A 109,511-nucleotide genomic window follows, 5' to 3' on the forward strand; every position below is an offset into this window, starting at 1 on the left:
GAGCGGCTGCGCAACCTCACCGACGAGGAGAATGAGGCGAACATCGCCGGGGATTTCGACTCCTGGCCGCTCGAGGATCAGGCGCGCGGCTGCTTCTTCCACGTCCGTCCCCTGGAGGGGCGGCGATGGACCTGGGACATGGTGGACCCGCGCGGCCGGGTCGTCGCACGGGCGCCGGCGGACTATGCCGATCGGGCCAGCGCCGAAGCCGCGACGCTGGCCCTCAAGACCCGGCTCAAGGCCGCCTGACGCCGCGGGGCGTCACACCAGCGGCGGCTGCTGGTCCGGATCGGCGCTGGGCGCGCGCGGGCGGCGCGGCGGGACGGGCGGCTGGTTGGCCTCGGTCCAGCGTTCCAGCAGCTTGTGCGCGGTCGGCCGGCCGCCGAGCCCGAAGGCGAGCGCGCAGGCCACCGCCGCCGAGCCGATGATGGCGGCGAAGGCGATGATCACGATCTCGTTGGCGAGGCCCATGAAGCGCAGGCCCATCGCCACCGCGAGCGCGATGATCGACCATTTGAGGATCGCCGGCAGCCAGCCCTCGGTGCCCGCGCCGCCGACCAGGGTGGAGACGATCCGGGCGATGAACACGCCGGCCAGGATGATGACGGTGCCGAACAGGACGCGCCCGCCGAGCTCCAGCGCCTGGGCGAGCATCACCGCCACGATCGGCGAGTTGAGCAGCTCGGCCGCGTTCACCGCCGCGAACAGCAGGATGGCGATCATCACGATCGTGCCCACGGTGCGCGACGGCGTCGTCGTCTCGGGCGCGAAGCCGAGCGCGCTCACCGAGCGGTCGAAGCCGAGCGAGGGGAGGATCTGCTCGATCGCGGCCTTGGCGAGCTTGCCGATGATGTAGCCGGCCGCGAGAATCAAAGCGGCGCCGATCACATAGGGGATGGCGGTGAGGATCATCTGCAGCATCGCGATCGCCGGGCCGGACACCGCGCGGATGCGCAGCGCGTCGAGCGCGGCGATGGTGACTGGGATCATGATGAGGAAGAAGACGATGGTCCCGATCGACCGGCTGATCGACGGCGTCGAGCTTGTGCCGGGGGCGGGCGCGGGCGTCGGGGCCGGCGTCGGAGCGGGCGCGGCCATCGCCGCGCCGGGATCGACCACCGGCGGCGCGGGCGGGGCGGCCGGGCCGCTCCCGACGAAGCCGGAGCGGCGCACCCAGCCGTCCGCGTTGGCGGCGAGCAAAGTGCCCTCGACGATCCGTCGGACGATCTTGGCGACCACCAGGCCGAGCGCGAAGATCAGCCCGCCGGCGATGAGGTTCGGCACGAAGGAGAAGGCGTTGGTGGTGAGCTGGCGCACCGGATCGAGCACGGCGGCGAGGCCGAGCGGCTGGAGCGCGAGCAGGATGCCGACCAGGATGATCAGCCAGAAGACGACGTCGCCGATCAGCCCGCCGACCGTGGTGCCGGGCTCGGCGGCGTTGTGGCGCTGCAGCGCGGGAATGCGGTCGACCAGCCGCGCGATCGCCCAGCGCGCCATCCGCGCCACCAGATAGGCGACCACGAGGATGAGCAGCGCCGCCGCGATCCGCGGAAGCCAGAAGCCAAGATCATGCTGCCAGTCGTAGCCGGCCTGGAAGTCCCTGCGGTACATTGCACCCCTCCGCGCGTGAGAGCTCGTTACCCCACCACAATGATCGAGCGCGGAGCCGGTTCCTCATTCCTCCGCCGGCGCGCAGCCGCCGAGGGACGCCTGCATGTAGAGGAGGGCGCCGTCGTCGGTGACTTCCAGCAGATAGGTCTGTCTCGGGGCCCGTGCGAGCCATGCCTCGTAAGTCTCGTCCGGCTGCATCTCCACTCCGCCGGGGATGGTGGTGATCACGGCGCAACGTTCCGTCGCCCACCGGTCGACCCGCCAGTCGCTGCCATAAGGCACGGCGCTCGTCATCATCCGCAAGGCGGTGCGGTCCGGAAGGACCTCCCACACCGCCACGCCTTCCATATTGCCCCAGCCGGGATCGGACATCTGCGCGGCGGCGAACCAGCGTCCGGTCGGCGAGAAGGTCGGCTCCACGCCGGTGTCCATCACCTCTCCACCGCCGGTCGCGGCGCGGTCGACCAGGGTATAGCCGTGGGTCTCGTAGCCGCCGACGACGAAGCCGAGATAGCGGCCGTCGGCCAGCAGGTGCCACTCTTCCGGTTCGGACCATTCGATGTCCACCTCGATGAGCTGACCGGCAAGGCCGGTCACCACCAGCCGGTCCGGCCCGTCGGCGGCGACGATGTGCCGGAGGTGCGGGGGTATCTCCGGGATCGGCTTCGGTCGCTCCATCAGCTCTTCATAATGGTTGCGGGGCTGGAACCCGGCCGGCGCACCTTGCTGCGCGCATGCGGGGTTCGTCATGGCCAGTAACAGGACGGCCATCGCCTTAGTCCCCACGCCGGCTCCTTTGCTCCTCCCACCAGGCGATGCGCTCGGCGATGCGCTTCTCGAAGCCGCGGTCGGTCGGCGCGTAAAACCGCTGCGGCGCCATCTCCTCGGGCCAGTAATGCGCGCCCGAAAAGCCCCCTTCCGCATCGTGGTCATATTCATAGCCCTTGCCGTAGCCGATCTCCTTCATCAGGCGGGTCGGCGCGTTGAGGATCGTCTTGGGCGGCATCAGCGAACCGGTGTCGCGGGCGCTGCGCCAGGCAGCCTTCTGCGCCTTGTAGGCGGCGTTGGATTTGGGCGCCGTCGCGCAATAGAGGCAGGCCTGGACGATGGCGAGTTCGCCCTCGGGCGAGCCGAGAAAGTCGTAGGCGTCCTTGGCGGCGAGGCACTGGACGAGGGCATTGGGATCGGCGAGGCCGATATCCTCGGACGCGAAGCGCACGATCCGGCGCAGCACGTAGAGCGGCTCCTCGCCCGCAACCAGCATGCGCGCCAGGTAATAAAGCGCCGCCTGCGGGTCCGATCCGCGCAGCGATTTGTGAAGCGCCGAGATGAGGTTGTAATGCCCCTCCCGGTCCTTGTCGTAGACCGCGACCCGCCGGTGGAGCAAAGCCGACAGACCGGCCGGGTCCAGCAACCCCCTCTCCCCTTCAGGGGAGAGGGCCGGGGAGAGGGGGAGTCCGGACGCGCTCTCGCCCGCCGCCTCGTTCGCGAAGGAGAACAACGTCTCCGCCTGGTTCAGCAGGAAGCGGCCGTCGCCGTCGGCGGTGGCGATCAGCGCGTCGCGCGCCTCCGGCGTGAGCGGCAGCCCGCGCCCCGTCAGCGCCTCGGCCCGGTCGAGGAGCTGCGACAAAGCGGCGGCGTCCAGCCGGTTCAGGATCAGCACCTGGGCGCGGGAGAGCAGCGCGGCGTTGAGCTCGAAGCTCGGATTCTCGGTGGTGGCGCCGACCAGCACCACCGTGCCGTCCTCGACATAGGGCAGGAAGCCGTCCTGCTGCGCGCGGTTGAAGCGGTGGATCTCGTCCACGAACAGCAATGTGCGTCTGCCGCCCCGGGCATGGCCGCGCGCTTCGGCGAACACCTTCTTGAGATCGGCGACGCCCGAGAAGACGGCCGAGATGGCGACGAAGCGCATGCCGACCGCGTCGGCGAGCAGGCGGGCGATGGTCGTCTTGCCGGTGCCGGGCGGCCCCCACAGGATCATCGAGGCGAGCTTGCCAGCGGCGACCATCCGGCCGATCGCGCCGCCCGGCCCGGTCAGATGGTCCTGACCGACCACCTCGTCGAGCCGGCCGGGCCGCAGCCGGTCGGCGAGCGGCGCGTCCGCGGCCGGCGCCTCGGGTGCCGCGCCGCCCCCCTCTCCGAACAGGTCGGCCACGCCTCAGGGACGGCGATAGGGCGTGAAGCGGCCGAGCGGGCAGGCGGGGCCGGGGATCGTGCTGCCCGGCTCGAGCCCGCGCACCAGATCGCCCCGGCACAGCTGGCTGCCGTGGCTCTCGACGATCAGCTGCGCGAATGGCCGCAGCCCGGGGCAGTCGCCGTCCAGCCGGTTCACCCACAAGGTGGCGCCGTCCGACATGACGAGCGTGCGCGCATCGACGATGCGCAGGCCGCTCGTCTGCTGGCGCGACACGCAGTCCTGCTCCGCCCCGGCCGCCCGGCCGGCGATCTCGCGCGCCAGTTCGGCGCCGCCCGCGCGGCCGCCCTCGTCGACCGGCGCGCAGGCGGCGAGCGCGGCCGGCAGCAGCGCGAGGCTCAGATATCTGGTCATCGTCCGGTCCTTTCGACGCGCCCCCGGGAGGGACATGGTAGCGCGTCGCGGCGCGGCTCACCAGTCGGTGGAGAGCGACAGGCTGAACCGCCGGGGCAGGTTGTAATGGAAGCCCTCGCCGATATTCACCCAGCCGTAATTGTCGTTCACCGATCCCACCTGCGCGCGCAAGGTGGACGGCGCGCCGGCGATGCGGAAGCGGTAGCGCGCGCCCAGCGCCACCACATAGCGCTCCGGGATGAAATGGGTGTTCAGCCGGTCGGCCACGCGGTCGGACGTGCTTTCGTAATTGAGGTCGAACGACAGGCCGGGCGCGAACGGCACGCGATAGTCGAGCGCGACATTGGTGTAGCGTACGAAGGTGCCGACCGGGCGGCGGCCGACCAGCCCCTGGGCCACCGCATCGCCGCTGAGGCTCGCGTCCAGGAAGACGGTGCCGACGATGGCGGTCAGCCCCGGCAGCGGCTGGCCGGCGAGCGACAGCTCCACGCCCCGGTGGCGGACCGCGCCCAGCTCCCGGAACAGCAGGCTGTTGTCGAGCCCGAAATAGGGTTTGCGCACGTCGAACACCCCCGCCACCAGCCGCATGTCGCGCGGGAGGACGAGGCGCACGCCCGCGTCCATCTGGCGGGTGATGATGGCGGGCGGCGCGAAGTCGCGGTTGCGCGCCACGGCGGGCGCGACCGGGCTCTCCTCCAGGCCGCGCGCATAGCCGGCATAGAAGGTGACGCGCGACGAGGCATGGAGCGCCAGCGTGGCGTTCAGCAGCCACGGATCGTCGCGCGACACCGGCAGCGGACCCGCCGGCGTCTCGACCGACTTGCGATAGTCGGTCTTCTGCACGCTGACAGCGAACTCGCCCACGTCGCGCCAGCGCGTCTCGTAGCCGACCCCACCGGTGAGCTGGCGGACCTCGTCGAACGACTGCGGGCCGAGCGTGAAGGGCGGGCGGGGAATGTCCACCTTCTGGTCGATCGGCAGCCGGCCGAGCGGGACGAGCGCGCCGCCGCCGTAGCGGCGCGTCTGATCGCGGCCGCGCAGCGCCAGGTGGACGGTGTGGAGCCGCGGCCCTTCGGAGAAGCTGCGCGAGGCGCGCAGCTCGCCCGAGGTCGAGGCGAAGCGCCGGTCCGCTTCCGACTGGATGAAGCGGTCGCCGACGCCCTGGCGGTCGGTGTTGAGCGCAAGCTCGGTGAAGGTCCGTTCCAGGTCGAGCACCGAGCGGAAGATGCCGCCGCGCAGCGTCCAGCCGCCGGTCCGGACGGTGGAGACCAGGCCCATGTTCGTGCCCTTGGTCTCGTTCTCCGCCCAGTCCGGGCCGTAGAAGCGCTTGCGAGCGATCTGGGGCGGCAGCCACGAACCGCCGGTGAAGTAGATGGGCTGCGCCTCGGTCCCGCTGGTCGACCAATAGCTGAAGAAGGGCATCACCTCGACGTCGGCCGAGGGGCGCCAGCGCGGGATGACGGCGGCGTGGAACTGGGTCCGGTCGGCCCCGTAATTGGTGACGTCGTGACCCACGCCCAGCCCGGCCGCGACCGACAAGGTGTCGCCGACCGGAAGCTGCCCGTCGGCCTCGGCGCGGAGCGTGCCGTAGGGGCCGTAGGTGAGGATCGTGCTGAGCACCGCCTGGTCGCCCGCCTTGCGCAGCGCGAAGTCGGCGATGCCGGTGGGGGAAGAGAAGGGGTAGCTCTGCGCCGAAATGCCGACCCGCATCGACACGCCGCCGGTCAGGCGCTGGTCGAGATCGGCCTGCGAATCGAAATAGAGGCCTTCGATCCGGATGTTGCCGGCCTGGGTCGGGCTGAAGCCGCGCGCGGTGCCGGGATTGTAGATGCCCACCCGCTCGTTGCCGACCGAGGAGCCGAAGGCGTCGCCGGCCGAGGTCACCGCATTCTCGTTGGCGCGCTGCGCGACCGCGGGCGCGGCGGCGAGGAAGAGGAGGGCGAACGTGCCGGCAAGCGCCAGCGCGCGGCGGGGGAGGCGGGAGGACGGTTCAGCGTGGCTTCTCATGCCCGCCGTGCAGCAGCAGGAGAGCGGCCGCCGTCACCGCCCTTTCGACGAACGTGCCGTCTCGTTCGATGGATGCGGCGGCGTAACGACGTGGAGAGTTTCTTAACCGTGTCGGGGCTAGGCTTCGCGGATCACCAGGGGGGGTGGAGGCGAAGTGGGCTACTCACGGAAGTTAGGGCCGCCGATCGTATCGGCCGCGGTCGCGACGATCGTCCTCACCAACTTCGCCATGGCCACGATCGTGCGCAGCCACAATCAGGGCGGCTTCAAGCTGTTCGAGGCGATCTGGCCGATCGCGCTCACCTCCGCGGTGGCGGTGGTGCTGGTCATGTCCTTCCTCTACCGCTCGCTGCTCGACATGGTGCAGGAGTTGGAAAGCCGCGAGGCCTCCGCCCAGCATGCCGCCCTCCACGACCAGCTGACCGGCCTCGCCAACCGCGCGCTGCTCGAAGACCGGCTCGGCCAGGCGCTCGGCCGCTGGCGCCGCAAGGGCGAGCGGGTGGCGCTGCTGATCCTCGATCTCGACCGATTCAAGCAGGTGAACGACACGCTCGGCCACAATGCCGGCGACCTGCTCGTCCAGCAGGTGGCGGCGCGGCTGCGCGGCCTGCTGCGCGAAAGCGACACGGTGGCGCGGATCGGCGGCGACGAATTCGCGATCGTGCAGGCCAATCCGGGCGGCGAGGCGGACGTGCGCACCTTGTGCAACCGCATCCTCGATTCGCTGCGGGAGCCGTTCGATCTCGGCGGCAAGGAAGCGCGGGTCGGCGTCAGCATCGGCGCGATCATCGCCTGCGACCGCGACGCGGAGCCCGCCGAGCTGCTGCGCAAGGCCGACATCACCATGTACCGGGCCAAATCCGGCGGGCGCGACTGCTACCGCATCTTCTCGGACGAGATGGACGCCGACGTCCAGCGCCGCAATCTCATCGAGAGCAGCCTCCACCAGGCGCTCGCGCCAGGCGCGGAGGGCGGCATCGACTATCATTTTCAGCCGCAGCTGTGCAGCCGCGGAACGGTGGGCGGCGCCGAAGCGCTGCTGCGCTGGGCGCACCCGCTGCTCGGCGAGCTCACCCCCGGCGACGTCATCCCGGTGGCGGAGGAATGCGGCCTGATCGAGCCGCTGGGCGACCATGCCTTCCGCGCCGCCTGCCGCGCCGCGCGGCGCTGGCCCGACCTGTTCGTCGCGGTGAACCTGTCGCCGCTCCAGTTCCGCCGGCCCGACCTTCACCTGCACCTGCGCCGCATCGCCGCGGAGGAGGATGTGGAGTGCAGCCGGCTGGAGCTCGAGATCACCGAGAATCTGCTGATCGAGCACGAGACGCTGTGCGAACGCACCATCCAGCTGCTGCGCCGCGACGGCTTCCGGGTGACGCTGGACGATTTCGGCACCGGCTATTCCTCGCTCAGCTATCTGCGGCGCTTCCAGGTCGACAAGATCAAGCTCGACCGCGCCTTCATCGACGCCGCCGAGCGGGAGCGGAGCATCGCCATCATCCGCGCCGCGGTCGGCCTCGGCCGCGCGATGGGGCTGGAAGTGGTGGCCGAAGGCATCTCGACCGCGGAGCAGGAGCAGGTGGCGCTCGAGGCCGGCTGCGACGGGCTGCAGGGCTGGCTCTATGGCCGGCCGATGCCCGCGGCCGACTTCGACCACTTCCTCACGCGCCGCAGCGGCGGCATCGCCGACGCCGCCTGACAGTCATCTCCCCTCCCTGCACGCAGGGAGGGGCCGGGGGTGGGTACGCCTCCGGACCAACCCCGCCGGCGGAGACCTCAGGCCGTCTCCAGCCGCGTGAACCGCACCGGCATCACCTCGCGGACGCTGACCTCGCCGCCCTGACGCGTCACGGTGGCGAGCTGCTGGACGTCGCCGGCCCCGATCGGGATCACCATCCGTCCGCCGTCGGCGAGCTGGTCAACCAGCGCCTGCGGCGGCTCGGCGGCCGCGGCGGTGACGAGGATGCGGTCGAACGGCGCGTGATCGGACCAGCCGCGCGATCCGTCGCCGACCCGGATCGCCGCGTGGAGGCCGAGCGCGTCGAGCCGCACCCTGGCCGCTTCCGCGAACTCCTCCACGATCTCGACCGTCCACACCTCGGCGCCGAGCTCCGCCATCACCGCGGCCTGATAACCGAGGCCGGTGCCGATCTCGAGCACGCGCTGCCCGGGCGCGAGGTCGAGCAGATCGAGCATCAGCGCGCCGATGAACGGCTGCGACAGCGTCTTGTCGAACCCGATCGGCAGCGGCGTGTCCTGATAGGCGACGGCGGCGAGCTGGGCCGGCACGAACAGGTGGCGCGGCACGTTCAGCAGCGCGGTGCGCAGCCCCTCGTCCGGACGGCTCTTGCCGATCTCGTCCTCGGCCAGGTCGAAGTGGATGTCGACGACCTCCACCATGTGCCGCCGGAAAACGGCCAGGTGCTTTTCGGTCATCGGTTTCATGGAACGCTCCTTACGCTCGGGACTTGGCGAGCGCGGCCCGGTGGTGCAAGGGGGCCGTGCGAGGAGAGAGAAGAATGTCGGGATCGGAAGAACTTCTGCGCGAAGGCGGTCCGGTGTCGTCCGGATCGGCGGCGCTGGACGACATCCTGGCGGGCGGTTTCGCCGCGAACCACATCCATCTCGTCGAAGGCGCGCCCGGCGCCGGCAAGACGACGCTCGGCCTGCAGTTCCTGCGGGAAGGCGCCGGCAAGGGCGAGAGCTGCCTCTACATCACCCTCTCCGAAAGCCGCAACGAGCTGCTGCACGTCGCCGGGACGCACGGCTGGAACCTCGACGGCATCGACATCTTCGAACTGGTCCCGCCGGAGCTCAGCCTCGATCCGGAGCGGGAACAGTCCATCGTCTACGCGTCCGATCTGGAGCTCGGCGAGACGGTGCAGATGGTGATGGCGGAGGTCAACCGGCTGGCCCCGGCGCGCATCGTGTTCGACAGCCTGTCGGAAATCCGGCTGCTCGCCCAGGGGTCGCTGCGCTACCGGCGGCAGGTGCTGGCGCTGAAGCATTTCTTCGCGCAGCGCGACTGCACGGCCCTGTTCCTCGACGACCTCACCGAACAGATCGACGATCTCAGCCTCCACAGCCTCGCCCACGGCGTCGTCCGGCTCGAGCAGATCGCGGTCCCCTACGGCGCCGAGCGCCGCCGGCTGCGCGTCTACAAGATGCGCGGCCGCGCCTTTCTCGGCGGCTTCCACGATTTCACGATCCGCACCGGCGGGATGCAGATCTTCCCGCGGCTCGTCGCGACCTCGCATCCGGACGACGGACGGCCGCAGCGTTATGCCGACAGCGGCATCGCCGAGCTCGACGATATGGTCGGCGGCGGGCTCGATTACGGCACCACTACGCTGATCATCGGCCCCTCGGGCTCGGGCAAGTCCACGCTCGCGCTGCAATGGGTCTATGCGGCGCTGCAGCGCGGCGAGAAGGCGCTGTTCGTCAGCTTCGACGAGACCCGCCGCGTGTTCGAACGCCGCGCCGCCGGGCTCGGGATGGACGTGCGCGACCATATGGCCGACGGGCAGCTCTCCTTCCGCCAGGTCGATCCGGCCGAGCTGTCGCCGGGCGAGTTCAGCGCGATCATCCGCGAGCATGTCGAACGCGAGGCCTGCGTCGTCGTCATCGACTCCCTGTCCGGCTACCAGCACGCCATGCCGGAGGAGCAGCACATGCTGCTCCAGATGCATGAGATCGTGACCTATCTCAATCAGCAGGGCGTGCTGAGCTTCCTCATCCTCGCCCAGGCCGGCATGGTCGGCCACATGCAGTCGCCGGTCGACATCACCTATCTGTCAGACAATGTGATCCTGCTCCGCTTCTTCGAGGCGCATGGCGAGATCCGGCGCGCGCTGTCGGTGCTGAAGAAACGCACCGGCCGGCACGAATCCACGATCCGTGAACTCAGCATCGGTAAAGGCGGCGTGACCGTGGGGCCGCGGCTCGAAGGCTTCCGCGGCGTGTTGACCGGCGTGCCCGTCTATGAAGGCGAGGGCAGCCGGCTGGCGCGGACGGGCGAGCCTCGGTGACGGCGGCGCCGGCCGAACGCTTTCTGGTCTTCGCGCCGCTCGGGCGCGACGCGAAGGTGATCGCCCAGCTTCTGCACAGCGCCTCCATCGGCCATGACGACTGCGACGAAGAACGGCTGCTGGCCGCCGTCGCGGACGGGTCGGCGGGCGGCGCGGTGCTCACCGACGACGCGCTCGCCCGGCTCGACGGCAACCGGCTGCGCGAGGCGATCGAGGCGCAGCCGCCCTGGTCCGACTTCCCGTTCGTCCTGCTCGCCCGGCGCGGCGAGACCCGCCAGGGCTCGCGCGCGATCGAAGAGCTGGTGAACGTCACCGTGCTGGAGCGGCCGCTCCACCCCGCCACCCTGATCAGCGCCGTCCGCTCCGCGCTGCGCGGCCGCGCGCGCCAGCGCATGGCGGCCGAATATCTGGCGGAGCGGGAACGGGCCGAGGCGCGGCTTCGCGAGCTTGCGGAGACGCTGGAGCAGAAGGTCGCCGAGCGCACGCGCGACCTCGCCGCCGTCAACGATCGCCTCACCGCCGAGATCGCCGAGCGCGAGCGGGCCGAGGCGCGCCTCGTCCAGGCGCAGAAGATGGAGGCGGTGGGGCAGCTGACCGGCGGCATCGCGCACGATTTCAACAACCTCCTCACAGCCGTCATCGGCTCGCTCGACCTGCTGCTGAAGCGCAGCGACGAGGAGAAGGTGCGGCGCCTCGCCGGCAACGCGCTGAAGGCGGCGGAGCGCGGCGCGACGCTCACCGCCCAGCTGCTCGCTTTCTCCCGCCGCCAGCGCCTCTCGCCCGCCCCGGTCGATCCCAACGCCACCGTCGCCGCGATGACCGAACTCGTCGGCCGGACGATCGGGCCGCACATCCGGGTCGAAACGCGGCTCGACCCGGCGGTGTGGCGCGCGCTCGCCGATCCCACCCAGCTCGAGGTGATGATCCTCAATCTCGCCATCAACGCCCGCGACGCGATGCCGTCGGGCGGCACGCTCACCATCGCCACCGCCAACGTCTCGGCCGTGCCGCCGCAGCTCGCGGCCGAGCTCGGGCCGGGCGAATATGTCTCGATCTCGGTGTCGGATACCGGCGTCGGCATGCCGCCCGACGTGCTGTCGCGCGCCTTCGAGCCTTTCTTCACCACCAAGGCGCAGGGCAAGGGCACCGGCCTCGGCCTCGCCCAGCTCTACGGCTTCGCGCGCCAGTCCGGCGGCGCCGCCCGCATCGAAAGCCGGGAGGGGGAGGGGACCCGCGTCACGATCTTCCTGCCCCGCACCGAAGCGAAGGCGGAGGACGCGGCCGCCGTTCTGGCCGAGCCGGCGCCGCAGCGCAGCGCCCGCATCCTGCTGGTCGACGACGATCACGACGTGCGCACCGTCGCCGCGTCGATGGTGGAGGAGCTCGGCTTCCGGGTCGAGGCCGCGGATTCCGGGGAACAGGCGCTCGCCATGCTCGGCCGCCAGAGCTTCGAGCTGATGATCACCGACGTCGCCATGCCGGGGATGAACGGCGTCGAGCTCGCCCGCCGCGCCCGGGCGATCGCGCCGGACATGCCGGTCCTGTTCGCCAGCGGCTATGCCGACGTCGAGACGTTCGGCGCGGAGCTCAGCGCCGAGACCCTGCTCAAGAAGCCCTACCGCATCTCCGAGCTCGGCGCTCGCATCGGCCGCATGTTCGACGGCAGCGGCCCCGCCCGGGTGGTGGAGATGAAACGCCGCTGACCGGCCGGGCCTACTGGCTCGCCGTCCGTCCCTCGGCGACGCCGCCCTGGGCCGGCTGGACGCCGTCCGGCGCCTCGACATTCTGCGGCACCTGGTCGGGCGGCGTGATCGCCGATCCAGTGGCGCCGGCGGGCGCCGGATCGACCGCCTGCGTCTGGGCGCCGCCGTTCAGCCGGTCGGCGATCCGCGGATCGGGCTGGCCGCTTCCGCCCATGAAGGTCAGCGCCAGCGCGCCGATCAGGAACAGGACGAGGATGCCGGGCACTATGAACGCGCGCCAGCCGCTCGAATCGTCGAGCTCCAGCGAGCTGTGATATTCGTCGTCCAGCCCTTCATAGGGGTTGTTCGGGTCGGCCGGGTTCGGCCCGGCGCCCGCGCCAGTGGTGGTTTCGCTCCTGATGTCCGACATGCTCGCTCTCCTGCTCTGGCGCCGGAGCGGGGAGGCTGGCCGTCTCGACCGGTCGGCGCCGGGTGGCGGCGGCGGGGCGCGGGGGAGGTGAGTCCCGGGGCGCGGTGACGCCGCCTTTTCATCGTCTCTCTACCATTTTCGAACGCCCCCGCGAAGCGCATGTTCCGCGCCCGAAAGGAGCGGCTCGGCGCCGCCATGCCGATTTTTTTTCGCTTGATCGCCAGCTTCTTCTGCGGGAACGTCGCGGCTCGGCGCCGCTCGCCGCGCGCCTTCGGGGGGAGTTTTCTTCATGTATTGGATGCTGTTGCCGTTGAGGCGCTACGCCCAGTTTTCCGGCCGGTCGCGCCGCAAGGAATTCTGGATGTTCGTCCTGGGAACGATCGTATTCACCATCTTGTACTTGCTCATCGCGGGCAACCTGTTCGTTGACGCGGGACCGGGCGATGAGGAAATGGGGTCCGCTTATGCCGTTGAGGTGACGGCGTCGGATCCGCTGATTTTTCCGCTGATGCTCGTCCTGCTGATCCCGTCGCTCGCGGTGCAGGTCCGCCGCTTCCACGATCAGGACAAGACCGGCTGGCTGGTGCTGCTGAACCTCGTGCCTTTCCTGGGCTTCTTCATCATCGTCGCCTTCATGTGCATAGAAGGCACGCGGGGCCCGAACCGCTACGGGCCGGATCCCAAGGCGCCCGATCACGACGAGATTTTCGCCTGAACCTCGCCGGCGCGCGGACCGCCCGGTTGCGGGCGGCCCGGCGCCGGGCTAGAGAGCGGCCTTCGCCGGCCCCTGTGGCGGAATTGGTAGACGCGCTCGACTCAAAATCGAGTTCTGCAAAGAGTGTCGGTTCGAGTCCGACCGGGGGCACCACCGTTCAGACGCGCCGACGAGCGCCATTCCGGCGCCCCCGCCCTCGAGGATGATGCGCAGCTGAACGTTGCACCCGGCGCGGGCACGAACGGTCGGTCAACGAACCGACGACGGCTTTCGCATCGCCCAGATCGCATAGACGTAGGTGAGAGCCGCGGCGCCAGCGATGGCCGCGCCGCGAACCGCCTCCGGAGCGATGAGGTAGGCAGCGTAACAAAGCACGGCCCGCATCGCGAAATGGATGAACCCTGCCGGATCATCGGCGCCCCAGCCGTGGGGAACCCACATGAGGCCGGCAAAAACAGCCAGACCGAGGATGAGCAAGTCGAGACTGCCGGCGGCCTGCGCCGCGAAGACGGCGAACGGTATCAGTAAAGCGACGACGGTGACGAACCTCATGAACAATTGACTGATGGGGATGGCCGCAAGGTGCCGCCTGATTTCACGAGGGACAGGGCCGTGACGCTGCTGGCGACCATTCTGAAATATATCGGCTGGCTCCCCTTCGCCGTGACCGCGCTCTTCGCGAGTGTTGACTTTTGGCGGATGTCGAAGTCGAACCCCCTGGAGGCCTTCACGACATCGTTGATGATGCTGGTGGCATCCGCCGCGCTGATCGTCCTTGCGGGTTCCTGGATCTATCAGTTCAAGAACGACTATTTCGCCTTCTGGGACGTCGCCGCCCTGGCTCTGATCGCGGCGGCTTGCGTCGTCTTCGCCTTTCTGGCCCATGTGCTCGCTTGCGCGCGCTTCGAGCCGAAAGCCATGGTCATGGCGGCGGTGGCCTTTCCCCTGTTCACTACTCTTTTCTGGATCGGCTTTGCGTACGCAATGTACGTCATGCCGAGGATGGTGATCTTGAACCCGCTCTGGCGGAACTGATCCGCCCCTCGCGGAAATTCCGCTCTCGACCCGTTGCGGACGTTGGCTACCGAAACGCTTCCTTGTTGTTACCCGGCTCGGGACCATAGGTGTGTCTGATGTAGCGCAAGTTTATCTTCGCGATCAGTGTGGCGAAGACCCAGAACACGCCTCCAAACGCAATGAAGCCCAAGAGCACCAGAACGTCGCGAGGTGAGAAGCCCCAGCCAATCCCGAACACCTGATCGATTGTTCCTGCAAGCGCCAGTGTCGCGAAGATCGTGGACCATAGAAAGACTGACCAATTGAGAAAGCGACGATTGCGTCGATACAGCCGATGCAGTGCACGGCTCTGATTGCTGAGATAGATCGGGTCCTGCTTCACCCCTCTGCATGTAGCGGCGGCAACGTCCGCTTTCCACCCATAGCGGACCCTCGGCCCCGATCCCCGCGCGGCGCCTGGGACAGAGCGCCTACCAATAGCCGGCCATTATCTCCTTTGCCCAAGCAGGCTCTGTGACGTCTCCGCGCGGTGCGAATCCCGACATCACCGGCTTGATGTCGATGACAGGCGTTCCGTCAATCGCGTCCAGACCCCCGACGACCACGGTCAGCCCCTCCACGCGGACGATCCTGCAGACACTGACGCCGATCCGGTTGGGTCGGTTCTTGCCGCGTTGAGCGAAGATGCCGACCTTCGGCCAATCCTTGCGCCCGCGGGGATGGCGAGCGTCATACGTGATTTCCCCGTCGCCCACCCGATCGAACACGAAGACCACTTCTGCGTGGCTGAAGGTGTCGAGACCCTCGAGCGCCTCCTTTGTAAAGCGCTTCGGATCCAGCTCGATCCGAGCCTCCGAGCCTCCCCAGTCGTCGTCCTCAGGAACTTCGCGGCCACCGCGAACATGACCAATCGGCTGAACGCTGAACGTTGCCATCAATCCCACTCCGGCCGGTAACCGAGAGCCTTCATCCAAGCTCGTGTAACCGGAGCTGCCGATATCGGCAATCCGGACGACGGCCGCTTGGGTCGACCCCGGCGTTCCGGGCGGCGGGATTGGCGGCATCGCCATTGCGGACGCCGTGTCCGGCGCCTAGCATCGGGGCGTGAAGTTCGGACCGATCGCCTCTCATGCGCCCTGGCTGGGGTGGCTGATCCTCGTCACGATCTGCGAGATCGATTTGGCGACCGCGATGCTCGGCCTGGTCTTGACGGCCTCGCTCCTCGGCGCGGCTCATCTCCTTGCCGGGAGGCTGTGGTGGTCGGAGCCCAAGGGAAGGGCGGCGGCCGGCGGCGCGATGCTGGTCGCCGCCGCCACCCTCTTCGCGGCGACGAAGCCCCTGGCCTTGCTGCCCACCGCGTCGAATGGTGCCTCCTCATGGGCGCTGGTTCAACTCGCCGCCATCTACGCGGCGATCGCGGTCGGAACGCTTGTCGGGCTCAGGCTGATCGCGAGCGGGTCACGGGATGCGTTCAAGCGGTGGCGCCATCATCGCAGCGTCCGCCGACAGAGCTCCGCGGTTCGCCGGCCAGGGTCCTTGTCCTGAACCTCGCCGACACGCTGAGGCGCGACCATATTCTCCTCGCGCCATGCCCGCCCTCGGCCGATTGGTGAGGAAATTCATTCCGAAATGAAAAAAGACTTTCCTACAGCGCGCCTATATGGTTCATTGTCTCTGGGCATGGAGGACCGCCATGCCCATGCCCGCCCGAGCTTGCCGGGTTCTTTGACATCCGAACGACGCCGATCCTCCTCCCGGCCGGCGCCGTTGCCCATCATCGATCCAATCGATCAAAACTCCCCGGGTGATCGACGGGATTTTTCCCGCACGCCGAACCTTCCTGAACTTCGGTTCCTTCGGACGGTTGCCGCCGCTGCCGACCGGAGGGCCCGGAAACCGCGAATCGGCGGGGCTCCTTCCGGGACACGCATGATCTGGATCAATATCGTTTCGGGGAACCGCACCCACATCATCAGCGTTGATGATGCATGTGAGCTGGAGGCCTCAAGCCTCTGGGATGATGTGATTAACGGAGCCTGCGGCGGATGTCGCCCGAAGAGATCGAATATCTGGAACGCCGGGCCGAGGCGGAGATCGCGATGGCCCAGAATGCCCGCCATGCAAGCGCGGTCAAGGCGCATTACGAGCTTGCGACCTTCTACCTCGACCGCATCCACGGCGATCCGGCCGCGGCCCTGCAGGAAAGCCACGCCTGAGCAATCGCCCGCGGCGCGGAGCTTGCGGGCGACCCGATCCGTCGGCTAGCTCCATCCGGTTCCGCTTCGCTGAACCGGCTCTGGGTTGAGACGTCGCGCGATCCTGCGGCGAGGGATTGCCAGCGGCGACTCGAGCGATGGCCGCAGGGCCGGAAGACGGCGCGGATCGGGGGATTGGGGAAGATGAGGGGGTTGGCGGAGAGTAGCGAGGGGCAGGGCCGAACGGACCGCACCGTCCACCTTCTCCGTCATGCCGCCACCCCCTCCGACGCAATGGCAAGCATCCAGGTTCATGTCCGGCGGGCCGAGGAAATCCTTCACCTCACTTACGCCCTGACCGGTGAGCTCCGTCAAATCCGCCTTCCTCCGCCCGCGCCTCGCCTGCGGCGGGACGAGCTCTGGCGCACCACCTGTTTCGAAGCGTTCGTCGCCCGCCCGGACGGCAGCTATGCCGAGTTCAATCTCTCCCCTTCGGGCGCATGGGCGGCTTACCGGTTCGAGAGCTACCGGGAGGGGATGGGGCCACTCGATATCCCGCCGCCCGACATTCGCACGGGTTCAGCGGACGATCGCCTGACGGTCGAGGTGGCCGTCGCGCTTCCCTGGGGCGGGCCCGTCCGGCTCGGCCTGTCCGCCGTGGTCGAGGAGGCGGAGGGCGTCATCTCCTACTGGGCGCTGGCGCATCCGGCGGCTAAGCCCGATTTCCACCATCCCGATTCCTTCGTTCACGGATTGCCATGAAAACCGGCCTTGACCGCCTGCTCGCCGACGCCGACCTCCGCAAGCCGCTGGAGGGGAGGCGGGTCGCCCTGCTCGCCCATCCGGCGTCGGTGACGGAAGACCTTACCCATTCGCTCGACGCGCTGGCGGCCGCGGGCCTCAAGCTCACCGCCGCCTTCGGGCCGCAGCACGGGCTGCGTGGCGACAAGCAGGACAATATGGTGGAATCGGAGGATTTCACCGACCCGGCGCACGGCATCCCGGTGTTCAGCCTCTATGGCGAGGTGCGGCGGCCGACCGGCCAGTCGATGGGCACGTTCGACACCATCCTGGTCGACCTCCAGGATCTGGGCTGCCGCATCTACACCTTCATCACCACCCTGCTCTACGTGCTGGAGGCGGCGGCGGAGCACAAGAAGGCGGTGTGGGTGCTCGACCGGCCGAACCCCGCCGGCCGGCCGATCGAGGGGCTGACGCTGCGGCCGGGCTGGGAGAGCTTCGTCGGCGCGGGGCCGATCCCGATGCGGCACGGGCTGACGCTGGGCGAGCTCGGCCGGTGGTTCGTCGACCATTTCGGCATCGACGTCGATTACCGGGTGATCGCGATGGAGGGCTATGCGCCGGACGCGGCGCCGGGCTTCGGCTGGCCGATCGAGCGGCTGTGGATCAATCCCAGCCCCAATGCCGCCAACCTCAACATGGCGCGGGCCTATGCCGGGACGGTGATGCTGGAAGGCACGACCTTGTCGGAAGGGCGGGGCACGACAAGGCCGCTCGAGCTGTTCGGAGCGCCCGATCTCGACCCCAGGGCGCTGCTCGCCGAGATGCGGCGGATCGCGCCGGGCTGGCTGGAGGGCTGCCTGATCCGCGAAGTGCATTTCGAGCCGACCTTCCACAAGCATGCCGGCAAGCTGTGCGCGGGCCTCCACATCCATGCCGAGGGTCCGGGCTATCGCCACGACGCGTTCCGGCCGTGGCGGCTGCAGGCGCTCGCCTTCAAGGCGCTGCGGCGGCTGGCGCCGGACTATGGTTTGTGGCGCGACTTTCCGTACGAATATGAGTTCGACAAGCTGGCGATCGACGTGATCAACGGCGGGCCGGAGCTGCGGCAGTGGGTGGACGATGCCGGCGCCGAGGCGGGCGATCTCGACGCGCTTTCCCGCGCGGACGAGGCGGCGTGGGAGGACGCGCGGCGGCGCCATCTGCTCTATTGAGGATGCTTCAGCGGCGGTACAGGCACGGCGCGGCATCGATGGCGGGGAGATGGAGCGAGCGGGGACGATCGGCAGGGTGGCGATCGCGGCGGCGGCGCTGTTCGCGGCGGGAGCAGCGGGCGCCCAGGCGCGCGTCCAGACGCCGCACGAGGCCTTCGTCCAGGACGCCGCCGAATATGCCGCCCGCTTCGACACGGCGCCGTACGAGGCGGTGCGGCGGCTCTACGCGCAGGAAGCGAGCGTCGCCGCGACCGACGCCATCCGGGCCGAGTTCGCCGACCGGCTCGCCGGCATCGCGATCGATCATGTGCCGGACTTCAGGATCGTGGTGCTGCTGACCGGCGAGGCGGCGGTCGCGCCGCGGACGATCGCGGCCGGCGACCTCCTCGTCCCCGTCGAGTTCCGCACCGGGGCCGCCGCGACCCGCGCCCAGGTGGCGGCGGCGATGCGCGACCATGGCGCGGCGCTGCGCGCGCTGCTGCCCCGAGGCATGGGCATGGGGCACGACCAGCGCAGCGGGCGGCTGGTGATCATGATCCGCGACGGCGACGCGCGGCGCCAGGACATGGCCGCGCTGAGGCGGCGGCTGGAAGCGCTGACCGGCGTTCCCGTCCGGCTCGCCACCTCCGAGCGGCGGGACGCGGACGCGGCGGTGCGCGGCGGCGCCCGCGTCACCGGCATCGAGCCCGACAGCGGCCGGCGCCAGGCCTGCACCACCGGCTTCGTCGTCACCGACGGCACCCGCACCGGCCTCATCACCGCCGCCCATTGCCCCGACATGCTCGATTATGTGGCGCCGGACGGGCGGCGGGTGCCGCTCGCCTTCGCCGGCAAGTGGGGCGCGCGGCACCAGGACGTGCAGCTGATGCTGAGCGAAGAGGCGCAGGAGCCCCTGTTCTACGCGGACAGCGCCAAGCAGCTGCTGCGACCGCTGACGAGCTGGCGCACCCGCGACAGCACCCGCGCCGGCGACCTCGTCTGCCGCCGCGGCGAGACGACCGGCTACAGCTGCTCGGAAGTGGAGCTGACCGACTATGCGCCGGGCGGCGAATTGTGCGGCGGACCCTGCGATCCGTCCTGGATCACGGTGGCGGGGCCGAGCTGCAAGGGCGGCGACAGCGGCGGGCCGATCTTCCTCGGCACCGTCGCCTTCGGGATCGTCAAGGGCAGCAACTACCGGGCGGACCGGAGCTGCCTCTTCTCCTTCTACATGTCGACCGATTTCCTACCCGAAGGCTGGCGGCTGCTGCACCAGTAGCCGCGGCGCCCGGGTCGCCTCAGCTCTTGCGGCTCAGCGTGCGCATGGCGTCGTCGAGGCCGTCGAGGGTGAGCGGGTACATGCGGTCCTGCATCAGCTGGCGGACGATCTGGACCGACTGGGTATAGCCCCAATATTGCTCGGCGACGGGGTTCAGCCACACCGCACTCGGATAGGTGTTGGTCAGCCGCTGCAGCCAGACCGCGCCCGCTTCCTCGTTGAAATGTTCGACCGAGCCGCCGGGATGGGTGATCTCATAGGGGCTCATCGAGGCGTCGCCGACGAAGACGAGCTTGTAGTCGTGGCCGAATTTGTGGAGCACGTCCCAGGTCGGCGTGCGCTCGGTGAAGCGGCGGCGATTGTCCTTCCACAGGCCCTCGTAGGGGCAGTTGTGGAAGTAGAAGAATTCAAGATTCTTGAACTCGGACGTGGCGGCGCTGAACAGCTCCTCGACCAGCTTCACGTGCGGGTCCATCGATCCGCCGACGTCGAGGAAGAGGAGGAGCTTCACCGCATTGTGGCGCTCCGGGCGCATGCGGATGTCGAGCCAGCCCTTGCGGGCGGTGCCGTCGATCGTGCCGCCGAGATCGAGCTCCTCGGCCGCGCCCTCGCGGGCGAAGCGGCGGAGGCGTCGGAGCGCCACCTTGATGTTGCGGGTGCCGAGCTCCCTGCTGCTGTCGAGATTGCGGAATTCGCGCTTGTCCCACACCTTGAGGGCGCGGCCGTGGCGCCCCTCGCCGCCGATCCGCACGCCTTCCGGGTTGTAGCCGCCATGGCCGTAGGGCGAGGTGCCGCCGGTGCCGATCCACTTGCTGCCGCCCTGGTGGCGCTCCTTCTGCTCCTCGAGGCGCTTCTTCAGCGTCTCCATGATCTCCTCCCAGGAGCCGAGCGACTTCACTTCCTCCATCTGCTCCGGCGTGAGATAGAGTTCGGCGACCTTGCGCAGCCACTCCTCGGGCAGCGGGACGGCGTCGGTGCCGTAGCTCGTCTCCAGCCCCTTGAAGACCTTGGCGAAGACCTGGTCGAAACGGTCGAGCAGGCCTTCGTCCTTCACGAAGGTGGCGCGGGCGAGGAAATAGAATTCCTCCGGACTCTGGCCGATCACCGCGGCGTCGAGCGCCTCGAGGAGCGTCAGATGCTCCTTCATCGAGGCGGGGATGCCGGCGGTGCGGAGTTCGTCGACGAAGGAGAAGAACATGGAGGGGTCATAAGCCGTCGGTGGGTTGGCGCCAAGGGTGGTGCGGGAGAAGGGGCGGCCTTCGACAGGCTCAGGCCGAACGGGGTTTGGGTTGGATGGCTTTTCTCCCCACCGTTCAGCCCGAGCTTGTCGAAGGCCGCCCCTCCGTTCCCAACCCAGCCGCTGGTTAACGCGCTCTCAACAGTTTCCCGCTAGCCGTGGGGTGAAGAACGAAGAGAGAGGGGCATCGTGGCGAGTTCAGCGGTCGGGCGTCCGGACGGGGAGGCGATCAACATCGTCGCGCGCAATTGCGGGTCGCTCGCGATCGAGTGCAGCGACGTGTCGGGCTATGTGGCGGGCGTGTCGGAGCGGATATCGTCCAACCTCAGGACGCTCGATTCGCTGGAGGAGATCACCACCCGGCTGCTCGACGACCAGGCGCGGGTCGCCGAATCGACCGACGAGGCGCGCATCCTGGCCGAGCAGGCGCGCGACAAACTGGGCCAGGGCCGGGCGGCGATCGAGGACACGATCCGCATCTTCTCCGGCCTCACTGACCTCGTCGTCCAGCTGGGCGACCGGATGGCGGGCTTCGCCGAGGCGATGAGCCGGGTGCGCAGCGTCTCCTCCGCGATCGAGAGCATCGCCAACAAGACCAACATGCTGGCGCTGAACGCCACGATCGAGGCGGCGCGCGCCGGCGAGGCGGGGCGGTCCTTCGCGGTGGTCGCGGCCGAAGTGAAGAAGCTCGCCCACGACACAAGGACCGCGACCAGCGAGATCGCCTCGACCGTCGCCTCGCTGACCCGCGAGGCCGAAGCGGTCACGTCCGAAATCCGCACCGGCGTCGAGCGCAGCCGGGTCGCGCAAGGCAGCTTCGCGGCGATCAACGACACCGTGCGCGACGTGGCCGACATCGTCGCCATGGTTGACCGCCAGACCGACGGCATCGCCCGCTCCACCAGCCTCATCCAGCAGAGCGTCGACAACGTGAAGGGCGGCCTGTCCTCCTTCGCCGCCGACGCGCGGGCCAATGGCGGGCAATTGCACGAGGCGCAGGACCGGCTGGCGCGGCTGGAATTGTTGTCGAACGAAATGCTGGACCGGCTCGCCGGCTGCGGCGTCCGGACCGACGACACCGCCTTCATCGAACGGGCGCAACATTGGGCGCGCGAAGTGACCGAGATGGTGGAAGCGGCGATGGATCGCGGCGAGCTCAGCGAAGCGGCCGTGTTCGACACCGATTACCGGCCGATGCACGGCACCAATCCCGTCCAATATGAAAACGGCTTCTGCGACTGGGCCGACCGCATGGTCCAGCCGCTGCTCGACCGGATCAAATATGGCGACCCGCGCCACATGGGTCCGGTGATCAGCGACATCAACGGCTATCTGCCGACCCACCAGTCCGAACGCTCGCAGCCGCAGAGCGAGGACCCGCAGTGGAACGCGCAATATTGCCGCAACCGCCGCATCTTCCTGGACGACGCCACCCGCCGCGCGATCGCCAGCGAGAAGGAGGCGATGCTGATCACCTACCGGATCGATCTCGCCAACGACCATTATATGGCGGTGAAGAACGTCTTCGTCCCGCTCCGCTTCCGCGGCCGCCGCTGGGGCAATTTCGAACTCGCCTATCGCGACGAGGCGGTGCGCTGACTCGGCGGAATCGCTGCGCTCAGGGCTTGCTGCTCGCGGCTTCCCCCTGGCGCGCGGAAATCATCGCCCGGGACCCCAGCACTTGCAGGGCCTGTTCGGGGAGCGGCAGCCTGTCGAAGGACGGGTAGACGCCGACCCCCTCGCGATCGATCAACATCGTCGTGAACGATCCGCCGCCACGGCCGCCGGACAGCGCGGCGAGGCTGAGCGACTGGCCCAGCGACACGGCGAGCCCGGAGTCGCCCAGAGCGATCAGATAGCTGCGCGTGGACCCGTTCGGACGATAGATTTCCTCGATCGCGCGGGGGCCGGGCTCGCGACAATAGGTCGGCTTCGGTCCGGTCGCCGGCATGGCACCGGTCGCGGCGGCGATCAACACGTCGGCCATGCTGGGCTGTACGAGGCGCGCCCGGCGCAGTCGCAGTGGAGCCGCGCAATCGCGGATCGGACGGGCCGCAGCGGCGTCGACTTCGGCGGAGGTCGGCGCGGGCCAGCGCAGTCCCGCCAGCAGTTCCGCCGCGCTGGCCTGCAATTGCTCGGCCTCGATATCGGCCGAGCTGATCCTGAGCTTGACGAGCCACCCGTCATGCAGGGGGGCGAGCGCCACCGCGGTGCTGCGCCAGTCCCCGCCGGTGGGCAACCGGTAGGCAGAATAGAGGCCGGTCGCGGGCCGACCCGGCAGCGCGAAAGGCAGCGGCGCGTCGGCGACGGGAACCGCATTCCACTCCGCTCGCAGCGAGATCGAGGCCTGCGCGCGGTCGAACCACAGCGCCGTATCCGGCACGCCGGTCTTGAACAGATAGAGCGTGGCGCGGGTGCGGCCCCCATCCATGTCGAACTGCGCCATGACGTCCAGTTCGGCTTCGCCGGCGTCGCTGATCTCCCCGCGCGTGAACGGACCGGACCGCGGCGGCACGATCAGGCTGGTGCGCTCATGTTGCCAGGAAGCGGACGCGGGAAGCTCGAGGACGCGGGGCTGGGCCCAGGCCGGACCCGCGAGGGCCGCCAGCAGTACAAGGAACAGACGCATGACATACCCCCCTCTTTCGAGGCGAGGTTAAGCCGCCCCGGCGACGGCGGCAAGCCGCTTCAGCCGCCCCGCCGGCTCATGAAGGAGAGGCGTTCGAAGAGCATCACGTCCTGCTCGTTCTTGAGGAGGGCGCCGTGGAGCGGCGGGATCGCCAGCGAGAAGGAGGCGATGCTGATCACCTACCGGATCGATCTCGCCAACGACCATTATATGGCGGTGAAGAACGTCTTCGTCCCGCTCCGCTTCCGCGGCCGCCGCTGGGGCAATTTCGAACTCGCCTATCGCGACGACGCTGTGCGCTGACTCAGCGCCTGCCGCCGCCCTTTTGCGTCAACGAGACTTCAGCGAGCGGCGGTGCCTGGCCCGCGACGACGGGTATGGCGGCGGCGACCGCTTCATCGACGCCCGGCAGCCCGTCATAGAGGCCCGCGACGCCCGTGCTTCGCGCGGAGCTGACGTAGACGGCCGCGTTCCGTCCGCCCGGTTCCAGGGCGCGGGCGGCGACCGCGCGGCCGGAATCGCCGACCAGAACCACCCACGCCCCGGTCTGCTGATGCCGGTAGGCGCTGACGATCTGGGTCGGGAGATTGCTGGCGACGCGGCACCAGGCCGAGGGCTCCGCGGCAAGGCCGCCATGGCCGCGCGCTTCCGCCAACACTTCGATGCCGCCGACGGCCGCCGCCGCGACCTGGCTGGACGAGGGCCTCTGTCGCTGGCGCGCCTTCGATTCGGTCGAGGAAGCGCACGGCGCCGGCACGGTGAGCGGCCGGGCGGCGGTAGGCGCGTCCTCGGGCAGCCGGACGGCGGCGATCAGCCGGTCCATCTTCGCCGCCACTTCCTCGCGGCCGAGCGAGGCGGAGGAAATGCGGATCTTCACCATCCACTCGCCGGCGTGAGCGATCGCCACCGCCGTGGAGCGGAACGGGCCGCCGGCCGGGAGATCGAATTCCTCGCGCAGGCCGTTCACGTTCGCGCCGCCCAGGCTCATCTGCCGGGGCTCGGCGGAGACGGAGCCGCTGCCGACATTGAGCGCCATGGCGTGGCGGGTGCGTTCATACCAGAGCGCGGCGTTGGGATAGGCCGAGCGGTAGACGTAGAAGGTCACCATCTCGTCGTTCGTGCCGAGCTGGAAATAGACATCGAGCCCGGCGCCGTCGCTGAGGTCGCGCTCGCGGCTCGGCTGCATGCCGCCCAGATCGCCCTCAAGCCGGATGCCGCTCTGCGGATGGCGCCAGTCGACCTGCTGCGCGATCGCCGGTGCCGTCCACGCGGCGCCCAGCAGGGCCGCCGCCACTATCGGAAAAGCTTTCATCTGATGTCCCCCTTCGCACCGCCGCTGGACAGCGCAGCCGCAGCCTAGAAGAAGGGAGCGGTCGAAAGCAAGCCGCCGCCAGGCCAGGATGCCCGGAAATGACGCGCGGCTTCCGTGGTTTAGCCGGATCGGCCCCGCCGACGACTATTGCGTGGCGGTGAGGAACGTCGTCGTCCCGCTCCGATTCCGCTGCCCCTCCACCAGCCTTCGGCCGGTCCCCCTCCCCATGGAGCTTCGCTCCACAGGGAGGATGGGTCAGCCGCCCCGCCGGCTCATGAAGGCGAGGCGTTCGAAGAGCATCACATCCTGCTCGTTCTTGAGGAGGGCGCCGTGGAGCGGGGGGATCGCCTTGGCCGGGTCCTTGGACTGGAGAACGTCGAGCGGCAGGTCTTCGTGGAGGAGGAGCTTCAGCCAGTCGAGCAGCTCGCTGGTCGACGGCTTCTTCTTGAGGCCGGGCACGTCGCGGACCTGGTAGAAGATGTCCATCGCCTTCGACACCAGCAGCTTCTGGATGCCGGGGAAGTGGACGTCGACGATCGCCTGCATCGTCTCCCGGTCGGGGAACTTGATGTAATGGAAGAAGCAGCGGCGCAGGAAGGCGTCGGGCAGCTCCTTCTCGTTGTTGGAGGTGATGACGACGATCGGCCGTTCCTTCGCCTTCACCGTCTCGCCGGTTTCGTAGACGTGGAACTCCATGCGGTCGAGTTCCTGCAGCAGGTCGTTCGGGAACTCGATGTCGGCCTTGTCGATCTCGTCGATCAGCAGGACGGGCAGTTCCGGACTGGTGAACGCCTCCCACAATTTGCCGCGGCGGATATAGTTGGAGATGTCGTGGACGCGCGGGTCGCCGAGCTGCCCGTCGCGCAGCCGCGCCACCGCGTCATATTCGTAGAGGCCCTGATGCGCCTTGGTGGTCGATTTCACGTGCCATTCGATCAGCGGCGCGCCGGCGGCGCGGGCGATCTCGTGCGCCAGCACCGTCTTGCCGGTGCCGGGCTCCCCCTTCACGAGCAGCGGGCGGCGCAGCTTCACCGCGGCATTGACCGCAACCTTCAGATCCTCGGTCGCGACATAGTCGCCCGTGCCTTCGAAACGCATGCCGTCTCCTTGACGTGAACGTAAAGCAGAGAGGCGGCGATAGAGGAGGGCGCGCCGGGGCGCAAGGGCGGTGGCGGGCGAAGGGGCGGGGCTTCAGCCCTCGGCGCGCGCCTCGGCCCGTGCCTCGATCAGGTCCCAGAGGCCGTGATGCTGGACCAGCATCTGTTCGAAGCCGAAGGCGAGGGCGCGCTCGACGGCGGGCGACTGGGCGGCGCGCGCGGCGACCGCTTCCAGCTCGGCGTCGCGCGACAGGCGAAAGGCGGGCGGCTCCACCCCCAGCCGGCGGCCGGCCGTGTCGAGCACCGAGCGGATCGCGCTCCAGTCGGCGGCCAGCGCCAGCGCGGCGCCGAGCGCGCAGCCGTTGCGCTCCGACGAGGCGAGCGTTCCGAGCCCCGACCGCTGCGCCGTCACGGCCGCTTCGGTGGCGGCGCCGCCGGGCGTGCCCGGGATCGGCCCCGCCGCGACGGCGAGGCGAGTGAGATAGAGCCGCTCGACCACGAAGGCTTCGGCCGATTCCTCGAGCCAGGCGCGACTCGCCGCGTCGGGCGTGCGGCCGACGGCGAGGTCGATCACGCCCGGATGGCGACCGTGCAGCGTGCACAGGAGATGGACGGCATCGGCGAGGTTACGCGCCGCGCCGGCGCCCTGGAGCAGGGCGGCGCTGGCGAACCATGGATGGGCGGCGCTTCCGCGCGCCGCCGCCAGTCCGAGCAGGCGGCGACCGATCCCGGCGCCAGCGCGTGCCCGTTCGACGGTCGATGATGCCATTCCCCAAATCTCCCCAAGGCGAAAGCGATGCTTCCGCTTACCCCCTCCATCTATCCCAATGGCGTAAAGACGAGGTTGATGCGGGATTAGGGGTTTGTTGGGTGTGCGGCCGGGCGGCGGCGGCCGCGGCGACAGGAGGGAGGAATTCCGCCGTCAGTTCAAAGGCTTGGCGTGCGGCGGCCGGTCAGGCTTCCGCCTTCTCCGCCAGCACGGTGAGGCCGCGGTCGTTCACTTCCGCGAAGCCGCCTTCGATGGCGATCCGCTCCGGCTCGGCGCCGGCCGAGCGGTAGATCGCGATGTCCCCGTTGCGGATGGTGGACATGAAGGGAGCATGGCCCTCCAGCACGCCGAACTCGCCTTCGGAGCCGGGCACGACCACCATATGGACCTCTTCCGACCGGATCAGGCGTTCGGGGGTCACGAGTTCGAAATGAAGGGGCATGTTCTCTTCTCTTTCCCTCTCCCTCGACGGGAGAGGATACGGAGACTTGGCGGCTCTGCCGCCTAGTCGGAGTTGGTGAGGGTGAGTGCGGTAGAGGCTGTCCTCAGGCGCTGTCACCCTCACCCAGCTTCGCCTAAGTTCGCCGAAGCGGCTCACTAAGGCTCCGCAACCCTCTCCCGTCAAGGGAGAGGGTCAGGGTATGCGTTACGCGGCTTCGGCGGCGAGGCGCTGGGCCTTTTCGACCGCTTCGTCGATGCCGCCGACCATGTAGAAGGCGGCTTCGGGAAGATGGTCGTACTCGCCGTCGACCACCGCCTTGAACGAGCGCACCGTATCCTCGATCGGCACGAACTTGCCGGGGATGCCGGTGAACACTTCGGCGACGTGGAAGGGCTGCGAGAGGAAGCGCTGGATCTTGCGCGCGCGGGCGACGGTCAGCTTATCCTCTTCCGACAGCTCGTCCATGCCGAGAATGGCGATGATGTCCTGCAGCGACTTGTACTTCTGCAGGATCTCCTGGACGGCGCGGGCGGTCTCGTAATGCTCCTGGCCGACGGTGCGCGGCTCCAGCACGCGGCTGGTCGAGTCGAGCGGGTCGACCGCCGGATAGATGCCGAGCTCCGAGATGGCGCGCGACAGCACGGTGGTGGCGTCCAGGTGGGCGAAGGAGGTGGCCGGCGCCGGATCGGTCAAGTCGTCGGCCGGCACGTAGATCGCCTGCACCGAGGTGATCGAGCCCTTGTTGGTCGAGGTGATGCGCTCCTGCAGCGCGCCCATGTCGGTCGACAGGGTCGGCTGATAGCCCACCGCCGAGGGGATGCGGCCCAAGAGCGCCGACACTTCCGAGCCCGCCTGGGTGAAGCGGAAGATGTTGTCGACGAAGAAGAGCACGTCCTGGCCTTCCTGGTCGCGGAAATATTCCGCGATGGTGAGGCCGGAGAGGGCGACGCGGGCGCGGGCGCCCGGCGGCTCGTTCATCTGGCCGAACACGAGCGCCACCTTGGAGCCTTCCGGCGTCGGGTTGCCCTCGGCGTCCTTGGCGATGACGCCGGCGTCGAGGAATTCGTGGTAGAGGTCGTTGCCCTCGCGGGTGCGCTCGCCAACGCCGGCGAACACCGAGGTGCCGCCATGGCCCTTGGCGATGTTGTTGATCAGCTCCTGGATGAGCACGGTCTTGCCCACACCGGCGCCGCCGAACAGGCCGATCTTGCCGCCCTTCGCATAAGGCGCGAGCAGGTCGATCACCTTGATGCCGGTGACGAGGATGGCGGTCTCGGTCGACTGGTCGACGAACAGCGGAGCCTCGGCGTGGATCGGGGCGCTGGTCTCGGCGCCGATCGGGCCGCGCTCGTCGATCGGCTCGCCGATGACGTTCATGATGCGGCCGAGCGTCTTCGGGCCGACCGGCATGCGGATCTGCGAGCCGGTGTCGGAGACGGGCTGGCCGCGGGTGAGGCCGTCGGTCGAGTCCATCGCGATGGTACGGACGGTGTTCTCGCCGAGATGCTGGGCGACCTCGAGCACGAGGCGGTTGCCGTTGTTGTCGGTTTCGAGCGCCGACAGGATCTCCGGCAGGTTGCCGTCGAAGGTGACGTCGACGACGGCGCCGATGACCTGGCTGACGCGGCCGGTATTGGCGGTGGTGGTTGCGGCGGTGGCCATGTTCGTCTTCCTTGCCTTCTACATTCGTCACCCCGGCGACAGCCGGGGTCTGGTGTCGGTTTGTCGGGTCCTAGAGCGCCTCGGCGCCCGAGATGATCTCGACCAGTTCGGTGGTGATCGCGGCCTGGCGGGTGCGGTTGTACTGGATCGACAGGCGGTTGATCATGTCGCCGGCGTTGCGGGTGGCGTTGTCCATCGCGGTCATGCGGCTGCCCTGCTCGGACGCGGCGTTTTCGAGAAGGGCGCGGAACACCTGCACGGCGACGTTGCGCGGCAGCAGCTCGGCGAGGATCTCCTCCTCGTCCGGCTCATATTCGACCGCGGCGGTCGCGCCGCCGGTCGGCGCGGCCTCGGCCCCGCCCATCGGCACCGGGATGATCTGCTGGCCCACCGGCTCCTGCACCAAAGCCGACTGGAACTTGGCGTAGAAGAGGTGGGCGACGTCGAAGCCGCCGGCGAGATAGCGCTGCACCACGTCCTCGGCGATCGCCTGGGCGTCGGCGAAGCTCACCTGCTTGATCGCGCTGGTGTCGTGGCTGTGGAGGATCTGCTTGGGAAACAGGCGGCTGATCACCGCACGACCCTTGCGGCCGACCAGGTAGAAATGGACGGTCTTGCCCTCGCGCATCAGATCGTCCGCCTTCTTGCGGGCGGCGCGGACGATGTTCGAGTTGAACGCGCCGGCGAGGCCGCGGTCGGACGTGCAGACGACCAGCAGATGGGTCTGGTCCGATCCCGTCCCGGCGAGCAGCTTCGGGCTCTGCGGCCCGATCGTCACCTTGGCGGCGATGCTCGCCATCACCTGCTCCAGCCGCTCGGCATAGGGCCGGCCGGCTTCGGCGGCCTGCTGCGCGCGCCGCAGCTTGGCCGCGGCGACCATCTTCATCGCCTTGGTGATCTTCTGGGTCGACTTGACCGAGGAGATCCGTCCTTTGAGCGCCTTGAGAGAGGCCATTTCACCTTCTTCCTTGCGTCATCCCGGCGAAGGCCGGGATCTCGCGGGGCGAGGGGCGCCGTGCCCCCCACCCGCTGGGACCCCGGCCTGCGCCGGGGCGACGGGTTATGCGAACGTCTTCATGAAGTCGCCGATGATCGACTTCAGCTGGGCGGCCGTGTCGTCGTCGAGCGTCTTGGTGTCGCGGATGGTCGCCAGCACGCCGGCATGATCCGAACGGACATGGGCGAGCAGGGCGCTTTCGAAGCGGGTGACGGCCGCGACCGGGATCTGGTCGAGGAAGCCGTTCACGCCGGCGAAGATCGAGACGACCTGCTCTTCCATCGGCATCGGGTTGAACTGCGGCTGCTTCAGAAGCTCGGTGAGGCGGGCGCCGCGGTTGAGCAGGCGCTGCGTCGAGGCGTCGAGGTCCGAGCCGAACTGCGCGAAGGCCGCCATCTCGCGATACTGGGCGAGCTCCAATTTGATCGAGCCGGCGACCTTCTTCATCGCCTTGGTCTGCGCGGCCGAGCCGACGCGGCTGACCGAGAGGCCGACGTTGATGGCCGGACGGATGCCCTGATAGAACAGCTCGGTCTCGAGGAAGATCTGGCCGTCGGTGATCGAGATCACGTTGGTCGGGATGTAGGCCGACACGTCGCCCGCCTGCGTCTCGATGATCGGCAGCGCGGTCAGCGAGCCGTTGCCATTCTCGTCGTTCATCTTCGCGGCGCGCTCGAGCAGCCGGCTGTGGAGATAGAAGACGTCGCCCGGATAGGCTTCGCGGCCGGGCGGACGGCGCAGCAGCAGCGACATCTGGCGATAGGCGACGGCCTGCTTGGAGAGATCGTCATAGACGATCACGGCGTGCATGCCGTTGTCGCGGAAATATTCGCCCATCGTGCAGCCGGTATAGGGCGCCAGGAACTGGAGCGGGGCCGGCTCGGACGCGGTGGCGGCGACGACGATGGAATATTCCATCGCGCCATTCTCTTCGAGCGCGCGGACGATCTGCGCGACGGTCGAGCGCTTCTGGCCGACGGCGACGTAGATGCAATAGAGCTTCTTCGACTCGTCGTCGCCCTGGTTCGCCTGACGCTGGTTGATGAAGGCGTCGAGCGCGACGGCCGACTTGCCGGTCTGGCGGTCGCCGATGATCAGCTCGCGCTGGCCGCGGCCGACGGGGACGAGCGCGTCGAGCGCCTTGAGGCCGGTCTGCACCGGCTCGTGCACCGACTTGCGCGGGATGATGCCGGGCGCCTTCACTTCGACGCGGCGGCGCTCGGTCGCCTCGATCGGGCCCTTGCCGTCGATCGGGTTGCCGAGGCCGTCGACCACGCGGCCGAGCAGGCCCTTGCCGACCGGAACGTCGACGATGGTGCCGGTGCGGCGGACCGTGTCGCCTTCCTTGATCTCGGAGTCGGAGCCGAAGATCACGGCGCCGACATTGTCGGCTTCGAGGTTCAGGGCCATGCCCTTGATCCCGCCCGGGAAGTCGATCATCTCGCCGGCCTGGACATTGTCGAGGCCGTGGATGCGGGCGATGCCGTCGCCGACCGACAGCACGGTGCCGACTTCCGAAACCTGGGCTTCGGTGCCGAAGTTGGCGATCTGGTCGCGGATGACCTTCGAAATTTCAGCGGCGCGGATATCCATTTTCAGCCTTTCATCGCATGCGCGAGGGTGTCGAGTTTGGTCCTGATCGAGCTGTCGATCATCTGGCTGCCGATCTTCACGACGAGGCCGCCCAAGATGGCGGGATCGACGCTGAGATCGACGGCGATGTCCTGGCCAGTGCGGGCCTTGAGATTGGTCTTGAGCGCGCGCACCTGATCGTCGGTGAGCGGATGGGCGGAGGTCACCTCCGCCGTGATCTCGCCGCGGTGGCGGGCGGCGAGCAGATTGTAGGCGCGCACGATCGCGGGCAGCTGCGCCAGCCGGCGGTTCTGAGCGAGCACGCCGAGGAAGTTGGCGGTGAGCGGATCGAGACCCATCGTCCGGGCGGCGGCGCCGATCGCCTGGACCGCCGCGTCGCGGCCGACCAGCGGACTGGTGGTCAGTTCGCGCAGCTCCGGCGATTCGCCGAGCGCCTGGCGAAGCGCCTGCAGGCTGGCGCCGACCGTTTCGAGCTGCTGTTCGTCGCGGGCGAGCTCGAACAGCGCCGTCGCGTAGCGCCCCGCCAAGCTTGCCTGAATGCCGCCGGAATTCTCCACGCGCTCTGTCACTCCCAGATCGGATTTTCGCCCCATGGCAAGAGGGGCGCGCAGGGCGCCCCGATGGGTCGCGGGCGCCCTAGCAGGGGCTTAGCCGCGATGCAAGGCGCCCCGACAGGGGCACGAGGCGGCGTCAGATCGCGCGGGTGAGGAAGCGGGTGAACGGGCTTTCCAGATAGCCGCCGAACGGGCCGCAGGGAACGAAACCCTCGCTTTCGTAGAGCCGCAGGGCGGCCGCGAAATCGGCGGTGCTGCCGGTCTCCAGGCTGATCCGCGCGAAGCCGCGGCGGCGGCCGTCGGCGATCAGCTGGCGCAGCATCGCGCGCCCGGCGCCGCGGCCGAGCGCGTCCGGCGCGGTGCGCATCGATTTCACCTCGCCATGATCGGCCGCCAGCCGCTTCAGCGCGCCGACGCCGAGCAGCCGGCCGTCCTCGCGCAGCGACCAGAAGACGATGCCGGGCGCGCGCAGCCCGTCCGGATCGAGCACATGGCAGGCCGCGGGCGGCGAATTGGCGCGCATCTCCGAAAAATGCAGCGCCAGCAGCGTCGTCACGTCGGGCCGGTCGAGTTCGTCTTCGTGAAAGGTCCAGACCATCTTTTGACCGCAAGCGGCGGGAGGCCGCCGCCGTCGAATCGCGCCAAAGGAGCGGCTCGACAAGGTGAGAATTTGACCATGGACATCGCCAGCGCCCCATCGTCCGCCCAGGCCACGGCTGTCACCGCGCGCGAAACGTGGCAGGATGCCGCGGTGCGCGAGCAACTTTCCTCCGTCGACGCCGACGCCGCCTGGGCGGCGGTGCTGCGCCGCGACCGGGCGGCGGACGGCCGCTTCGTGACCGGCGTGCTGACGACCGGCATCTATTGCCGGCCGTCCTGCGCGGCGCGCCATCCGAGGCGGGAGAATGTGCGCTTCTTCGCGGACGGAGCGGCGGCGCGGGCGGCCGGGCTGCGCGCCTGCCGGCGCTGCCTGCCCGACGACGTCAGCCGCGAGGCGGCGGCGCTCGACAGGGCGCTGGCGCTGATGGCCGCGGCCGACGAAGCGCCGCGCCTCGACGACCTCGCCGCCGCCGCCGGCTATTCCCCGCACCACTTCCACCGGCTGTTCCGCCGTGCCACCGGCGTGACGCCCTTCGATTATTATCGCGGCCTGCGCGCGCCGGGTGGAGGCGGCGCTTGCGGCCAATGAAAGGATCACCGATGCGGTCTACGATGCCGGCTATGCGGGGCCGACCCGCTTCTACGCCGAGGCGAAGGGGAGGCTGGGCATGACGCCCTCGGCCTGGCGCGACGGGGGGCGCGGCGAGACGATCCGCTGGGCGGTCGCCGACACCAGCCTCGGGCGCATGTTCCTGGCGGCGACGGACAAGGGCATCTGCCGCCTGACCTTCGGCGAGGATGCGGAGGAGCTGCGCGCCCGCTTTCCCCATGCGAGGATCGAGCCGGGCGGGGAGGCGCTCGGGGAACTGCTCGCCAAGGCGGTGGCGGCCGTCGAAGCGCCGGAGCGGCCGCACGACCTGCCGCTCGACGTGCGCGGCACCGCCTTCCAGGAAGCGGTGTGGCGGGAACTGTCCCGGGTCCCGCCAGGCGAATCGCTGTCCTATGCGGCGCTGGCGGCACATGCGGGCAAGCCCGGCGCCGCGCGGGCGGCGGGAACCGCCTGCGGCGCCAATCCGGTCGCCGTGCTCATCCCCTGCCACCGCGCGCGCCGCGGCGACGGCAGCCCGGGCGGCTATGCCTGGGGCCTCGACATGAAGGAGAAGCTGCTGGCGCGCGAACGCGGCGAATCCAGGCTCGACCTCTAGCGGCCTCCCTTCGGGCGGCGGAACCATCGCCTGACCGGGACATTGCACGGGCAGGCAAGGGAGTAGAGACGATGGCCGATATCGCCCGCATTCGCGAGAATATGGAAGTGATCAGCTCCGACGGGGAACTGGTCGGCCATGTCGCCTCTCTGGACGGCGGCCGCCTCTCCGTGCGGAGCGCCGGCGGCGGGACCCATCCGGTCGATCCGGGCCGGATCTCGCGGGTGGACGATCACGTCCATCTGCTCGACAGCGCGGCGGTGCTGCGCGGCGACTGGAGCGGCCGGGCCGCGCCGCCGCCGCATCCCACCGAAGGCCGGGCCAAGGGGCCCTGGGCGATCGGCATCGTCTTCGTCGTGATTCTGATCGGCCTGCTGATCTGGGGCCTTCTCTACATGCTGGGCGGCGCCGGCAACGACCGCACCGAGCCGCTGCCGATCACCGGCCAGGGCGACGGCACCGCCGCCGCCCCGAACAGCCAGTAAGCCTCAGCGTTTGTCGACCGGCACGTAGTCGCGCTGCGTCGGGCCGGTATAGAGCTGGCGCGGGCGGCCGATCTTCTGGTCGGGATCGGCGATCATCTCGTTCCACTGCGCGACCCAGCCGACGGTGCGGGCGAGCGCGAACAACGCGGTGAACATCGAGGTCGGGAAGCCGATCGCCGACAGGATGATGCCCGAATAGAAGTCGACGTTCGGATAAAGCTTCTTCTCGACGAAATAGCTGTCGTTGAGCGCGATCTGCTCGAGCTCGCGGGCGACGTCGAACACCGGGTCGGTGACGCCGAGCGTGGTCAGCACTTCCTCGGCCGTCTTCTGCATCACCTTCGCGCGCGGATCGTAATTCTTGTAGACCCGGTGGCCGAAGCCCATCAGCCGGAACGGATCGTTCTTGTCCTTGGCGCGGGCGATATATTCGGGGATGCGGTCGGGCGTGCCGATCTCGCGCAGCATGTTGAGCGCCGCCTCGTTGGCGCCGCCATGCGCCGGCCCCCACAGGCAGGCGATGCCGGCCGCGATGCAGGCGAAGGGGTTGGCGCCCGAGGAGCCGGCGAGGCGGACCGTGGAGGTCGAGGCGTTCTGCTCATGGTCGGCATGGAGAATGAAGATGCGGCGCATCGCATTTTCCACCACCGGATTGACCTCATAGGGCTCGGCCGGGACGCCGAACGTCATGCGCAGGAAGTTGCCGGTGTAGGACAGGGAATTGTCCGGATACATGAACGGCTGGCCGATCGAATATTTGTAAGCCATCGCCGCGATCGTCGGCATCTTGGCGATCAGCCGGTGCGAGGCGACCATGCGCTGCTGCGGATCGGTGATGTCGGTCGAATCGTGGTAGAAGGCGGACAGCGCGCCGACGACGCCGCACATGATCGCCATCGGATGGGCGTCGCGCCGGAAGCCGCGATAGAATTGGGCGAGCTGCTCGTGCACCATCGTGTGGCGGGTGATGGTGTAGCTGAACTCGCTGAGCTCGTCCTTCGTCGGGAGCTCGCCGCGCAGCAGCAGATAGGCGACCTCCATGAAGGTCGAATGTTCGGCCAGCTGGTCGATCGGATAGCCGCGGTGCAGCAGGATGCCCTGATCGCCGTCGATATAGGTGATGGCCGACTGGCAGGCGGCGGTGGAGGTGAAGCCCGGATCGTAGGTGAAGACGTCGGTCTGGCCGTAAAGCTTTCGGATGTCGACCACGTCCGGTCCGACGGAGCCCGAGAGCACCTCATAATCGTAGGTCTTCTCGCCGATCGTGAGGTTGGCCCGATTGGCCCCGGTGGCGTCTGCCATGCTTAAAGCTCCTTCGTCTTCATCTGGTCCGCAATGCGCGCGAGGCTCTCCTCGCGGCCGAGCAGAACGAGCACATCGAAAATTCCGGGCGAGGTGGCGCGGCCGGTGAGCGCCGCCCGCAGCGGCTGCGCCACCTGCCCGAGCTTCACGCCCTCGGCCTCGGCCACCTCCCGCACGGCCTGCTCCGTCGCCTCGGCCGTCCAGCCGTCCAGCGCGGACAGGCGGGCATGGACGAGGGCGAGCAGGTCCGACGCCGCGCCCTCTAGCAACTGGGCGGCGCGTTCGTCCACGTCCAGCGGCCGGTTCTTGAAAAGAAAAGCGCCGCCTTCGGCGAGCTCGACCAGGCTCCTTGCGCGCGGCTTCAGCACGTCCATCGCGCCGGCGAGGAGCGCGACGTCGTCGCTGCCGAGCGTGCGGCCGGACAGATCGGACAGGCGCGGCGCCACCAGCATGGCGAGCCGGTCGTTGCCCGCCTCGCGGATATAATGGCCGTTGAGATTCTCCAGCTTCTTCATGTCGAAGCGGGAGGGGGAGCGGCCGACATGGTCGAGATCGAACCAGCGGACCGCGTCGTCGCGGCCGATGATCTCGTCGTCGCCATGGCCCCAGCCGAGCCGCAGGAGATAGTTGAACAGGGCCTCGGGCAGGACGCCGAGCTCGTCGCGATAGGTGTCGACCCCGATCGCGCCGTGGCGCTTCGACATCTTGGCGCCGTCCTGGCCGTGGATCAGCGGCACATGGGCGTAGACCGGCTCCGGCCAGCCCATCGCCCGGATGATGGCGAGTTGGCGGAAGGCGTTGTTGAGATGGTCGTCGCCGCGGATGACGTGGGTGACCCCCATGTCGTGATCGTCGACGACGACCGCGAGCATGTAGGTCGGCGTGCCGTCGGAGCGGAGCAGGATGAAATCGTCGATCTCGGCATTCTGGACGGCGACGCGGCCCTGGACCTCGTCCTCGATCACCGTCTCGCCCTCGCGCGGGGCCTTCAGGCGCAGGACGTAGGGGCCGTCCCCTTCCTCGCCGCCGCAGTCGCGCCAGCGGCTGTCGATCCGGAACGGGCGCTTCTCGCGCTGCGCGGCCTCGCGCGCGGCGGCGAGCTCGTCCTGGGTCATCCAGCATTTGTAGGCCGCGCCGCGCGCGAGCAGCTCGTGCGCCACTTCGGCATGGCGTTCGGCATATTCCGACTGGAAGTGGGTGTCGCCGTCCCAGCCGAGGCCCAGCCAGGCCATGCCGTCGAGGATGGCGTCGATCGCCTCGCGGGTCGAGCGCGCGCGGTCCGTGTCCTCGATCCGCAGCAGGAAACGGCCGCCGTGGCGGCGGGCGTAGAGCCAGTTGAACAAGGCGGTGCGGGCGCCGCCGATGTGCAGGAAACCGGTGGGCGAGGGCGCGAAGCGGGTGACGACTTCAGGCTGGTCGGTGCTTGCGCTCACGCGCGCTTTCTCCAAGGATGCGGCCCATGCGGACCAGTGACGCGAGCGCCCCTAGCATAGCGGATGTGCCGCGACAAAGGGGCTGGCGCGAATGGGCCGAAGCGGCCGACGCGCGGCTCGAAAGCTGGTTCGACCGGGAGCGGGACCAGCTGCCGCTGTGGCTTCCGGTCGGGCTCATCGCCGGGGTGGGCGCGTGGTTCGCGTTGCCGGCGGAGCGGCACTGGATCGCCTTCCTGCTGGTCGCGCTCGGCCTGTTCCTGGGCGTTCTCGCCTGGGCGGGCGAGCGGCGCTGGGGCCGGGCGCTCGCGCTGTTCGCGCTCGCGGCGGCGATCGGCTGCGCGCTCGTCTGGCACCGCGCCGAGCGCGTCGCCGCGCCGCGTCTCGACCGGCCGGGCATGGCGACGTTCGAGGCGCGGATCCTGGGCGTCGAGCGCATCCCGGCCCGGGGGCAGGTGCGCCTGATGCTCGCCCCCGATCCGCCGGCCGAGGCGGAACGGGCCGGGCGGGCGCTGCCGCCGAAGCTGCGGATCACCCTGCCGGAGGACAAGGCCGACGCGCGGCTGAAGCCCGGCGCGCGGGTGCGGCTGCGCGCCTATCTGATGCCGCCCGCGCCGATGGCGGTGCCCGGCGCCTACGATTTCGCGCGCAACGCCTGGTTCCAGGGAATCGGCGCGACCGGCCGGCTGCTCGGCGAGGTGGCGGTGATGGAGGAGGCGCGCGAGACCGGCTGGCGCGCGCGCGTCTCCGACTGGCGCCAGCGGCTCGCCGACCATGTGCGCTCCCGCATCGACGGCGGCGCGGGCGGGATCGCCGCGACGCTCGCCACCGGCGACCGCGGCGGCATTTCCGAGGAGGATGCCGAAGCGATGCGCCGCTCGGGCCTGGCGCATCTGCTGTCGATCAGCGGCCTCTACGTCACCGCCGTGGTGGGCGCGGCGATGCTGATCGTGCTGAAGCTGCTGGCGCTGAGCCCCACGCTGGCGCTGCGCTGGAACCTCGTCCTGGTCGCGGCCGGCGCGGGGGCGGCGGCGGGGCTCGGCTACACCTTGCTGACCGGCGCCGAGGTGCCGACGATCCGCGCCTGCGCGGCGGCGATGCTGGTGCTGATCGGGGTGGCGCTCGGGCGGGACGCGATCACGCTCCGGCTCGTCATGGCGGGCGCGCTGTTCGTGGTGCTGCTCTGGCCCGAATCGGTGGCGGGGCCGAGCTTCCAGCTGAGCTTCGCGGCGGTCACGGCGATCGTCGCGCTCCACGAACATCCCCGCATAAGGGAACTGCTGGCGCGGCGGGAGGAGGGGGCGGGCGGGCGCCTCGGCCGCATCCTCCTCGGCCTGTTCCTGACCGGGCTCGCGGTCGAGGTCGCGCTGGCGCCGATCGCGCTTTATCATTTCCACAAGGCCGGCCTCTACGGCGCGCTCGCCAACATCGTCGCCATCCCGCTCACCACCTTCGTGATCATGCCGGCCGAAGCGCTGGCGCTGCTGCTCGACTCGGTCGGGCTCGGCGCGCCGTTCTGGTGGATCGCGGGGGTGTCGCTACGGCTGCTGCTGGCGCTCGCCCACTTCACCGCGAACAGCCCGGGTTCGGTGGCGATGCTGCCGACCATGCCGACCGGCGCCTTCGCCCTGATGGTGGCGGGCGGGCTGTGGATCTGCCTGTGGCGGACGCGGGCGCGGCGCTTGGGGCTGCTGCCGGTCGCGATCGGCGGCGCCTGGGCGATCGCGACGCCCGCGCCCGATCTTATCGTCACCGGCGACGGACGGCATCTGGCGCTGCGCACCGGCTCGGGCGAGCTCGCTTTGCTGCGCGGACGGGCGGGAGACTATGTCCGCTCGATGCTGGCCGAGACGTCGGGCAGCGAGGCCGGCTTCGTGGAGCTCGCCGATCTCGGCGCCGCCGCCTGCAGCGCCGATCTGTGCGCGGCGGACATCGTCCGGGACGGGCGGCGCTGGCGCGTCCTCGCCACCCGCAGCTCCCACCATGTGCGCTGGAGCGAGATGGCGGCGGCCTGCGCGGAGGCGGACATCGTCGTCTCTGACCGGCGACTGCCGGACGGCTGCCGGCCGCGTTGGCTGAAGGCCGACCGGAGCCTGCTGCGCGAGACCGGCGGCCTTGCCGTCCACCTGTCGGCGCCGCCCCGGATCGAGACCGTGGCCGATCATGTCGGCCGCCACCCCTGGGCGCCGCGCTTGCCTCCGCCGGGCCGATGATCCACTAAGGCGGCATGCGCGGCTTCGCTCTTCTCGCTGTCTTTCTCCTCCCCGCCTGCGGCGGTGGCGGGGACGATGCGCGCGAGGAGGCCTATGCCAAGGCGGCGGCCGAGGCGGAGCGGATCGAATGCGCGGTCGGCGGGGCCGAGCGGTTCGAGCGCAACTGCACGATCGAGCGCGCCGCCGGCGAAGAGGGGCTGACGCTCACCGTGCGCGCGCCGGACGGGAGCTTCCGCCGCCTCCAGGTCACCGGCGACGGGCGCGGCGTGGTCGCGGCCGACGGCGCCGAGCAGGCCGAGGTCAGCGTCATCGCGGACAACAGGATCGAAGTGGCCGTCGCCGGCGACCGCTACCGCCTGCCCGCCACCGTGAAAGGTGCCGGGCAGGCGCGGTGAACCGGCGCGTCATCCTCACGGCCGACGAGATGCGGCGCGCCGAGGCGCGGGCGATCGCGGGCGGCACCCCGGTCGAAACGCTGATGGAGCGCGCCGGGCGGGCCGCGGCGGACGCGATCTGGCGCTATACCGGTCCGATGCCCGCCCTGGTTCTGTGCGGCCCCGGCAACAATGGCGGCGACGGCTATGTGATCGCGCGGGCGCTCGCGGATCGCGGCATGCCGGTCCGCGTCGCCGCCTTCGGCGAACCGCGCGGCGACGCCGCCCGCGCGGCGTGCGCGAGCTGGACGGGGGAAGTGGCATCATTCGGCGCGGCGGCGCCGGCGCCGCTGCTGATCGACGCCTTGTTCGGAACCGGGCTCCAGCGGCCGCTCGACGAGGCGGCGGCGCAGCTGCTCGCGCGGTTGGCCGAGGCGGCGGAAGTGCGGGTGGCGGTGGACCTGCCGAGCGGGGCGGCGACCGACGACGGCTGCCTGCTGTCCCCGGTTCCCGATTTCGACCTCACCGTCACCTTCCAGACGCTGAAGCCCTCCCACCTCTTGTTCCCGGCCGCGCGCCATATGGGCCGGATCGTGGTCGCCGACATCGGGATCGAAGCGGACAGCCGGCTGCGGGAGATCGGGCGACCCCGGCTCGGCGCGCCGGGGCCGGAAGACCATAAATATAGCCGCGGCTTCGTCGCGCTTCCGACGGGCGAGATGCCGGGCGCGGCCGCCTTGGCCGCGGCGGGCGCGATGCGAGGCGGCGCGGGCTATGTCCGCCTGTTCGGCGACGAAGCCGTGCCGGGCGTTCCGAGCGCCGTCGTGCAGGGACGCGGCGCGCCGGATGTCGACGATGCGCGGATCGGCGCGCTGCTCGTCGGCCCCGGCCTCGGCAAAGGCGAGGCGGCAAAGCGGCTGCTGGAGGCGGCGCTCGGCGCGTCGGCGCCGCTCGTGCTGGACGCCGACGCCCTGAACCTCCTCGCGGGGCGCGGCGTGGACGGGCTCGGCAAGGGGCGCCAGACACCGATCCTGACGCCCCATGCGGGCGAGTTCGCGCGGCTGTTCGACGATCGTGCCGGCAGCAAGGTCGATCGGGCGCGGCGGGCGGCGGCGCTGTCGGGCGCGGTCATCGTCTACAAGGGCGCCGACACGGTGGTGGCGTGCCCCGACGGCCGCGCCGCGATCGGCCCGGCGGCGCCCGCCTGGCTCGCCACGGCCGGCACGGGCGACGTGCTCGCCGGCGTGATCGCGGCGATGCGGGCCTGGGGTTTCGACGCCTTCGACGCGGCCTGCGCCGGCGTTTGGCTGCACGGCCGCGCCGCCGAACTCGCCGGGCCGGGCCTGATCGCGGACGATCTGCTCGACCATCTCCCCGCCGCCTTCGCGGAATGCCTGTGAGCGAACGGATCGTCCGGCTGGCCGCGCGCGGCGACGGCGTGACGGAGAGCGGCCGCTTCGTGCCGTTCGCCGCGCCCGGCGACCAGGTGCGCGCCGACGGCGGCGTGGAGCCGGGGCCGCACCACCAGACGCCGCCCTGCCGCCACTTTCCGGAATGCGGCGGGTGCCAGCTTCAGCATGTCGACGATGTCGCCTTCGCCGGCTTCGTGACCGACCGGATCGCCGCCGCGCTCGCCGCCCAGGGGATCGCGGCGCCGGACATCCTGCCGGTCCACCTGTCGCCGCCGGTCAGCCGCCGCCGCGCCTCGCTCCGCGCCGAGCGCAAGGGGCGCCATCTCGCCCTCGGCTTCAACGAGGAAGGCAGCCACCGCATCGTCGACATGCGCGAATGCTTCATCCTGAGGACGGAATTGTTCGCGCTCGTGGCGCCGCTGCGGGCGCTGATGGGCGATCTGATCGGCCCGCGCGGATCGGGCGGGGTCCGGATGACGATGACCGATCAGGGGCCGGACATCCTGCTCGAACAGGTCGCCGCCGACGGGCTCGAGGCGGCGGAGGCGCTGACCCGCTTCGCCGAGATCCACCGGCTCGCCCGGCTGGCGATCGACGACGGCTATGGCCCCCAGACCCGCTGGGAGCCGGAGCCGGTGACGGTGACGCTGGGCGGCGTCCCGGTGGCGCTGCCGCACGGCGCCTTCCTGCAGGCGACCGCCGACGGTGAGGCGGCGCTGGTCGCGGCGGTGAAGGCGGCGGTGGGCGACGCGGGCGTCGTCGCCGACCTGTTCGCCGGGCTCGGCACCTTCGCCTTGTCGCTGGACGGGCGGGTCTATGCCGCCGAAGGCGCGCGAGACGCGGCCCTGTCGCTCAAGGCGGCCGCCAACCGCGCGCGGCGCCAGCTGTTCGTCGATCATCGCGATCTCTTCCGCCGCCCGCTCGACGTCAAGGAACTCGGCCGGTTCGAGGCGGTGGTGCTGGACCCGCCCCGCGCCGGCGCCAAGGAGCAGGCGGCGGCGCTCGCGGCGGCGGCGACGGCGCGGGTGGCCTATGCCTCCTGCAACCCGGCGACCTTCGCCCGCGACGCCCGAACGCTGCTGGACGGCGGCTTCCGGCTCGACTGGGTGAAGCCGGTCGGCCAGTTCCGCTGGTCGACCCATGTCGAGCTGGTCGGCGCCTTTTCGCGCGGCGCCTAGATCTTCTCGATCGGTACGAGCCGCGCCGCGGCGGTGGCGCGGGCGACGAGGGTGCCGCCGGCGTCGAACAGCTCCGCCTCGAGATAGGCGATGCTCTTGCCGAGCTGCACGACGCGGCTGACCGCCGTCAGTTCGCCCGGCCTGGCCGGCGCGAGGAAGCTGACGTTGAGGTTGACGGTCGGCGTGAACAGCGCGCCGCCGCTCTTCACCAGCACCGCCGGCCCCATCGCCTCGTCCAGCATCGCGGCGAGGAAGCCGCCCTGAACAAAGCCGGCCGGGTTCAGGAATTCCCGCCGCCCCTCCATCGCGACCTTGAGCGTGCCGGCCTCCGGATCGGCGTCGACCAGCCGCCAGCCGAGCGTCCGCGCGCAGGGCGGCGTGTCGAACCGGGCGAAGATGGCCTGCGCCGCGGCCAGCCCCTCGGCGCTCACCGGGCGGGCAGCTCGGGCGCGGCGGGCGAGGCGAGCGGTTCGACCAGCAGGCAATTGCCGTCGGCGCCGGCCACGCGCATGCGCGCGCCTTCCGCCGCGTCGGGCCCGCGCGCGCTCCAGACGCCGTCGCCGACCCGCACCCGGCCGCGGCCGCCCTCGATCGCTTCCACCACGATCACGGTCGTGCCGATCAGCCGCGACGTGCGGTCGTTGAGGCGCGGATCGCTGCTCGGCACCGGGTTGCGGTCGTAGAAGCGGCGCCCCGCATAGACGAAGGCGAAGGCGAGCAGGCCGAACAGGACGAACTCGAAGGTGAGCGGCAGGCCCAGCAGCATCGCCAGGATCCCGGTCACCGCCGCCGCGCCGGCGAGCCAGGCGAACACGACCCCCGGCGTCGTCAGCTCGGCGATGCCGAACAAGGCGGCGGCGATCAGCCACCACCAGTGGGACTCCATGCCGTTCACTGGAAGGGGCCTTTGCGGGTCGTTGGCGTGGCGATCACCGTGTCCGCCTTCGGCTCGAGCGCGGCGCGGGCAATCTCGCCGATGCCGCCGAGCGTGCCGATCAGCTGGGTCGCCTCGACCGGGAACAGGATCGTCTTGGCGTTGGGCGAATTGGCGAACTGGCCCACCGCCTCGACATATTTCTGGGCGATGAAATAGTTGATCGCCTGGGTGTTGCCGCCGGCGATCGCGTCGGACACCATCTGGGTCGCCTTGGCTTCGGCCTCGGCCGCGCGCTCGCGCGCCTCGGCGTCGCGGAAGGCGGCCTCGCGCCGGCCCTCGGCCTCCAGGATCTGCGACTGCTTCTCGCCCTCGGCGCGCAGGATCGCCGAGGCCCGGCTGCCCTCCGCCTCGAGGATGACGGCGCGCTTCTCGCGCTCGGCCTTCATCTGCCGGCCCATGGCGTTGACGATGTCGGCGGGCGGGCGGATGTCCTTGATCTCGACGCGGGTGATCTTGACCCCCCAGCTTTCGGTCGCATGGTCGACGACGGCGAGCAGGCGCGCGTTGATCTCGTCGCGCTTCGACAGCGTCTCGTCGAGGTCCATCGATCCCATCACGGTGCGCAGGTTGGTGGTGGTGAGCTGCATGATGGCGAGATAGAGGTCGGACACCTCATAGGCCGCCTTGGCGGAATCCAGCACCTGGAAGAAGACGACGCCGTCGGTCGACACCATGGCATTGTCCTTGGTGATGATCTCCTGCCCCGGAATGTCGAGCACCTGCTCCATCATGTTGATCTTGCGGCCGACGCGGTAGAAGAAGGCGGGGTAGAAATTGAGGCCCGGGCGCGCGACCGTGGTGAAGCGGCCGAAATATTCGATCGTATATTGATAGCCCTGGCGGACGACCTTCACGCTGGCGAACAGATAGAGCAGCGCCATGCCCAGAAATGCCGTGACGGCGGTGGTGATCATGTGCCTTCTCCTCCCCCTTCAAATCCGGCCGCCATGTTGTATCCAGAAGCGCCCTCCTTCCAAGCGGAATCGCACGCCATGGACGCCTCCCGCCTTCGGCTCTGCCGCTCGCTCCTCTTCCTCCCCGCCTCCAATCCGCGCGCCATCGAGAAAGCGCGGGGGCTGGACGCCGACATGATCGTCCTCGACCTCGAAGACGCGGTGAAGCCGGAGGACAAGGCGGAGGCGCGGCGGCTGGCCGAAGCGGCGGTGCGGGACGGGTTCGGCGGACGCCCCGTCGCCGTCCGCATCAACGCGGTCGGCAGCCCCTTCTTCGGCGACGACGTGGTGGCGGTGCGGCGGATGCAGCCCGATCATGTCGTGCTCGCCAAGGCCGAGACGCCCAAGCAGGTCGCCGACGCGGCCTGGCTGACCGCCAAGCGCATCCTGGCGATGGTCGAGACGGCGCGAGGCGTGATCGACGCCGCGGCGATCGCCCAGGCGACCGGCGGGCTGGTCGCCGGCACCAACGACCTGGCCGCCGATCTCCACATCCCGGCGAACGAGGGGCGGCGCGGCCTTTCCTACGCGCTGCAGCGGATCGTGCTGGCGGCGCGGGCGGCGGGGGTGCCCGCCTTCGACGGCGTCTACAACAAGCTCGACGACGAGGAGGGGCTGGCGGAGCAATGCCGCGAGGGCCGCGCCTTTGGCTTCGACGGCAAGTCGCTGATCCACCCCGGGCAGATCGCGACCGCCAACCGGATCTTCTCGCCCGCGCCCGGGGAAGTGGAGGAGGCGCTGCGCCTGATCGCCGCCGCGACCGGCGGGGCGGAGCGGTTCGAGGGGCGGATGATCGAAGCCATGCATGTCGAGCAGGCGAGGGCGCTGGTCGCCAAGGCGCGGCTCTGACGGGTCGCGCGGCGGGGCGCTGGCATCGCGGGCGCTCCGACCCTATGTAGCGGCACCCGAATCCCCTCGCACAAGGCAGCAAGATGGACATCCGCACCGGCCTCACCTTCGACGACGTACTTCTGGTGCCGGGCGAGTCGAGCGTGCTGCCGAGCCAGGCGGACACCAGGACCCACGTCACCCGCGGCATCGCGCTCAACATCCCGATCCTGTCGTCGGCGATGGACACGGTGACGGAGGCCGACATGGCGATCGTGATGGCGCAGCTCGGCGGCATCGGCGTTCTCCACCGCAACCTGTCGGTCGAGGAGCAGGCGGCCGCCGTCACCGCCGTCAAGAGGTTCGAAAGCGGAATGGTGGTCAATCCCGTCACCATCCGCCCCGACGAGACGCTCGCCGACGCGCTGGAGCTGATGCAGCGCCACAAGATTTCGGGCATTCCGGTCACCGAGCGGAACGGCCGCCTGGTCGGCATCCTCACCAACCGCGACGTGCGCTTCGCCGAAAATCCGCGCCAGCCGGTCGCCGAGCTGATGACGAAGGAGAATCTCGTCACCGTCGGCCCCGGCGTCACCCAGGAGGAGGCCAAGCGCAAGCTCCACCAGCGCCGGATCGAGAAGCTGCTGGTGGTGGACGGCGACGCGCGCTGCATCGGCCTCATCACCGTCAAGGATATCGAGAAAGCGGTCACCTATCCGGAAGCGACCAAGGATCATGCCGGGCGGCTGCGCGTCGCCGCCGCCACCACGGTGGGCGACAAGGGCCTCGAACGCAGCCGCGCGCTGATCGCGGCCGAATGCGACCTCATCGTCATCGACACCGCCCACGGCCACAATCGCGATGTCGCGGCGGCCGTGGAGCGGATCAAGAAGGAATCGAACTCGGTCCAGATCGTCGCGGGCAACGTCGCCACCGCCGAAGCGGCGCGCGCGCTGATCGACGCGGGCGCCGACGCGATCAAGGTGGGCATCGGCCCGGGATCGATCTGCACCACCCGCGTCGTCGCCGGCGTCGGCGTGCCGCAGCTCACCGCCATCCTGGACGCGGCCGGCGAGGCGGCGAAGCAGGGCGTGCCGGTGATCGCCGACGGCGGCCTCCGGACGAGCGGCGACGTCGCCAAGGCGCTGGCGGCGGGCGCGTCGACCGTGATGGTGGGATCGCTGCTCGCCGGCACCGAGGAGGCGCCGGGCGAGACCTTCCTCTACCAGGGACGCGCCTACAAGAGCTATCGCGGCATGGGTTCGGTCGGCGCGATGGCGCGCGGCTCGGCCGACCGTTATTTCCAGCAGGACATCAAGGACCAGCTGAAGCTGGTGCCGGAGGGCATCGAGGGCCAGGTGCCCTATAAGGGCCACGCCCGCGACGTGATCCACCAGCTGGTCGGCGGCGTGAAGGCGGCGATGGGCTATACCGGCGCGGCTTCGCTGGCGGAGCTTCGCGAAAAGGCGCAGTTCGTCCGCATCACCAATGCGGGCCTGCGCGAAAGCCATGTGCACGACGTCACCATCACCCGCGAGGCGCCCAATTATCCGACCCGCTGACGGGAAGGGGGGTCGTCGATGACCCCCGCGGCGCGGGTTCAGGCGGCGATCGAGCTGCTCGACGCGGCGGTCGCGGCCGCGCGGGAAGGCGGCGCCGCCGCGGACACGCTGATCGCCCGCTACTTCAAGGAGCGCCGCTATGCCGGATCGAAGGACCGGCGGGCGGTGCGCGACCTCGTCTACCGCGCCATCCGCCGCTCGGGGGAGCGGCCCGCCTCCGGGCGCGCGGCGATGCTGGGGCTGGCGGAGGAGGATCCGGAGCTGGGCGCCCTGTTCGACGGGTCGCCGCACGGGCCGGCGCCGATCGCGGCGGGGGAGGAGGCCGCGCCCGCCGCCGCCGTGCCGCGCTGGCTGGAGAGCCGCTTCGATCCGCTGGTCGGACCCGGGGAATGGCCGGCCCTGCTGGAACGGGCGCCGCTCGACCTGCGCGTCAACCTTCTGAAGGGCGATGTCGACGCGGCGCGCCAGGCGCTGCCCGAAGCCGAAGCGGCGCCGCTGTCCCCGATCGGGCTTCGCCTGCCCGAGGGCTGGCGGGTGGAAGACAGCGAGGCGTGGCGCACCGGCCTGGTCGAGGTGCAGGACGAGGGCAGCCAGCTGCTGTCGCTCGCCTGCGCCGCCGCGCCGGGCATGACGGTGGTCGATCTCTGCGCCGGCGCCGGGGGCAAGACCCTCGCCCTCGCGGCGGCGATGGGGAATGAGGGCCGCGTCGTCGCCGCCGACGTCGACCGGACACGGCTCGGCCGGACGGCGCCGCGGCTCGCGCGGGCGGGCGTGGGCATCGTCGAGACGCGCCTGCTCGATCCGCTGAAGGAGCTGGAGGCGCTCGCGGACCTGCGCGGCGGCGCCGATCTGGTGCTGGTCGACGCGCCCTGCTCGGGCACCGGCACCTGGCGCCGCAATCCGGAGACGCGCTGGCGGCTCACCCCGGACCGGCTCGCGCGTCTTGTGAAGCTTCAGTCGCATCTCCTTGACATCGCCGTGGAACTTCTTCGGCCCGGCGGGCATCTCGTCTATGCCGTCTGCTCGCTGCTGCGGGAGGAGGGGCGCGACCAGGCGGAGGCCTTGTGCAGCCGCCGTTCAGGCCTGGTGGCGCAATCTCCACCGATCCCCGGCGGTCGGCCCGCGGGTCCGGGCCTGATCCTCAGCCCCGGCCATGACGGAACCGACGGCTTTTTCGTCGCACGGTGGCGGAGCCCATGCTAAGTTCCCCGCCAGACAGATATATGGAGATGTTGATGCGCCTGACTCCTGTCGCCCTTTCGCTGGCGATCGCCGTCGCGACGATGGCGAGCGCCGGACATGGGCAGCGGCCCGACGACCAGATCGATCCGCGGTCGCTGGCGCTGCTGCAGCAGGGCCAGTCGCTGTCGCAGGCGGGGCGGCACAATGACGCCATCGACGCGCTCGAGTCGGCGCTGGCGGTCGATCCGCGCAACCGCGGCGCGTTCGTCGCGCTGGCGCGGGTGGCGCAGGCGCAGCGGCTGCCGGGCAAGGCGATCCAGATCTACGCCCACGCGCTCCGGCTGGAGCCGAACGACGTCAACGCGCTCGCCGGCCAGGGCGAGGCGCTGGTCCAGCGTGGCGCGGTGGAGAAGGCGCGGCAGAATCTCGCGCGTGTGCAGACCCTGTGCGGCAACAACGGCTGCCCGCAGGCGACCCAGCTCGCCCAGGCGATCGAGCGCGGTCCGCCGCCCGAAGTGCTGACGGCGCAGCGGCCCGACGCCGGACCGCCCAGCAACGACAATTAAGCCGCTTCGCCCATCCGGCGGGCGACGGCGACGAATTCGGCGACGCTGAGCGTTTCGGCGCGGCGCGCGGAATCGATGCCGACATCGGCAAGCGCGTCGAGCGCGCCGGGCAGGGGCTTCAGGCTCTGGCGGAGCATCTTGCGGCGCTGCCCGAAGGCGGCGGCGGTCAGCGCCTCCAGCGTGCGGGCGGACACTCCCTCCGGCGCCGGCCTCGGCTCGATATGAACGACGGCCGACATCACCTTGGGCGGCGGCACGAAGGCGGAGCGGTGGACCTTCATCGCCAGCCGCGCCGCGCTCCGCCACTGCGCGAGCACGGCGAGCCGGCCGTAAGCGGAGGTTCCGGGCGCCGCGACGATCCGCTCGGCGACCTCCAGCTGGAACATCAGGGTGAGCGATCGCCACCAGGGCGGCCAGGCCTCGCCGCCGAGCCAGCGCACCAGCAGGGCCGTGCCGACATTGTAGGGAAGGTTGGCGGCGATGTGGGCGGGGCCCACCTCCGACGGCTCGTCCACTTCGAGCGCGTCGCCCTCGATCACCCGCAGCCGGCCGCCGCTCGCCTCGCCGAGCTCGGCGAGCGGCACGAGGCAGCGCCGGTCCCGCTCCACCGCCACCACGTCCGCCCCCGCGCGCAGCAAAGCGCGGGTGAGGCCGCCGGGACCCGGCCCGACCTCGTAGACGCGCGCGCCCTCGAGCGACCCCGGGACGCGGGCGATGCGGTCCAGCAATTGCTCGTCGAGCAGGAAATTCTGCCCCAGCGCCTTGGACGCGCTGAGCCCGTGCCGGGCGATCACGTCGCGGAGCGGGGGAAGGTCCTTCACGCGTTCTGCATGTGGCGCACGCAGGCGGCGGCCGTCTTCAGCGCCGCGATGGTCGCGCCCGGATCGGCCATGTTGCGGCCCGCGATGTTGAAGGCGGTGCCGTGGTCCGGCGAGGTGCGGACGATCGGAAGGCCGAGCGTCACGTTGACGCCGTCGTCGAAATGCAGCGTCTTGAGCGGGATCAGCGCCTGATCGTGATACATGCAGAGCGCGGCGTCATAGGCGCGGCGCTGCCGGTCATGGAACATGATGTCGGGCGGATGCGGGCCGCTGACGTCATGGCCTTCCTCCCGCAGCCGCTCGATCGCCGGCTCGATCACCTCGATCTCCTCGCGGCCCAGCGCGCCGTTCTCGCCGGCATGCGGGTTGAAGCCGGCGACCGCGAGGCGCGGGCGGGCGATTCCGAACTGACGCTGGAGCCCGCGCGCGGCGGCGCGACCCTTGGCGACGATCCGTTCGACGGTGAGCGCCTCCGGCACGTCGCGAAGCGCGATATGGGTGGTCACGGGCACGGTGCGGAGCGTCGGCCCCGCCAGCATCATCGCGACGAGATCGCTCGCCACGCCGCAGCGCTCCGCCACGAACTCGGTCTGGCCCGGATGGACGAAACCGATCGAATATAGCTGCGCCTTTGAGACCGGGCCGGTGACGAGGCCGCTCGCCGCGCCCGACCGGGTGAGGCCGACGGCGAGCTCGAGCGAATCGAGCGAATTGCGCGCGCCGTCGAAATCCGGATGGCCCGGCACCACGCGCGCCCCGGCCGCGACGCGAACGACCGGCAGCGCGTCCGGAAAGCAGTCCGCCGCTTCCGACGGATCGGCGATCGACTCCACCGGGCCGCGCCACACCGCCTCGATCGCGGCGGTGTCGCCGACGGCGAAGAAAGGCGGAAGACCGTCCGTCTCCCGCCTTTCCCAGCTCTTCGCGATCACTTCGGCGCCGATGCCGGCGGGGTCTCCGAGGGCGACGGCGAGCGGCAGGGTCAATATGCCGTCCTCAGCGATATTCGACGATCGCGTCGCGCCGAAGGTCGCGCAGGAAGCGCTGGGCGCGGCGGTTCACCCGGTCCTCGGTCAGCTGCGCATAGAGTTGGTCGAAGCTGGGCGCGTTCGCGTCCGTGGGATCGTCGCGGCCGCACAGGACCAGGATGCGCACGCCTTCCTCGAACGAGCCGAAGGGCTGCGTCGCCTGGCCGATGTTGAGGTTCAGCATCGCGTCCTGGAGCTGCGGCGGCAGGTCGCGCACGCTGATGTCGTCGCGCGACAGCACCTCGGCGCCGATGGCGGCCGCGGCCTGTTCCGCGCGGCCGCAGCCGCCCATCGACTGGCCGAGCCGAGCGAGCTGGTCGACGCGCTGGGCGGCGGCGTTGCGGCTGGTGCCGCTCGGAAAGCTGATCGACACCTGCTTCAGGCTCAGCACCGCGTCGCGCGCGTCCGGCATCAGGATCTGCCGCGAGTCGGACAGAGCGACGATCGAGAAGCCGCCGGGAATGCCGATCGGATCGCTGACCGCGCCGACCGGGATCTGGCGGACGATCTGGGCCAGCTCGTCCGGAAGCTGCTCGGCGCGCACCCAGCCGAGGTCGCCGCCGACCGCCGCGGTGGACGCTTCGGAGAACTGGCGGGCATAAGCGACGAAGGACGCGCCCTGGCGGATCTGCTGGACGATGCGCTCGGCGTTCGAGCGGACTTCGGCCGCGGTCTCGGGCGTCGCCGACAGGAAGATTTCGCCGACCCGGAATTCGCGGGTGCCGCGCGAGGCGTTCAGGCGGTCGATGATCTGCTGCACCTCGTCGTCGCCGACGCTGACGAACGGCTCGATCTGGCGGCGCTGGAGACGCTGCCAGGACAATTCGCCGTGGATCTGGCGCTTGATCGAGCGGTCGGAGGAGCCGACGCTGCGCAGATAGGTGGCGAAGCTCTGGCCGGTATGGCCGAAATTGCGGGCGAAGCGCTCGTAATAGGAATCGATTTCCGACTGCTCGATCTTGATGTCGCGCTGTTCCGCGGCCTGGATCTGCAGCGTCTCGTCGACCAGGTTGCGCAGCACCTGGGCGCGGATCATCTGCATCTCGTCCGCGGGCACTTCGACATTGTTGGCGAGCGCGATCAGCGCCACGCGGTGGTCGATGTCGGTGCCGGTGATGACCGTCCCGTTGACGATCGCCGTCGCGGTGCGGATCGCCGGGTTGCGGTTGCCGATGAACTCGAGATTGTCGGGGACCGTGAGGCCCGTGGTCGCGGGGCCGCGCGTCGTCTGCGCGGGCGCGGACATCGCCGTCGCCGAAGCGGCCAGCGCCAGCGCCGCCCTACCGAAAGTGCCGAGCTTCATCATTCCTCCAATGAATTGAGGCCGCTATCCTTGCCTCCGACTTGCTGAACGCCAGCTTAGCGGCCCAGATTCCGCAGGGCCACCCTGAACAGAAATGTGTTGCCGCGCCGCACGTCCCCGGTGGTCTCATAATCCCGGCGCCAGGTAACGCCAAGCTCTATGCAATCGTCGTTGTAAAGAATGCCGAGGCGATGGCGCACCGGCTGGAAGCCGTCGGCCAGGGAGCGCGGGTCGTCGCCGGGCCCGGTGAGGTCCACCACCGCCGATCCGAACAGCGACCAGTGGCGCGCCACCTGCACCCGTCCGCCGAGCCTGATCTCCTCGCGGTCCCGCAGGTCCTCGATCGCCGTGTCGATGTTGCGGTTGAGCCGGAGATAGCCGACCGAGACATAGGTGCGGGAGCTGCCGAAGGTGGCGTCCACCTCGTTGCGGCGGACGGCGAGATTGTCTTTGTCGACCCGGAAGCGATGGACGAAGTTCAGGCGGCGGCCGACCCGCAAATTGGTCCGTCCCACGATGTCGGAAAAGCGGTCGGACAGGCCGGTTCCGGGCGGCAGGATGGTGGGCCGGCGGTTCAGCCGGTAGCTCTGCCCCACCGTGCTGCGGAAGGAGATGCCGGGCAGGTCGAGCGCCCAGTCCGCCCCGTAGGTGAGGCGCACCCCGTCCTCCCACCGGTCGTAGCCGGGGAAGCGGTTCAGCGCGAACAGGTTCGAATCCTCGAGATCCACCGCCCGCGCATCCTCGTTGGGGATGTCCATATTCTCGGTGGGCGGGGAGGCGACGAACTGGAGGCGCGGCGTCAGGCGCTGGGTGCCGCCCATGAACTCGCCGACCAGCGGCCAGCGCAGGTCTGCGGCGATGGCGCCGATCGCCCGCCCGGACCAGCCTTCGCGGCCGCGATAGATGGCGGTCTGGGTGAGCAAGGTGTCGTTGGCGTGATAGACGTCGCCGCGGACATAGCCGGTCAGCACCAGCTCCTGGCCCCAGGCGGTGATCCCCCGCCGGTCCCAGCGCGCGCTGGCGAAGGCGCGCTGCGTGTCCTGCCCCTCGGTGCGCAGCAGCGACATCGAATTGGCCTGCAGCTCGATGCGGCCGTCCCAGAACGGATCCTCGAGCCGCCAGCGCGCGTCCACCACCGGCAGCACGACGGGCTGCTGCCCCTGCGCGTCGTCGATCCGCAGGCCCTGGAAGGCCCAGCCCGCGATCGAGACGTAGCTGTCGCGCGTCACCCGCTCCGCATTCACCATCGAGCGCAGCCGGTCGTCGCGCGAAATGTCGTAGCGGCGCAGGAAGGTGCGGTCGGTGACGTAGCGCAGCGATCCGGTGACGCTCCACAACGGGTCGAGCTGGTAGCGGCCGTTGCCCTCCAGATAGGCGCGGATGCCCTCGTCGCGTCCGAGCGGCACGAGCCGCACGGGATCGAGCGGAACGCGCGACCCGTAGGTGAGGAAGCCGCGCACCTGATAGGCGCCGAGCCGGTTCAGCTCGCGATATTCGGCCTCCAGCATCGGCGCGACGCCGCTGAACACGTGCGGCGCGACCGTCACGTCCCGGTTGGGCGCGAGGCGGATGTAATAAGGGATGCGGACCTCGACCCCGTTCGACCGGCTGATGCGGACGTCGGGGACCAGGAAGCCGGTCCCGCCGGGCGCGCTTCCGTCCGGGTGCGACAGGCCCGGAAGGCCGACGATCGGCCGGCCGAACAGGTTGAGGTTCGCGCCTTCATAATAGATGCGCCGCCGGGCCGGATCGTGGACGACGCGCACGGCGTTGATCTGCCAGGTCGGCTCCTTCGGGCAGCCGTCCTCGTCCAGCACCGCGCAGGGCGAGTAAGCGGCGCGGGTGAGGGTGGTGACGCCGTCCTGGCGCCGCCCCTCGATCGCCGCGAGCCGCCCGCCGTCCTCCAGCACGATGAGGAGATTGGCGACCACGCCGTCGCGCAGCGTGTCGGTCAGCTCGACGCTGTCGCCATAGGCGATGTCGCCGCCGGGGCTGACGATGCGGACGTTGCCGCGGGCGGTGACGGCGCCGGTGCGCCGGTTCCAGCTCACTTCGTCGGCGCTGAGATTGTAGCCTTCGCGCCGCATCCTGACCTCGCCGGTCGCGGTGACCAGATCGGCGGCTTCGTCATAGACCAGCCGGTCGGCGCTGAAATCAACTTCGCCGGGGGCAGGGGCGGGGGCGGGAGCCGCCGGGCGCGGCGCCGGCTGGGCGGCGGCCGCGTAAGGCGTGCACAGCAGCAGCGGCAGGGCCGTCCGGCAGATCAGTCCGATTCTGTTCACGTTCCCCGACGGGTTCTACTGCGGTGCGGGAGCCTATCGCACCTGAGGCCGTTGGCTGCAATGCCGCTGAGCCTGCTTGCCCTTTGCCAGCGGTGACGCAATTCCCTAAGGCACGCCCGACCCGAGAAGCCAAGCGACCAGGAGGTTCCTTCGTCCATGAAAGTCACGTTCGCCGATCAGCGCCCCGGCGGCGCCTATGCCCTCGCCATTCCCGTCCGGGGCGACGACATGCTGACCGACCGGCTCGCGGGCTTCGACGATGCGGCGCGCCGGCTCGCCGCCCGCGCGGCCGAGGCCCAGCGCTTCGAACGTGAGCTCGGCGCCATCGCCGAGACCTTCGTCGACGAGGGCGAGGCCGCGCGCCGGCTGCTGCTCGTCGGTCTCGGCGGCAAGCGCGATGACGAGGCGCTCTACGAGCGCGTCGGCGGCGCGCTCACCGCCCGCCTGCTGACCTCCGGCGAGACCCGCCTGGTGGTGGACCTGTCCGGCCTGGAGCTGGAAGAGGAGGCCGGCGCCCGGATCGCCTTCGGCGCCGCGGCGCGGGCGTGGCGCCACGACCTCTATCGCACCAAGCTGCCGCGCAAGCAGAAGCCGACGCTGGAGGAAGTGGTGATCGTGGGCGGCGGCGCCGGCGCGGAAGGCCATTGGGCCCGCCGCGAGGCGCTGCTCGGCGGCATCGCCTTCACGCGCGAGCTCGTCACGGAACCGGCCAACATCGTCTATCCGGAAAGCTTCGTCGAACGCTGCCGCGCCCAGCTCGAACCGCTCGGCGTCGAGATCGAGGTGCTGGACGAAAAGGCGATGGGCGAACTCGGCATGGGCGCGCTGCTCGGCGTCTCGCTCGGCTCCGAAAAGCCGCCGCGCCTGCTCGCCATGCGCTGGAACGGGGCGGGCGACGACCGCAAGCCGGTCGTGTTCATCGGCAAGGGCGTGACGTTCGACACCGGCGGCATCTCGATCAAGCCCGCCCAGGGCATGGAAGCGATGAAGTGGGACATGGGCGGCGCCGGCGCCGTCGCGGGCGCGATGAAGGCGATCGCGGGGCGCAAGGCGAAGGCCAACGTCGTCGGCATCTGCGGCCTCGTCGAGAATATGCCCGACGGCAAGGCGCAGCGCCCGGGCGACGTCGTGACGTCCATGTCCGGCCAGACGATCGAGGTGATCAACACCGACGCGGAAGGGCGCCTCGTGCTGTGCGACTGCATGACCTGGGCGCAGCGCCAGTACAAGCCGGAGGTGATGGTCGATCTCGCGACGCTCACCGGCGCGATGATCATCTCGCTCGGCTATGAATATGCCGGCCTGTTCGCCAACGACGACGGTCTCGCCTCCCGGCTCACCGCCGCGGGCCAGGCGACCGGCGACCGGCTGTGGCGGCTGCCGATGGGCGAGGCCTATGACAAGATGATGGACTCGCCGATCGCCGACATGAAGAACAGCGGCGCCCGCGAGGCCGGGTCGATCACCGCCGCCTGCTTCCTCGGCCGCTTCGTCGAGGAGGGGGTGAAATGGGCCCATCTCGACATTGCCGGCATGGTCTGGGCGAACAAGGCGGGGCACCTCTGCGACAAGGGCGCGACTGGCTACGGCGTGGCCTTGCTCGACCGCTATGTCGCCGATCATCACGAAGGCTGAGACGCGGCGGCGATGCAGGTCGATTTCTACCATCTGACCGCATCGCCGATGGAAAAGGTGCTGCCGTCGATCTGCGAGAAGGTGCTCGCGGGCGGCGGACGGCTGTTGGTCGTGGCGCGCGAGCCGCTGCTCTCCCGCCTCGACGACCAGCTCTGGACGAGCGCGCCCGACAGCTTCCTCCCGCACGGCCGCGACCGACCGGAGCGCCAGCCGGTCCTGCTGTCCGAGACGGCACAGGCCGCCAACGGCGCGGCTTTCGTCGCGCTGGCGGACGGCGAATGGCGCGAGGAGGCGCTCGGCTTCGAGCGCGCTTTCTACTTCTTCGACACCGCGAGCCTCGACGCCGCGCGCGCGGCCTGGCGCGGGCTGAAGGGCAGGGCAGGGGTGGAGCCGCGCTACTGGAAGCAGGTGGACGGGCGCTGGGTCCAGGGGCCCTGAGCCTTGCCCTTTGCGCGCGCCGCCCCTAGAGAGCCGCGCAATTTCCACCCCCTTTTGATGGAGCTTTGCCGGCCATGGCGACCGAACGTACCTTCTCGATCATCAAGCCCGACGCGACCCGCCGCAACCTCACCGGCGCGGTCACCAAGATGCTGGAGGATGCCGGCCTGCGCGTCGTCGCGTCCAAGCGCATCCGCATGAGCCGCGAGCAGGCCGAGGGCTTCTACGCCGTCCACAAGGAACGGCCCTTCTTCAACGACCTGGTCGAATTCATGATCTCCGGCCCGGTCGTCGTCCAGGTGCTGGAAGGCGAGAATGCCGTCGCGCGCAACCGCGAGGTGATGGGCGCCACCAATCCGGCGCAGGCGGACGAAGGCACGATCCGCAAGACCTATGCCGAATCGATCGAGGCCAATTCGGTGCACGGCTCCGACAGCCCGGAAAATGCGAAGATCGAGATCGACTATTTCTTCGGCGCGGACGAAATCGTCGGCTGACCCGGGAAAAGGGAGGGGCGGTGCCCCTCCCGCTCAGGGCCGCTCGGCGGGCGCCTCGACCAGCCGGATGGAATTTCCGCTGACTTCCCAGCTTCGCGCCGGATCGCGCGTGGCGACGTAGAGCGGAACGCCCGCCGCCATGGCGGTGAAGACGTGGATCTCGGTCGGCACCGGATCGAGCAGGTGCGAGACGATGAGGCCGACGGCGCCGGCCGGATCCTCCAGCAGCAGGCAGCTGTTCGTGAACGGGCGGCTGGACGCGACCGTCCCGTCCGGCGCGACCGTGACGCGGAAATGGCCGCCGGCCGGCAGCCGAGCGTCGACCTGCGGCGTCATCAGATAGACCTCGATCGGATCGGATTCGCCGCGCGGCGGGATGACCAGGGGGTTGAACGGACGGTTCCCGCACGGGCGGTGGCCGGCGCGGGCCGCCGCCTCGACCGCCTCCGCCATGCGGCGGTGGACCGGCGCGAGCGGCGGCCGCGCGTCGGCCGGAAAAACCTCCCGCTTCACCACGCCCGACGCCGCCACCACGCCGCGATAGACCTGGACGCGCCGTTGGTCGCTGCCGCCGTGGAAGATCACCTCGAAGCCGTCCCGCCCGGGGAGCGCCAGATAGCCCCGGATGCCCGCGCCGCGGGGGTCGGCGATGCGTTCGACCATGTCGTCCGTCCCCACCCAGGCCGCCCGGTCGAGCGCGAACAGCAGGCGCCCGCGCTCCAGCACCCGGTCGAGTTGGGCGCGCTCCTCCGCCGTCTGCGCGTGAGCGGGCGCCGCCAGCATCGCCCCCATCATCAATACGCCCGCCAGCGCGGTCCGGAAACTCGGCATCTGCACCCCCCCTTTTGAACCCAGGGGCGAGTCTTCCGTATTATCCGCGGTTCGGCAAGGTCACAGGCCTCTCAAGGCCCTGGCATATTCCTCGAGGGCGATTGGGTAGAGCTTGTGCTCCTCCTCCAGCACGCGGGCGCCGAGGCTGTCGGCATCGTCGCGCGGGAGGATGCGGATCCGGGCCTGGGCGACGACCGGCCCGGAGTCGAGTTCCGCCGTCACCACATGGACGGAGCAGCCCGCCTCGAGATCGCCGGCGAGCAGCGCCTTGCGATGCGTGTCGAGGCCCTTGTGGAGCGGCAGCAGCGAGGGGTGGATGTTGAGGATGCGCCCCTCCCACGCCTCGATGAACCAGGGGGAGAGCAGGCGCATATAGCCCGCCAGCGCGATCAGCTCGACGTCATGGCGGCGCAGCTCCGTGTCGAGCAGCCGGTCGAACGCCTCCCGCTCCATGCCCTTGTGGCTCCGCGCCCAGGTGGGAATGCCGAGCCGCTTGGCGAGCACCAGCCCGCGCGCCTCGGGAACGTTGGAGGCGACGAGCACGAGCTCGTAGGCCCGCTCCGGGTCCCGCCGCTTGTGCTCGGACAGCGCGAGCATGTTGGTGCCCCGGCCCGAGATCAGGACCGCGACGCGGACCTTCTCAGCCATGATGGGACTCAGCCATGGTGGGACGCGGCCCAGTCGCTCTGCGCGCTCCAGGTGCCGCGCGATCCGGCGACGGTGCAGCCCTTGTCGCCCGCCTCGACCCGGCCGATCCGCGTCACGCTTTCGCCTGCTTCCTCAAGCATTTGCGTGACGATCTTCACATCTTCCTCGGCGACGGCGAGGACCATGCCGACGCCGCAGTTGAAGGTGCGCGCCATCTCTTCCGGCTCGATATTCCCCTGCGCCTGGAGGAAGGCCATCAGCCGCGGCTGCGGCCAGGCATCGGCGTCGACATGCGCGTGCAGGCCCTCGGGCAGTACGCGCGGGATGTTTTCCAGCAGGCCGCCTCCGGTGATATGGGCGAGCGCGGCGATCCTGCCGGCGCGGATCGCGGGCAGCAGCGACCTGACGTAGATGCGGGTCGGCTCCAGCAGCGCCTCGATCAGCAGCCGCTCCTGGTCGAACAGAGCCGGCCGGTCGAGCTTCCAGCCCTTGTCGGCGGCAAGCCGCCTGACCAGCGAATAGCCGTTCGAATGAATTCCCGACGCGGCGAGGCCGAGCAGCGCGTCGCCCGCCGCCACCCGGTCCCCGGTCAGCGCCTCGCCGCGCTCCACCGCGCCGACGCAGAAGCCCGCCAGGTCGTAATCGCCTTCGGCATACATTCCGGGCATCTCGGCGGTTTCGCCGCCGATCAGCGCGCAGCCCGCCTGGCGGCAGCCCTCGGCGATGCCGGCGATCACCCGCTCGGCGACCCCGGTCTCCAGCCGCCCGGTGGCGAAATAATCGAGGAAGAAGAGCGGTTCGGCGCCCTGGACGATGAGATCGTTGGCGCACATCGCCACCAGGTCGATGCCGACCGTGTCGTGCCGGCCGCTGTCGATCGCGAGCTTCAGCTTCGTGCCGACTCCGTCGTTGGCGGCGACGAGCAACGGATCGCGAAAGCCCGCCGCCTTGAGGTCGAAGAAGCCGCCAAAGCCGCCCAGCGACGCGTCCGCCCCCGGCCGTGCGGTCGCCCTGGCGAGCGGCGCGATTGCCTTCACCAGCGCGTTGCCCGCCGCGATGTCGACGCCGGCCTTGGCATATGTGTAGGAGTCCGTCTCGCTCATGACCGCCGCCTAGCCACATCCCGCTTGGATTTCCACGCTCAACTCGCCAAAAGGCGTCCCGTGAACTTCTCCAGCCGTTATCTCGTCTCCTTGCCGCTGATCGCCGCCGTCCTCGCGCTGGGCGCCGGCGCGGTCCGCGCGCAGCTCGAAGGCTCCGAGCGGGGCATCCCGCCGGTCGACAGCACCAGCACGTTCGAAGTGACCGGCGTCGAAGTCGACGTCAGCGCGGAGAATGCGAACCGGGCGCGGATGGAGGGCTGGCGCCGGGCGCAGGCGGATGGGTGGAAGATGCTGTGGGCCCGTACCCACAACCGCCCCCCCGCCGAGGCGCCGAGCCTGTCCGATTCGGTGCTGAACGGGATCGTCGCGGGCATCGTCATCGAACAGGAGCAGATCGGCCCCCGCCGCTATGTCGCCCGGCTCGGCGTGCTGTTCGACCGCGCCCGCACCGGCCAGATGCTGGGCGTCCAGGGCCTCGCCCGCCGCTCCGCGCCGATGCTGGTCATCCCGGTGATGCAGACCGGCGGCTTCTACCAGAGCTTCGAATCGCGCAATCCGTGGCAGGCGGCCTGGGCGCGGTTCCGGACCGCCTCCAGCCCGATCGACTATGTCCGCACGTCGGGCGCGGGCATCGATCCGCTGCTGCTCAACCTCAACCAGGCGAACCGCCCCGGGCGGCGCTGGTGGCGGCTGCTGCTCGATCAATATGGCGCGGCCGATATCGTCGTGCCGGTGGTGGAGCTGAAACGCTCCTTCCCCGGCGGCCCGGTGATCGGCGTTTTCAGCGCCCGCCATGGTCCGGACAATCAGTTGCTCGACCGCTTCGAGCTGCGCGCCGACACCAGCGCCGACCTTGCCCGCATGCTGGACGAAGGCGTGCGCCGGCTCGACGCCGTCTACGCGCGGGCGCTGGAGCAGGGGCTGCTGCGCCCCGATCCCTCGCTGATCATCGAGGACCCGCTGCCGCCCCCGCCGCCGGTGGAGGTCGAGCAGCCGCGCGAGGCGCCGGTCGCGAGCAGCGCGCCGCCGCCGCCCACCGCCGGCATCACGACCTTCAGCATCCAGTACGATTCGCCCAATCCCGCCGCCATCCAGCAGGCGGAGATCGCCGTCAGCCGGGTGGGCGGAGTCACCTCGGCGCTCACCACCAGCACGGCGGTGGGCGGCACGTCGGTGATGCGGGTCACCTTCTCCGGCGACGCCGCCCAGCTCCAGGCGGGGCTGCAGGCCCAGGGCTGGCAGGTGCAGCAGATCGGCGGCACCACGCTGCGGATTTCGAGGTAGGCCGTGGATCAGATCGCGCTGCCGTTCGAATGGCCGGTGGCGGACAAGGACGCGGATTTCCTGATCGGCGAGGCGAACCGCGCCGTCTTCGACCATCTGAAGCGCTGGACGACCTGGCCGGTGATGGCGACGCTCGTCACCGGCCCGCGCAAGTCGGGCCGCAGCCTGCTCGGGCGCATTTTCGTGCGCACGACCGGCGGCCGCCTGTTCGACAATGCCGAAGATCATGAGGAAGAGGCGCTGTTCCACGCCTGGAACGACGCCCAGGCGCGCCGCAAGCCGCTGCTGATGGTGGCCGACGCGCCGCCGCCCGCCTGGCAGATCGCGCTCCCGGACCTGCGGTCCCGGCTGGCGGCGACGCCGCAGGTCGCGATCCTGCCGCCGGACGACGCGCTGATCGGCGCGCTCATCGTCAAGCTGCTGGGCGATCGCGGCATCGCCGCTCCGCCCGAACTGGCTGAATTTCTGGTCCCGCGGATCGAACGCAGCTATCTATCCATTCTGAAGGTCGTGGAGGTCCTCGATCGCGCATTGCTTTCGGACCGCAAGCGGATGACCGTGCCCGCCGCGCGCCGGGCGCTGGTCGAGGCCGGCCTGATCCGGAGAGCGAGACCGAGCGACTGATGCACAAGCCCAGGCCCGCCAATCTGAACGAGCCCGATCGGCCCGGCACCGGCGCCGAGGACCTCTATTTCAACCGCGAGCTGTCGTGGCTCGCCTTCAACCGGCGCGTGCTGGAGGAAGCCTGCAACCCGGCCCATCCGCTGCTGGAACGGCTGCGCTTCCTGTCCATCTCCGGCAACAATCTCGACGAATTCTTCATGGTGCGGGTGGCCGGCCTCAAGGGCCAGCAGCTGCTCGGCGTCGAGGAGCCCTCCGCCGACGGCCTCACCCCGGCCCAGCAGCTCGCCGCCATCGCCGAGGAGGCGGACCGCCTCACCGACAGCCAGCAGGAAGTGTGGACCGAATTGCGGCCGGCGCTTCAGAAGGAAGGCGTCCGGGTGCTGGAGCCGGACGAGATCGGGGACGAGGAGTCCGACTGGCTCGACCGCCATTTCGATCAGGACATCTTCCCGATCCTGACGCCCCAGGCGATCGATCCCGCCCATCCGTTCCCCTTCATCCCCAACAAGGGCTTCTCGCTGATCTTCGACTTGCGGCGCCTGTCGGACGGGGAGCAGGTGCGCGAACTGGTGATGGTGCCGGCGACGCTGCCGCGCTTCGTGCGCCTCCCCGGCGCGGGGCACCGCTTCGTCGCGATCGAGACCGTCATCCGCCGGCAGATCGGCACGCTGTTCCCCGGCTACGAGCCGCTCGGCGGCGGCGCCTTCCGGATCATCCGCGACAGCGACATCGAGATCGAGGAAGAGGCCGAAGACCTCGTCCGCTTCTTCCGGTCGGCGATCAAGCGGCGCCGGCGCGGCCGCGTCATCCGCCTGAAGCTCGAGGCGGGCATGCCGGCGGACCTCGTCGCTTTGGTGCGGGAAGGCCTCGACGCCAGCGAGGCGCTGGTCTCCGAATCGACCGGCTTCCTCGGCATCGCGGATCTCGAGGTTCTGGTCGAAGCCGACCGGCCCGACCTCAAATTCCCCGCTTACACGCCGCGCTTTCCGGAGCGCATCCGCGAATATGACGGCGACTGCTTCGCCGCCATTCGGGCCAAGGACATCGTCGTCCACCACCCTTATGAAAGCTTCGACGTCGTCCTCGCTTTCCTGCGCCAGGCGGCGCGCGACCCCGAAGTGGTGGCGATCAAGCAGACGCTCTACCGCGCGGGCAAGCAGCCCGCCGTCATCGACGCGCTGATCGACGCGGCCGAGGCGGGCAAGTCGGTCACCGCCGTCGTCGAGCTCAAGGCGCGCTTCGACGAGGAGCAGAACCTCCTTTGGGCCGACCGGCTGGAGCGCGCGGGCGTGCAGGTGGTCTACGGCTTCATCGAGTGGAAGACCCACGCCAAGATGTCGATGGTCGTGCGCCGGGAGGAGGGCGGCTATCGCAGCTACTGCCATCTCGGCACCGGCAACTACCATCCGGTCACCGCGCGCATATACACCGATCTCAGCTTCTTCACCGCCGATCCGCGGGTCGGGCGGGACGTCGCCCACATCTTCAACTATGTCACCGGCTATATCGAGCCGCGCCGGCTCGAGCTCATGTCGATGTCGCCGCACAGCCTGCGCGCGAAGCTCACCGAGCTGATCGACCGCGAAAGCGCCTTCGCCCGCGAGGGCAAGCCGGCGGCGATCTGGGCCAAGCTCAACTCGCTGGTCGATCCGGCGGTGATCGACCGGCTGTACGAGGCGAGCCGGGCGGGGGTCGAGATCGAACTGATCGTCCGCGGCATCTGCTGCCTGCGCCCGGGCGTGCCGGGCCTGTCCGAGAATATCAGGGTCAAATCGGTCGTCGGCCGCTTTCTGGAGCACAGCCGAATGTGGTGCTTCGGCAATGGCGAGGCGCTGCCGAACCGCAAGGCCAGGGTCTATATCAGCTCGGCCGACTGGATGCCGCGCAACTTCGACCGGCGGGTCGAATATATGCTGCCGATCGAAAATCCGACCGTCCACGCCCAGATCCTCGACCAGGTGATGGTCGCCAACATCATCGACAACGAACAGAGCTGGCGGCTGCTGCCCGACGGCCGCTATGAGCGGCTCAGCCCCGGACCCGACGACACCCCGTTCAACCTGCACCTCTATTTCATGACCAATCCCTCGCTGTCCGGTCGCGGCGCCGCCCTCCATTCGAGCGGCGCGCTTCCCAAGAAGCTTCGGCTGCGCCGCGGACACTGACGCGCATGTTCCAATCGCAGCAACGGCCGGTGGCGATCGTCGATATCGGCTCGAACTCCGTCCGGCTGGTCGTCTATTCGGGCGCGACCCGCGCGCCGTCCGTCATCTTCAACGAAAAGGTGATGGCCGGCCTCGGCCGCGGCCTCGCCGAGGAAGGGCGGTTGCCGGAGGACGCGCAGGCGCGGGCGCTGGCGGCGCTCGCCCGCTTCCGCACCCTGTCCGGCCATATGGGCGTGGCGCGGTGCCGCGTGGTGGCGACCGCGGCGGTGCGGGACGCCGGCAACGGCGCGGCGTTCCTCGACGAGGTGCGCGCGCTCGGCTTCTCGCCCGAAGTGCTGCCGGGCGACGAGGAGGCGCGGATGGCGGGCCTCGGCGTCCTCTCCTCCATCCTCAACGCCGACGGCTTGGTCGGCGATCTCGGCGGCGGCAGCCTGGAGCTGGTGGACGTGGGGCAGGGGCAGGTCCGGCGCAGCGTCTCGCTTCCGCTCGGCGTGCTGCGCCTCGACGCCTTGCTGGCCAAGGGCGAGCAGGGACTGGTTCGCGCGGTGCGCCAGGCGGTGGAGCAGGCGGGGTTCGCCGGCATCGGCCGGGACCGCGCCTTCTATCTGGTCGGCGGGAGCTGGCGCGCGCTGGCGCGGCTCGACATGATGTTTTCCGGCCATCCGCTGCCGATCACGCACCAGCACGCCATGGCGCCGGGCCGTCCGGCCGAGCTCGAATCGCTGCTGGCCGGCCTCGACAAGGCCAGGGCGCGGGCGATCCCCTCGCTGTCGAGCTCGCGCATTCCTACCATTCCGGCGGCGAACCTGCTGCTGAAGGCACTCGTCGCCGCGCTGAAGCCGCGCGAGCTGGTCGTCTCCGCCTACGGCATCCGCGAGGGCCTGCTGTTTCACGATCTCGACCCCGCCGAGCGGGCGCGCGACCCGTTGATCGAGGCGGCGCGCGAAGCAGGCACCGGCCTCGGCCGATTCGCGCCGCACGGCGACCTGCTGGACCGCTGGATCGCGCCGATCTTCGACGACGATCCGCCCGCCGCCCGCCTGCGCCTCGCCGCCTGCCTGCTCGCCGACATCGCCTGGGCCGCCCACCCCGATTTCCGCGCCGAGCGCGGCGTCGACATGGCGCTGCACGGCAATTGGGTCGGCATCGACGGGCCGGGCAGGGTGATGCTGGCCCAGGCGCTGTTCGCCAATTTCGGCGGCGGCGGCGCCTTCAGCGACCTCGCGCCGGCGCGGATCTGCGACGAAGCCGCGCTGAAGCGCGCCTTCCTGTGGGGGCTGGCGATGCGGCTCGGGCAGCGGCTGAGCGGCGGCGTCGCGGCGGGGCTGGAACGCAGCCGCCTCCGCATCGACGGCGACGCCTTGCTGCTGGAACTGCCGGGCGGGGAAGAGGCGCTATTCGGCGAGGCGGTGGAACGGCGCCTGCGCACGCTCGCCGGCGCGATGGGGCTCAAGGCCCGCGCCGCCGCGAGCCTCTGATCAGCCGCAATAGATGCGCGCGACCCGGCCCCTGGCGTCCAGCTCGATGTTCAGCCGGTCGGTGCGATAATCCATCGTCACCGCGTCGCCCGGGCGGATCCAGCGCAGCGCGCCCGAGCCGCTGCGCTGGAGCGCGTCGCGGCCGAGCTCCGCCGTCGCCTGCTGCCCGACGAGATTCTGCACCGCCTCGACGTTGCAGGTCTGGATACCCTCCATCCGGTCCGGCTCGCGCTCGTCGGCCACCGTCGCGCATCCCATCGTCATCAGCATCAGGCCGCCGGCCAGGCTCCGCACCATCATAGCTCCGTCTCCGTACGCGTCATCACCAATTTGCCGTTCCGGATCGCGAAGGCGAGCCGCCCCTCGACCAGGTCCAGCGCGTCGCGGCCGAACTGCTCGAATCGCCAGCCTTCCAGGATCTGCAACCCCTTGCGGCGGCCGGCGGCGAGCAGTTCGAGTTCGTCCGACCGGGCGATGAGACGCGGCGCGACGTTGCTCTCGCGTGAACGGATCTTGAGCAGCAGCTTCAGAAGGTCGGCGACGAGCGCGCCTTCCTTGCCGAGCCCGGGCTTGTCCTCCTTGGCCGGCATCTCGTCGGACGGCATCGGCCGGGCGCCGGCCAGCGCCTCCATCAGGCGCGCGCCGATGTCGTTGGTCTTCCAGCCCGGCGACAGGCCGCGCACCCGCGCGAGGCCCTCCTGGCTGGAGGGCGGATGGGCGGCGATGTCGGCGAGCGTCTCGTCCTTCATGATCCGGCCGCGCGGCAGGTTCTTGCCCTTGGCCTCGCGCTCCCGCCAGGCGGCGAGCGCCTTCAGGCGGCCCAGCACCTCGGGCTTGCGGCTCGGCACCCGCACCCGCTTCCAGGCGTCCTCCGGTTCCGTGACGTAATTGGACGGATCGGCGATCCGCTCCATCTCCTCGTCCAGCCACACGCCGCGGCCGGTGCGCTTCAGCTTCTCCAGCATGCGCGGGAACAGCTCGGCGAGATTGGTGACGTCCCCGATCGCATAGTCGATCTGCCGCGCGTCGAGCGGGCGCCGCGCCCAGTCGGTGAAGCGCGCGCCCTTGTCGAGGCTCTTGCCGAGCAGGCTCTCGACGAGGTTGGAATAGCCGACCTGCTCGCCCAGCCCCAGCGCCATGGCGGCGATCTGGGTGTCGAACAGCGGATGCGGCGTGCGCCCCGTCAGGTTGTAGATGATCTCGATGTCCTGGCCGCCGGCATGGAAGACCTTCAGCACATCCTCATTGTCGACCAGAAGGTCGAGCAGGGGCGTCAGATCCAGCCCTTCGGCCTTGGGATCGATGGCGGCGGCTTCCTCGCGGTTGCCGATCTGGAACAGGCACAGGTCCGGCCAATAGGTGTTTTCGCGCATGAACTCGGTGTCGACCGCCACGAAGGGGGATCGCGCCAGACGTTCGCACAATTCGGCCAGTGACTTGCTGTCGGTGATAAGCGGGTGAATATGCATCGCGCGCCCTCATAGCGGCGGCCTCGGCCTTGACAAAGAGCTGTTTCTGACGCGAAGCGCAGGCCCGAGATTTTCCACCACATCGCCAGCCCGAAAGACGCCACGATGCACGCCTACCGCACCCATGATTGCGCCCAGCTCCGCGCCGCCGATGTCGGCCAGACGGTGAAGCTTTCCGGGTGGATCCACAGGAAGCGCGACCATGGCGGCGTGCTGTTCGTCGATCTCAGGGATCATTACGGCATCACCCAGGTGGTGGCCAATGCCGGCACCGACGCGCTGGCGGCGCTGGAGGGCGTGCGCGCGGAATCGGTGGTGACGATCGTCGGCCGGGTGGTCGCGCGCGGCGCCGAGGCGTCCAATCCGAACCTCGCCACCGGCGAGATCGAGGTCGTGGCGCACGAGGTGGTCGTCCAGTCCGCGGCCCAGGAACTGCCGCTGCCGGTCGCGGGGGAGCAGGACTATCCCGAGGATATCCGCCTTCGCTACCGCTATCTCGACCTGCGCCGCGAGCGGCTGCACAACAACATCGTCCTGCGTTCGAACGTCATCGCCTCGATCCGCCGGCGGATGATCGATCAAGGCTTCACCGAATTCCAGACGCCGATCCTCACCGCCTCCAGCCCGGAGGGCGCGCGCGACTATCTGGTGCCCAGCCGCGTGCATCCGGGCAAGTTCTACGCGCTCCCGCAGGCGCCGCAAATGTTCAAGCAGCTGATCATGGTCGCCGGCTTCGACCGCTATTTCCAGATCGCGCCCTGCTTCCGCGACGAGGACGCCCGCGCCGACCGCAGCCCCGGCGAATTCTACCAGCTCGATTTCGAAATGAGCTTCGTCACGCAGGAAGACGTGTTTCAGGCGATCGAGCCGGTGCTCGCCGGCGTGTTCGAGGAGTTTGCCGCGGGGCGCAAGGTCACCCCGGCCGGGCAGTTTCCGCGCATCCCCTACAAGGAAGCGATGCTGAAATACGGCTCGGACAAGCCGGACCTTCGCAATCCGATCGAGATTTTGGACGTGTCGGACCATTTCCGCGGTTCGGGCTTCGGCCTGTTCGCCCGCATCGTCGAGGGCGGCGGCGTGGTGCGGGCCATCCCCGCGCCGGGCACGGCCGGCCAGAGCCGCAAATTCTTCGACGACATGAACGACTGGGCGCGCTCGGAAGGCCATGCCGGCCTCGGCTACATCACCCAGAAAGGCGGCGAGCTCGGCGGGCCGATCGCCAAGAATCACGGCGAGGAGGCGACCCGCAAGCTGGTCGCCGAACTCGGCCTCGGCCCGGACGACGGCATCTTCTTCGCGGCCGGGAAGGAAGCGCAGGCGGCCAAGCTCGCCGGCGCCGCGCGGACCCGGGTGGCCGAGCAGCTCGGCCTCATCGCCGCCGACGAGTTCAAGTTCTGCTGGATCGTCGACTTCCCGATGTACGAATATGACGAGGAGGCGAAGAAGGTCGATTTTTCGCACAATCCGTTCAGCATGCCGCAGGGCGAGCTCGAGGCGCTGGAGACGAAGGACCCGCTCGACATCCTCGCGTTCCAGTACGACATCGTCTGCAACGGCGTTGAGCTGTCGTCGGGCGCGATCCGGAACCATCGGCCGGACATCATGTACAAGGCGTTTGAGATCGCGGGCTACAGCCGCGAGGATGTCGACACCAATTTCTCGGGCATGATCAACGCCTTCAAATATGGCGCGCCGCCGCACGGCGGATCAGCGCCGGGCATCGACCGGATCGTCATGTTGCTGGCCGGCGAGCCCAACATACGCGAGGTCGTGCTGTTCCCGATGAACCAGAAGGCCGAGGATCTGATGATGAACGCGCCGGGCGACGTCACGCCGAAGCAGCTACGCGAGCTTCACCTGCGCGTCGTTCCCCCCGCGGGCACGGCCGCGGCCGACCCGGCCAAGCTGGTGGCGCCGGAATAACCTCGGCCGCGCGCGCGACGCGACGGGAGGTCCTGCCGTTGCTGGGACATGCCGCCGGGCAGGGGCACCCCAAGGCGAAGCAGCTGTTCGCCCGCTGGATGGTGCTCGGCAAGCTCGGCCTGCGCCGCATACCCGCCGGCGTCGGGCTGGCGGTGCGCGAAGCGATGCGTTTCGCGTCGCAAGCGAACGGCTTTTGAAGAGGCGGAATTCCCCGACGCGGCACCGGAACCAAAACCCCCGCCGGCGAGGGCGGGGGTTCCGTTGGCTTAGCCGAACATCTTGCCGAAGGCGCGCTTGGCGCGGGTCTTCCAGTGGCCGCGATGATAGGCGTCGCTGGCGAGCAGCGGGAGGACCGTGGTCGCTTCCGCGAACACCATCTGCTCCATCGCGGTCGACACCTTGCCCCACGACGCCGCCTCCTGGAGGGTCGAGGAGGAGCAGGCGCCGTCGCGCACGTCGGCGACGGTGATCTGCACCGCATATTTGTGCACCTCGACATCCTCATGGCCCAGGATCTCGGCGCAGACGACCGTGTCCTGAATGAAGTTCTTCGGCACGCCGCCGCCGATCATCAGCAGGCCGGTGGTGCCCGCCTTGATCTTGATGTCGGTCAGCTCGCGGAAGTCCGCGATCGAATCGAGCGTCATGTAGGGCTTGCCCGCCTTCATGCGGTCGACCTGGTGCTTGACCAGCCCGAAGCCGGCCGAGCTGTCGGTGAAGGCCGGGCAGAATATCGGCACGTCATGCTCGTAAGCGAGCTTGACGAGGCTGTTCTCCTTCTTGCCGTTCTCGACCAGCCACTTGCCCATCTCCTTGATGAACTCGCGCGAGCTGTAGGGGCGCGGCTCCATCAGGTCGGCGATATGGCCGATCGTATGGTCGGTCTCCTGCAGCTTCTCTTCGTCGATATAGGTGTCGTAGATGCGGTCGATATAGAGCGAGCGCAGCGTGTCGTCGTCAGGGATTTCAAGCGCTTGGTAGTGCTTGTGGCCAAGCGCTTCGAAGAAATCCATGTCGACGATGGTGGCGCCGGTCGCCACGATCATGTCGACCATGTTGTTGCGCACCAGCTCGGCATAAAGGTCCATGCAGCCGCCGGCCGAGGTCGAGCCGGCGACCACCAGCGCGATCGAGCAGTCCGGATCGGCCAGCATCTGGTTGTAGATCTCGGTCGCCCGGCCGAGGTCGCGCGAGGAGAAGCTCATCTTCTTCATCGCGTCGACGATCGGGCGCGCGTCGAAGCTCGTGATGTCGATATGCTCGACCTCGGTGCCGAGCAGCTCCGCCTTGCGGTTGTCGTTGATCTTGGTTGCGTCGTTCATGTCTTCTTCCATCACCACAATGAACCGCCGTCGTTCGTGGGGACGCGGAAACCCGTTCTGCCCTGTTCCCCCTCCGCAAGGGAGGGGCAGGGGTGGGTGCGCGCGCAGCGCGCCCCATGCCTCTTCACCCGTCGGGCGGCCCGACGGCCGCCACCCGCCCCCCTCCCTCGCGGGAGGGGGGAGGCAGCGACATGGCCCTTGCGTTACAGCGTGACCACGTTGGTCGCGGCGGGACGTTCCTCGCCCGCGCCGTACAGCGACGCCATCGGCTCGTCCTCCACGATCGTGCGAAGGTCGGACCCGAAGCCGTTGAAACCGGTCCGCATCGCGCAGCCATAGGCGCCGAGCATGCCGATCTCGATATAGTCGCCCGCCGCGACGTCCGCCGGCAGCAGGAACGGCCCGGCCATATGGTCGAGATCGTCGCAGGTCGGCCCGTAGAAGCTGAACGCCACGTCGCGCGCGTCCGAGCCGTGCGCGCGGACGAGCTTCACCGGGAAGCGCCAGCCGACATGCGCCGCATCGAACAGCGCGCCATAGGCGCCGTCGTTGATGTAGAGCTCGTCGCCGCGGCGCTTCTCGACCCGCACCAGCACGCTCGCATATTCCGCGCACAGCGCCCGGCCGGGCTCGCACCACAGCTCCGCCGAATATGAAATCGGCAGGCTCTCGAACGCCTTGTGGATCACGTCGAAATAGGTTTCGAGCGGCGGAGGCTCCATGCCAGGATATACGGACGGGAAGCCGCCGCCGACATCGACGATGTCGACCGTGACCGCCGCTTCGACGATCGCCGCGCGCACGCGCTCCATCGCCTCGGCATAGGCCGCCGGCGTCATCGCCTGGCTGCCGACGTGGAAGCAGATGCCGAGCGCGTCCGCCGCCTGGCGGGCCGCGAACAGAAGCTCCTTCACCTCATGCGCTTCCGCGCCGAACTTGGACGCGAGGCTGAGCTTGGAATGGTCCGAGGACACGCGCAGCCGCACGCACAGGTTGAGGTCCGCGGCATGGCCGGTCGCGCGCAGGATCTTCTGCAGCTCGTCCATCGTGTCGAGCGAGAAGGTGCGCACATTGTGCGTGAAATAGGCCTCCGCGATCGCCTCCTCGGCCTTGACCGGGTGCATGAAGCACAAGGTCGCGTCCGGGACGGCGGCGGCGACCATGCGCACTTCCGCGATCGACGCCACGTCGTAATGCGTGATGCCGCTGTCCCACAGGAGCTTGATCAGATCGGGCGACGGATTCGCCTTCACCGCATAGAGGGAGCGCCCCGGAAACTTCTCCACGAAGAATCGGGCGGCCCGCCGTGCGGCGTGCGGACGAAGGAGCGTGACCGGCTGAACCGGCCGCAGGGCAGTCGCTAGCCCCAGCGCGCTATGATGCTTGAACAACTCAAGGGACCTCCAAGGGGTAGTTGACGACAAGGCAGCCTTGCGGTTTGGAAGTCCCCATGGGGCTGCGGGGCGGGATATATGTAGCTGGGGCCCCCATGTAAAGACCTGCAATTTCCCACGAGTTTCCAGAGGGTTGACGATGAAGAGACAAGCGACGGCGGACGGTGTCGCAGCTGCGGCGAAGCGCTTGGAAGGCGTCGTGACTCGCACGCCGCTGCTCCCGCTGGACCATGGCGGCGGCCGCGTCTGGGTGAAGGCCGAATGCCTGCAGCGGGGCGGGAGCTTCAAATATCGCGGCGCCTCCAACCGGCTGCTGCGGCTGACGGAGGCGGAGCGGCGGGCCGGTGTCGTCGCCTTTTCGTCCGGCAACCATGCCCAGGGCGTGGCGCTCGCCGCCGCCCGGCTCGGCATCGCCGCGGCGATCGTTATGCCCGCCGACGCGCCAGGCGTGAAGGTGGAGGCGACCCGCGCGGCGGGCGCCGAAATCCGTTTCTACGACCGCGCCCGCGAGAGCCGTGAGGAGATCGCCGCCCGCCTCGCCGCCGAGCGCGCCGCCGTGCTCGTCCCCTCGTTCGACGATGTCGACGTGATCGAGGGGCAGGGAAGCGTGGGCGTCGAGATCGCGGCGCAGCTCGGCGGCGCGCCGGACCGGGTGATCGTCCCCTGCGGCGGCGGCGGCCTTTCCGCCGGCATCGCGCTCGCCCTTCCCGGCAGCGCGGTCGTCACCGCCGAACCGGAGGGGTGGGACGACATGGCCCGCTCTCTGGAGGCGGGCGAGATCCTGCCGGTCGCCGAGCCCGCTCCCGTCACCCGCTGCGACGCGCTCCAGACCAAGCGCGTGTCCGAGCTCACCTTCGCTCCGCTGCGCGCCGCCGGCGCCCGCGGCGTGGCGGTGAGCGAGGCGGAAGTGGCGGCGGCGGTCGCCTTCGCGGCCCGGCACCTGCGCATCGTCGCCGAACCCGGCGGCGCGGCCGCGCTCGCCGCCTTCCTCGCCGGCAAGGCGGGTCCGGCGGGCGAGCGGACCGTGGTCGTCGTCTCGGGCGGGAATGTCGATCCGGGGCTTTACGCGCAACTGATCGGCGGGAGGATCGCGCCATGAACGAGGGCCTGGGCGCGACCCTGCTGTCGATCACCACCATCGCCGCCTTCCTGCTGGCGGCGGGCGGCATCTATCTGATCGTGAAGGGCAACGAACGCGGCAAGGGCGTGCTGATGATCGTCGCCGCGGCCGTCGCGATGGCGAACGTCGCCATCTGGTCGATCTGAGCGCCTAAATCCCTCCCCCATGGGGGGAGGGTAGGGTGGGGGGAGCGGCCCTCACTTGATCGGGCAGGAGGGATCCAGCCGGAAGTCCAGATATTCGTCCACCGCCCGCATCAGCTCGGTCATTTCGTTCTGGAAGAAATGGTTCGCGCCGGGGATGGTGGTGTGGTGGATGGTGATGTGCCGCTGCGTCCTCAGCTTGTCGACCAGCTTCTGGACGGCGATCGGAGTCACCACCTCGTCCGCCTCGCCCTGGATGATCACGCCCGAGGACGGGCAGGGGGCGAGGAAGGAGAAATCGTACATGTTCGCGGGCGGCGCGATCGAGATGAAGCCGCGCACCTCCGGCCGCCGCATCAGCAACTGCATGCCGATCCAGGCGCCGAAGCTCACCCCGGCGATCCAGGTCGATTCCGCCTCGGGATGGATCTGCTGCACCCAGTCGAGCGCCGACGCGGCGTCGGACAATTCGCCGATGCCGTTGTCGAACACGCCCTGGCTCTTGCCGACGCCGCGGAAATTGAACCGCAGGGTCGCGAAGCCGCGCCGCACGAAGGTCTTGTAGAGCTGCTGCACGATGGCGTTGTTCATCGTCCCCCCGGCCTGCGGGTGGGGGTGGAGAATCATCGCGACCGGCGCGCGGGGGCGGGGGCCGGGGCTGAAACGGCCTTCGAGACGGCCGTCGGGGCCTGGAAAAATGACTTCGGGCATTGCACCTGCGCTTGAGGTTGCTTCAAAGGAACGCGCCGGCCGCATGGCCGCGCGTGGCTGCGCCCTATATAGGTAAGCTGCCGCGCTTCGCAATTTGAAAGGAAGGCACCGGTGGCCGGCCGTATCTATCTCGACCATGCATCGACCACGCCGATCCTGCCGCGGGCGGCGGCGGCGATCGCCGAGGCCTGCGCGCAATGGGCCAATCCCTCCTCGCCCCATGCCGAAGGCCGCGCCGCCCGCGCAGCGATGGAGGATGCCCGCCGCCGGATCGGCGCGGCGCTGGGCTTCCAGGGCACGATTCTCTTCACCTCGGGCGCGACCGAGGCGCTGTCGCTGGCGCTGGAGCGCGCCAGGGCCGGTCCCCGCCTGGTCTCGGCGATGGAGCATCCCGCGGTGCTGCGCGGCGCGCCGGGCGCGCGCCGCATCGCCGCCGCGCCGGACGGGACGGTGGACCTCGCCGATCTCGACGCCGCGCTCCAGGGCGCCGAGCGGCCGCTGGTCGCGGTCCAGTCGGTCAACAACGAAACCGGCATCCTCCAGCCGCTGGAGTCGGTGGCGGCGCGGGTGCGGGCGGCCGGCGGCCTCCTGCTCGCCGATTGCGCGCAGAGCGCCGGCAAGCTGCCGCTCCCCGACGCCGATTTCCTGGTCGTCGCCGCCCACAAGCTCGGCGGGCCGCCGGGCATCGGCGCCCTGCTGGTGAAGGATCCGGCGGCGCTGGACGCGATCGGCGGGCAGGAGGGCGGCTATCGCCCCGGCACCCCGGCGGTGCCGATGATCATGGGCTTCGCCGCCGCTCTCGAGGCGGACCATGGCTGGTATGCCGGGGCCGAAGGGCTGCGCGCCCGGCTCGACGCGGGCATCCGCGCCGCGGGCGGGGAGATCGTCGGCGGCGAATCCCCGCGCATCGCCACCATCTCGGCCTATCGCATGCCGGGCGTCCCCGGCGCCGCGCAGATGATGCAGTTCGATCTGGCCGGCATCGCCGTCTCGGCCGGTTCCGCCTGCTCGTCGGGCAGCCTCAAGACGAGCCACGTCCTCATGGAGATGGGCTGGCCCGAGGAAGCGGCGCGCGAAGTCATCCGCGTCAGCTTCGGCCCGGACACGCGCGAATCCGACATCGACGCGCTGCTCGCCCAATGGCGCACCCTGTTTGACCGGCGCCGGGCGGCGTGAGCGCGCCGGCCTATTTCGACTATCAGGCGACGACGCCGCTCGCGCCCGAAGCGGCGGCGGCGATGCGCCCCTGGCTCGAGACGCGGTTCGGCAATCCCCACAGCCCCCACCGGCTCGGCCGCGAAGCCGCCGCCGCCGTCGAAGTCGCGCGGGACCAGGTCCTCGCCGCCCTGCATTGCCCCCTCCCTGGACCCAGGGAGGGGCCGGGGGTGGGTACGCCTCCGGAAAAGCCATCAACCGGAGCACCCGCGGGCCGCCTCTATTTCACCTCCGGCGCCACCGAAGCCGCCAATTGGGCGCTGAAGGGCGCCGCCGCCCGCCTGCCGGAAGGCCGCCGGCGCATCGTCGCCCTCGCCACCGAACATGCCTGCGTGCTCGACACGGTCCACTGGCTGGGCGGACAGGGGTTCGACGTGGACATCCTGCCCGTCGAACCCGACGGCCTCGTCGATCTCGACCTCGCCGCGCGCAGGATCGACGGGCGCACCGGCCTCGTCGCCGCCATGCTGGTCAACAACGAGATCGGGGTGATCCAGCCGGTGGCGGAGCTCGGCGCCATCGCCCGCGCGGCCGGCGCGCTGTTCTTCTGCGACGCCGTCCAGGGGCTCGGCCGGGTGCCGGTGCCGCTCGGCGCCTGCGACATGGTCGCGGTCTCCGCCCACAAGGTCCATGGACCCAAGGGGATCGGCGCGCTGTGGATCGCGGACGGCGTGGCGATCGATCCGCTGCTCCACGGCGGCGGCCAGGAAGGCGGCATCCGCTCCGGCACCCTGTCGCCGGCTTTGTGCGCCGGCTTCGGCGCCGCGGCGCGGCTGCTGGTGGAGCGGGCGGAAGCGGACCGCGCCCATGTCGCGCGGCTGTGGGAGATCGCCCGCGGGCTCACCCGGGACTGGTCGCTGAACGGCTCGGAAACGGCGCGCTACCGGGGCAATCTCAACATCCGCCGCGAAGGCCTCGATTCGGCCCGCCTGATCTCGGAGCTGCGCGACGTCGCCTTGTCCGCGGGCTCGGCCTGCGCCAGCGGTTCGGGCCGCGCCAGCCACGTCCTCGCCGCGCTCGGCCTTCCGGACCGCGCCGCCCGGGCCTCGCTCCGCATCGGCTTCGGCCGCTACACGCGGGAGGAGGAGCTGCGCGCCGCGCTCGGGCGCATCGCCGAGGCGGCGGCGCGCCAGCGGAGCTTCGCGGCATGATCCGAATCCGCTTCCTCTCCGCGGACGGCGACCATGCGACCGAGATCGACGCCGCGCCGGGCGCCCGCCTCCTCGACGTGGCCCAGGCGGCCGGCCAGCCGCTCGAAGGCACGTGCGAGGGCCAGATGGCCTGCTCGACCTGCCACGTCATCGTCGCGGCGGACGATTTCGGCCGGCTTCCGCCCGCCAGCGAGGAGGAAGAGGACATGCTCGACCTCGCCGCCAACGTCACCCGCTGCTCGCGCCTCTCCTGCCAGATCTGGCTCGGCGACGATCATGACGGCCTCACCGTCCGCATGCCCGGCGCGTCGCGCAACATGCAGGGGCGATGACCGCGGCCCGTGTCGGGCTTCGGGTGGTGCCATGGACAGCCATTCTCACCACCGTTGGTCGGCAAACGACCTCCGTTGAGCTTGCCTAATCGCCGCGGCTCGCCCATATGGCGCGCGGGAGTCGGGCGGACGGAATCGTCGCCAACCCGGTCAGGTCCGGAAGGAAGCAGCCGTAACGATATCGTTCCGGGTCGTTCCGGCTCCCACCCCAAACCCTCTGCCGCCTTCGCTCCGCGCGAACCATTTTCCTACAGCTCCCCGCTTTGCCATAATGGCCGAACCGCGCGACGTTTCCCGAGTCGCGGGACGCGCCGGTGCCGACCGACGCGTCACTGAAAACAAAAGGGAATTCGCCGCGATATGCCGCACCTTCGTCACCTTTGGCGGCGCCCCGCGGCCCGCTTGTTCCGGCGCGGGGCGGCGGGCGCGGCTGGCGCGCGCGGCGGCGCTGATCTAGGCTTGGCCGATGTCCTCCGAATCCCCTGAACCCGCCGACGATCCCGGCCCCGGCCTCGGCCTCGACGTGCCGCCGCAGCCGGCGCGCGCGGCCGAACCGGCTCAGCCCTACCGCGTCCTCGCCCGCAAATACCGGCCGCAAAGCTTCGATCAGCTGATCGGCCAGGACGCGATGGTGACGACGCTCGCCAACGCGATCCGGCGCGACCGGCTCGCCCATGCCTTCCTGCTGACCGGCGTGCGCGGGGTCGGCAAGACCTCGACCGCCCGGCTGATCGCCAAGGCGCTGAACTGCGTCGGGCCGGACGGGCAGGGCGGCCCGACCATCGATCCATGCGGCGTCTGCGAGCCGTGCCGCGCCATCGCCGAGGGGCGCCACATCGACGTCGTCGAAATGGACGCCGCCTCCCACACCGGCGTCGACGACGTGCGCGAGATCATCGAGGCGGTGCGCTACGCCGCCGTGTCGGCGCGCTACAAGGTCTACATCATCGACGAAGTCCACATGCTGTCGAAGAACGCGTTCAACGCGCTGCTGAAGACGCTGGAGGAGCCGCCCGCCCATGTGAAGTTCCTGTTCGCCACGACCGAGGTGAACAAGGTGCCGATCACCGTCCTGTCGCGCTGCCAGCGGTTCGACTTGAGGCGCATCTCGGCCGAGCAGCTCGCCGCCCACTTCGCCCATGTCGCCGAAGCGGAAGGGGTGGAGGTGGAGCCGGAGGCCCTCGCCCTGATCGCCCGGGCGGCCGAAGGCTCGGCGCGCGACGGCCTGTCGATCCTCGACCAGGCGATCGCCCATGGCGCCGGCGGCGTCTCGGCCGATCAGGTGCGGATGATGCTCGGCCTGTCCGATCGCGGCGCGGTGCGGCGGCTGCTCGCCTTGCTGCTCGCCGGCGACGCGCCCGGCGCGCTCGCCGCGGTGCGCGACCAATATGATCTGGGAGTGGAGCCCGCGGCGATGCTGCGCGGCCTTCTGGAGGCGGTGCACGGCATCACCCGCGTCAAGGTCGGCGGCACGAGCGATCCGGCCCAGTCGGAGGAGGAGCGGGAGGCCTATGCCGACTGGGCGAGCCGGCTCGGCTTCGCCGCCGTCCACCGGCTGTGGCAGCTGCTGCTGAAAGGGCTGTCGGAAGTCCATTCCGCGCCGATGCCGCTCGAGGCGGCGGAGATGGCGCTGCTGCGCGTTATCCATGCCGCCGACCTGCCCGATCCGAGCCAGCTCGCCGAGCGGCTGGGAGGCGGTGCGGTCGCCGTCCCCGCGAGCGGCGGCGGCGCCGGCGGCGCGCCCGCCCCGGCGGGCGGTCCCGCGGCGCTGCTGAAGGCGCCGGCCGACTTTCCGGGGCTGGTCGATCTCCTCGCCCGCAACGGCAAGCCGCACCTCGCCCAGCAGCTTCACGATTATGTCGGCCTCGTCCGCTACGCCCCCCCGGAGCTGGTGGTGCGGCCGTCGAAGCCCTTGCCCGGCGAGTTCGCGCGCGATCTCGCGGCTTCGCTCAAGGCGCTGACCGGGGAGAACTGGCAGGTCGCCGCGTCGGACGAGCCGGCGGCCCCCTCGCTGCTTGACCAGGAGCGCGATGCCGCCGAACAGGTCCGCCTGTCGGTGCTCGAATCGCCGCTCGTCAAGGCGGCGTTCGACGCCTTTCCCGAAGCCGAGCTGGCCGGCTTCACCAGACACGAACAACGGAGCGCCTGATGCAGAATCTCGACGACCTGATGAAGATGGCGCAGGAGGCCCAGAACAAGCTCCTGCAGGCCCAGGAGGATCTCGACAAGGTGGAGGTCGAGGGCGTGTCCGGCGGCGGCCTCGTCAAGGTGCGCGCGTCCGCCAAGGGGCGGGTGATCGGCGTCGCCATCGACGACAGCCTGCTCGCCCCGTCCGAAAAGCAGATGCTGGAGGATCTGATCGCCGCCGCCTTCAACGACGCCCGCGGCAAGGCCGACGTCGCCGCGCAGGAAAGCATGCGCTCGGTGACCGGCGGCCTCCAGCTCCCGCCCGGCTTCAAGATGCCGTTCTAGGAGACGGGTTCGGGCTCGGGCTGCGGGCTGGGTTCCGCGGCCGGCGGCGGCGGGGCCGGGGGCGTCTGGACCGGCGCCTCATATTCCTCGCCCGGCAGCGGCTCCGCCTTGGGCGCGGCCTTGGGCTGCGCTTTCGGCCGCGCCTTGGGCTCCGGCCGGTCCGCCGCCGCCCGGGCCGGCGCGCCTTCGTAGACGCAGGCGTCGAGGCCGTCGCGCTGCACCGCCGCCATCCGCGCCGCGATCATGTTGCCGTAACGGCGGGTGAAGCCGGTCGGCGCCACCGCCTCGCGGCGCTTGGGCAGCGGGAACACCGCCGCGATCCGCGCCGCCTCCTGCCGGCTGAGCGACGAGGCGTCCTTGCCGAAATAGCGCTGCGCCCCTGCATTGACGCCATAGGTGGCGATGCCGGTCTCGGCGATGTTGAGATAGACCTCCATGATCCGCCGCTTGCCCCAGATGTTCTCGATGAGGAGCGTGAACCAGGCCTCCAGCCCCTTGCGGAAATAGCCGCCGCCCTGCCACAGGAAGGCGTTCTTCGCGGTCTGCTGGGAAATGGTGGAGCCGCCGCGGATCACCGATCCGCCTTTGGCGTTGCGGCGCATCGCTTCCTCGATCGCCTGGGTGTCGAAGCCGCCATGCTGGCAGAACTTGCCGTCCTCCCCGGCGATCACCGCCCGCACCATGTCGCGGTCGATCTCCTCGATCGGCATCCACGTCTTGGAGATGCTGCGCCCCTCCATCATGTCGCCGACCATGGTGAGGGTGATCGGTGGATTGACGAAGCGGTAGGCGACCACCCAGAGCAGGCTCAGGATCACGAACAGGAACGCCGCCTTGACGATCCAGCCGAAGATGCGGCCGGGGATCGAGCGGCGGGGCGCGGCGCGGCGTGAACGGGGTCGGGTCGAACGGGCCATGCGGCGGCACTAGAGCAGGCGGCGGCCGCGCTCCAGACCCCGCCGCCGCGATCGTGCCACGGCGGCGGGGCGGAAGCGGATCAGCCGGACGGCAGCAGGCGGCGCTCGCCCGCGAGGTTCATCAGCGCCTTCTGCAGCTTCTCGAACGCGCGCACCTCGATCTGCCGGATGCGCTCGCGGCTCACGTCGTAGACCTGCGACAGCTCCTCGAGCGTCTTGGGATCGTCCGACAGCCGCCGTTCGGTGAGGATGTGGCGCTCGCGGTCGTTGAGGGCGTTCATCGCCTCGATCAGCAACTCGTGGCGCACCTTCGATTCCTCGGCATCGGCGACGCGCTCGTCCTGCAGCGGATCGGTGTCGACCAGCCAGTCCTGCCAGGTGCCTTCGCCTTCCTCGCGCAGCGGCACGTTGAGCGAGGTGTCCCCGCCCATCGCCATCCGCCGGTTCATCGAGATGACGTCCTCCTCGGATACGCCGAGGTCGGTGGCGATCTTGGTCACGTCCTCGGGCTTGAGGTCGCCGTCCTCGAACGCCTCGATGCGGTTCTTCATCCGCCGGAGGTTGAAGAACAGCTTCTTCTGCGCGGCGGTGGTGCCCATCTTCACCAGCGACCAGCTGCGCAGGATGAATTCCTGGATCGAGGCGCGGATCCACCACATCGCATAGGTGGCGAGGCGGAAGCCCCTTTCCGGCTCGAACTTCTTCACGCCCTGCATCAGGCCGATATTCCCTTCCGAGATCAGCTCGGACACGGGCAGACCATAGCCGCGATAGCCCATCGCGATCTTCGCGACGAGCCGCAGGTGCGAGTTGACCAGCTTCGCCGCCGCCTCGGTGTCCTGATGCTCGGTCCAGCGCTTGGCGAGCATATATTCCTCCTCCGGAGAGAGGATGGGAAACTTCTTGATCTCGGCGAGGTAGCGGTTGAGACCCGCTTCGCCTCCGGTGGCGGGGATCGTCGCCGGGACCTTGTTACCGCTTGCCATGATGACTTCTCACATTCTCCCTGGCGCACCGCACGTTATCCACCGTGCCGGCACTTTGGTTTCTATACGGTAAGCGCCCCGAACAGTTCCTGAATATCGGACGGGAGGGCGCTTTTGAAGGACAAGTTTCGTTTCGAGACCGGGTGGACGAATCCCAGCTCGGCAGCATGCAGCGCCTGCCTTCGGAAATCCAATTGATTGAGCAAATTACGGTGAGTGAGCCGGCCTCTTCCATAGACCGGATCGCCGAGCAGCGGGTGGCCGATGGAGGTCATGTGCACCCGCACCTGGTGGGTGCGCCCCGTCTCGAGCCGGCATTCGACCATGGCGGCGTCGCGCAGCGGCTGAACCAGGCGATAATGGGTGACGGCGCGCTTGCCGCGGTCTTCCGCCACGATCGCCATCTTCTGCCGGTTGGCGGCGGAGCGGGCGAGCGCCGCGTCGACGGTACCGGCCGGCGGGTTGGGGATGCCGGCCACGATGGCGAGATAGAGCCGGTGCATGCTGTGCCGCTTGAACTGCGCGGCGAGTCCTTCATGCGCGACATCGGTCTTGGCGACCACCAGCAGGCCCGACGTGTCCTTGTCGATGCGGTGGACGATGCCCGGCCGCGCCACGCCGCCGATGCCGGACAGCCGGCCGGCGCAATGGTGGAGAAGCGCGTTGACCAGCGTCCCGTCCGGATTGCCGGCGGCCGGGTGGACGACCATTCCGGCCGGTTTGTCGACGACGAGCAGATGTTCGTCCTCGAACACGATGTCGAGTGCGATGTCCTGCGCGATATTGTGCGCCGGCTCCGGCGCGGGGACGCGCACCTCATAGGCGCCGCCGCCGACCGCCTTGGTCGCCGGATCCCGCACCGGTCCGCCGGCCGGGCCGATCACCGCGCCCGAGGAGATGAGCGCTTTCAGCCGTTCGCGCGACAGGGTCGGCAGCGCGGCGGCAAGCGCGCGGTCGATCCGCCAGCCATCGGCATCGCTTGCGACGGTCGCGCGAATGATGTCAGTCCCCCCGGTCATCTTCGATGGATGTGGCGATGCCCGTAACGATATCAAGGTCGCTTCTCGACCGCCTCGTGGCGGCGGCCGGTGCCGCCGCTGGCGAGGAGATTTGCGGCTTGCTGGTCGGGCGCGAGGGAGCGATCGAGGAGGCCTGGCCGGTCGCCAACGCGGCGCCCGATCCGCGCACCGGCTTCCTGCTCGATCCCGAAGCTCATCTCGCCGCCGCCCGCCGCGCCAGGGCGGAGGGCAGGGCGATCCTGGGTCATTTTCATTCGCATCCCAGTGGCGACCTCACTCCGTCCGCCGCGGATGCGGCGCTTGCGGGAGAGGAGGGGCGGCTGTGGCTGATTCTGGGCGCGGAGAATGCCCGGCTGTGGATCAGCCGGCGCGGCGGCCCCGTTCAGGGCGCCTTCCTGCCTGCCCGCCTTGAAATCCGCGCCGAACGCCTTGAAACCGCGCCTTCTTCGGCCCAATAGGGGCGCTCAGAGGAAGCAAGAGCGACAGGGGCACCGGCGGCATGAAATCCCATGAATTTGCGAGCCTTCTCTGCTCGCGCCTGTGTCACGACCTGCTGTCCCCCGTCGGCGCGCTCAACAACGGCATCGAATTGCTCGCCGACGAGCATGATCCGGAAATGCGCGCCCGCTGCCTCGATCTTCTGGGCGAGAGCGCCCGTGCGTCCGCCAACAAGCTCAAATTCTTCCGGCTCGCCTTCGGCGCCGCCGGCGGCTTCGGCGACGAGGTCGACACGCGCGAGGCCCGGGTCGCGATCGAAGGCCTGTTCGGCGGCGATGGCCGTATCCAGCTCGGCTGGATGGTCGACGAACCGACGATGAGCAAATCGGGGCTGAAGGTGCTGCTCAACCTCGTCCTGATCGCGGGCGACGCGCTGGTGCGCGGCGGACGGCTCGATGTCGGCGCGGAGAAGCATGCCGGGGGGCTCGACATCGTCGTTCGCGCCGACGGCAGCCGCATCGTGCTGGATCCGGAGCTGAAGCGCGCGCTGGTCGGCGAAAGCCATGAGGAGGAGATCGCGCCCCGCGCCGCCGCGGCGTGGCTCGCCCACTGCCTCGTCAGCGAGGCGGGCGGGCAGATCCAGGTCGCCGATGCCGAAGAAGGGGTGGTGCTGTTCGGCGCCTCGCTTCCCTCCTGAAGATGCGCGCCGTCCCGCGCGGCCGGTAAAGCATCCCTTTACCATTTGCTCCCCATAACCCGGCCGTAGCCGGCATTGGGCGGGGAGCCATGGACGATCTCATTCAGGACTTCATCGCCGAGACGCGCGAGATGCTGCAGGCCATTTCCGGTGCGCTGGTCGCCTGGGAGGCCGCGCCCGACGACGGCGCGCGCTTCGACGAGATCTTCCGCTTCGTCCACACCGTGAAGGGCAATTGCGGCTTCTTCGATCTGCCGCGCCTGTCCGCGCTCAGCCACGCCGCGGAGGACGTGCTCGCCGACGTGCGCGCCGGCCGCCGCGCCCCCGATCGCGCGCTGGTCAGCGCGGTGCTCGGCGTCATCGACCGCATCGGCGAACTCGTGGAGGCGCTGGACAGCGGCGCGAGCCTGCCCGACGGCGAGGACGCCCGCCTGATCGCCGCCTTGAGCCGGGACGGCGCGCCGCTCGACGAACCCCGCTCCGCCGCCGCGGCGCCGCAAGGCGCGGCGCGGCCGATCCGCACGGTCCGCCTTCCGGTCGAGCTGCTCGACCGGATCATGAACGGCGTGTCCGACGCGGTGCTCGCGCGGAACGAGCTTGCCCGCCGCCTGCGCGAGGCGCCCGCCGGCGCCGCGGTGGACGAGGCGTTCGAGCGCGTGTCCGCCTGCCTCGCCGACATTCGGGATGCCGTGACGCGCACCCGCATGCAGCGGATCGAAAGCCTGTTCGCCACCTTGCCCCGGATGGTGCGCGACCTCGCGGCCGAAATCGGCAAGGAAGCGACACTGCGGATGGACGGCGGCGACGTCGAGCTCGACCGCGAGATGATCGAGATGGTCCGCGATCCGCTGACCCACATCATCCGCAATGCCCTTGACCACGGGATCGAATCGCCCGCGGACCGCGAACGGCTCGGCAAGCCCCGCGCAGGCCGTCTGTCGGTCTGCGCACGCCAGTCGGGCAACCAGATCCTGATCGAAATTTGCGACGACGGCCGCGGCATCGATGGAGACCGGCTGGTCCGCCGCGCCGTCGAAGCGGGGCTCGTCACGCCGGAGCGGGCGGCGCAGCTGTCGCCGTCCCAACGGACCGCTTTGATCTTCGAGCCGGGCCTGTCCACCGCCGGCCAGGTCACGGCCATTTCCGGGCGCGGCGTAGGCATGGACGTGGTGCGGGCCAATGTGGAACGGATCGGAGGCGTCGTGGACGTCGAGAGCCGGGCCGGCTCGGGCGTGCGGCTCAACATCCGCGTGCCGATGACGCTCACCATCATTCCGGCGCTGACGGTGGCGGCGGCGGGGCAGGTCTATGCCGTCCCGCGCTCGGCGATCGACGAGATTCTCCGCGCCGACGGCCGCTCGGTCCGGATCGAGGCGCTTGGCGGCGCCCGCGTCGCCACGGTCCGCGGCCGGCGCATGCCGCTGGTCCTGCTCTCGGAGCTGCTCGGCGGTTCGGCCGGCGAGCCGCGCAACGTCATTCTCGTGAAGCCCGCCGGCGGCGAAGCCTATGCGCTCGCCGTGGACGGCGTGCACGACCATGAGGAGCTGGTGGTGAAGCCCGCCGCGCCCGCCGTGCTCGCCGCCGGCCTCTACGCCGGGACCACGCTGGCCGAGGATGGCCGGCCGGTGCTGCTGCTCGATCCGTCGGGCGTCGCCAGCGTTGCCGGCCTCGCCAGTGCGGAAGCCGAGCCCGAGCCTGAGGCGGAGGCGGCTCCCGCCGGCGAGACCTTCCAGGCTTTGCTCTTCCGCGGCCTTGACGGCGCCGCCCGCGCCGTCCGCCTGCCGGTGGTGGAGCGGATCGAGGACGTGGACGCCGCCGCCGTTCGCCACAGTGCCGGTCGGCTTCGCGTGGCGCTGGGCGGAAGCCTGCTGCCGCTCGCTGGCTGCGACGCGCCGCCGGGCGCGGGCAAGCTGCGCCTCCTGCGCCTCACGGACGGCGCGGCCGAACTCGCTTATGCGTTCGGCGACGTCATCGACATCCGTGCCGTTCCCGCCGACTTCCGCCGCTCCGCCGCGGCGGGCGAAATCGCCGGCGTCGCTCTGATCGACGGAGAACCGGTCGAGCTGATCGATCCCTATTGGCTGTTCGCCGCCCACGGAGGCACGGCCGCCGGCGCGGGTTCCACCGCCGCCGGCCCGGTCTGCGCGCTGCCGGCCGGCGATCCCTGGATCGAGGCGATCCTGCGCCCGATGATCGAGGGCCTCGGCTATCGGGTCGTCGATTCCGAAGAGGGAGTCTCGGCCGATCTCGTCATCGTCGGCGACGACGGCGGCGCTTCGACGGTGCCGCCGGCAGCGGGGGGCGAAGTGCTTCGCCTGCGCGCCCGCCCCGAGCCTTCGGGGGACAACGACAACAGCATCTACCGCTACGACCGCGACGCGCTCCTCAGCGCCCTGACCCGCGGCAAGGCAAGGAGTGGCGACAATGGCTGATCTCTTCCTCATCGTCCGCTTGTGCGGCGCGCGCGTCGCGGTGCCCGCGGGCGAGGTGGATTCGGTCGTGGAGATCGAGGCGCTGACGCCGGTGCCGCGCGCCGCGCCGCACGTCGCGGGCCTGGCCGCCTTGCGCAGCCGCGTGCTAACCGTGATCGACGCTCAGGCGAGCCTCGGCCTCGGCGCCGCCGTCCGGCCCTCGGCGCGCGACGCGGTCGCGATCCCCTGCGACGGGCACCTCTATGCGATTCTTGTCGAGGAAGTGGAGGATGTGGTGGCGCCGCCGGCGCCCCCGGTGCCGCTCCGGGCGCCGCTCGCTCCCGGCTGGGACCGGGTCGGCACCGGCATGGTGGAGGTCGACGGCGATCTTCTCCTCGTCGTCGATCCGCGGGCGCTGATCGCCGGGCCGCAGGCCCAGGCGGCGGCGTGACGCGGATTAATCCTCTAATTACCTGTCGGCTTTAGGCTCGCGCAGGCCTCGTGTTCAGATGGAGTGGTGCGTATGAGAAGCTGCCTTGTGGTCGACGATAGCAAGGTGATCCGCAAGGTCGCCCGGCACATCCTTGAGACGCTGAACTTCTCGGTCGACGAAGCGGAAGACGGGCGCGAGGCGCTGAGCCGCTGCGAGGCCCGCATGCCGGACGTCGTCCTGCTCGACTGGAACATGCCGGTGATGAGCGGAATGGAATTCCTGCGCACGCTGCGCCAAAGCGAGCATGAGCGCCAGCCCAAGGTCGTTTTCTGCACGACGGAGAACGATCTCGCCCATATCCGCGCCGCCATCGAAGCCGGCGCCGACGAATATGTGATGAAGCCGTTCGACCGCGAAACGCTTCACTCCAAGCTCCAGATCGTCGGGGTGGCGTGACCCTGGCGGCCGCGACGTCCAGCGGCCGGCCGTCCCCGGGCGGGGCAGGCGGCGCGCCCGCCGTGCGTCCGATCCGTCTGATGATCGTCGACGATTCGGCGATCGCCCGCGCGGTGCTGTCGCGCATGGTCGCGTCCCATCGCGACCTGGAAGTCGTCGCCCTCGCCGGAAGCGCCGCGGAAGCGATCGACGCACTGGCGAGCGTGGACGTCGACATCGTGCTCCTCGACCTCGAAATGCCGGGCAGCACCGGGCTCGAGGCCATGCCCGAGATCATCCGCCGCAGCCGCGGCGCCCGCATCCTCATCGTCTCCTCCGCCTGCGAGGAGGGCGCCCGCGCGTCGCTCCAGGCGCTGTCGCTCGGCGCGGCGGACACGCTGTCGAAGCCGGGGACGGGGCTGTTCGGCGGCCGTTTCTCGGACGTGCTCGCCGACAAGTTGCGGCGGATCGGGCGGGCGCACCGCCCGGCCGATTTATCGGATAACGTCGCCGTTCGGCTGCGCGCCATGCCGGACGCGAAGCCGGGCTGCATCGCCGTCGCTGCGTCGACCGGCGGCTTGCTGGCGCTCAACGCCTTCCTCGCGGCCCTGCCGCTCAAGAGCGGCCTTCCGATCCTAATCACCCAGCATCTTCCGGCGCTGTTCATGCCCTTCTTCGCCCGCCAGATCGAAGCCGCCGCCCGCCGGCCGGTGCGGATCGCCGAAGACGGGGACCTGCTTGTCGCCGACGAGTTGCTGGTCGCGCCGGGCAACGCCCATCTGAAGGTCGAACGGACGGGCTCGCGGGTGCGGGCGCGCCTGTGCCGCCGGCCGGCGCCGTCCGGCTGCCTTCCCTCCGCCGATCCGATGTTCGACGGCCTCGCCGAAGCCTTCGGGCCGGGCGGCGTCGCGGTGTTGTTGAGCGGCATGGGCCGCGACGGGCTGATCGGCGCGACCCGGCTTGCCGAAGGCGGCGGCGCGGTCCTCGCGCAGGACCGCTCAACTTCGGCGGTGTGGGGCATGCCGCGTGCGGTCGCGGAGGCGGGCATCGCCTGCGCCGTGCTGCCGCCGGCCGCGCTCGCCCGCCGCATCGTCGCTCATTCGGAAGGCGCACAGTGGAACTGATCGACGCGCCTTCGCGCATCCTCGCCGGCCTTCTCGAGTCGCGCACCGGCCAGCAGCTTTCGCTCAGCCGCCGCTGGCGCATCGAGACGGCGCTCGGCCCGCTGATGCGGGAGCGGGGGCTCGCTTCGCTCGATCAGCTGGCCACCGAAGTGGCGCTCGGTCGCGATCCCCGGCTCTCGGAGCGGATCGTCGAGGCTTTGCTCAACAACGAAACCTATTTCTTCCGCGACAAGGCGCCGTTCGACCAGCTCTTCGCCGGCGCGCTGAAGCGGATCGAGCGTGGCCGCGCCCGCGAGAAGCGCCTCTCCATCTGGTGCGCCGGCTGCTCCACCGGGCAGGAGGCCTGGTCGCTCGCCATCGCCTTCGCCGAGGAGAAGCTGCGCTGGCAGGGCTGGACGATCGACATCGTCGGGACCGACATCTCCCGCGCCGCGATCGACCGCGCCCGCGAGGGCCTCTATTCGCAGTTCGAGATCCAGCGCGGCCTGCCGGTTCGCCAGATGATGACTTGGTTCGGCGAGGAGGGGGGCGAATGGCGCGTCTCGGTCGGCTTGCGCCCCACCGTGCGCTTCGAAGTCCGCAGCCTGATGGAGCATCCGCCCGCGCCGGGCCGCTTCGACGTCATCCTGTGCCGCAACGTTCTCCTCTATTTCTCCGGCGAGACGCGCCGTACCGTCTTCGCGCGGCTGGCCCAGGCGATCGCGCCCGACGGCTGCCTGATGCTCGGCGCGGGCGAGACCGTGATCGGCCAGACCGACGCCTTCGCCTCCGATCCCGACAATCGCGGCCTCTACCTGCCGGCGGCGGCAGGAGAGGGGCCGGCGCTCAGGGCGCGCAGCGCCTGACCTGCCGCCTCCGCGGTCGCCGCGCCTCGGCGCGAACGGCGAACGCATGCGCGAATGCGGGCTTGACGCCGTTCCGCTTTTGAAGCGGGATGCGGCGAATGAGCGAGATGATCGACTGCCCCTCGCCGAACCATGATGCGCGCGATCAGCCGATATCCATGGTCGTCCTCCATTATACCGGAATGGAGAATGCCGCCGTCGCGATCGAGCGGCTGCGCGATCCGGAAGCGCGCGTCTCCTGCCACTATCTGATCGGCGAGGACGGCCAAGTCGTCCGCATGGTGCCGGAGGACCGGCGCGCCTGGCATGCGGGGCGTTCCTATTGGCGGGGCGTGCGCGAGGTGAATGCGGCCTCGATCGGGATCGAACTCGTCAATCCCGGGCATGAGTTCGGCTACCGCCCGTTCCCGGAGGAGCAGATGCGCGCTCTGCTGCCGCTCCTCGCCGACATCGTCGACCGCTACGACATTCCGCGCGCCAATATCGTCGGCCATTCGGACGTCGCGCCGTCGCGCAAGATCGATCCGGGCGAACTGTTCGACTGGGGGCGGCTCGCCAAGCACGGCCTCGCCTTGCCGCGCCCCACCCGCAACCTCGTCGATCCGCTTTGGACCGACGGAGGCTTCCTGCTCGCGCTCGAACGCTTCGGCTACGACGTGTCGAGCCCGAAGGACGCGGTGTCCGCGTTCCAGCGCCGGTTCCGGCCGGAACAGGTGGACGGCGAGATCGAGGGGGAGTGCCGCGCCATCCTGCTGCAACTCCTCTTGGACCGCGAGCGCGGACATACTAGATAGGCCGGGCCAGAGGATCGGACGGCCGCGGCACGCCTTGGCGGGTCGAGGAAAGTCCGGGCTCCACGGAAACCACGGTGCCGGGTAACGCCCGGCGGGGGCGACCCCAGGGACAGTGCAACAGAAAGCAGGTCGCCGGACCTTCGGGGCGGTGACGTTGAAAGGGTGGGGTAAGAGCCCACCGCGCCTCCGGCAACGGCAGGCGGCACGGTAAACCCCACCGGGAGCAAGACCGAATAGGGGCGGCGCGGAGCCTTCGGGCTCCAGGGCAAGGTTCCGGCCCAGTCGCCCGGGTTGGTTGCAGGAGGGGCGGAGCGATCCGTCTCCCAGATGAATGGCCGTCCAGCCCTTCGGGGTGGACAGAACCCGGCTTACAGATCCTCTGGCCTTTTCCCCGGACTCCGCTTTCGCGCCGCGAGGGGTGGCGGTGGCGGCGTCTCCTTTCTATCTGGAAGCTATGGCGAAGCAGGGCAGATCGAACGATTGGGGGTTTCCGCGCTGGCGCGGCTATGGCGCGTCGCGCGAGGCGCAGCAGGTGAGGCTGTGCGACCGCCACGGCTGCACCGAACCCGGCGACCGTCCCGCGCCCAAATCGCCCAATAGCCCGGAGCGCTGGTATTTCTGCGAGCGCCACGCCGCCGAATATAACCGCAACTGGAACTACTTCGAAGGCCTCTCGGCCGAGGACGCGGCCGCCCGCGAGCAGGCCGAGCGGCGCGATGCCGGCGGTTTCGCCGAGGCGAGCCATTATGGCTGGGGCGGTCCGGGCGATGGCAGCCGCAGCCGCGACGAGATGCGCGCGCTCGACGTGCTCGAGCTCGACTCCGACGCCGATTTCGAAGAGGTGCGCGGTGCCTATCGCCGGCTCGCCAAGGAGAACCACCCGGATCTGGCCCCCGGGGATGCCGGCGCGGCGGCCCGCTTCCAGGCGGTGCAGGCCGCCTATGAGGTGTTGAGGAAGGCGGAAGAGCGTCGCGGTCAGCTTTCGCCCTGATCCATCGGCGATGCTGAAGCTCCTCCTCATTCCGCTGCTTCTCTATGCCGCGGTCGCCGCCGCCATCTTCTTCGCGCAGACCGCGCTGCTCTTTCCCGCCCGGCTGGTCGGACAGGCTCCGGCGCCGCCGGGCTCCGACGCCTGGGAACTGGCGACGCATTCGGGCGACACGCTGCGCGGCATCCACGTCGCGCCGTCGGCGCCCTCGGGGGAGCGCCTGCTGGTGCTGGGGTTCGGCGGCAACGGGTGGAACGCGGCCGGCGCGGCCCAATATCTGAGCGATCTCTATCCCGAGGCGCATGTCGTCGCCTTCCACTATCGCGGCTATGGGTCGAGCGACGGCAGCCCCGGCGCCGCGGCGCTGCAGGCGGACGCGCTTCTGGTCCACGATCTGGCGGTGGAGCGGATCGCGCCCGATCGGACGATCGCCACCGGCTTCTCGATCGGCAGCGGGGTCGCGGCCCATCTCGCGGGCCGGCGGCCGCTCGACGGCCTCGTCCTGGTGACGCCGTTCGATTCGCTGACGGAAGTGGCCGCCGGTCAATATCCCTGGCTGCCCGTGCGGCTGCTCTTCCGGCACCGCATGGAGCCGGCGGCGGACCTTGCCGATGCGCGCACGCCCGTCGTCCTGATCGCGGCCGAGGGGGACCAGCTGATCCCCGCCGCCCGGACCGAGGCGCTCGCCCGCGCGGTTCCGAACCTCGCCGGCCACCATGTGGTGCCGATGGCGGACCACAATTCCATCTACCAGCACCCGGTCTTCCGCGGCCTCATGCGCGAGGCGCCGGCCCGCCTGCGCGCGGCGGAGGGCCGGCGCGGCTGACTCGCCCCCGGACGGGGACTCGATGCGGCCGCGCCGAGACCCCGCGTCGTCAAACCGCCGGATCCCAGAAGAGGGCGAGGGCGATCCCGGCGGCGATCACCGCTTCGCGGACGCGTGGGTCGCGCGGGGCGTAGATCGTCCGCGCCCCGTTCAGGTTGACCGCGCCGATTTCCCGTCCGTCCTGCGCGAACATGTAGCCGATCGCGTGCGGAGCGGGCAGGCCGCCGCCCTGATCGCGGTGGATCGACCGCACCTCGATCTCCTCGCCCTCGAAGTACAGGATGCCGCGGCGTTCCGAGCGGCCGTGAACCGTGCCGAACGCGCTCTTCGGATCCTCCAGCACCAGTTCGGCCGCGGTCGGCCGACCGTCGCGGGCGAAGCCGCAGGAAAAGCGCAGCCGGTCCGGCGTGACGGCGATGTTGCCGATAGTCACCTCGCGCTCGACGAAGCGGCAGCGGCCCGCCAGATCGCCGGACGCGCCGGCGAGCCGAAAGCTGCCTCCGCCGCTGTTGCGCACGAGCAGCGGATCGAAAATGCCGAGCCGCTCGGCCGAGCGGGTGAAGCTGCCCGGCGCCCCCTCCAGATCGAACGACCCGCGCGTGCCGCCGCCGATGCCGCGCAGGCGCAGCGGCTCCGATGCCGCGGTCAGGTCGCCCGGCATGGCGATATGGGCTTCGCGAATACCGCAGCCCCCCAGCAACAGCGCCGCCGCGGCGGCGGCCGTCAACATTCCCCGATTGGTCTTCATCATCTGTCTCCCTGACACTTTCGCCTCCTGTCCCCGCGAACGGCGCCGCCTTAGGAGCGGCAGGGCTGTCGCCGTTCTTAACGGAGGCGTTATGATCCGTTCAGGATGATGGTCGGGAGGAGCCAAGCATCTGAAGCGCCGCTGCTTCTTTGGACGGACGTGCCCGGAAAATAATTTTCTGAGGCTCCGCGGGCGCTCGCCGCAACAGAGATGTTTCCTACTTGTTCTCTGCGAACAAAGTATGTACATCTCCAATCCCGCGTTGAACCGGCGGCGCGGAGGCTCTAACGGGAGGCTTGGCCATGGTGGCATCACTCAAAGTCGTTTCCGACAGGAACAATCAGGACATGGACAAGCAGAAGGCTCTCGAAGCCGCGCTCGCGCAGATCGACCGCGCGTTCGGCAAGGGCAGCGCGATGAAGCTCGGCTCGCGCGAGAAGATCGAGATCGAGACCATTTCGACGGGCTCGCTCGGACTCGACATCGCGCTCGGCGTCGGCGGCCTGCCGCGCGGCCGCATCGTGGAGATTTACGGGCCGGAAAGCTCGGGCAAGACGACGCTGGCGCTGCATGCGGTGGCGGAAGCGCAGAAGGCGGGCGGCACGGCGGCCTTCGTCGATGCCGAGCATGCGCTCGACCCGGTCTATGCCAAGAAGCTCGGCGTCGATGTCGACAATCTCATCGTCTCGCAGCCCGACACCGGCGAGCAGGCGCTCGAGATCACGGACACTCTGGTGCGCTCCAACGCGATCGACATCCTGATCGTGGATTCGGTCGCCGCGCTCGTGCCCCGCGCCGAGATCGAGGGCGAGATGGGCGACAGCCATGTCGGCCTTCAGGCCCGGTTGATGAGCCAGGCGCTGCGCAAGCTCACCGGCTCCATCTCCAAGTCCAAATGCCTCGTCATCTTCATCAACCAGGTGCGGATGAAGATCGGCGTCATGTACGGCAATCCGGAAACGACGACGGGCGGCAACGCGCTCAAATTCTACGCCTCCGTCCGGCTCGACATCCGCCGCACCGGCCAGATCAAGGACCGCGACGACATCGTCGGCAACGCGACCCGGGTGAAGGTGGTGAAGAACAAGGTGGCGCCGCCGTTCAAGCAGGTCGAGTTCGACATCATGTATGGCGAAGGCGTGTCGAAGGTCGGCGAGATCCTCGATCTCGGCGTCAAGGCGGGGCTGGTCGAGAAATCCGGCGCCTGGTTCAGCTACGATTCGATCCGCATCGGCCAGGGCCGGGAGAATGCGAAGAATTATCTGCGCGAGAATCCGGAGGTCGCCCATCGCCTGGAACAGGCGATCCGGGGCAAGACCGAAGCGGTCGCCGACGCCCTCATGACGGGCCCGTCCGCGGAGGACGATCTCTGAGCGTCGGTTTCCGGCGCTGACGAGGCGGGGACGGGGAGGGGCCTTGGGGGCATGCCGCAGGCGTGCTCTTGGGCCGCTCCCCTCGCCACACGACGGCATTGCCTCCGGCGCCGCGCCTGGACGCCCTGAACGCCGAAGCGGGGCGGAGGCCTAGAGGCACGCCTCCAGATAAGGCTGGTCGAAGCCGAACATCTTCGCCTTCTCCAGCGTGTAGGGTCGAAGGCCCATCGAGCGATATTCGCCGATGATCTTGCCGTCCGGCGTCTCGTCCAGATATTCGAACTTGAACAATTCCTGGGTGACGATCACGTCGCCTTCCATGCCGATCACCTCGGTGATGTTGGTGGTGCGGCGCGAGCCATCGCGCAGGCGCTTGACCTGGACGATGAGGTCGACCGAGTCGGCGATCTGGCGGCTGATCGCTTCCTTCGGCACCTTGATGTCGGACATCATCACCATATTCTCCATACGCGCCAGCGCCTCGCGCGGGCTGTTGGAGTGGAGGGTGCACATCGATCCGTCGTGGCCGGTGTTCATCGCCGCCAGCATGTCGAAGCATTCCGGTCCGCGGATCTCGCCGAGGATGATGCGGTCCGGCCGCATGCGCAGCGCGTTGATGACCAGGTCGCGGATGGTGATCGCGCCCTGACCTTCGAGGTTCGGCGGGCGGGTTTCGAGCGGGAGCCAGTGCGGCTGCTGAAGCCGCAATTCGGCCGCGTCCTCGATGGTGATGACGCGCTCGCCCGGGTCGATCAGCTTCGACAAGGCGTTCAGCATCGTCGTCTTGCCCGAGCCGGTGCCGCCCGAGATGACGACGTTGAAGCGGCTCGCGCCGGCGATCTTCAGCGCCGTCGCCATCTTCTCCGACATCGATCCGAAATTCTTCATCATGTCGAGCGTGATCGGCTTCTCGGAGAATTTGCGAATCGAGATGGCGGTGCCGCGCAGGCTGAGCGGCGGGACGATGACGTTGACGCGGCTGCCGTCCGGGAGGCGCGCGTCGGCGAGGGGCGTGGTCTGGTCGACGCGGCGGCCGACCTTGTTCACGATCCGCTGCGCGATCTGGAACAGATGCTCCTCGTCGCGGAACTGGATGGAGGCGATCTGCAGCTTGCCCTTCTTTTCGACGAAGGTCTGGTTCGGCCCGTTCACCATGATGTCCGAGATGTCGGGATCGTTCAGCAGCTCCTCGAGCGGACCGAGGCCGAGCAGTTCGTCGACCAGCACCTTTTCCAGCGCGAACTGCTCGCGCCGGTTGAGGTTGATCTTGAGCTCGTTCAGCACCTCGCCGATGATCGGCCGGAATTCCTCGGCGAGCTCGTCCTTGCTGAGCGTCGCCGCCGCTTCGGGATCGACCCGCTCCAGCAGCCGGGGCAGGACCTGCTCCTTGATGCGGTGGATCGCCGCCTCGAAGCCTTCGCTGCGCGAGGAGGCCGCCTCGCCGCTGCCGGCCTGGCGGTCGGCGAGCCGGCTCATGGCGTCGGAGCGGTCGCCGCGGGCGGGCGCCTCTTCGGCCAGCGCCTCGAGCGGCGGGAACTGGTCTCCGCCGGCATCGGCCGCCGCGAAGCCGGCGCCCTTCATCGGCTTGGCGACACCGAAGGTCGGGCGCGCGCCCGTTCCGCCTGCACCGTTGCGTCGTCCAAAAGCGCTCATGATCTTCGCCAACCTCGATGCCGTTCGTGCCGGATGCGGTGAATAAGCGGGAAACTTTGACAATTGACTAATCGGCCCCGGCGGGTGCCAAGGCGCGGATGGACAAGATGCAACGCAGCGCCCGCGCCGCGCTCGGCCTCGCGCTCGTCGGCTTCGCGCTGCTGTCGGTCGGCGACGCCGTGGTGAAGTCGATGGCGGGGCAGTGGCCCGCGCCGGCGGTCTCGGCGCTGCGCTACGGCTTCGGCGCGCTCGGCCTCGCGGTCGCGGTCGCGATCCGGCACGGCCGCGACGGCTTCGTGCTGCCGCGCCCGCGGCTGCAGCTCGGCCGCGGCGCGGCGGTGGCGCTCGCCACCATCTGCTTCTTCCTGGGCGTGATGGCGATGCCGCTCGCCGACGCGACCGCGATCCAGTTCACCAGCCCGATGATCACCGGCCTCCTGTCCGCGCTCGTGCTCGGCGAGCGCGCTCCGCGCGCGGTGTGGGCGGCGACCGCGCTCGCTTTCCTCGGCGTGCTCATCGTGCTGCGGCCCAATGTGCTGGAGCTGGGCGCCGAGGCGCTCTATCCGCTCGGCGCCGCCTTCGGCATGGCCTGGCTGATGATCTTCAACCGCAAGTCGGCGGGGCTGGCGCCGGTGCTCGTCATGCAGCTCCTCCTGGCCGCGATCGCCGCGCCCCTGCTGATCGCCGTCGCGCTCCTCCTCGGCCTGTTCGGCATGGAGATCGGCTGGCCGAGCGCGGCGGTGGTGCTGAAATGCGCGAGCGTGGCGGTGACGGCGACGATCGGTCATCTCCTCATCTATGCGGCGACGGTGCGGGCGAGCGCCGCAGTGGTGGCGCCGATGACCTATGTCCAGCTGATCGTCGCGGCGGCGCTCGGCTGGATCTGGTTCGCCGACGCGCCGGACGCCGGCACCTGGGCCGGCGCCGCCCTGATCGTCGGCGGCGGCCTGCTCCTCTGGCGCTCGCAGCGGCGGCCGATGGTGCCGCGCACGCCGGACTGAGCGGGGCGCCTCAGCGCAGCTGGCTGTCCTTGCTGCCGCGGCGGTTGATGCCGGCGCCGGGGGTGCGGGCATCGCGGCCGGACTGGCAGGCGACGCAGGTCCGCGCGCCGGGCAGGGCGAGGCGGCGCCCCTCCGGGATCTCCTCGCCGCATAAGACGCAGTGCGTCTCGCCCTCGCCCGAGGCGGCGGCCGCCAGCCGCCCCCGCGCCGCCAGCACCGCGTCCGCGACGGTGTCGTCGATCTGATCCTGCACCGCGCCGTCGCGCGACCATCCGCCGGCCATTGCGCACTCCATCCTTGCCGCCGACAGAACGAACGCCGCGCCCGCCCGGTTCAACGGCCCGCGAAAGCGAAGGCGGCGAAGGCGGCGAAGGTGACGAAGGTGCCGCGACGTGCGCGCCACGGTGCGGCGAGCTGAGGCGGCGGCGAAAGGCCGGAGACAAGCGGGCGGGCGGCCTCACCGCCCGGCGCCGGCGCGCGCGGCCACGCGCAGGGCGGCGATCAGCAGCCGGTCGTTGAACAGGCGCCGCGTGCCGCGCTGGATGCCGCGGTAGAAATAGGGGACCTCGACGCCGTTCAGCGCCTGATCGATCGCGTGCGACCGGACGACGTCCTGCCCCTGGGCCTGCGCCGCCTCCCAGGCGCGGGCGAAGCCGCTGTCCGGCCCGGCCCGCTTCAGCAGCGCATAAGCCGACTTGCGGCTCATCCCCGCCGCCTTGGCGGCTTCCGACACCAGGCCGATCCTCGCCAGCGCATCGATGAACGCCCGCTGCCGCCCGGCCGTCCAGCCGTCGCGGCGGCGCGACGCGGACGGGACGGGATCGAAGACCAGGGGGGCGTCGGAGGAGGCGGAATCGCTCATCCGCCAGTATGTGGCGGAAAGCAGGGGCTGTAGGAAAGTTCTTTCTTTGTTCTGATGCGGCTGGTAAATTTGACGCATGAACATTGACGAATATGAGAATGGCGGACGCGCACTCTATGTGGACTTTGCGGAGGCGGTGGCCGCAATCCTCCAAGCAGCGGTGGCCGAGGGCAACGACTTGCGGCTGCAGAACATCCAACATCGCGCTAAGGAGGTGAACTCGTTGCGAGCCAAGCTCGCCAAGTCCGAGGCGGCGGCGGATGCGACGATCGGTGACATTGCCAAAGACGTCGCCGGCTGTCGATTGATCTTCTACACCAATGGTGACGTATATCTTCTCTATGCTAACCCTGAGCGCATGTTTGATGCGCTGATCGCGATGCGCTTAGCGGCGACGACTAAGAACGAACGTGATCCGATCGATGATCTTAGCCGCCGCTTCGCGCAGCACGATCGGCGCGCTTGGCAGCAGGTTGGACCAGGGCTCCAGCGACTGTTGATTGGCCGTATCGCAGACCTTGATGACGCGGCGCTCGTCGCGGCGGCACCCACTGCTACCATCATGCTGCGCGAGGCGCTGTCGAGCACGGTAACCGGGACGAGTTGGGAGGAAGAGTCTGTGACGCTGCATAGCGGGTCGGTCGCGGTGACTGGCGACCTTAAGGCGCTGCGGCGTGACGCACTACACCAGCTCGAGCGCCTGTATGGCCTGCTTAGCGAGGACAACGCACGCAACGAAATTCGCGATGCTATGCTAACGGCGGGCAATACGCCGAACGGTGCCGGCTACTCCGACCTCCTCGGCGAGGCTATCATGGACGATCTCACGCACGTCGTCCGGTTTTTCATCACGGTTGTGCCCAACCTCGGTTTAGAAGCGAGGCGACAACTCGAGGTTAATCTGCACCATAAATTTTACATGTACCACGCGCTGCCAGCGGGGATGGCGGACAACGCCGATTTGGTGGCAGCTCAAGCGCGTCTTGTAGACGCGATCATGGCGTGCCGCGCGGCGCTCGATGACGATCCCGATTTAGGCCGCTATCGCTTGCTCGTCGGACACGACAGCGTGACCCCGGCCATGTGGACGAAGCCCGGGTTCGATTTTCAGACGGCGGCGAAAGACCGTTCTGCTGCGATCGATTCTCTGGTTGCGAGTGTCGATGCGGCGAGCACCGGCGAATGGCTCGCGCGGCTTGATCGATTTGTCGAAACTCGTAGCGATGATAGGGCGAATTTTGTCGGCCTGGAGGAGTTTATCAAGAAGCTCGCCGCCGCTCAGCCTGACATCCTGCTCAATTGGATGCCGCAACTAAGTGACCGACTCGCCAACTGGTTGCCTGGCATGCTGCATGGTCTGTCAGAGGCAGGTCATGGTGCGGCGGTTGATCCGCTGATTGAGGCTTGGGTCGAGGAGGACATTCGCCGCAAAGTTCATCAGGTCGGCGGACAACCAACTCGCAATGGAACGCCGCCGCGCCGACCGTTCGATCGCGTTGCGTAAAATCACGTATGAGGAGTAGGCCCGTGCTGCTTCGGCGGCTGCACTGAAGTCGGCGGCGTTACGTGCGCGCGCTTTAACTTCTCTGCGAGCTCCGCGCCTCTGCGTGAAACCCGATCCGGTTTTGGGGCAGGCGGGGAGGTGGGGGCATTCGTTCGGAGGCGGGGCACCCTCACCCCGGCCCTCTCCCGGGGGGAGAGGGGGCGGGGGCACCCTTTGCGGCTTCGCATAAAACCGGGTTCAGCTTCGCTGGGCGCGCGGGCGTGGGGGCGATCGTTCGGGGCGCCGGAGCCCCCTCACCCCAACCCTCTCCCCGCCGGGGAGAGGGGGCTATCCTTCGTGTGAGGCCTCTGCTTCCTCGGCAGCCGTAACGGGAGTGGATCCCGTGACGTCAGTCGGTCTCGCTGGCGCGGCCCGCTGGCCGGCCCTTCGACAGGCTCAGGACAGGCTTTTCGCGACGGCGCATTCCTTCCCGGCATTTCACGCGGAGGGCGGGGAGGGGAAGGGAGGCGTGGAGCGGAGGGACTGATCGGCTGCGGTGCGGATTGGGGCTGGTCGTGACGTGGGGGGCGCGTTGCCCTCCGCGTTCTCTGCGGTCTCTCCGCGCCTCTGCGTGAAACCCGATCCGGCTGCGGGTGCAGGCGGGGAGGTGGGGGCGTTTGTTCGGAGGCGGGGCACCCTCACCCCGACCCTCTCCCGGGGGGAGAGGAGGTGGGGGCGTTGTCTTTGCGGCTTCGCGTGAATCCCAGCTGCCTGAGCAGCCGTCACGGGGGCGGCCCCGTGACGTCGAACGGGTTGGCTCCGCCACCCGCCGGCCGGACTGCGCGCTCTCTTCGCGCTGCTCCGGCGGAGGTGGATGGTCAGAGGATGAAACTCGGAGTCAGGACCCCCTCACCCCAACCCTCTCCCCGCCGGGGAGAGGGGGTTATTGGTCGAGGAAAGAGCGCATTTTCCTAGAGCGCGAAGGATGTTTCAGCTTCCTCAAGGCCTTGGCCTCGATCTGGCGGATCCGCTCACGGGTAACAGAGAACTGCTGCCCGACCTCCTCGAGCGTATGATCCGTATTCATCCCGATCCCGAAGCGCATGCGCAGCACGCGTTCCTCGCGGGGGGTTAGGGAGGCGAGGACGCGGGTGACCGTTTCCTTGAGGTTCGCCTGGATCGCGGCGTCGACCGGGATGACGGCGTTCTTGTCCTCGATGAAGTCGCCGAGGTGGCTGTCTTCCTCGTCGCCGATCGGGGTTTCGAGGCTGATCGGCTCCTTGGCGATCTTCATCACCTTGCGGACCTTTTCGAGCGGCATGGACAGGCGCTCGGCCAATTCCTCCGGGGTCGGCTCGCGGCCGATTTCGTGGAGGATCTGGCGGGAGGTGCGGACCAGCTTGTTGATCGTCTCGATCATGTGGACCGGGATGCGGATGGTGCGGGCCTGGTCGGCGATCGAGCGGGTGATCGCCTGCCGGATCCACCAGGTGGCGTAGGTGCTGAACTTGTAGCCGCGGCGATATTCGAATTTGTCGACCGCCTTCATCAGGCCGATATTGCCTTCCTGGATGAGGTCCAGGAACTGCAGGCCGCGATTGGTGTATTTCTTGGCGATGGAGATGACGAGCCTGAGGTTCGCCTCCACCATCTCCTTCTTGGCGATGCGGGCCTCGCGCTCGCCTTTCTGCACCTGGTTCACGATGCGGCGGAATTCGGCGAGGCTCATGCCGGTGGCCTGCGCGATCTCGGCGATCTCGGCGCGGATGCGCTCGATCGCGTCGGATTCCTGATCGCAGAAGCTCGCCCATTTCTTGTCGAGCTTGCACACGCGCTCCGACCAGCCCTCGTCGAGCTCGTGGCCCATATAGGCGTCGAGGAAGGCCTTGCGCGGCACCTTGTGGCGCTCGGCGAGGCGCAGCATCTGGCCGCCAAGCGCGGTCAGGCGCCGGTTGTAGCTGTAGAGCTGATCGACCAGATATTCGATCTTGGCGCCGTGGAACTGGACGCTCTCCACCTCGGCGGTGAGCTGTTCGCGCAGCTTCTGATATTTGTTCTCGTCGCCGCCGGGGAATTCGCGGCCGAGGCTCATCGACTCCATGCGCGAGGACTGGAGGCGGGAGAATTTCTTGTAGAGATCGGTGATGCGGGCGAAGCGCTCCAGCGCCTGCGGCTTCAGCGTCTCTTCCATCTGGGCGAGCGAGAGGGTGTTGTCGTCCTCGTCCTCGTCGGTGCTGGCGCGCGGGGTGCGGCGCTCGACGAGGCTGTCCTCCTCGTCCTCGCTCTCCTCCTCCTCGACCTCGTCCTCCTCGCGGAAGGAGGGGCCGGCGGTCTTTTCGGAGATGTCGCCGTCCTCGCCTTCCTCGGCGCCTTCCACCTGCTCCGGGGTCGGGCCCTTGGAGAGCATCGCCTCGAGATCGAGGATCTCGCGCAGCTGCATCTGGCCGACGTTCAAGGCGTTCGACCATTCGATGATCGCGTTGAAGGTGATGGGCGATTCGCACAGGCCCCAGATCATCGTGTCGCGGCCGGCCTCGATGCGCTTGGCGATCGCGATCTCGCCCTCGCGGGAGAGCAGCTCGACCGCGCCCATCTCGCGCAGATACATGCGCACCGGATCGTCGGTGCGGTCGACCGTTTCCTTCTTCTTCTCGACGACGAAGCGCTCGACGTCGCCGCCTTCGACCTCCTCGACGCCCGAATCCTGCTCGCCGTCCTCCTCGTCGGCCTCCTCGGCCTCGACGACGTTGATGCCCATTTCCGAGATCGCGGACATGACGTCCTCGATCTGCTCGGAATTCATCTGGTCCTGGGGCAGGGCTTCGTTGAGCTCGTCATAGGTGACGTAGCCGCGCTTCTTGGCACGGCTGATCAGCTTTTTCAGCGAGGCTTCGTTGAGGTCGATCAGCGGCGCGTCGCCGTTCTCGGTCTTCTCGTTGGTCTCGGCCGTATTCGTCTTCGCCATTCGCACGCCTTAATCGCAATAAGGACAGTCAGCCCGCGCCGCCTTCGATCAGCGTCGCCAGCTGCCTGTCCGCCTCGTCCCGCGCCGCCCGGAGCCGCTGCTGCTCCTGGAAAGCGGCTTCGTCGCCTTCGTCCTTCAGCCTCGCGGTCGCCGCCTCGAGAGCCGCGTCGAGCCCGGGCCGTGCTGCCAAAGTCTCGATCGCCAGAACGAGGTCGCGTCGGGCACGTTCCGGATCGGCATCACGTCGGGTGAAGGAAAAAGCAAGTCCTCGCTTCGGGCCCGGCTCCTCCAGAAGAGCAGCCGCGCCCTCATCCGCCAATATGGTATCAACCCGGTCGCGATCAAGTTCGCCGTGCAGCAGCGCGGCTTCGAGCAGCCTGGAGCGGATGCGCGCGGTCGCGCGGTCGGCGAGCGGAAGGGCGGCGACGGCCTCGGAATGGTCGGCGATCACCTCCGGGTGGCGCAGCAGGCCGGCGAGCACCGCCCGCGCCATCTGCGGCGCCAGACCGCCGATTCCGACCGCCTTCGCCTCGGCCGAGGCGGGGCGGGGCGGGGGCTGCCAGCGGCCGCCGCGCATCTGGCCTCCTCGGGCCTGGCCTCCTTGCCCCCGCTGCCACTGCGGCCGCGCGGGACGGGTGAGGGCGTCGAAGCGGGCGAGGAGATCGGAGCGATATTGGTCGCGCACGTCCGGATCGCCGATCGCGCCGACATGGTCGAGCAGCCGCCGGCGAAGGCCCGCGCGCTGTTCGGGAGTCGCGAGCGGCTCGGCTTCGCTTTCGTGCCGCCACAGCCGCTCGACCAGCGGCTCCGGCCGCTCGAGCAGTTCCTCCAGCGCCGCCCGGCCCCTGGCGCGGAGCAGATCGTCCGGATCCTGGCCGGCGGGCAAGGTCACGAAGCCGAGCGAACGGCCCGGGCCGACATGGGGCAGGGCACGCAGGGCCGCGCGGACGGACGCCTTCTGACCCGCCGCGTCGCCGTCGAAGCACAGGATGGGCGAGGGGACCAGCCGCCACATCCGCTCCAGCTGACCCTCGGTCAGCGCGGTGCCGAGCGGGGCCACGCCTTCGGCGATCCCCGCCTGATCCAGCGCCACCACGTCCATATAGCCTTCGACCACGATCAACCGCCCGGTGCCCCGGCTCGCCGGCGCCGCATGATGGAGGTTGAACAGGGTGCGGCCCTTGTCGAACAGGGGGGTTTCGGGGGAATTCAGATATTTGGGCTCTCCGTCGCCCAGGATGCGGCCGCCGAAGGCGATCACCCGGCCGCGCTGGTCGCGGATCGGGATCATCAGCCGGCCGCGGAAGCGGTCGTAGCGCTCGCGCTCCCCCTCCGGCTCGATCAGGAGGCCGGCCTCGACCAGTTTGTCCTCGCCGAGCCCCTTCAGCGCCGCCTTCAGCCGCCCCCGCCCGTCCGGCGCGAAGCCGAAGCCGAACTTGTGCTGGACCTCCGGCCGGATGCCGCGCCGCGCCAGATAGTCGCGCGCGCCCGCGCCCTCGATCCCGCCGAGCTGCTCCACGAACCAGGACTGCGCGGCGTCCATGACGTCGTAGAGGCCGGCCGCGCGCTCCGCCTTGGCCTGGGCGCGAGGATCGGGAGCGGGAACGTCGAGGCCGGCGGCGTCCGCAAGCTCCTTCACCGCCTCCATGAACGGCATGCCGCGCGCGTCCGTCAGGAAGCGGATGGCGTCGCCATGGGCGGAGCAGCCGAAGCAGTGATAGAAGCCCTTCTCGTCATTGACGTAGAAGCTCGGCGTCTTCTCCTTGTGGAACGGACAGCAGGCCTTCCACTCGCGCCCGGCCTTCTGCAGCTTCACATGCTTCGAGATCAGCGCCGAAAGCGACGTGCGCGCGCGCAGCTCGTCGAGAAAGGCGGGCGACAGGCTCATTCACTCCCCTCCCGCTCGCGGGAGGGGCCGGGGGTGGGGCTGTCCGCGAAAATCCGTTCGGTCGTCATCAGCACCCCGTCGATATTCCCCAGCACCTCATCGTTCCAGAAGCGGATGACGCGATGGCCCTCGGCCTCGATGCGGGCGCCTTCGTCCTGATGCGGGTGGTCGGTCGGCAACAGGCCCTTCCCCTGACCCCCTCCCGCAAGTGGGAGGGGGGATTTGCGCCAACCCCTCCCGCGAGCGGGAGGGGGGTTCGCTAGCCCAAACGCGCCTTCACCATCTGGCTGGCCTTGCTCATGTCGATCTGGCCGGCGTGGCGGTCCTTCAGCACCGCCATCACCTTGCCCATGTCCTTGATGGAGGCGGCGCCGGTTTCGGCGACGATCGCGTCGATCGCGGCGACGGCTTCGGCCTCGCTCATCTGGCGGGGCAGGAAATCCTCGATCACGGAGACCTCGGCCGCCTCGGCCTCGGCCAGCTCCTCGCGCCCGCCTTTCCTGTACATGTCGATCGATTCGCGGCGCTGCTTGATCATCTTCTGCAGCACCTCGGTCACCAGCACGTCGTCGTCGGGCGTGGCGGAGGCGGTGCGCAGCTCGATGTCCCGGTTCTTGATCGCCGACTGGATGAGGCGGATGGTGGCGGTGCGCGGCTTGTCGCCGGCCTTCATGGCGGCGGTGAGGTCGGCCTTGATGTCGTCGCGAATCATGGGACTTTCCGGGGCTGATTTTTGGGAAAGCGGCGAGCATAGCGGCGGCCCCGGCTTTTTAATAGATTGACGCTCCCGGCCCCTGCCACTAGCGGACGAGCCTTAGCGACATCGCCAGCCCCTCTGTCCGGAGTTTACGCCTCATGGCCAACGCCAAGCCCACGCCTGCGCCCGAAGGAGCGACCGGCGTTCTGGTTCTGGCGGACGGCACGGCGATCTGGGGCAGGGGCTTCGGCGCGGAAGGGCAGGCGGTCGGCGAGGTCTGCTTCAACACCGCGATGACCGGATATCAGGAGGTGATGACCGATCCCTCCTACGCCGCCCAGATCATCGCCTTCACCTTCCCGCACATCGGCAATGTCGGCGCCAATTACGAGGATCTGGAGGCGGACAATCCGCACGCTCTGGGCTGCGTGGTGCGCGAGGACGTGACCGATCCCAGCAATTTCCGCGCGGTCCAGCGCTTCGACCAGTGGATGCGCGCCAACGGCCGCATCGGCCTGTCGGGCGTCGACACCCGCGCACTGACCCGCCGGATCCGCGAGCAGGGCGCGCCGAACGGGGTGATCGCGCACCATGCGGACGGCGCGTTCGACATCGACGCGCTGGTCGAGCAAGCCCGGGCCTGGCCGGGCCTGGAAGGCATGGACCTCGCCAAGGAGGTGTCCTGCCGGCAGATGTACCGCTGGTCGGGCGGGCGCTGGCAGCTCGGCCGCGGCTATGCCGAGCATCCCGACGACGAGAGCCGGCCGCACGTGGTCGCGATCGATTACGGCTCCAAGCGCAACATCTTCCGCAACCTCGCCGATGCCGGGGCGCGCGTCACCGTGCTGCCCGCCACCGCTAGCTATGAAGAGGTGATGGCGCACGCGCCCGACGGCATCTTCCTGTCGAACGGCCCGGGCGATCCGGCGGCGACCGGCGAATATGCGGTGCCGGTGATCCGCCGGCTGCTGGAGACGAACCTGCCTTTGTTCGGCATCTGCCTCGGCCACCAGCTGCTCGGCCTCGCGGTCGGCGCGAAGACGGCGAAGATGCACCAGGGCCATCGTGGGGCGAACCATCCGGTGAAGCGCCTGGAGGACGGCCGCGTCGAGATCACCAGCATGAACCACGGCTTCGCGGTCGAACGCGACACCCTGCCGGAGAATGCCCGCGAGACGCATATCTCCTTGTTCGACGGGAGCAATTGCGGCTTCGAGCTGACCGACCGGCCGGCCTTCTCGGTGCAATATCATCCGGAGGCGAGCCCGGGCCCGCAGGACAGCACCTATCTGTTCGAGAAGTTCGTGGGGCGGCTTTGTTGAGGAGCTGGCGCATCTCAAATCCCTCGCCCCCTTCAGGGGGAGAGGGAAAGCCGGCGCGAAGCGGCGGCAGGGAGAGGGGGGAGTCGAGACAATGCCCCGGCCTAAGGCGACTTCCCCCTCTCTCCTCGCCGCTGACGCGGCTCTCCCCTCTCCCCCTGAAGGGGGCGAGGGGTTTCCGGGTCGCGGCCCAGCGCGATCAGGATGGCGCGCAGGACCCCGTCGAGATTGGTCAGCACGTCGTCGTTGGTGAAGCGCAGGACGCGCCAGCCGCGGCTTTCCAGCTCACGCGTCCTTGCCGTGTCATAAGCTTCTCGCCCGACGTGCGTCTCGCCATCCAACTCGACGATCAGCCGGTGCGAACGCGCGGCGAAGTCGGCGATGTAAGGGGCGAGCACCGCCTGCCGCTGGAATTTGACGCCGAGCCGGCCGGCGCGCAGCCGGGACCAGAGCAACGCCTCCGGACCGGTCTGCTCGCTGCGCAATTCCTTCGCCCGCTTGCGGGTATGCGGGTGGCGCTGCGTCATTCGGACTCCCCCCTCTCCCCAACCCCTCTCCCCCTGAAGGGGGCGAGGGGCTTTGCAACGAGCCTAGCATAGATGCCCAAGCGTACCGACATCTCCTCCATCCTCATCATCGGCGCGGGTCCGATCGTCATCGGGCAGGCGGCGGAGTTCGATTATTCCGGGACGCAGGCGCTGAAGGTGCTGAAGGAGGAGGGCTTTCGGGTCGTCCTGGTCAATTCCAATCCGGCGACGATCATGACCGATCCGGAGCTGGCCGACGCGACCTACATCGAGCCGATCACGCCCGAATATGTGACCCGCATCATCGAGAAGGAGCGGCCCGACGCGGTGCTTCCGACGATGGGCGGTCAGACCGCGCTCAATACCGCGCTCGCTCTCTTCAAGGACGGGACGCTCGACCGCTACGGCGTCAAGATGATCGGCGCCGACGCCGACGCCATCGAGATGGCCGAGGATCGGCTGAAGTTCCGCGAGGCGATGGACCGGATCGGCCTCGAAAGCCCGCGCTCGCAGATCGCCCACAGCCTGGACGACGCCATGAAGGCGCTCGACCATGTCGGCCTTCCCGCCATCATCCGGCCGAGCTTCACCCTGGGCGGCACCGGCGGCGGCATCGCCTACAATCGCGAGGAGTTCGTCGAGATCGTCAGCGGCGGGCTTGAAGCCTCGCCGACCACCGAGGTGCTGATCGAGGAATCGGTGCTGGGGTGGAAGGAATATGAGATGGAGGTCGTCCGGGACCGGAACGACAATGCCATCATCATCTGCTCGATCGAGAATTTCGATCCGATGGGCGTCCATACCGGCGATTCCATCACGGTCGCGCCGGCGCTGACGCTGACCGACAAGGAATATCAGGCGATGCGCAACGCGAGCATCGCCGTGCTGCGCGAGATCGGGGTGGAGACCGGCGGCTCGAACGTCCAGTTCGCCGTCAATCCGGCCGACGGGCGGCTGGTGGTGATCGAGATGAACCCGCGCGTGTCGCGCTCGTCGGCGCTCGCCTCCAAGGCGACGGGTTTCCCGATCGCCAAGGTCGCGGCCAAGCTCGCGGTCGGCTACACGCTCGACGAGATCCAGAACGACATCACCGGCTGCACCCCGGCCTCGTTCGAGCCGACCATCGACTATGTGGTCACCAAGATCCCGCGCTTCGCCTTCGAGAAGTTCCGCGGCTCCGAGCCGTTGCTGTCGACGGCGATGAAGTCGGTCGGCGAGGTGATGGCGATCGGCCGCAATTTCCACGAGAGCCTGCAGAAGGCGCTGCGCGGCCTCGAGACCGGGCTCAACGGGCTCGACGAGGTCAAGGAGCTGGCCGGCGCGCCGCGCGCGGAGATCGAGGCGGCGCTGGCGCGGCCGACGCCGGACCGGCTGCTCGTCGCCGCGCAGGCGCTGCGCGAGGGCTTCACCGTCGCGGAGGTTCACGCGATCGCCAAATACGATCCCTGGTTCCTGGAGCGGATCAGGGAGATCGTCGACGCCGAGGAGGCGATCTGCAGCGACGGGCTGCCCAACCATGCGGCCGGGATGCGCCGGCTGAAGGCGATGGGCTTTTCCGACAAGCGGCTGGCCGAGCTCGCGATCCGCGCCGCGAACATCCGCGGCGGGGCGGGCGAGGCGCTCGCCCGCGGCCATGGCCTGATCCACGACGCGGTGAAGGCGATGACCGGCGCGACGACGCAGGACGAGGTGCGGGCGCTGCGCCACCGGCTCGGCGTGCGGCCGGTGTTCAAGCGGATCGACACGGTTGCCGCCGAATTCGCCGCCCGGACCCCCTATATGTATTCGACCTACGAGGCGCCGAGCTTCGGCGCGCCGGAGGACGAGAGCGAGCCGAGCGACCGAAGGAAGATCGTGATCCTGGGTGGCGGGCCGAACCGGATCGGGCAGGGCATCGAATTCGATTATTGCTGCTGCCACGCCTGCTTCGCGCTCGGCGACGAGGCGGCCGGCGGCGCCGGCTTCGAAACGATCATGATCAACTGCAATCCGGAGACGGTGTCGACCGATTACGACACGTCCGACCGGCTCTATTTCGAGCCGCTGACCGTCGAGGACGTGCTCGAGATCCTCCATGTCGAGAAGTCGCGGGGCGAGCTGGTCGGGGTGATCGTCCAGTTCGGCGGCCAGACGCCGCTGAAGCTCGCCGCCGCGCTGGAGCGGGAGGGGATCCCGATCCTCGGCACCTCGCCCGACGCGATCGATCTCGCGGAGGACCGCGAGCGGTTCGCGGCGCTTGTCGAGCGGCTCGGCCTCAGGCAGCCGATGAACGGCATCGCCCGCTCGCGCGAGGAGGCGATCGCGGTCGCCGAGCGGATCGGCTATCCGGTGCTGACCCGCCCTTCCTACGTGCTCGGCGGGCGGGCGATGGAGATCGTCGACGGGCCGGCGCAGCTCGAGGATTATATCGTGACCGCAGTGCAGGTGTCGGGCGACAGCCCGGTGCTGATCGACCAATATCTGCGCGACGCGATCGAGGTCGACGTCGACGCGATCTCCGACGGCAAGGACGTGGTGATCGCCGGCGTCATGCAGCATATCGAGGAAGCGGGCGTCCATTCGGGCGACAGCGCCTGCTCGCTGCCGCCCTACAGCCTCGACGCGGCGATCGTCGAGGAGATCGAGCGCCAGGCGCGTGCGCTCGCCCAGGCGCTCGGCGTCGTCGGGCTGATGAACGTGCAGTTCGCGGTGAAGGATGGGCTCGTCTACCTGATCGAGGTCAATCCGCGCGCCAGCCGCACCGTGCCGTTCGTCGCCAAGGCGATCGGCACCCCGATCGCCAAGATCGCGGCGCGGGTGATGGCGGGCGAGCCGCTGATCAACTTTCTGCCGCTCCGGCGCGACGTGCCGCACATCGCCGTCAAGGAGGCGGTGTTCCCGTTCGCCCGCTTCCCCGGCGTCGATCCCGTGCTCTCGCCGGAGATGAAGTCCACCGGCGAAGTCATGGGAATCGCCGACGATTTCGCCACCGCCTTCCTCAAGTCTCAGCAGGGCGCGGGGCTGCAGCTGCCGACGTCGGGCACCTTGTTCGTGTCGGTGAAGGACGGCGACAAGTCGCTGATCGTCCCGCCGGTGCGCGCGCTGATCGAGCTCGGCTTCAAGGTGATCGCGACGTCGGGCACCGCCGATTATCTGCGGGCCGAGGGGCTGGAGGTGACGCAGGTCAACAAGGTGGCGCAAGGCCGGCCGCACATCGTCGACAAGATCAAGGACGGCGCGGTCGATCTCATCTTCAACACCACCGAAGGGTGGCAGAGCCACCGCGACTCCGCCTCGATCCGCGCCTCGGCGCTGATGGCGAAGGTGCCCTATTTCACCACGGCGGCGTCGAGCGCGGCCGTGGTGCGGGCGATCGCGGCGCTCGGCGCGCGCCGACTTGAAGTTCGGTCGCTGCAGGACTATTATTCCGCCTCCAAAGCGTAATCCCGACAAGCTGGAACCAGGTGCGTCGTCTTTACCCGAAGACGGCTCCAGCGAAGTTTGACGAAAGGCAGATCTGTATGGCGACGGTGGAAAAGATGCCGATGCTGGCCGAAGGCTATGAGCGGCTTCAGACCGAGGTGCGCCACCTGAAGACGGTGGAGCGCCCGGCCATCATCGAAGCGATCGAGGAAGCGCGCGCCCATGGCGACCTTTCCGAAAATGCCGAATATCATGCCGCCAAGGAACGCCAGGGCCAGGTCGAGGCGCAGATCGCCGACATCGAGGACCGGCTGAGCCGCGCGATGGTGATCGATCCGACCACCCTGTCGGGCGACAAGGTGGTGTTCGGCGCCACCGTCCATCTCCTCGACGAGAACGACAAGCCGGTGACCTACCAGATCGTCGGCCAGACCGAGGCGGACGCGAAGGTCGGCCGGATCAGCTATTCGAGCCCGCTCGGCCGGGCGCTGATCGGCCGCAACGTCGGCGACGAGGTCGAGGTGTCGACCCCGTCCGGCGACCGCTATTACGAGATCGAGAAGATCGAATTCATCTGATCGCGGCGGACTGAGCGCTCATGCGGCCTCCGGACAGCTGGCGCGGCGCGCGCGCCACCCTCGCGATCGGCGGAGCGACGATCCTCGCCTATCTGATCGTCGCCCTGTTCGGCCTGTACACCTGGTCGATCCTGTGGGGCGGCTTCATTCCGCTGCGCGCGGCGGTGGACGGCGCGCCCGGCGCGCCGTTCCTGCTGACGCCGCTCACCGCGACGCTGGTCCACGCCGGCACCTTTCACCTCATCTTCAACATGCTGATCCACTTCTTCTGCGGCCGGCCGGTGGAAGGCGTGCTGGGGCCGGCGGCCTTCCTGATCCTCTATGTGGGCGGCGCCTATATGGCGGCGGGGGTTCATTATGCGCTGAACCCGCTCGATCATGTGCCGATGGTGGGCGCGAGCGGGGCGGTGTCGGCGGTGCTCGGCGCCTATGCGATGCTGTTTGGCCGCAACAAGGTGAAGGTGGCGGACCCGCGGCTGGCGACGTGGCTCAACGCGCTGTGGCTGATGGCGGCCTGGGTGGCGTTGCAGGTGATCCTGGGCATTGTGTTCGGCACGGCCGGGATCCAGGTGGCGATCGGCGCGCATATCGGCGGCTTCCTGCTCGGCCTGCTGCTCGCCAATCCGCTGCTGCTGTGGCGCTATCGCGGCGCCTGAGCCGCCCCGCCTATTTCAGCTCCGGCTCCAGCAGGCGGTGGAGGTGGACGACGACATATTTCATCTCGGCATCGTCGACCGTGCGCTGGGCGTTGGCGCGCCAGGCGTCGAGGGCGCTCGCATAATCGGGGAACAGGCCGACGAAATCGATGGCGGCGAGATCGACGAAGTCGAGGCCCTGCGGGTCGCGAACGCGTCCGCCGAAGACAAGGTGCAATTTGCTCATGGAGCGACCGCCTAGAAAGGAACGGCGGAGGGCGCAAGGCCCGGGAAGCGGGAATCCCGGCGCGCGAGGGGAGCGCGCGCCGGGACGTCCGGATCAGTCCTTGGAGGCGACGGCGTCGACCACCGCCTGACCGACCTTCTGGACGGCGCTGTTGCTGATTTCGTCGATCTGCTCCTTGGCCGCGTCGGTGGCGTTGCGGGCCGCCTCGCGGGCGGCATCGGTCAGCTTGTGGCCCACCCCGCCCAGCGCCTCGCGCTCGCGGCGGGTTGCCGGAAGCACCGCGGCGAGGACAGCGCCCAGGGCGAAACCGCCGAGGATCGCCGCGACCGGATTGTTCGACAGGTTCTGCGTCGACCAGTCCGTGCCCCGCCCGACCGTGTCGCGGGCGCTCTCATAGGCCTTGCTGGCCCGCTCGCGCGCCGCTTCGTATGCGGAACTCGTCCGCTCGCGCGCGGCGTCATAGGCGTCGGACGCCTTGCTGCGGGTGTCGTCGAGGGTGCTGGTGTCGCTGGCTGCGGTCATGTAATCGCTCCTTCCTTCGCGATGGCCGGGTCCACGAAGGGAGCCGCCACCTCATAGTTGATGTCTTGATTGTCGATGTGGGTGGTGACGCGGCCGTCGTCTTCCGGGCCGTTCCACAGCCGCGAAACCGCCCGCTTGAGCGGCTTGCGCGCCAGGAACAGCGTGAAGACGCCGATCGCGGCGGACACCGCGGCGGGCCGGTCCTTCACCACCGCCAGCGCATCGTCGGCGATGTCGTTGCCCTTGTCGCGCACCCCCTCCCACGCCTCGGTGGCGAGCGTCTTGGGGTGGAGGCGCTGCTGAAGGGCGCCGAGCGTCGTTTCGAGCTGGCTGCGCGCCCATTCGGC

Annotated in this window: 107 protein-coding genes, 1 tRNA gene, 2 other RNA genes and 3 pseudogenes (2 of these 113 running past the window's edge); 59 read left to right on the forward strand and 54 right to left on the reverse strand. The window is 69.5% G+C overall.

Annotation, left to right across the window (positions count from 1 at the left end):
- Positions 1 to 249: the 3' portion of a hypothetical protein gene (locus tag ACK4K7_RS03230; RefSeq protein ID WP_431863759.1), read on the forward strand. Its footprint begins 42 nt before the window's first position; only the last 249 of its 291 coding nucleotides appear in the window; the start codon falls outside the window, past its left edge; the stop codon is at positions 247 to 249.
- Positions 250 to 261: 12 nt separating this feature from the next.
- Here the strand turns inward: ACK4K7_RS03230 and ACK4K7_RS03235 are convergent, their stop codons facing one another.
- From ACK4K7_RS03235 to ACK4K7_RS03255, 5 genes are all read right to left on the reverse strand, one after another.
- Entirely contained in the window at positions 262 to 1,611 is a 1,350-nt protein-coding gene (locus tag ACK4K7_RS03235; protein ID WP_431863760.1) for a mechanosensitive ion channel, read from the reverse strand.
- Between the two features lie 63 nt (positions 1,612 to 1,674).
- A complete protein-coding gene (locus ACK4K7_RS03240; protein WP_431863761.1) occupies positions 1,675 to 2,361 on the reverse strand; it encodes a hypothetical protein in 687 nt (228 codons plus the stop codon).
- Positions 2,362 to 2,386: 25 nt separating this feature from the next.
- Positions 2,387 to 3,766 carry a replication-associated recombination protein A gene (locus ACK4K7_RS03245; RefSeq protein WP_431863762.1) on the reverse strand — a complete coding sequence of 460 codons (1,380 nt, stop codon included), beginning with the start codon at positions 3,764 to 3,766 and terminating at the stop codon, positions 2,387 to 2,389.
- Positions 3,767 to 3,769: 3 nt separating this feature from the next.
- Positions 3,770 to 4,159, reverse strand: coding sequence for a hypothetical protein (locus ACK4K7_RS03250; protein WP_431863763.1), 390 nt, complete (start codon positions 4,157 to 4,159; stop codon positions 3,770 to 3,772).
- A 57-nt stretch (positions 4,160 to 4,216) separates the two neighbouring features.
- Positions 4,217 to 6,166 (reverse strand): TonB-dependent receptor domain-containing protein, encoded by a 1,950-nt coding sequence (locus ACK4K7_RS03255; RefSeq protein ID WP_431863764.1) that lies wholly within the window; start codon positions 6,164 to 6,166, stop codon positions 4,217 to 4,219.
- 154 nt (positions 6,167 to 6,320) lie between these two features.
- Here ACK4K7_RS03255 and ACK4K7_RS03260 point away from each other — a divergent pair, with 154 nt between their 5' ends.
- Positions 6,321 to 7,862 (forward strand): putative bifunctional diguanylate cyclase/phosphodiesterase, encoded by a 1,542-nt coding sequence (locus ACK4K7_RS03260; protein WP_431863765.1) that lies wholly within the window; start codon positions 6,321 to 6,323, stop codon positions 7,860 to 7,862.
- Between the two features lie 77 nt (positions 7,863 to 7,939).
- Here the strand turns inward: ACK4K7_RS03260 and ACK4K7_RS03265 are convergent, their stop codons facing one another.
- Positions 7,940 to 8,608: a protein-L-isoaspartate(D-aspartate) O-methyltransferase gene (locus tag ACK4K7_RS03265; RefSeq protein WP_431863766.1), complete on the reverse strand. Its 669-nt coding sequence runs from the start codon at positions 8,606 to 8,608 to the stop codon at positions 7,940 to 7,942.
- A gap of 74 nt (positions 8,609 to 8,682) precedes the next feature.
- Between ACK4K7_RS03265 and ACK4K7_RS03270 the strand changes: the two genes are divergently transcribed.
- Positions 8,683 to 10,191, forward strand: coding sequence for an ATPase domain-containing protein (locus tag ACK4K7_RS03270; protein ID WP_431863768.1), 1,509 nt, complete (start codon positions 8,683 to 8,685; stop codon positions 10,189 to 10,191).
- Positions 10,188 to 11,894 (forward strand): response regulator, encoded by a 1,707-nt coding sequence (locus tag ACK4K7_RS03275; protein ID WP_431863769.1) that lies wholly within the window; start codon positions 10,188 to 10,190, stop codon positions 11,892 to 11,894. Before ACK4K7_RS03270 ends, ACK4K7_RS03275 begins: the two co-directional genes overlap by 4 nt.
- Before the next feature lie 10 nt (positions 11,895 to 11,904).
- On the opposite strand, the gene ACK4K7_RS03280 is transcribed toward ACK4K7_RS03275, so the two are convergent.
- A complete protein-coding gene (locus ACK4K7_RS03280) occupies positions 11,905 to 12,303 on the reverse strand; it encodes a hypothetical protein (protein WP_431863770.1) in 399 nt (132 codons plus the stop codon).
- Between the two features lie 289 nt (positions 12,304 to 12,592).
- Here ACK4K7_RS03280 and ACK4K7_RS03285 point away from each other — a divergent pair, with 289 nt between their 5' ends.
- Both ACK4K7_RS03285 and ACK4K7_RS03290 read left to right on the forward strand, forming a co-directional pair.
- Entirely contained in the window at positions 12,593 to 13,018 is a 426-nt protein-coding gene (locus ACK4K7_RS03285) for a DUF805 domain-containing protein (RefSeq protein ID WP_431863771.1), read from the forward strand.
- A gap of 68 nt (positions 13,019 to 13,086) precedes the next feature.
- Positions 13,087 to 13,171 (forward strand) — tRNA-Leu (locus tag ACK4K7_RS03290).
- 96 nt (positions 13,172 to 13,267) lie between these two features.
- Here the strand turns inward: ACK4K7_RS03290 and ACK4K7_RS03295 are convergent.
- Positions 13,268 to 13,570 carry a hypothetical protein gene (locus ACK4K7_RS03295; protein WP_431863772.1) on the reverse strand — a complete coding sequence of 101 codons (303 nt, stop codon included), beginning with the start codon at positions 13,568 to 13,570 and terminating at the stop codon, positions 13,268 to 13,270.
- Positions 13,571 to 13,630: 60 nt separating this feature from the next.
- Here ACK4K7_RS03295 and ACK4K7_RS03300 point away from each other — a divergent pair, with 60 nt between their 5' ends.
- A complete protein-coding gene (locus ACK4K7_RS03300) occupies positions 13,631 to 14,053 on the forward strand; it encodes a hypothetical protein (RefSeq protein ID WP_431863773.1) in 423 nt (140 codons plus the stop codon).
- Between the two features lie 46 nt (positions 14,054 to 14,099).
- Here the strand turns inward: ACK4K7_RS03300 and ACK4K7_RS03305 are convergent, their stop codons facing one another.
- Together ACK4K7_RS03305 and ACK4K7_RS03310 are read right to left on the reverse strand one after the other, a co-directional pair.
- Positions 14,100 to 14,417 (reverse strand): hypothetical protein, encoded by a 318-nt coding sequence (locus ACK4K7_RS03305; protein WP_431863774.1) that lies wholly within the window; start codon positions 14,415 to 14,417, stop codon positions 14,100 to 14,102.
- 88 nt (positions 14,418 to 14,505) lie between these two features.
- Positions 14,506 to 15,105 carry an SAM-dependent methyltransferase gene (locus ACK4K7_RS03310; protein ID WP_431863775.1) on the reverse strand — a complete coding sequence of 200 codons (600 nt, stop codon included), beginning with the start codon at positions 15,103 to 15,105 and terminating at the stop codon, positions 14,506 to 14,508.
- 34 nt (positions 15,106 to 15,139) lie between these two features.
- Here ACK4K7_RS03310 and ACK4K7_RS03315 point away from each other — a divergent pair, with 34 nt between their 5' ends.
- From ACK4K7_RS03315 to ACK4K7_RS03335, 5 genes are all read left to right on the forward strand, one after another.
- Positions 15,140 to 15,580, forward strand: a complete 441-nt coding sequence (locus tag ACK4K7_RS03315; protein ID WP_431863776.1) for a hypothetical protein — start codon at positions 15,140 to 15,142, stop codon at positions 15,578 to 15,580.
- Positions 15,581 to 16,080: 500 nt separating this feature from the next.
- Positions 16,081 to 16,251: a hypothetical protein gene (locus tag ACK4K7_RS03320; protein ID WP_431863778.1), complete on the forward strand. Its 171-nt coding sequence runs from the start codon at positions 16,081 to 16,083 to the stop codon at positions 16,249 to 16,251.
- A gap of 273 nt (positions 16,252 to 16,524) precedes the next feature.
- Positions 16,525 to 16,992: a DOMON-like domain-containing protein gene (locus ACK4K7_RS03325; RefSeq protein ID WP_431863779.1), complete on the forward strand. Its 468-nt coding sequence runs from the start codon at positions 16,525 to 16,527 to the stop codon at positions 16,990 to 16,992.
- Positions 16,989 to 18,185 carry an exo-beta-N-acetylmuramidase NamZ family protein gene (locus ACK4K7_RS03330; RefSeq protein ID WP_431863780.1) on the forward strand — a complete coding sequence of 399 codons (1,197 nt, stop codon included), beginning with the start codon at positions 16,989 to 16,991 and terminating at the stop codon, positions 18,183 to 18,185. The genes ACK4K7_RS03325 and ACK4K7_RS03330 overlap by 4 nt, the downstream gene beginning before the upstream one ends.
- Before the next feature lie 49 nt (positions 18,186 to 18,234).
- Complete coding sequence (locus tag ACK4K7_RS03335; protein WP_431863781.1) at positions 18,235 to 19,443, forward strand: hypothetical protein; 1,209 nt, start codon at positions 18,235 to 18,237, stop codon at positions 19,441 to 19,443.
- Between the two features lie 19 nt (positions 19,444 to 19,462).
- Here ACK4K7_RS03335 and ACK4K7_RS03340 read toward each other — a convergent pair whose 3' ends face one another.
- On the reverse strand, positions 19,463 to 20,641 hold the full coding sequence (locus ACK4K7_RS03340) for a vWA domain-containing protein (RefSeq protein ID WP_431863782.1): 1,179 nt from the start codon (positions 20,639 to 20,641) through the stop codon (positions 19,463 to 19,465).
- 228 nt (positions 20,642 to 20,869) lie between these two features.
- Here ACK4K7_RS03340 and ACK4K7_RS03345 point away from each other — a divergent pair, with 228 nt between their 5' ends.
- Entirely contained in the window at positions 20,870 to 22,279 is a 1,410-nt protein-coding gene (locus ACK4K7_RS03345; RefSeq protein WP_431863783.1) for a methyl-accepting chemotaxis protein, read from the forward strand.
- A 19-nt stretch (positions 22,280 to 22,298) separates the two neighbouring features.
- On the opposite strand, the gene ACK4K7_RS03350 is transcribed toward ACK4K7_RS03345, so the two are convergent.
- Both ACK4K7_RS03350 and ACK4K7_RS03355 read right to left on the reverse strand, forming a co-directional pair.
- Positions 22,299 to 23,309, reverse strand: coding sequence for a hypothetical protein (locus ACK4K7_RS03350; RefSeq protein ID WP_431863784.1), 1,011 nt, complete (start codon positions 23,307 to 23,309; stop codon positions 22,299 to 22,301).
- 59 nt (positions 23,310 to 23,368) lie between these two features.
- Positions 23,369 to 23,461, reverse strand: a pseudogene (locus ACK4K7_RS03355) (AAA family ATPase); the annotation flags it as partial.
- A gap of 16 nt (positions 23,462 to 23,477) precedes the next feature.
- Here ACK4K7_RS03355 and ACK4K7_RS03360 point away from each other — a divergent pair.
- Entirely contained in the window at positions 23,478 to 23,612 is a 135-nt protein-coding gene (locus ACK4K7_RS03360) for a hypothetical protein (RefSeq protein WP_431863785.1), read from the forward strand.
- A 1-nt stretch (position 23,613) separates the two neighbouring features.
- Here the strand turns inward: ACK4K7_RS03360 and ACK4K7_RS03365 are convergent, their stop codons facing one another.
- The 9 genes from ACK4K7_RS03365 to ACK4K7_RS03405 all read right to left on the reverse strand — a co-directional run bounded on the left by ACK4K7_RS03365 (position 23,614) and on the right by ACK4K7_RS03405 (position 32,333).
- Entirely contained in the window at positions 23,614 to 24,621 is a 1,008-nt protein-coding gene (locus tag ACK4K7_RS03365; protein ID WP_431863786.1) for a hypothetical protein, read from the reverse strand.
- Between the two features lie 255 nt (positions 24,622 to 24,876).
- The gene (locus tag ACK4K7_RS03370; RefSeq protein ID WP_431863787.1) at positions 24,877 to 25,719 is read right to left on the reverse strand and encodes an AAA family ATPase; all 843 of its coding nucleotides are present in this window, start codon (positions 25,717 to 25,719) and stop codon (positions 24,877 to 24,879) included.
- A gap of 93 nt (positions 25,720 to 25,812) precedes the next feature.
- Positions 25,813 to 26,487, reverse strand: a complete 675-nt coding sequence (locus tag ACK4K7_RS03375) for a DUF6975 family protein (RefSeq protein WP_431863788.1) — start codon at positions 26,485 to 26,487, stop codon at positions 25,813 to 25,815.
- A 184-nt stretch (positions 26,488 to 26,671) separates the two neighbouring features.
- Positions 26,672 to 26,929, reverse strand: coding sequence for an ATP synthase F1 subunit epsilon (locus tag ACK4K7_RS03380; RefSeq protein WP_431863789.1), 258 nt, complete (start codon positions 26,927 to 26,929; stop codon positions 26,672 to 26,674).
- A 204-nt stretch (positions 26,930 to 27,133) separates the two neighbouring features.
- Positions 27,134 to 28,591 carry a F0F1 ATP synthase subunit beta gene (gene atpD, locus ACK4K7_RS03385; RefSeq protein ID WP_431863790.1) on the reverse strand — a complete coding sequence of 486 codons (1,458 nt, stop codon included), beginning with the start codon at positions 28,589 to 28,591 and terminating at the stop codon, positions 27,134 to 27,136.
- Between the two features lie 70 nt (positions 28,592 to 28,661).
- Positions 28,662 to 29,546, reverse strand: a complete 885-nt coding sequence (locus ACK4K7_RS03390) for a F0F1 ATP synthase subunit gamma (protein WP_431863791.1) — start codon at positions 29,544 to 29,546, stop codon at positions 28,662 to 28,664.
- A 105-nt stretch (positions 29,547 to 29,651) separates the two neighbouring features.
- Positions 29,652 to 31,181, reverse strand: coding sequence for a F0F1 ATP synthase subunit alpha (atpA, locus tag ACK4K7_RS03395; protein WP_431863792.1), 1,530 nt, complete (start codon positions 31,179 to 31,181; stop codon positions 29,652 to 29,654).
- A gap of 2 nt (positions 31,182 to 31,183) precedes the next feature.
- Positions 31,184 to 31,738, reverse strand: coding sequence for a F0F1 ATP synthase subunit delta (locus ACK4K7_RS03400; RefSeq protein WP_431863875.1), 555 nt, complete (start codon positions 31,736 to 31,738; stop codon positions 31,184 to 31,186).
- A 133-nt stretch (positions 31,739 to 31,871) separates the two neighbouring features.
- Positions 31,872 to 32,333 (reverse strand): GNAT family N-acetyltransferase, encoded by a 462-nt coding sequence (locus ACK4K7_RS03405; protein WP_431863793.1) that lies wholly within the window; start codon positions 32,331 to 32,333, stop codon positions 31,872 to 31,874.
- 153 nt (positions 32,334 to 32,486) lie between these two features.
- Here ACK4K7_RS03405 and ada point away from each other — a divergent pair.
- A pseudogene (gene ada, locus ACK4K7_RS03410) lies at positions 32,487 to 33,540 on the forward strand (bifunctional DNA-binding transcriptional regulator/O6-methylguanine-DNA methyltransferase Ada).
- A 71-nt stretch (positions 33,541 to 33,611) separates the two neighbouring features.
- Entirely contained in the window at positions 33,612 to 34,025 is a 414-nt protein-coding gene (locus ACK4K7_RS03415) for a DUF2171 domain-containing protein (protein WP_431863794.1), read from the forward strand.
- Between the two features lie 3 nt (positions 34,026 to 34,028).
- Here the strand turns inward: ACK4K7_RS03415 and ACK4K7_RS03420 are convergent, their stop codons facing one another.
- Both ACK4K7_RS03420 and gltX read right to left on the reverse strand, forming a co-directional pair.
- Positions 34,029 to 35,327 carry a citrate synthase gene (locus ACK4K7_RS03420; protein ID WP_431863796.1) on the reverse strand — a complete coding sequence of 433 codons (1,299 nt, stop codon included), beginning with the start codon at positions 35,325 to 35,327 and terminating at the stop codon, positions 34,029 to 34,031.
- Between the two features lie 2 nt (positions 35,328 to 35,329).
- Positions 35,330 to 36,760, reverse strand: coding sequence for a glutamate--tRNA ligase (gene gltX, locus ACK4K7_RS03425; protein WP_431863797.1), 1,431 nt, complete (start codon positions 36,758 to 36,760; stop codon positions 35,330 to 35,332).
- A 65-nt stretch (positions 36,761 to 36,825) separates the two neighbouring features.
- Here gltX and ACK4K7_RS03430 point away from each other — a divergent pair, with 65 nt between their 5' ends.
- Genes ACK4K7_RS03430 through ACK4K7_RS03445 form a run of 4 tightly spaced genes read left to right on the forward strand, consistent with a single transcriptional unit; the run spans position 36,826 to position 41,934 of the window.
- Positions 36,826 to 38,970, forward strand: a complete 2,145-nt coding sequence (locus tag ACK4K7_RS03430; RefSeq protein ID WP_431863798.1) for a ComEC/Rec2 family competence protein — start codon at positions 36,826 to 36,828, stop codon at positions 38,968 to 38,970.
- Between the two features lie 14 nt (positions 38,971 to 38,984).
- On the forward strand, positions 38,985 to 39,365 hold the full coding sequence (locus ACK4K7_RS03435) for a hypothetical protein (protein WP_431863799.1): 381 nt from the start codon (positions 38,985 to 38,987) through the stop codon (positions 39,363 to 39,365).
- Positions 39,362 to 40,744: an NAD(P)H-hydrate dehydratase gene (locus tag ACK4K7_RS03440; RefSeq protein ID WP_431863800.1), complete on the forward strand. Its 1,383-nt coding sequence runs from the start codon at positions 39,362 to 39,364 to the stop codon at positions 40,742 to 40,744. The genes ACK4K7_RS03435 and ACK4K7_RS03440 overlap by 4 nt, the downstream gene beginning before the upstream one ends.
- A complete protein-coding gene (locus ACK4K7_RS03445) occupies positions 40,741 to 41,934 on the forward strand; it encodes a class I SAM-dependent RNA methyltransferase (protein WP_431863801.1) in 1,194 nt (397 codons plus the stop codon). Before ACK4K7_RS03440 ends, ACK4K7_RS03445 begins: the two co-directional genes overlap by 4 nt.
- On the opposite strand, the gene ACK4K7_RS03450 is transcribed toward ACK4K7_RS03445, so the two are convergent.
- The 3 genes from ACK4K7_RS03450 to ACK4K7_RS03460 are packed head-to-tail and all read right to left on the reverse strand — an operon-like array spanning position 41,931 to position 43,785.
- Positions 41,931 to 42,365, reverse strand: a complete 435-nt coding sequence (locus ACK4K7_RS03450; RefSeq protein WP_431863802.1) for a PaaI family thioesterase — start codon at positions 42,363 to 42,365, stop codon at positions 41,931 to 41,933. The genes ACK4K7_RS03445 and ACK4K7_RS03450 overlap by 4 nt on opposite strands.
- Positions 42,362 to 42,820 (reverse strand): NfeD family protein, encoded by a 459-nt coding sequence (locus ACK4K7_RS03455; protein WP_431863876.1) that lies wholly within the window; start codon positions 42,818 to 42,820, stop codon positions 42,362 to 42,364. The genes ACK4K7_RS03450 and ACK4K7_RS03455 overlap by 4 nt, the downstream gene beginning before the upstream one ends.
- 5 nt (positions 42,821 to 42,825) lie before the next feature.
- Positions 42,826 to 43,785, reverse strand: coding sequence for an SPFH domain-containing protein (locus ACK4K7_RS03460; RefSeq protein ID WP_431863803.1), 960 nt, complete (start codon positions 43,783 to 43,785; stop codon positions 42,826 to 42,828).
- A 78-nt stretch (positions 43,786 to 43,863) separates the two neighbouring features.
- Here ACK4K7_RS03460 and ACK4K7_RS03465 point away from each other — a divergent pair, with 78 nt between their 5' ends.
- The 4 genes from ACK4K7_RS03465 (at position 43,864) to ACK4K7_RS03480 (ending at position 47,962) form a co-directional block, all read left to right on the forward strand.
- A complete protein-coding gene (locus ACK4K7_RS03465; protein ID WP_431863804.1) occupies positions 43,864 to 44,673 on the forward strand; it encodes an HpcH/HpaI aldolase/citrate lyase family protein in 810 nt (269 codons plus the stop codon).
- 83 nt (positions 44,674 to 44,756) lie between these two features.
- Positions 44,757 to 46,214: an IMP dehydrogenase gene (gene guaB, locus ACK4K7_RS03470; protein ID WP_431863805.1), complete on the forward strand. Its 1,458-nt coding sequence runs from the start codon at positions 44,757 to 44,759 to the stop codon at positions 46,212 to 46,214.
- A gap of 18 nt (positions 46,215 to 46,232) precedes the next feature.
- Positions 46,233 to 47,417, forward strand: a complete 1,185-nt coding sequence (locus tag ACK4K7_RS03475; RefSeq protein ID WP_431863806.1) for an RsmB/NOP family class I SAM-dependent RNA methyltransferase — start codon at positions 46,233 to 46,235, stop codon at positions 47,415 to 47,417.
- 32 nt (positions 47,418 to 47,449) lie between these two features.
- The gene (locus tag ACK4K7_RS03480) at positions 47,450 to 47,962 is read left to right on the forward strand and encodes a tetratricopeptide repeat protein (protein WP_431863807.1); all 513 of its coding nucleotides are present in this window, start codon (positions 47,450 to 47,452) and stop codon (positions 47,960 to 47,962) included.
- Here the strand turns inward: ACK4K7_RS03480 and rsmA are convergent.
- From rsmA to ACK4K7_RS03500, 4 genes are read right to left on the reverse strand one after another with little or no spacing between them, the layout of a single operon-like run.
- The gene (rsmA, locus tag ACK4K7_RS03485; protein ID WP_431863808.1) at positions 47,959 to 48,783 is read right to left on the reverse strand and encodes a 16S rRNA (adenine(1518)-N(6)/adenine(1519)-N(6))-dimethyltransferase RsmA; all 825 of its coding nucleotides are present in this window, start codon (positions 48,781 to 48,783) and stop codon (positions 47,959 to 47,961) included. The genes ACK4K7_RS03480 and rsmA overlap by 4 nt on opposite strands.
- Positions 48,780 to 49,769 (reverse strand): 4-hydroxythreonine-4-phosphate dehydrogenase PdxA, encoded by a 990-nt coding sequence (pdxA, locus tag ACK4K7_RS03490; RefSeq protein ID WP_431863809.1) that lies wholly within the window; start codon positions 49,767 to 49,769, stop codon positions 48,780 to 48,782. Before pdxA ends, rsmA begins: the two co-directional genes overlap by 4 nt.
- 10 nt (positions 49,770 to 49,779) lie before the next feature.
- Entirely contained in the window at positions 49,780 to 51,117 is a 1,338-nt protein-coding gene (locus ACK4K7_RS03495; protein ID WP_431863810.1) for a peptidylprolyl isomerase, read from the reverse strand.
- Between the two features lie 53 nt (positions 51,118 to 51,170).
- Complete coding sequence (locus ACK4K7_RS03500; protein WP_431863811.1) at positions 51,171 to 53,396, reverse strand: LPS-assembly protein LptD; 2,226 nt, start codon at positions 53,394 to 53,396, stop codon at positions 51,171 to 51,173.
- A 156-nt stretch (positions 53,397 to 53,552) separates the two neighbouring features.
- On the opposite strand from ACK4K7_RS03500, the gene ACK4K7_RS03505 reads away from it, so the two are divergent.
- The 3 genes from ACK4K7_RS03505 to ndk all read left to right on the forward strand — a co-directional run bounded on the left by ACK4K7_RS03505 (position 53,553) and on the right by ndk (position 55,966).
- Positions 53,553 to 55,031 (forward strand): leucyl aminopeptidase, encoded by a 1,479-nt coding sequence (locus ACK4K7_RS03505; protein ID WP_431863812.1) that lies wholly within the window; start codon positions 53,553 to 53,555, stop codon positions 55,029 to 55,031.
- A 12-nt stretch (positions 55,032 to 55,043) separates the two neighbouring features.
- Positions 55,044 to 55,469 carry a DNA polymerase III subunit chi gene (locus ACK4K7_RS03510; protein ID WP_431863813.1) on the forward strand — a complete coding sequence of 142 codons (426 nt, stop codon included), beginning with the start codon at positions 55,044 to 55,046 and terminating at the stop codon, positions 55,467 to 55,469.
- A 74-nt stretch (positions 55,470 to 55,543) separates the two neighbouring features.
- On the forward strand, positions 55,544 to 55,966 hold the full coding sequence (gene ndk / locus ACK4K7_RS03515) for a nucleoside-diphosphate kinase (protein ID WP_431863814.1): 423 nt from the start codon (positions 55,544 to 55,546) through the stop codon (positions 55,964 to 55,966).
- A gap of 33 nt (positions 55,967 to 55,999) precedes the next feature.
- Here ndk and ACK4K7_RS03520 read toward each other — a convergent pair whose 3' ends face one another.
- Genes ACK4K7_RS03520 through purM form a run of 3 tightly spaced genes read right to left on the reverse strand, consistent with a single transcriptional unit; the run spans position 56,000 to position 58,548 of the window.
- A complete protein-coding gene (locus ACK4K7_RS03520; RefSeq protein WP_431863815.1) occupies positions 56,000 to 56,797 on the reverse strand; it encodes a hypothetical protein in 798 nt (265 codons plus the stop codon).
- 60 nt (positions 56,798 to 56,857) lie between these two features.
- The gene (gene purN, locus ACK4K7_RS03525) at positions 56,858 to 57,445 is read right to left on the reverse strand and encodes a phosphoribosylglycinamide formyltransferase (protein WP_431863816.1); all 588 of its coding nucleotides are present in this window, start codon (positions 57,443 to 57,445) and stop codon (positions 56,858 to 56,860) included.
- 8 nt (positions 57,446 to 57,453) lie between these two features.
- Positions 57,454 to 58,548 (reverse strand): phosphoribosylformylglycinamidine cyclo-ligase, encoded by a 1,095-nt coding sequence (gene purM, locus ACK4K7_RS03530; protein WP_431863817.1) that lies wholly within the window; start codon positions 58,546 to 58,548, stop codon positions 57,454 to 57,456.
- Between the two features lie 60 nt (positions 58,549 to 58,608).
- On the opposite strand from purM, the gene ACK4K7_RS03535 reads away from it, so the two are divergent.
- Genes ACK4K7_RS03535 through ACK4K7_RS03550 form a run of 4 tightly spaced genes read left to right on the forward strand, consistent with a single transcriptional unit; the run spans position 58,609 to position 64,099 of the window.
- Positions 58,609 to 59,832 carry a heavy-metal-associated domain-containing protein gene (locus tag ACK4K7_RS03535; RefSeq protein ID WP_431863818.1) on the forward strand — a complete coding sequence of 408 codons (1,224 nt, stop codon included), beginning with the start codon at positions 58,609 to 58,611 and terminating at the stop codon, positions 59,830 to 59,832.
- A gap of 3 nt (positions 59,833 to 59,835) precedes the next feature.
- Entirely contained in the window at positions 59,836 to 60,456 is a 621-nt protein-coding gene (locus ACK4K7_RS03540; RefSeq protein WP_431863819.1) for an HdaA/DnaA family protein, read from the forward strand.
- A complete protein-coding gene (locus tag ACK4K7_RS03545; RefSeq protein WP_431863820.1) occupies positions 60,456 to 62,621 on the forward strand; it encodes an RNA degradosome polyphosphate kinase in 2,166 nt (721 codons plus the stop codon). Before ACK4K7_RS03540 ends, ACK4K7_RS03545 begins: the two co-directional genes overlap by 1 nt.
- A 29-nt stretch (positions 62,622 to 62,650) precedes the next feature.
- Positions 62,651 to 64,099: a Ppx/GppA family phosphatase gene (locus tag ACK4K7_RS03550; RefSeq protein ID WP_431863821.1), complete on the forward strand. Its 1,449-nt coding sequence runs from the start codon at positions 62,651 to 62,653 to the stop codon at positions 64,097 to 64,099.
- Here ACK4K7_RS03550 and ACK4K7_RS03555 read toward each other — a convergent pair whose 3' ends face one another.
- The gene (locus ACK4K7_RS03555) at positions 64,100 to 64,399 is read right to left on the reverse strand and encodes an I78 family peptidase inhibitor (RefSeq protein WP_431863822.1); all 300 of its coding nucleotides are present in this window, start codon (positions 64,397 to 64,399) and stop codon (positions 64,100 to 64,102) included. It abuts the gene before it with no gap.
- Positions 64,396 to 65,568 carry a ribonuclease D gene (gene rnd / locus ACK4K7_RS03560; protein ID WP_431863823.1) on the reverse strand — a complete coding sequence of 391 codons (1,173 nt, stop codon included), beginning with the start codon at positions 65,566 to 65,568 and terminating at the stop codon, positions 64,396 to 64,398. Before rnd ends, ACK4K7_RS03555 begins: the two co-directional genes overlap by 4 nt.
- Positions 65,569 to 65,673: 105 nt before the next feature.
- Between rnd and aspS the strand changes: the two genes are divergently transcribed.
- Both aspS and ACK4K7_RS03570 read left to right on the forward strand, forming a co-directional pair.
- Positions 65,674 to 67,491 carry an aspartate--tRNA ligase gene (gene aspS, locus ACK4K7_RS03565; protein ID WP_431863824.1) on the forward strand — a complete coding sequence of 606 codons (1,818 nt, stop codon included), beginning with the start codon at positions 65,674 to 65,676 and terminating at the stop codon, positions 67,489 to 67,491.
- 38 nt (positions 67,492 to 67,529) lie between these two features.
- Positions 67,530 to 67,688: a hypothetical protein gene (locus tag ACK4K7_RS03570; protein WP_431863825.1), complete on the forward strand. Its 159-nt coding sequence runs from the start codon at positions 67,530 to 67,532 to the stop codon at positions 67,686 to 67,688.
- Between the two features lie 69 nt (positions 67,689 to 67,757).
- On the opposite strand, the gene ACK4K7_RS03575 is transcribed toward ACK4K7_RS03570, so the two are convergent.
- Complete coding sequence (locus ACK4K7_RS03575; protein ID WP_431863826.1) at positions 67,758 to 68,813, reverse strand: 1,9-bis(guanidino)-5-aza-nonane synthase; 1,056 nt, start codon at positions 68,811 to 68,813, stop codon at positions 67,758 to 67,760.
- A gap of 203 nt (positions 68,814 to 69,016) precedes the next feature.
- Entirely contained in the window at positions 69,017 to 70,204 is a 1,188-nt protein-coding gene (locus tag ACK4K7_RS03580; RefSeq protein ID WP_431863827.1) for a type III PLP-dependent enzyme, read from the reverse strand.
- A gap of 142 nt (positions 70,205 to 70,346) precedes the next feature.
- Here ACK4K7_RS03580 and ACK4K7_RS03585 point away from each other — a divergent pair, with 142 nt between their 5' ends.
- Complete coding sequence (locus tag ACK4K7_RS03585; protein ID WP_431863828.1) at positions 70,347 to 71,306, forward strand: threonine ammonia-lyase; 960 nt, start codon at positions 70,347 to 70,349, stop codon at positions 71,304 to 71,306.
- Positions 71,303 to 71,473, forward strand: coding sequence for a hypothetical protein (locus tag ACK4K7_RS03590; RefSeq protein ID WP_431863829.1), 171 nt, complete (start codon positions 71,303 to 71,305; stop codon positions 71,471 to 71,473). Before ACK4K7_RS03585 ends, ACK4K7_RS03590 begins: the two co-directional genes overlap by 4 nt.
- A gap of 51 nt (positions 71,474 to 71,524) precedes the next feature.
- Here the strand turns inward: ACK4K7_RS03590 and ACK4K7_RS03595 are convergent, their stop codons facing one another.
- The gene (locus tag ACK4K7_RS03595; RefSeq protein ID WP_431863830.1) at positions 71,525 to 72,181 is read right to left on the reverse strand and encodes an alpha/beta hydrolase; all 657 of its coding nucleotides are present in this window, start codon (positions 72,179 to 72,181) and stop codon (positions 71,525 to 71,527) included.
- A gap of 111 nt (positions 72,182 to 72,292) precedes the next feature.
- Between ACK4K7_RS03595 and ACK4K7_RS03600 the strand changes: the two genes are divergently transcribed.
- The 6 genes from ACK4K7_RS03600 (at position 72,293) to ACK4K7_RS03625 (ending at position 77,351) form a co-directional block, all read left to right on the forward strand.
- Positions 72,293 to 73,357, forward strand: coding sequence for a cysteine desulfurase family protein (locus tag ACK4K7_RS03600; protein WP_431863831.1), 1,065 nt, complete (start codon positions 72,293 to 72,295; stop codon positions 73,355 to 73,357).
- Positions 73,358 to 73,419: 62 nt separating this feature from the next.
- Entirely contained in the window at positions 73,420 to 74,547 is a 1,128-nt protein-coding gene (locus ACK4K7_RS03605) for a cysteine desulfurase family protein (protein ID WP_431863877.1), read from the forward strand.
- Positions 74,544 to 74,879 carry a 2Fe-2S iron-sulfur cluster-binding protein gene (locus ACK4K7_RS03610; RefSeq protein ID WP_431863832.1) on the forward strand — a complete coding sequence of 112 codons (336 nt, stop codon included), beginning with the start codon at positions 74,544 to 74,546 and terminating at the stop codon, positions 74,877 to 74,879. The genes ACK4K7_RS03605 and ACK4K7_RS03610 overlap by 4 nt, the downstream gene beginning before the upstream one ends.
- A gap of 114 nt (positions 74,880 to 74,993) precedes the next feature.
- Positions 74,994 to 75,089, forward strand: an RNA gene (gene ffs, locus ACK4K7_RS03615) — signal recognition particle sRNA small type.
- Between the two features lie 256 nt (positions 75,090 to 75,345).
- Positions 75,346 to 77,028 carry a DNA polymerase III subunit gamma/tau gene (locus ACK4K7_RS03620; protein ID WP_431863833.1) on the forward strand — a complete coding sequence of 561 codons (1,683 nt, stop codon included), beginning with the start codon at positions 75,346 to 75,348 and terminating at the stop codon, positions 77,026 to 77,028.
- Positions 77,028 to 77,351, forward strand: a complete 324-nt coding sequence (locus ACK4K7_RS03625; protein WP_431863834.1) for a YbaB/EbfC family nucleoid-associated protein — start codon at positions 77,028 to 77,030, stop codon at positions 77,349 to 77,351. Before ACK4K7_RS03620 ends, ACK4K7_RS03625 begins: the two co-directional genes overlap by 1 nt.
- Before the next feature lie 191 nt (positions 77,352 to 77,542).
- Here the strand turns inward: ACK4K7_RS03625 and mtgA are convergent.
- The 3 genes and pseudogenes from mtgA to ACK4K7_RS03640 all read right to left on the reverse strand — a co-directional run.
- Positions 77,543 to 78,268, reverse strand: a pseudogene (gene mtgA / locus ACK4K7_RS03630) (monofunctional biosynthetic peptidoglycan transglycosylase); the annotation flags it as partial.
- Between the two features lie 80 nt (positions 78,269 to 78,348).
- Positions 78,349 to 79,254 carry an RNA polymerase sigma factor RpoH gene (gene rpoH, locus ACK4K7_RS03635; RefSeq protein ID WP_431863835.1) on the reverse strand — a complete coding sequence of 302 codons (906 nt, stop codon included), beginning with the start codon at positions 79,252 to 79,254 and terminating at the stop codon, positions 78,349 to 78,351.
- A 62-nt stretch (positions 79,255 to 79,316) separates the two neighbouring features.
- Entirely contained in the window at positions 79,317 to 80,273 is a 957-nt protein-coding gene (locus tag ACK4K7_RS03640; protein ID WP_431863836.1) for an RluA family pseudouridine synthase, read from the reverse strand.
- Positions 80,274 to 80,290: 17 nt separating this feature from the next.
- Between ACK4K7_RS03640 and ACK4K7_RS03645 the strand changes: the two genes are divergently transcribed.
- The 11 genes from ACK4K7_RS03645 to ACK4K7_RS03695 all read left to right on the forward strand — a co-directional run bounded on the left by ACK4K7_RS03645 (position 80,291) and on the right by ACK4K7_RS03695 (position 89,264).
- A complete protein-coding gene (locus ACK4K7_RS03645; RefSeq protein ID WP_431863837.1) occupies positions 80,291 to 80,731 on the forward strand; it encodes a Mov34/MPN/PAD-1 family protein in 441 nt (146 codons plus the stop codon).
- Between the two features lie 41 nt (positions 80,732 to 80,772).
- The gene (locus ACK4K7_RS03650) at positions 80,773 to 81,408 is read left to right on the forward strand and encodes a histidine phosphotransferase family protein (protein ID WP_431863838.1); all 636 of its coding nucleotides are present in this window, start codon (positions 80,773 to 80,775) and stop codon (positions 81,406 to 81,408) included.
- 89 nt (positions 81,409 to 81,497) lie between these two features.
- Entirely contained in the window at positions 81,498 to 83,840 is a 2,343-nt protein-coding gene (locus tag ACK4K7_RS03655) for a chemotaxis protein CheA (RefSeq protein ID WP_431863839.1), read from the forward strand.
- On the forward strand, positions 83,833 to 84,270 hold the full coding sequence (locus ACK4K7_RS03660) for a chemotaxis protein CheW (RefSeq protein ID WP_431863841.1): 438 nt from the start codon (positions 83,833 to 83,835) through the stop codon (positions 84,268 to 84,270). The genes ACK4K7_RS03655 and ACK4K7_RS03660 overlap by 8 nt, the downstream gene beginning before the upstream one ends.
- 72 nt (positions 84,271 to 84,342) lie before the next feature.
- Positions 84,343 to 84,708 (forward strand): response regulator, encoded by a 366-nt coding sequence (locus ACK4K7_RS03665; protein ID WP_431863842.1) that lies wholly within the window; start codon positions 84,343 to 84,345, stop codon positions 84,706 to 84,708.
- Between the two features lie 62 nt (positions 84,709 to 84,770).
- Entirely contained in the window at positions 84,771 to 85,811 is a 1,041-nt protein-coding gene (locus ACK4K7_RS03670; protein WP_431863843.1) for a chemotaxis protein CheB, read from the forward strand.
- Positions 85,802 to 86,656 (forward strand): CheR family methyltransferase, encoded by an 855-nt coding sequence (locus ACK4K7_RS03675; protein WP_431863844.1) that lies wholly within the window; start codon positions 85,802 to 85,804, stop codon positions 86,654 to 86,656. The genes ACK4K7_RS03670 and ACK4K7_RS03675 overlap by 10 nt, the downstream gene beginning before the upstream one ends.
- A gap of 98 nt (positions 86,657 to 86,754) precedes the next feature.
- On the forward strand, positions 86,755 to 87,450 hold the full coding sequence (locus tag ACK4K7_RS03680) for an N-acetylmuramoyl-L-alanine amidase (RefSeq protein ID WP_431863845.1): 696 nt from the start codon (positions 86,755 to 86,757) through the stop codon (positions 87,448 to 87,450).
- 6 nt (positions 87,451 to 87,456) lie between these two features.
- An RNA gene (rnpB, locus tag ACK4K7_RS03685) (RNase P RNA component class A) lies at positions 87,457 to 87,837 on the forward strand.
- Positions 87,838 to 87,904: 67 nt separating this feature from the next.
- The gene (locus ACK4K7_RS03690) at positions 87,905 to 88,441 is read left to right on the forward strand and encodes a J domain-containing protein (RefSeq protein ID WP_431863846.1); all 537 of its coding nucleotides are present in this window, start codon (positions 87,905 to 87,907) and stop codon (positions 88,439 to 88,441) included.
- A 10-nt stretch (positions 88,442 to 88,451) separates the two neighbouring features.
- On the forward strand, positions 88,452 to 89,264 hold the full coding sequence (locus ACK4K7_RS03695) for an alpha/beta hydrolase (protein ID WP_431863847.1): 813 nt from the start codon (positions 88,452 to 88,454) through the stop codon (positions 89,262 to 89,264).
- A gap of 49 nt (positions 89,265 to 89,313) precedes the next feature.
- On the opposite strand, the gene ACK4K7_RS03700 is transcribed toward ACK4K7_RS03695, so the two are convergent.
- Complete coding sequence (locus ACK4K7_RS03700; RefSeq protein WP_431863848.1) at positions 89,314 to 90,015, reverse strand: hypothetical protein; 702 nt, start codon at positions 90,013 to 90,015, stop codon at positions 89,314 to 89,316.
- A gap of 344 nt (positions 90,016 to 90,359) precedes the next feature.
- Here ACK4K7_RS03700 and recA point away from each other — a divergent pair, with 344 nt between their 5' ends.
- Positions 90,360 to 91,385, forward strand: a complete 1,026-nt coding sequence (gene recA, locus ACK4K7_RS03705; protein WP_431863850.1) for a recombinase RecA — start codon at positions 90,360 to 90,362, stop codon at positions 91,383 to 91,385.
- A gap of 150 nt (positions 91,386 to 91,535) precedes the next feature.
- On the opposite strand, the gene ACK4K7_RS03710 is transcribed toward recA, so the two are convergent.
- On the reverse strand, positions 91,536 to 93,038 hold the full coding sequence (locus ACK4K7_RS03710) for a CpaF family protein (protein ID WP_431863851.1): 1,503 nt from the start codon (positions 93,036 to 93,038) through the stop codon (positions 91,536 to 91,538).
- Positions 93,039 to 93,136: 98 nt separating this feature from the next.
- On the opposite strand from ACK4K7_RS03710, the gene ACK4K7_RS03715 reads away from it, so the two are divergent.
- Positions 93,137 to 94,039, forward strand: a complete 903-nt coding sequence (locus tag ACK4K7_RS03715; RefSeq protein WP_431863852.1) for a DMT family transporter — start codon at positions 93,137 to 93,139, stop codon at positions 94,037 to 94,039.
- Positions 94,040 to 94,049: 10 nt separating this feature from the next.
- Here ACK4K7_RS03715 and ACK4K7_RS03720 read toward each other — a convergent pair whose 3' ends face one another.
- Positions 94,050 to 94,322 (reverse strand): DksA/TraR family C4-type zinc finger protein, encoded by a 273-nt coding sequence (locus ACK4K7_RS03720; RefSeq protein WP_431863853.1) that lies wholly within the window; start codon positions 94,320 to 94,322, stop codon positions 94,050 to 94,052.
- 174 nt (positions 94,323 to 94,496) lie between these two features.
- A complete protein-coding gene (locus ACK4K7_RS03725; protein WP_431863854.1) occupies positions 94,497 to 94,901 on the reverse strand; it encodes a hypothetical protein in 405 nt (134 codons plus the stop codon).
- A gap of 76 nt (positions 94,902 to 94,977) precedes the next feature.
- Here ACK4K7_RS03725 and ACK4K7_RS03730 point away from each other — a divergent pair, with 76 nt between their 5' ends.
- Positions 94,978 to 96,405 carry a hypothetical protein gene (locus ACK4K7_RS03730; protein WP_431863855.1) on the forward strand — a complete coding sequence of 476 codons (1,428 nt, stop codon included), beginning with the start codon at positions 94,978 to 94,980 and terminating at the stop codon, positions 96,403 to 96,405.
- A gap of 922 nt (positions 96,406 to 97,327) precedes the next feature.
- Here ACK4K7_RS03730 and rpoD read toward each other — a convergent pair.
- From rpoD to ACK4K7_RS03750, 4 genes are all read right to left on the reverse strand, one after another.
- Entirely contained in the window at positions 97,328 to 99,349 is a 2,022-nt protein-coding gene (rpoD, locus tag ACK4K7_RS03735) for an RNA polymerase sigma factor RpoD (RefSeq protein WP_431863856.1), read from the reverse strand.
- Positions 99,350 to 99,377: 28 nt separating this feature from the next.
- Positions 99,378 to 101,237 carry a DNA primase gene (dnaG, locus tag ACK4K7_RS03740; protein ID WP_431863857.1) on the reverse strand — a complete coding sequence of 620 codons (1,860 nt, stop codon included), beginning with the start codon at positions 101,235 to 101,237 and terminating at the stop codon, positions 99,378 to 99,380.
- On the reverse strand, positions 101,234 to 101,416 hold the full coding sequence (locus tag ACK4K7_RS03745; RefSeq protein WP_431863858.1) for a DUF559 domain-containing protein: 183 nt from the start codon (positions 101,414 to 101,416) through the stop codon (positions 101,234 to 101,236). Before ACK4K7_RS03745 ends, dnaG begins: the two co-directional genes overlap by 4 nt.
- Before the next feature lie 80 nt (positions 101,417 to 101,496).
- Complete coding sequence (locus tag ACK4K7_RS03750; protein ID WP_431863859.1) at positions 101,497 to 101,949, reverse strand: GatB/YqeY domain-containing protein; 453 nt, start codon at positions 101,947 to 101,949, stop codon at positions 101,497 to 101,499.
- 143 nt (positions 101,950 to 102,092) lie between these two features.
- Here ACK4K7_RS03750 and carA point away from each other — a divergent pair, with 143 nt between their 5' ends.
- On the forward strand, positions 102,093 to 103,256 hold the full coding sequence (gene carA / locus ACK4K7_RS03755) for a glutamine-hydrolyzing carbamoyl-phosphate synthase small subunit (RefSeq protein WP_431863860.1): 1,164 nt from the start codon (positions 102,093 to 102,095) through the stop codon (positions 103,254 to 103,256).
- Between the two features lie 101 nt (positions 103,257 to 103,357).
- On the opposite strand, the gene ACK4K7_RS03760 is transcribed toward carA, so the two are convergent.
- Positions 103,358 to 103,780 (reverse strand): endonuclease domain-containing protein, encoded by a 423-nt coding sequence (locus tag ACK4K7_RS03760; protein ID WP_431863862.1) that lies wholly within the window; start codon positions 103,778 to 103,780, stop codon positions 103,358 to 103,360.
- Positions 103,781 to 103,852: 72 nt separating this feature from the next.
- On the opposite strand from ACK4K7_RS03760, the gene carB reads away from it, so the two are divergent.
- From carB to ACK4K7_RS03775, 3 genes are all read left to right on the forward strand, one after another.
- Positions 103,853 to 107,203, forward strand: a complete 3,351-nt coding sequence (gene carB / locus ACK4K7_RS03765; protein ID WP_431863863.1) for a carbamoyl-phosphate synthase large subunit — start codon at positions 103,853 to 103,855, stop codon at positions 107,201 to 107,203.
- A gap of 77 nt (positions 107,204 to 107,280) precedes the next feature.
- The gene (greA, locus tag ACK4K7_RS03770) at positions 107,281 to 107,760 is read left to right on the forward strand and encodes a transcription elongation factor GreA (protein WP_431863864.1); all 480 of its coding nucleotides are present in this window, start codon (positions 107,281 to 107,283) and stop codon (positions 107,758 to 107,760) included.
- A gap of 20 nt (positions 107,761 to 107,780) precedes the next feature.
- The gene (locus ACK4K7_RS03775) at positions 107,781 to 108,416 is read left to right on the forward strand and encodes a rhomboid family intramembrane serine protease (RefSeq protein WP_431863865.1); all 636 of its coding nucleotides are present in this window, start codon (positions 107,781 to 107,783) and stop codon (positions 108,414 to 108,416) included.
- Between the two features lie 10 nt (positions 108,417 to 108,426).
- Here ACK4K7_RS03775 and ACK4K7_RS03780 read toward each other — a convergent pair whose 3' ends face one another.
- The 3 genes from ACK4K7_RS03780 to ACK4K7_RS03790 form a co-directional block, all read right to left on the reverse strand.
- The gene (locus ACK4K7_RS03780) at positions 108,427 to 108,642 is read right to left on the reverse strand and encodes a DUF4170 domain-containing protein (protein WP_431863866.1); all 216 of its coding nucleotides are present in this window, start codon (positions 108,640 to 108,642) and stop codon (positions 108,427 to 108,429) included.
- 93 nt (positions 108,643 to 108,735) lie between these two features.
- Positions 108,736 to 109,164 carry a hypothetical protein gene (locus ACK4K7_RS03785; protein ID WP_431863867.1) on the reverse strand — a complete coding sequence of 143 codons (429 nt, stop codon included), beginning with the start codon at positions 109,162 to 109,164 and terminating at the stop codon, positions 108,736 to 108,738.
- On the reverse strand, positions 109,161 to 109,511 hold the 3' portion of the coding sequence (locus ACK4K7_RS03790) for a DUF3618 domain-containing protein (RefSeq protein WP_431863868.1). It continues 39 nt past the right edge of the window; 351 of the gene's 390 nt are visible here — the last part of the coding sequence; its start codon lies beyond the right edge, outside the window; it ends in the stop codon at positions 109,161 to 109,163. Before ACK4K7_RS03790 ends, ACK4K7_RS03785 begins: the two co-directional genes overlap by 4 nt.

This window comes from Allosphingosinicella sp. (genome assembly GCF_046295735.1).
Classification (GTDB): domain Bacteria; phylum Pseudomonadota; class Alphaproteobacteria; order Sphingomonadales; family Sphingomonadaceae; genus Allosphingosinicella.

What these genes read in the sequence shown, in the direction of transcription:
- purM (WP_431863817.1), bottom strand. Translation starts at nt 58,548, where the DNA reads ATGAGCGAGACGGACTCCTACACATATGCCAAGGCCGGCGTCGACATC.
- ACK4K7_RS03545 (WP_431863820.1), top strand. Translation starts at nt 60,456, where the DNA reads ATGCACAAGCCCAGGCCCGCCAATCTGAACGAGCCCGATCGGCCCGGC.
- ACK4K7_RS03650 (WP_431863838.1), top strand. Translation starts at nt 80,773, where the DNA reads ATGAAATCCCATGAATTTGCGAGCCTTCTCTGCTCGCGCCTGTGTCAC.
- ACK4K7_RS03310 (WP_431863775.1), bottom strand. Translation starts at nt 15,105, where the DNA reads ATGGCGATGCCGCCAATCCCGCCGCCCGGAACGCCGGGGTCGACCCAA.
- ndk (WP_431863814.1), top strand. Translation starts at nt 55,544, where the DNA reads ATGGCGACCGAACGTACCTTCTCGATCATCAAGCCCGACGCGACCCGC.
- carB (WP_431863863.1), top strand. Translation starts at nt 103,853, where the DNA reads ATGCCCAAGCGTACCGACATCTCCTCCATCCTCATCATCGGCGCGGGT.
- ACK4K7_RS03360 (WP_431863785.1), top strand. Translation starts at nt 23,478, where the DNA reads ATGCTGATCACCTACCGGATCGATCTCGCCAACGACCATTATATGGCG.
- ACK4K7_RS03715 (WP_431863852.1), top strand. Translation starts at nt 93,137, where the DNA reads ATGGACAAGATGCAACGCAGCGCCCGCGCCGCGCTCGGCCTCGCGCTC.
- rnd (WP_431863823.1), bottom strand. Translation starts at nt 65,568, where the DNA reads ATGCATATTCACCCGCTTATCACCGACAGCAAGTCACTGGCCGAATTG.
- ACK4K7_RS03285 (WP_431863771.1), top strand. Translation starts at nt 12,593, where the DNA reads ATGTATTGGATGCTGTTGCCGTTGAGGCGCTACGCCCAGTTTTCCGGC.
- ACK4K7_RS03595 (WP_431863830.1), bottom strand. Translation starts at nt 72,181, where the DNA reads ATGCCCGAAGTCATTTTTCCAGGCCCCGACGGCCGTCTCGAAGGCCGT.
- ACK4K7_RS03370 (WP_431863787.1), bottom strand. Translation starts at nt 25,719, where the DNA reads ATGCGTTTCGAAGGCACGGGCGACTATGTCGCGACCGAGGATCTGAAG.
- ACK4K7_RS03720 (WP_431863853.1), bottom strand. Translation starts at nt 94,322, where the DNA reads ATGGCCGGCGGATGGTCGCGCGACGGCGCGGTGCAGGATCAGATCGAC.
- ACK4K7_RS03660 (WP_431863841.1), top strand. Translation starts at nt 83,833, where the DNA reads ATGGCTGATCTCTTCCTCATCGTCCGCTTGTGCGGCGCGCGCGTCGCG.
- ACK4K7_RS03350 (WP_431863784.1), bottom strand. Translation starts at nt 23,309, where the DNA reads ATGCGTCTGTTCCTTGTACTGCTGGCGGCCCTCGCGGGTCCGGCCTGG.
- ACK4K7_RS03645 (WP_431863837.1), top strand. Translation starts at nt 80,291, where the DNA reads ATGCCCGTAACGATATCAAGGTCGCTTCTCGACCGCCTCGTGGCGGCG.
- ACK4K7_RS03390 (WP_431863791.1), bottom strand. Translation starts at nt 29,546, where the DNA reads ATGGCCTCTCTCAAGGCGCTCAAAGGACGGATCTCCTCGGTCAAGTCG.
- ACK4K7_RS03365 (WP_431863786.1), bottom strand. Translation starts at nt 24,621, where the DNA reads ATGAAAGCTTTTCCGATAGTGGCGGCGGCCCTGCTGGGCGCCGCGTGG.
- ACK4K7_RS03295 (WP_431863772.1), bottom strand. Translation starts at nt 13,570, where the DNA reads ATGAGGTTCGTCACCGTCGTCGCTTTACTGATACCGTTCGCCGTCTTC.
- guaB (WP_431863805.1), top strand. Translation starts at nt 44,757, where the DNA reads ATGGACATCCGCACCGGCCTCACCTTCGACGACGTACTTCTGGTGCCG.
- ACK4K7_RS03325 (WP_431863779.1), top strand. Translation starts at nt 16,525, where the DNA reads ATGGCAAGCATCCAGGTTCATGTCCGGCGGGCCGAGGAAATCCTTCAC.
- ACK4K7_RS03505 (WP_431863812.1), top strand. Translation starts at nt 53,553, where the DNA reads ATGAAAGTCACGTTCGCCGATCAGCGCCCCGGCGGCGCCTATGCCCTC.
- ACK4K7_RS03665 (WP_431863842.1), top strand. Translation starts at nt 84,343, where the DNA reads ATGAGAAGCTGCCTTGTGGTCGACGATAGCAAGGTGATCCGCAAGGTC.
- ACK4K7_RS03375 (WP_431863788.1), bottom strand. Translation starts at nt 26,487, where the DNA reads ATGGCATCATCGACCGTCGAACGGGCACGCGCTGGCGCCGGGATCGGT.
- ACK4K7_RS03320 (WP_431863778.1), top strand. Translation starts at nt 16,081, where the DNA reads ATGTCGCCCGAAGAGATCGAATATCTGGAACGCCGGGCCGAGGCGGAG.
- greA (WP_431863864.1), top strand. Translation starts at nt 107,281, where the DNA reads ATGGCGACGGTGGAAAAGATGCCGATGCTGGCCGAAGGCTATGAGCGG.
- ACK4K7_RS03480 (WP_431863807.1), top strand. Translation starts at nt 47,450, where the DNA reads ATGCGCCTGACTCCTGTCGCCCTTTCGCTGGCGATCGCCGTCGCGACG.
- ACK4K7_RS03380 (WP_431863789.1), bottom strand. Translation starts at nt 26,929, where the DNA reads ATGCCCCTTCATTTCGAACTCGTGACCCCCGAACGCCTGATCCGGTCG.
- ACK4K7_RS03725 (WP_431863854.1), bottom strand. Translation starts at nt 94,901, where the DNA reads ATGAGCGATTCCGCCTCCTCCGACGCCCCCCTGGTCTTCGATCCCGTC.
- ACK4K7_RS03690 (WP_431863846.1), top strand. Translation starts at nt 87,905, where the DNA reads ATGGCGAAGCAGGGCAGATCGAACGATTGGGGGTTTCCGCGCTGGCGC.
- ACK4K7_RS03280 (WP_431863770.1), bottom strand. Translation starts at nt 12,303, where the DNA reads ATGTCGGACATCAGGAGCGAAACCACCACTGGCGCGGGCGCCGGGCCG.
- carA (WP_431863860.1), top strand. Translation starts at nt 102,093, where the DNA reads ATGGCCAACGCCAAGCCCACGCCTGCGCCCGAAGGAGCGACCGGCGTT.
- ACK4K7_RS03625 (WP_431863834.1), top strand. Translation starts at nt 77,028, where the DNA reads ATGCAGAATCTCGACGACCTGATGAAGATGGCGCAGGAGGCCCAGAAC.
- ACK4K7_RS03475 (WP_431863806.1), top strand. Translation starts at nt 46,233, where the DNA reads ATGACCCCCGCGGCGCGGGTTCAGGCGGCGATCGAGCTGCTCGACGCG.
- ACK4K7_RS03415 (WP_431863794.1), top strand. Translation starts at nt 33,612, where the DNA reads ATGGCCGATATCGCCCGCATTCGCGAGAATATGGAAGTGATCAGCTCC.
- purN (WP_431863816.1), bottom strand. Translation starts at nt 57,445, where the DNA reads ATGGCTGAGAAGGTCCGCGTCGCGGTCCTGATCTCGGGCCGGGGCACC.
- ACK4K7_RS03785 (WP_431863867.1), bottom strand. Translation starts at nt 109,164, where the DNA reads ATGACCGCAGCCAGCGACACCAGCACCCTCGACGACACCCGCAGCAAG.
- ACK4K7_RS03750 (WP_431863859.1), bottom strand. Translation starts at nt 101,949, where the DNA reads ATGATTCGCGACGACATCAAGGCCGACCTCACCGCCGCCATGAAGGCC.
- ACK4K7_RS03590 (WP_431863829.1), top strand. Translation starts at nt 71,303, where the DNA reads ATGAACGAGGGCCTGGGCGCGACCCTGCTGTCGATCACCACCATCGCC.
- aspS (WP_431863824.1), top strand. Translation starts at nt 65,674, where the DNA reads ATGCACGCCTACCGCACCCATGATTGCGCCCAGCTCCGCGCCGCCGAT.
- ACK4K7_RS03775 (WP_431863865.1), top strand. Translation starts at nt 107,781, where the DNA reads ATGCGGCCTCCGGACAGCTGGCGCGGCGCGCGCGCCACCCTCGCGATC.
- ACK4K7_RS03610 (WP_431863832.1), top strand. Translation starts at nt 74,544, where the DNA reads ATGATCCGAATCCGCTTCCTCTCCGCGGACGGCGACCATGCGACCGAG.
- ACK4K7_RS03555 (WP_431863822.1), bottom strand. Translation starts at nt 64,399, where the DNA reads ATGATGGTGCGGAGCCTGGCCGGCGGCCTGATGCTGATGACGATGGGA.
- ACK4K7_RS03730 (WP_431863855.1), top strand. Translation starts at nt 94,978, where the DNA reads ATGAACATTGACGAATATGAGAATGGCGGACGCGCACTCTATGTGGAC.
- ACK4K7_RS03700 (WP_431863848.1), bottom strand. Translation starts at nt 90,015, where the DNA reads ATGATGAAGACCAATCGGGGAATGTTGACGGCCGCCGCCGCGGCGGCG.
- ACK4K7_RS03340 (WP_431863782.1), bottom strand. Translation starts at nt 20,641, where the DNA reads ATGTTCTTCTCCTTCGTCGACGAACTCCGCACCGCCGGCATCCCCGCC.
- ACK4K7_RS03335 (WP_431863781.1), top strand. Translation starts at nt 18,235, where the DNA reads ATGGAGCGAGCGGGGACGATCGGCAGGGTGGCGATCGCGGCGGCGGCG.
- ACK4K7_RS03640 (WP_431863836.1), bottom strand. Translation starts at nt 80,273, where the DNA reads ATGACCGGGGGGACTGACATCATTCGCGCGACCGTCGCAAGCGATGCC.
- ACK4K7_RS03680 (WP_431863845.1), top strand. Translation starts at nt 86,755, where the DNA reads ATGAGCGAGATGATCGACTGCCCCTCGCCGAACCATGATGCGCGCGAT.
- ACK4K7_RS03330 (WP_431863780.1), top strand. Translation starts at nt 16,989, where the DNA reads ATGAAAACCGGCCTTGACCGCCTGCTCGCCGACGCCGACCTCCGCAAG.
- ACK4K7_RS03495 (WP_431863810.1), bottom strand. Translation starts at nt 51,117, where the DNA reads ATGATGAAGCTCGGCACTTTCGGTAGGGCGGCGCTGGCGCTGGCCGCT.
- ACK4K7_RS03405 (WP_431863793.1), bottom strand. Translation starts at nt 32,333, where the DNA reads ATGGTCTGGACCTTTCACGAAGACGAACTCGACCGGCCCGACGTGACG.
- rpoD (WP_431863856.1), bottom strand. Translation starts at nt 99,349, where the DNA reads ATGGCGAAGACGAATACGGCCGAGACCAACGAGAAGACCGAGAACGGC.
- ACK4K7_RS03460 (WP_431863803.1), bottom strand. Translation starts at nt 43,785, where the DNA reads ATGATCACCACCGCCGTCACGGCATTTCTGGGCATGGCGCTGCTCTAT.
- ACK4K7_RS03270 (WP_431863768.1), top strand. Translation starts at nt 8,683, where the DNA reads ATGTCGGGATCGGAAGAACTTCTGCGCGAAGGCGGTCCGGTGTCGTCC.
- ACK4K7_RS03465 (WP_431863804.1), top strand. Translation starts at nt 43,864, where the DNA reads ATGGACGCCTCCCGCCTTCGGCTCTGCCGCTCGCTCCTCTTCCTCCCC.
- ACK4K7_RS03265 (WP_431863766.1), bottom strand. Translation starts at nt 8,608, where the DNA reads ATGAAACCGATGACCGAAAAGCACCTGGCCGTTTTCCGGCGGCACATG.
- atpD (WP_431863790.1), bottom strand. Translation starts at nt 28,591, where the DNA reads ATGGCCACCGCCGCAACCACCACCGCCAATACCGGCCGCGTCAGCCAG.
- ACK4K7_RS03695 (WP_431863847.1), top strand. Translation starts at nt 88,452, where the DNA reads ATGCTGAAGCTCCTCCTCATTCCGCTGCTTCTCTATGCCGCGGTCGCC.
- ACK4K7_RS03255 (WP_431863764.1), bottom strand. Translation starts at nt 6,166, where the DNA reads ATGAGAAGCCACGCTGAACCGTCCTCCCGCCTCCCCCGCCGCGCGCTG.
- ACK4K7_RS03605 (WP_431863877.1), top strand. Translation starts at nt 73,420, where the DNA reads ATGCGCCCCTGGCTCGAGACGCGGTTCGGCAATCCCCACAGCCCCCAC.
- ACK4K7_RS03655 (WP_431863839.1), top strand. Translation starts at nt 81,498, where the DNA reads ATGGACGATCTCATTCAGGACTTCATCGCCGAGACGCGCGAGATGCTG.
- ACK4K7_RS03710 (WP_431863851.1), bottom strand. Translation starts at nt 93,038, where the DNA reads ATGAGCGCTTTTGGACGACGCAACGGTGCAGGCGGAACGGGCGCGCGC.
- recA (WP_431863850.1), top strand. Translation starts at nt 90,360, where the DNA reads ATGGACAAGCAGAAGGCTCTCGAAGCCGCGCTCGCGCAGATCGACCGC.
- ACK4K7_RS03780 (WP_431863866.1), bottom strand. Translation starts at nt 108,642, where the DNA reads ATGAGCAAATTGCACCTTGTCTTCGGCGGACGCGTTCGCGACCCGCAG.
- ACK4K7_RS03585 (WP_431863828.1), top strand. Translation starts at nt 70,347, where the DNA reads ATGAAGAGACAAGCGACGGCGGACGGTGTCGCAGCTGCGGCGAAGCGC.
- atpA (WP_431863792.1), bottom strand. Translation starts at nt 31,181, where the DNA reads ATGGATATCCGCGCCGCTGAAATTTCGAAGGTCATCCGCGACCAGATC.
- ACK4K7_RS03575 (WP_431863826.1), bottom strand. Translation starts at nt 68,813, where the DNA reads ATGAACGACGCAACCAAGATCAACGACAACCGCAAGGCGGAGCTGCTC.
- ACK4K7_RS03620 (WP_431863833.1), top strand. Translation starts at nt 75,346, where the DNA reads ATGTCCTCCGAATCCCCTGAACCCGCCGACGATCCCGGCCCCGGCCTC.
- ACK4K7_RS03250 (WP_431863763.1), bottom strand. Translation starts at nt 4,159, where the DNA reads ATGACCAGATATCTGAGCCTCGCGCTGCTGCCGGCCGCGCTCGCCGCC.
- ACK4K7_RS03520 (WP_431863815.1), bottom strand. Translation starts at nt 56,797, where the DNA reads ATGCCGAGTTTCCGGACCGCGCTGGCGGGCGTATTGATGATGGGGGCG.
- ACK4K7_RS03510 (WP_431863813.1), top strand. Translation starts at nt 55,044, where the DNA reads ATGCAGGTCGATTTCTACCATCTGACCGCATCGCCGATGGAAAAGGTG.
- ACK4K7_RS03235 (WP_431863760.1), bottom strand. Translation starts at nt 1,611, where the DNA reads ATGTACCGCAGGGACTTCCAGGCCGGCTACGACTGGCAGCATGATCTT.
- ACK4K7_RS03455 (WP_431863876.1), bottom strand. Translation starts at nt 42,820, where the DNA reads ATGGAGTCCCACTGGTGGTGGCTGATCGCCGCCGCCTTGTTCGGCATC.
- rpoH (WP_431863835.1), bottom strand. Translation starts at nt 79,254, where the DNA reads ATGGCAAGCGGTAACAAGGTCCCGGCGACGATCCCCGCCACCGGAGGC.
- dnaG (WP_431863857.1), bottom strand. Translation starts at nt 101,237, where the DNA reads ATGAGCCTGTCGCCCGCCTTTCTCGACGAGCTGCGCGCGCGCACGTCG.
- ACK4K7_RS03760 (WP_431863862.1), bottom strand. Translation starts at nt 103,780, where the DNA reads ATGACGCAGCGCCACCCGCATACCCGCAAGCGGGCGAAGGAATTGCGC.
- ACK4K7_RS03435 (WP_431863799.1), top strand. Translation starts at nt 38,985, where the DNA reads ATGCGCGGCTTCGCTCTTCTCGCTGTCTTTCTCCTCCCCGCCTGCGGC.
- ACK4K7_RS03240 (WP_431863761.1), bottom strand. Translation starts at nt 2,361, where the DNA reads ATGACGAACCCCGCATGCGCGCAGCAAGGTGCGCCGGCCGGGTTCCAG.
- ACK4K7_RS03420 (WP_431863796.1), bottom strand. Translation starts at nt 35,327, where the DNA reads ATGGCAGACGCCACCGGGGCCAATCGGGCCAACCTCACGATCGGCGAG.